Raw genomic sequence first — 86836 nt, 5'->3', positions numbered from 1 at the left:
CCTGCTCGAGCCGATCGGGAACGTCCCTCCGGCAGAAGCAGAGGCAAACTTCTACGCCGCTCTGGAAACTGAAGACATCGCCGCGTAACTAACCAAAATCAGCCTCCGGCAAACCCGGGGCGGTTCATTTCTCCGGTGAGTTGGAGTTGCATGACGGCATTGGTCGGGCGCATTGTGTAGTCGGAAATTTTCCGCAGATCATTGTTTTCATGCTGTTTTCACCTTCTTGAGGCGTATCAGGCCGGCGGCAAGGATCTTGCACAACTCGGCACGACGTTCCTTTGGGGTCATTTTGAAGGCCGGCATCGGATTGGAGCCTACGCAGGTCATTGCAGGTTCCCTTCCATCGCGCGGAGGTGAAGTGGTGCGCGCGGTCCGACGTGCCTTGCTCGCAGTTTCCATCGCCCGAATGACGCGAAAAACGACCGCGTACCCTGCGCACCCAAAGATGCGCACTCACGTGCGCACCCAGATTTTTCTTTTGACACTAGCGTGTTAGCGGGACCTCGCCCCCCGTATATGGTGCGCGCCCGGAAGGACCCGCCGACAACCGCGCGCGGAAAAAGGGTGCCTGCAGCCGATGGAGGGATGTAAGGGGAGAGCATCATGGCTGCTCCCCATCGGGTGGCAATGAGTCTTTGGGGGGCCTTTTTTTCTCCAGCTTCAGCGCAAGATTTCGGATCGGTTCCCAGAAATACTTCCATACCCTCAGGGGCGGCGCCTTCGTCGCATGGCTGCTTTTCTCCGCCAGCACGGGAAGGATATGTGTCTCGAGATCGAAGTCATCAAGCAACGCGGAGAAGCCTTGGACATCGTTTGTGAGGCTGTTCCGGTTTTGGTCATTTGCCCAAGGGCCGAGTGCCTTCAGACATCGTTCAAGCGCGATGGTGATTTCCGCGGCTGTAGTAGAGTCTTTTATTGAAAGACATTGATTCAGCAATGTCGCTGAGACACCACCCCCTTGCCGCTCTGACTGCAGGTCTTCGTGAAGGTTGCGGGTATGACGCGTCTCCAGGATATCCATCCCGTGTCTGGGATGCCCCGTTTCTGGGATAAGAACCCGCCCGGGCCAGCCGATCAGGATGTAGAAGGAACTGATCCGGCCATGATGCTCTGCAAAGCGAGCTTGGCTGACGACAAGGTTCCGCCGCGCAAACTCCCGGAGATTACGTCGAACAGTGCTTTTAGAACACTGGGAGTAGATTGCCAGCGTGTTCCAACTGGGAAAACACACTCCATGAGTGTCGGACATATGTGCCATGCTCAGCAGGATCGACCTGCCCTGAGCCCCCAGACCGGAAACGCCTGCAGCCCAGCGCGCGGCTTTGAAGTTCATGTGAGGATTTCGACGCATCTCAGATGCCCCTCGCATGATTGTCGGCCTTGTTTTCGAGATTGGAACGGTTCCGTTCGATGCTGCGGCCATCCTGATGCGCGCGCAGACTGCTCGCAAGTGGGAGATCGATGGCTCTGAAGGCGCGCCCATCCGTACCTAGACCAGCGCATTTCATTGTCTGACTTCGGTTGTGTGAATGTCATTGGAAACCTCCTGCTTTCACACCGCCATCGCATCACAGGGTCGCCAGCGGCGCGTAGGCGGTGACCGGCGATGAACGGAGTGATGCTGTCCCGGGTGTGCGGATTTCGCGGGATTGGGGGCCGTTGCTGCCGAGATCGGGGGTATATTTTCCGGAGAGATAGGCCCGATTCGTTTCGACAGCACATTTTCATGCAGACGCATAGGTGGTCAGCGGTGGTGAGTTTCCGTGATGTCCACCCGATCCACGAGGGCATTGCCCCGGGAATGTTCGAGCAAGTCCGAATCGGCGAGGCGGACTGCGCCGCCTGTTTCCAGTTTTGTGTGAGGCTTCAAGTCCAGCCGATGCTGCTCATCGAAGCGTCGCCCTTGTTAAGATTGGCGATCTTCGGCGGAAATCAGATGTCAGCAGGTATGCACACGCCGTCTGTCATGAGCGGATTGGTTTCGGCCGAAGCGAAATCTGCAAAGCGTCAAGCTCGCACGGTGCGAGTTGTGCGGCGGCTGAGTCGAGGATCGACAACAGATCGTCTTGCCGCGGCTGACCAAAGGCCAGGCGATAAAGCGCCACCGAGCGGTTCAACCAACCCAAACGGGTGCTTTCGCGGCTGAAGGGAAGAGAGAGCACATGGCGCTCGACCTTGTGATCTCCTTCGAAAAGCCAGTAGGGCACCATGTCGGCGCTGCTCTCGGCCCCCTGACGCGCCGCCTCGAACATCCGCGCCCAAGGGTCTTCCCGCGGCTCTTCCACCAAGCTTCCCTGATGCGCCTGCGCCAGATTGAGCCGCACCGCATGGTTCTTGTAGCGATGCACCCGGCCCTCGCGCTGTTCCATGTCAACGGGGTTCCCCGGCAGGTTCCAATGCACCACCCGGTGGCAATAAAGGTGGAAATCGAGCCCCTCTTGCCCGATCGAGGTCGAGGCGAGAACGAAAGGGCGAAATGGCGAGTTGAAGGCCTGCCGAACCTGATCGACGCGCTGGGTGCCATCCTCGCCACTGCCGCCCGTGACGAGGCGAGTGGCGAACCGGCCGCGCATCCGGAAATTGGCGCGTCGGCGGTGCTGCCGGTCGATCACGATGCTTGTGCCGCGCAGCGCATAGTGGCGCAGGTCGATTTGCGCTGGCAACAGCGACAGCGCCTCTAGCACCTTTTCGGCAAGCTGTGGCAAAGCGACATCCGAAGGCTGCTCGGCGAGCCCTTCCGCCTCACGCAGGACATGCAGATATTCGTCGAGCACGGCAGAGAGATCGTTTCGCGCACAATGATCCAGCACCGCGCGCCAGTAAGCCTCGTCGCTGTCGGCGCGCAACAGCGCCTGTGCCTCGGGTTGGTTGAAAAGACGACGGAACCCCATCGCGATCTTCGTCGCCGCCGAGAGCAGCGCGGGATCGTCGAGTGACAGGTCAGGCGCTTGTCGAGCCAGAGCGCGCAGCGCACAGGTGGCAGGGCTGCCCAGCGCCAGATCGACCAGATGATCGAGAAGCACAGCTTGCCCGGGCCGGCCAAGAAGCTCGGCCCCGCCCGCAGCGCGCAGCGCACTCAAGTGCTCGCGCCAGCCGGTCTCGTCGCCCTCGCGCTCGGCTGCGCCGCCGGGCGCAAGCCAGCTGGCGAAGCCAGCCTGTGTCAGATCGCATGCAGCGACCCCGGCCCAGTCCCAGGTGACTTCGCGCTCGGCCTCCGCGCAATCGGCCGCAATCTGCTTGGCAAGCGGTTCGAGGCGCGCGCAAGCTGCGGCCCGCAAGGCGGCATAATCGGGCAGCGGCGCCCCATGCGAGAGCATCAAAGGATCGACGACGCGGGCAAGATGCGGCGAGGGCAGTATCAGGGGAAGGAGCCGAAGTCCCGCGAGGCGCTCCTCGGTAACGGTGAAGCGCAACGGTCGCGCGGTGAGCTGCTCGGAATAGACATGCGCCCGGGCATTGCCGCGCGCCTGCCCCATGCCCATCCGCCGCTCGGCCTCATAGGACAGAAGCGCCGCGATCGCATCGGGCACCATCTGCCAGTCGGAGAAGACAAGCACTTTGCTTGCGGGCACGGTGACGCCAAAACTGGGCAGGCTCGGGGGCATCCACAACCGACGCTCCAGATCATCGCAAAAGGCCAGATCGATCAGCGCCCGCATCCGTGCATTGCCCGGTTCCACCGGGGCATAGGCCTCGAGTTCATGATGCGAAAGCTGGCAGCGCAGCGCGGCCTTGAGCGCCTTGCGTTGCGCCTGCGTGGGCTGGTCCTTCGCCAGTTCGATCCGCCGTGCCAGATCGTAATCGCGCATGAAACTCAACAAATAAGGCGCCGACTTCCAGAAGCCGGTCACATCGGCGGCGTCGAAGGCCTGCGCCAGGGCGTTCATGGCTTTCGCATCGCGCAAATCGTCGGGCAACACGCGCAAAGCGGGCACCACCTCTTTCACCATGCCGTCGCGTGCTTTGGTCTCTTGCACCCGTTCGGTCCGAGCGATCACTTGCCGCAGCCTCGTCTCGATCTTTCGCGCAGCCCCCTGCGCCTCGGGCTGCGACTGAGGCAATTGCGCCAGCGCCGCCCGATAGCGCCGCATTTCCGCCTCAAGGTCCGCCAGCAGGTCGGGCGCGCGCTCGGGCCCGAACAGAAACCCCAAGACCGAAAGAAACTCGCGGTAATGCTCGCCGCTGTCCTGTTCCTCCTCACCCAGCTGGCTGTCCCCCTCAAGCGTGAGCATCCGGTAGGGTGTGGCCGACAAGAGCAAGGTCCGGGCATTGTTGCCCTCCTCGTCGATGAAGCCGAAAAGCCTGCGGGCCAGATCTGCGGCTTCGTCGTTGCCTGTCAGAACAGCTTGAAACCGCTGGAATTCGTCGAGCACGATCAGGTCGGGCTCGAGTGCATGAGCACTTTCCCGAGCGAGCAGCGTGCGCAACCGCCCAAGGGTCGCCTCGCGTTGACGGTTGAAAGCGCTATCGGACGTGCCAAGCCCCTTTGCCTTCGCAGCAAGCTTTTCGAACGCGACCAACAGATCGGGATCACCTTGCACCGCAGATCGAAACCGCGTGGCTATCAGCTCTTCCATCGGCGCGCGCTCGATCATGGCGCGGGTCGTCTCCCATCCCTGCGTCCCCGCCCAGCTTTGAAGGAAGGCACTCGCCGCCGCCTCATCGCTCAAGATCGGGCGCAGCATCCGCAGGATCAGCGCGCGCTCTTCCTTTTGGCCGCCGCCTTCCTTGAGATCGAGCGATGTGCCCGGCGTGAGCGAGAAGAAATTCACCCCACGCGGCCGAATGCCACCCGCACGGGCCAGTTCCAGCGCCAGCATCGTCAGTCGCGTCGGCAGCACATTCGCACGACCATCGCCCAGAACGTTGAGTTTCTTCACATTCTGCCGCGCAATCGCGGCATTCGAGCAGATGTAAACGATATCGATCCGCGCGACCCTGTCCTGCAACGCCTCGATCGTGCGCGCGATCACGCCGCGCGCCACCATCGTCTTGCCAAGCCCCACCTCGTCAGCCACCAGAAACTGCGTCACCCGATCGGGATCGGTCAGCAAACGCGCCGCGACATGTTCGACCGTGGCGCGCTGAAAGGCCTTGAGGGGGCGCAGTGCGGCCTCGGCGTCGAAACGGTTCGTCAGCTTTTCGGTCATCGTCTTGCAGCCTTGCGGTTGGGGCGGGTCGAGGTCGGGCGCAGGCTGCGAAAGCTTGCCCAGAGCGTCAGGAATTCGGGCGGTATCAGCGGTGCGCCCGTATCGTCGCATGCGCCTTCGAGCCTTGTGATCAGCCGCTCGACATCGGCAAGGGCGCTTCCCTCGCCCGAGAGCGCGCGGACCATCGCCTCAAGGAGCGGCACTTCGCTGAATGACCCGAATGCAGCGCGCGCAGCGCCCGCGCGGGAGGCGTTGAGAAAGGCTTGTGCGGCGGTCTCGGGATCGGAGAGCAAAAGCTGCAGATAACGCAGGAAAGCGCCCCGATCCGCGATCATCGCCCGCAAGATCGCCGCGTCGCGGCCTTCGGGCAGGTCCTCAAGCCGCGTGCCAAGCGAGAAGTCGAGGTTCAGCCCGGTTTCGACATCACTCAGCTGAACCCCCAGCCAGCGCGTGACATCGGGCAGAGCCAAAGCGCCAAGCGGCTGCGGCGCTGGGTCGATCCGCGCCAGTTTCGTGCCCTGCGCCGCCCCCGCCATCAAGGGCCAGAGCCGCATCTCCAGTCCCTCGGGTGGGACGACGGTGGCGGCGCTTGCCAGTTTCAGCGCCACCCGTTCCCCCGCCTCGGGCACGCAGCAAAGTCTGAGCCCCGCCCGCACGATCTGGCCACGCAAGTGCTCAAGGCGCTTTTCGGCGGCGTCGAAAGACGCCGTCTCGGGTAGGTCAACTGGCTGATATTCTGTCAGAAACCGCCCCAGAGCCGCCTTCGCGTCAAGCTGATCCTCGCAGCTGCCAAGAGTGCGCGACGGCCCGGTCAAAGTGGCAAAGACCTCGACATTTGCACCGTTGAGCAACGCCGCGTTGGTCGCGTTGCCCGAGCCCATGGTAATCTCGGTGCTGGAATGGTGTTCGGTGACAAAAGCCTTGGCATGAAGCCCGCGGCGCGGCGCCTGATCGGCTCGGCAGGTCTCCTCGGCTTCGCTCTCCTCGCCATCCTCGGTCTCGGCCAGATCGTCGAGCACCAGAACCTTGCCGAACCGCGCCAGTACCGGCGCGGGTATCCGCGCGAGTTCCTCGGTCCGGCTCACCAGCCGCGCCGCGTCGGGGGCCATCCCCTGCGTCAGTCGCTCGAGCGCCTCGGCGCTGACGAAAGGCGAGATCACCGTCAGCCCGCGGCATGGCGAAGGGTGCCAGGGCGGTCTGCCAAGCCCGTTGACGTGAAAATCGATCCGCCGGACCCCCTCGGGACGAGCCCAGCGCACCTGCGCTAGCGCGCCGGCAAAGCTCGCCACCAGATCGCGGTTGCGCCTCGGGGTTGTGCTGCGGGGGTCCATCCCCGGCAGCGCCGAGATCAACGCGATCAGCGCGGTATTGTCGTCAGGCTCGGGCGCAGGCGTGCCATCGAGCACCAGCGACAGGTCCCAGGACTGGTCGGTGGTCAGGTTGCGCGACAGGATCGCCAAGCGCAGCACCACTCTGCTCGGGTCGTCGGGGGCGATGAAGCGCAGGACCCAAAGCTTGGGGTGGAAGGCCCCGCCTTGCGGCGCGAGGACCTCGGTGATCGTGTCCTCCAGCAGCGCGGTCAGTCGGTTGGGGTGTTTGGGCACCGCCTTGATGCGTCCTGCCTCGCAAAAGATCGCGATGCGGTCGGCAAGCCGTTCGAGCCCCTCGAGCAGCGCAAGCGGCGTGTCGAGCAACTCGGAGCGTGCTTCGGCGGCCTGAAAGGCGAGTGTCGCGGGGATGGTGAGCGCCGTCTCGAAATCGAGCGAATAGGTGGTGGCGAGAGCGGCATCGAAGACGAACCCGGGCGGGGCGCGCAGAATGTCGGAATAAAGCCTGCGGGTGGCGGGGTCGAGCGCGGTTTCAGGCATCGGCAAGGTCCTTCAGATGCGCGCGCGTTTCGTGCCAGCGGAAGGTGAGCGGCCGAACCCCCGAGGCGCCGCCCCAGCGCGCAAGCGCCGCATCATTGCAAAGCCGCGCCTTCCCCCGCTTCAGCCAACGTTCGCGGTTCTCGATCAGACGCCGTGCCTCGGCGTTGCCGCCGCGCGCTGCCGCCCCCAGCAGCACGAGATCGCGCCAGCTTTCGACGAACTGCCGTGTGGGGTGGGAAACCCGGTGGATCGTGCGCATGCAAAGCGCCCAGAGCGCGTCGAGATCCCAATCGATCGCAAGGCCCGGATCGAGCTCGGTGCGCCAGTCCTCAAGGCGGGTGCGATAGTCTTCGACCCGCGCTTCTCCCTGTTCCGCGCCCGCACCGTGAAGCGTACGGGCACGCTCGGCAAGGCAAAGATTGTAAAGCAGCGCCGCCCCCTGCATCAGCCGTGAGAACCGCTCGGCCTGTGCCACGAGTATTCGGTTTTGCGCCGAGAAGCCCGCGCGATCCGGGTGGCTCCAGATCGTGTCGCACTCCGCCGCATCGCGGGCCTCGGCCAGATCGCAATAAAGCGTTCCGGGGGCGGCAAGGCGCAGCCGATCACGCAGGAAATCGGCCTCTTCGGCGCGCAGACGGAACGTGGTTCGTGTCAGTAACTCTTCTTCCGGTGCCGGCAGGTTCGCAGCCCAAAGCGCGGTGGGATCACGCATCTCGAGACAGGCTCCGCGACCGATCGGCAGGCGACGAATGCCCAGCGTGAAGAGCGCGGCCCAGTACACGTCGCTCGGCAGCCGCTTGAGCCCCTCGCGCGCGACGCTGCCGATCACGCCTTCGCTTTCACCGCCCGCCTCGAGCGCCTTGATCAGGGTGATTTCGAGCGCCCGCGCACGCTCCAGTGGGGCGCGCTGGATACGGTCCCGCGCCACGATCCGGTAGATCCAGGGCACGAAGAGCATGTAGCGCAGCCGCGTCTGGATCGTCGATGTGCCCGGAAACATCAGATCCGACAGCGCATCACGAACCGCACCAAGGCCAAGTTCGTCGCGCGTATCCTTCTCGTCGAACAAATCTATGATCCGACGTGTGCGGTCGCGGTCGGCCTGATCGAAGTCGATCCAAGCGAGTCCATACATCAGACCGGCACCTCCTGCAGGTCGAGGACCGAGATCTTGCCCTCGTTCATCCAGTTGACCGCCAGCCCCCGCACCGGCTTGCCTAAGGCGCGCGCGGCGACCCCGGCATAGGCGTGCAGCTGCGGGGCATAGCCGGAAAAGCGCGCTTCGGGGTCGGGGCAGGCGCCGGATTTGTGATCGACGATCATTAGCCCCTCCGGCCCCTCGGCCAGAAGGTCGATGATGGCGTTGATCTCTGACCCGTCGGCGGCTGTTTCCTGCAGAGGCAGCTCGAAATGTAACCGGTCGAAGCTTCGGGTCAGGAGCCAGTCGCGCAGGGCCGTGGCCTGGGCGCCGATCTCGGCCAGGGTGTCGGAGGCAAGACCAGTGGCGCGGCCGACCTCGGCCAGACGCTCGGGGCGCTCGCAGGCGACGCGAAAGGCAAGGTGCCAGGCCGAGCCGCGCTCGGTCGCCAGATCGAAGCCGTCGCGCTGGCGGCGCACCGCCGCGCCAAGGGCGATGTGGCGCAGATTGGGCCGGGCGGCGTCTGCGGGCGCAATGAGGCCCGAGGGGGTGGCGCGCCAAGGCCGCAGTGGCGTGTAGGAATGCGGGCGGGAAAGACCGAAGCGTGGCACTAGATGCGGATCGAGCTCAGCATCCGGGCCAGCGTCAGGATCGGCGGTCATCACCACCCGCGCTGGGAAGGTCTCGCCGCAGATCGTCAGGCCCGTGCCGTCGGTGGCGACGGTGAGCCCGCTGCGTGCGCGCAGCAGATCGACCATCCGTTCGGGGCGCGGCCTTTCCTTAGACTGCGCAGGCGGCAGGGCGAGGATCAGCCGGTCACGCGCGCGCGTCAGCGCCACATAAAGCTCGCGCGCGGCATCGCGTTCGTCTTCCTCGATCAGCGCCTCGGCAAAGGCCGCCTGCTTTTCGGGCGCGGCAAAATCGGGCAGCCAGCCGAGCCCCGCATGATCCAGCACCGCATCCAGATCATCGAAACCGTCAAATTCGGCGCGCAGGGTGTTGGGGCGGGCGATGAATTTGTAATCGAGCCCGGCCACCACGGTGATCGGCCATTCCCGCCCCTTCGAGGCATGCCAGGTGCAGACCTCGATCCCCGGCGCGGACCATCCGGCGGCGTTGGGATGGCGATCGACGTCGCGCCCGGTCTGCGCCGCAAGCCAGCCCAGAAACACCTGCACTGACGCGCCATGAAACCCCGCCGCAGCCTTCAGATCGGCGGCCAAGGTGTCAAAAGCCAGCGCCTCGGCCTCGAGCCGGGCGAGATCTGCGAGCGCCTGCGCGGGTGCGTCAAGTGTCGCCGCCCAGTCGCGCAGCCCGGCCGCCGGGATGATCTGTGCGAGCAGCGCCGCCACGGTCAGATGCGGGGCCTTTTCGACAAGGGGCAAAAGCGGCGCCAAAGCGGCATGGGTGGCAAGCGTGCCGTCGATGGCCAGCGTCAGCGCGGCTTCAAGCGGCACGCGCGCCGGGCCAAGGGTAAGATAGCGCAGCGCGGCATGGCTGTCCTCGGGATCGGCCACCAGCGCGAGCGCCGCCCGCACCGCCCGGATGATCGGCGCAGACCGCCAGCCATCGGCTTGAATCCGAACGGCAAATCCTTGGGCGCGCAGGGCCTTGGCCACGGCGGAAGCCTTGGCGGCAGTGTAGCACAGGACCGCCACATCCGAGGGCTGCGCGGGCCTGAGCTGGCCGGTGGCGCGGTCGGTCACCTGTGCGCCGTCTTGCAGCAGCGCCGCGACATGGGCTGCGATGCAGGGGGCGCTGACATCCTTTCGCCCCCCGGGCAAGACCAGCGCCTCAAGCGCGGTGACCCCGGTCTCGGCACGATGCGGCGTCAGGTCGTCATAGCCTTCGGGGAAAAGCACCGGGCCGAGTTTATTCACGAAGCGCATGATCCGCGGGTCGGAGCGGTAATTGTGATCGAGCGGATCGACCGCCTCGGGGCAGGCCGCGTGCAGCGCGCCAGAAAGCCGCGGATCGGCGCCCTGAAAGCCCATGATCGCCTGTTTCGTGTCGCCCACGATCAGCGCGCGCGCCGCCCCCCGCGCGAGCCGCCACAGAAGCGAGAATTGCACCGGGTTCGTATCCTGAAACTCGTCGATCACCACGCAGTCGATCTCGCCCAAGGTGGCGGCGAGGATCTCGGGGTGGGTGGCAAGAAGCGCCTCGGTCTCGGTGATCATGTCGGCGAAATCGATCAGACCGCCCGCGCGCTTCGCCGCGTCATAGCCCGCCATGAGCGCCTGCGCGCCGTTGATCAGCGCGCTCAGATGCGCGCGGGCGTCCGTCAGCGGCCCGGGGTGGATCAAGAGCCCCTCGGCCGCCTCCATCACCGCCCGCGCTAGCGCGTCATAGCCCTCGGGCGTGGGGGCGCCGCGTTTCGATTGGCGCAGCGCGCGCAATTTTTGCCAAAGGCCCCAGTCGCCGCTCAAGGCATCGGTTTCGACGGCGCGGCGAAGCCGGGCATGGTCGTCGCGGAAGGCTTTTATCGCCGCGTCGCTCGTGGCGTGACCCGCAATCCCCTCGGGGAAACGTGTCAGCAAGGCCTGCGCGGCACGGCGCAGCGCCTCTGTCAGCGGGGTTCCATCGGCGGCGCGGGCACCATACCCCGCCTCCAGCGCGGCAAGCGCCCCCGCCAGAACGCCGGGATCCTGCCCTCGCGCGCCAAGCCCGCGCAAGAGGTCGATCGCGCGCAGCACATCGGCGCGGAACTGATCCTCGGCGCTGGCCCCGGTCTGGCGGTTCCACGCATAGCCAAACCGCGCCAGATCGCCCATCACCTCCTGCAGCGGGGCGCAGCCGCCCATCTGCAACCGGATCAGCAGATCGCGTTCGGCCTCGGTCAAGAGACGGCTCACCGGCGCCCGTCCGGCGCCGAAAGCGTGTTCGGTCAAAAGCCGCTGGCCGAGGCTGTGGATCGTGCCGATATAGGCGCGTTCCAGCTCGAGCGCTTCGGCCACCTGGCCCTGCGCGATCAGCTGGGCGCGGATGCGGGCCTTGAGTTCCGACGCCGCCGTCTCGGTGAAGGTCACCGCCAGAATGCGCCCCGGCGCGACCAGCCTGTCGCGAACCCAACCCGCCACCGTGCGCTGGATGCGGGTGGTCTTGCCGGCCCCGGCCCCGGCGGGCACAAGCGTCAGATCAGTCATCGGACCCCTCCTCGGCGTCATCCTCGGCCTCGGGCAGCACCAGCGCGGCGACAAGCTCGTCTTGCGCCAGCGCATAGGCGGTGATGCCGCGCTCTTTTTCGAACCGCTCCGCGTCGCCCGCGTGATTGAGCCGAACCCGCCCGGCGCCAACCTCGGCCACCACCTCGGCCAGATGCGCAAGCGCGTTGTTGGCGGGGTCCGCTGCCGGGCATTCGGCGCGCGGCAACCCCGCCCCGGCGCCGTCGGTCAGCACCGTGCCATCGAGTGTCGTGTGATAAGCGGTGATGATTGGGCTACCCGCGATCTCGGTCACGGGTGAGGCAAGGTTTGGCCGTTCCAGCATGGCAAGGTAAAGTGCCACCTGCAGATCCCAGCCCAGCTCCATCCGCTTGCGCCGTTTCGCGGCAGAGGCGCGTTTGAGGTCGATCACCAGATGCCGCCCGTCGGGCAGACGAAGCAGGCCGTCAGCACGACCGGCGATCAAGAGCCCGCCGTGCTCGCCGGCAAGCGAAATCTCGTTGGCCAGCGTCACCGCGCCGGTCTCGGACAGGAACCGTGCCCAGCCCCGCACCACCCGAAGGGCCTCGCGCGAAAGGCTGGCGCGTTCCGCCGCCCAAGCGGGTTCCGCCAGCCAGACCGCCTTGCGCGCGATCACCTCGGTCAGCGCGGCCTCGGTCAGGCGGGGCATGTCCTCGGGCGCGGGCGGCAGGGTGTCGGGCGGAAAGACACGCTCGATCACGCCATGAACCAAGGTGCCAAGCACCAGAACATCGAGCGTTTCCGGGGTCCAGCTGCGGTCGCGGGCGTCGATCTGCTCGAAAAGCCAGGCCAGCGGCGAGACGATCAGCGTTTCCAGCGTCGATGGCGATTGCGGCAGTGGCTCGGCCTCGGCTGCCCCCCGAAGCGCCAGAAGATCGCGGCCAAGCGTGACCGCGCCACTTTCCGGCAGATCGGGGTGGCCCGCCATCGGGTCAGGCTGGCGCGAGGTGAGGCCGAAGGGCTGTTGCCCCTCGGGCAGCGCGCGCGGGTCCAGCACAAGACGCGTCGGATCGGGGGCCCCCAGAAGCCGGGCGATCAGCGCGAAGGCGGTGGTGGGCGGCAGCACGCCCCCGGCCATGTCGCGCGCGGGTGCCAGAAGCACCGCCGCCTCGGTCGCGGCACAAAGCTGGCGGCGAAAGAGCTCCAGCCGACGCGCGGTTTCGCTTGCACGGCCGGGCAGATGCAGCCCGGTGGCGGTGCCGATCTGCGCGATCTCGGTTTCGGTGAAAAATGGGTTCGCCGGTTGCGGCCGGGGCCAGCTGCGCCCCTGCATCCCGAGCACGATCAGCCGCCGCACCGAGCGCCACGGCAGGTCGGGTTCCATGAAGACGCTGACGCCTTCGAGCGTGCGCGGCGCGGCGGGACCGGGCAGCGGCAAGGCCTCGACAAACGCCTGAAGCGCGGGCCAATCGGGGCGCTCGCCGCTTTGGCTGCGCAAAAGTGCGATCTGCGGCGCAAGGCTGCCGGGCGGGGCAAGAAGCGCGTCGATCTCGCCCAGCCGGGCAAACAGCGCGGGCAGGCTGGCGACCGGGCGCAGCGCCGCAAAGAGAGCGGCGGCGGGGACCTCAAGCCCGCGCCACAACCGTGAATAGCCGCGTGCGATCAGTTCGCGCGCGATGGCGCGCCCGGTGGCGGCGGGCCATGGCATCAGCGGCGAGAGGACGAGGCTTGCCAGTGCCGTGCGCGGTGCGGGCCCACGCAGCACCGGCAGAAGCACGGCGATCAGATCGCGCGCCGGATCGCGCTGGCTGGTCGCGGCGGGCGCGCCGGAAAGCGGCAGGCCGACCCGATCGAAGGCCTCGGCCAGCGCGCTCGCATAGGCGGGATCCTCGGGCACGAGCAGCCCGGCCTGATGGGCGCCGTCGAGGAGACCGCGATCAAGCCAGCCCTGCACCATGGCGGCGGCAAACTCGGCCTCCTCCATCGGATCGCGCAGGCCGAAAACATGCAGGCTAGCATCAGGGTCCAGCGGCGCGGCAAGGCTCGTGAGGTTCGCCTGCACATGGCCAAGGGCGCCCGGAGCGGAGGCCGAACGCGAAGGTTGGCGCGCCAGCCACGCTTCCGAGAGGCCTGCGGGCACAGCCCCGTGCTGGCGATGCAGCGCCCGTGCCAGCGCCGTTTCGGCGGCCGTGGCATGGGGGCAATCGATGGGGGCAAGCAGCGGCAACGGTTCCAGCGCCGCCCCGGCCCCGGCCCCGATCACATGGCGCCAGACGTGCAGATCCTCGGGCAGTGCGCCGCCCAGATCGGACCACATGTCCCGCAGCGCCCCAAGATGCGTCCGCGCCCGCCCCGCAGGCAAGCGCTCGGGTTGCACCTCGGTGGGGGTCAGCGTCTCGGTCGCCCGCGCCAGCGCGTCGAGCGCGCGGCGCACCGCAAGCCCGGTTTCTGTCGGCGCGACGGCCAGACTTTGCATCCAAGGCCCGCGGGGCCGCAGCGCAAGGGCTGCATCGGGGTCGTAGCTGGCGCCGGGAACAAGGTAGCTGTCGCGCAAGAGCCCCGTCGTCACGGGGCGAATGGCGCCGGTCACCGGCGAGGCGGTCTGCAAAGGGCTGAGTCTCATGGCGTTCACAAATCCATTGGGCTAGGCAAAAAGATGACAATGAGGGGCGTCAAAATAAGACACCCTTGCGGTCTCAGCCTCGGTCGTCGATCACCGGATAGAACGGTCTGCCCCAATTTTCCTGAGGATTTTCCATCATCAGATCGACAAAAATCGGCAACAGGAAGCCCAGGATCTCCGCTCCATCGCGAACCTGCGACCGATTGACGCCACTGTTCCAGGTTGCACCGCCATGCACCAGCTGATTGCGCAACACATAGAGGCGGTCGAATAGCGCGCTTAGAACGCGCGCGCTGTCGCCGGACTGAAACGCCTGCGCGACCCCGCGCGCCGCGGCGCGAAACCGGTCTTTCCAGTCCTCGAAACCCTCGATGCCGTTGTGATGTTGCCAGAACGGATTGAATACATAGCGGTTTTCGAGCAGCAACCGCACCGGCCCGGAAAATCGCTGCCAGACCGCATCATAGATCCGCCGGTCGGTATCGAGCGCGGCCAGCTTGCCGAAGAACTCGAGAAAACTCGCGCGCTCGCCCTGCTGCACGACCTGAAACTCGCGCTCGTCGGCATAGGCGGCGTTGAAGGCGATCCAGAGAAAGAGAAAACGCGCGTCATCATCAGTGCCGCAAGCTTCTGCCCGACCGATCCAACTGATCGCGCGGTGCACACGCAGACCCATCGTCTCGGGAAAGCCCGCGCGCAGCGCGCGCTGCTTGGTCTTCAAATCCTCGAAGGTCAAACCGTCGCCCATCACAACTCCCTGAATTTCTCCTACGGCAGCGGACCGAAATCTGCCCTGCGATGCCCCTCGACAAGCTTGCGCAGCTCCGGCGGCGACAAGACCTCGACCTTGTCTCCCCATTGGTAAAGGTGCCACGCCATCTCGAGCCAACCCGCCGCGTGAAAGCGCACGATCAAGCTGCCATCCTGCTGCGGTTCGAGAACCTGCATCGGGTGGAACCGAAACCCCGCAGCACGCGCGGCCGCGTCTGGCAGGAACCGCCAGACGACTTCTCCATATTGCGCAGGGTCCTGCCAGACCCCGAAGGCTTGGGCCGCATAATCGGCAATGGTGAAGCCATCTTTCAAGGCGAAGCTTTCATTGAGGGTCTCGGCGGTGTGAATGAGATCTATGCGGAAATTTCGCACTTCCTCCGACTTTGCGGGGTCGCGTGCGGCCAGATAGGTTCGGTGCCCCAACAGGACGCCATGCGGTTCGAGAATGCGCGGCTTGCTGTCCTGATTGTAAAGCACGCGCAGCCTGAACGGGCCGCGCAAGGCCTCGATGATCGCATCCAGAATTTCGGGCGCGAGGCTCACCTTGGGACCGGGCCGGGTGACTTGCCCCATCGCCGCCAGAACCGCCTCGGCATCCGCCTCGACTCTCGCACGTGCCGGCGCCCCCGCGAGCAGGCCGTCACGCAAATCGTGCAACGCCCGGGCATGGCGCAACCTTCCCTCGGCCTGAGCCGATCGCGCGGCGATCTCTAGAGCTTCGATGCCTGTCTCCTGACGCAGCTGCAACCGTGTCCGCCCGGGATCGACAAGACGCCAGCGTCGTTTGCGGTCGTCTCCGTCCACCGTCTCGACGGTTCCGAACGTGGCTTCCAGCGCATCGGTCATGCGTTGCGCGGTGCGGTGCGCCACACCGAACTCGGCGCAGATTTCCTCGAGACTGATGCCCCCGCGCCGCGCCGCCGCCAGCTGTGCGAGCCGAACCAGGTCCTGAGCCTTGGAAAAAGACATAAGCCCTCCCGAGAGGCCTGCCAAATTTTGACACCCCCAAGGGTTAGGATGCAGATCAGCATCTGTCGAGGCGATTTCGGGGGGCAGTCGCGCTAAACACTTCCGGGAGGTATCGACGACAATCCTGTTTCGACAAAAGCCGCTGCGGATAGCCACACCATGGTTGCGGCTTTACGCTCTTGTTGGCTTGGAATGACTGGACTAGAAGAAATAGCCACGTGATGCTGCGGCATGACATTGATAAATATATAATTTGTCGACTGAGAACGCGAGTTCAGCGTAGGTCGAACCACCGAATCGAGAGGAAGCATGTCGATTCTGTTGCGCACAATCCGGGCTTTTCCGCGTGGGCGCTCCACGGAGGAATTGCACGCTTTGCTGGGCACCACCTTCCAGAACGAGGAACGGCGGGCGCTTCTGGCGGAACTTGAAACGCTTCTCGCGCAGGGGCTCATCCGTCGGCAGGCGAACGGGCGCTGGGTGCCCATCGCATCGGTCCCGCAGCCGCCCGGCCAGGCCCGTCCCGGGGGCAACGAGCTTGCGCCGGTCGCCGATACCACGACCCTTGTCGCGGCGCCCTTCGTTCGCTCCGATCTGGCCGTGGAACTACTGCCAGAGGAGGCGGAAGGTGACACCGCCGCCATCGCCCCGCAGGCGCTTTTGCGCTATTGGCGATCCGCGCTGCGCTCCGATCCGCGTGGCACGATCACCGAAGCCTTCGATCGGCATGGCGCGGTCTGGCACCTGATTTCGGGCAAGGGCGGGCTCGTGCCCGACGATGGACAGGTTGTGCGGCTCCGTATCGCACTTGATGCGCTCGCCGACGACTTCCGCGCGGCCTTGATCCGGCGAGAGGCCAACGAGAATGCGCTGGCGATCGGTTGGCCTTTGGCGATCGGGCGTCGCACGGGGGTGCCTGCGATCTGGCCGATCGGGCTGATCGCCGCCGAATGGCGCCGCACCGAGGGGTTCCTCGAGATCGAGATTGCAGCCGACGATGTGCTGGTGAACCCGGCCTGGCTGCGCGGCGCCGCCCGCAGCTCGGGCTGGAAGGCGGCCGATCTTGAAGCGATCTTCGCGCAGGCGGACGGCATCGGTCTGGAGGCGCAGGAATTTCTGGCGCGTCTGCGCGATGCCGCCGCAAGCCAGATCCGTGGTCCGTTGACCGGCACTGCGCTGGCGAGCCAGATCGACACCGCCGCGCAGGGGGTGTTCGACGCAGCGGCCCTGTTCCTGCCCGAAGACAGCAGTTTCACCGCCGGTGCGGTGCGCGATCTCGATACGATTGCACAGTGGCCCGAGGCGCAACTGGCCCGCACGGCGCTGGCGCCGCTTCTGGGGCTGCGGTCAGCCTTTGCCCCCACCGAGCTGCCCGCGATCAATGTCGGCAGTCTGAACGCGGAGCAAATCGCCGCGGTGCGATCGGCCTGCGCGAAGCTGCTGACCGTGGTGACCGGGCCGCCGGGCACCGGCAAATCGCAGGCGATCGTGTCGATGGCGGCTTCGGTGCTGCTCTCCGGCGGCACGGTTCTGGTGGCCTCGAAGAACCATCAGGCGCTCGATGCAGTGCAGGATCGGCTGGGCACGCTTGCTCCCGATGCGCCGTTCATCGTGCGCACGCTCGACCCGGCGCGTGACATCGACCGTTCCTTCGCGTCGGTTCTGGCCGAGTTGGTGCAGGGCCATGCAGGGCGCACCCGGCCGCTGGACATAGGCCTGAAGGAGCGGCTCGACGCACTGGCGACGGCGCGGGCAGAGGGGCTCGACCTGCTTGCCCGGCGCAGCGCGCTGGAATGCGAGATCACCGAGCATCTCGACCGTATCGCGGCGCACCAGCGATTTGCGGTCGCCAAACCGGCACCGCCCGCCGCCGAGGCCTTGCCGGAGACGCGGGGGCTCGCGCGCCTCCTCGCGCTGTTGCGCAGATTGTTTGCCGGCGCCCCGAAAGCGATGATGCCGCAGGCGACGCCCCTTTCCGCGCTCGAGGCGCTTGAGGCCGCGCTGGCCCGGTTGCGCACCGCGCGCGATGCTCTGGCAGAGCCGCCCGACGTCATCGCCCTGACCGAAGATATCGCGGCGCTCGCGCAAGCCGTGCTGGCCGCCCAGCTGACGACCCGCGCGACCCTGTCGCTGGACGACCGCGACCAACTCGATCAGGCCAAGGCGGACCTCGATTTCATGGGCGGACGCGCCAGCCCGCCACCCGATCTGATCCGCGCGGTGCTGACGCATCGGCCGCTCTGGCTGGTCTCGGTGCTTGGAGCACCGAAGCGGTTGCCGCTGGAGGAGGGCCTGTTCGATCTGGTGATCTTCGACGAGGCCAGCCAATGCGATATCGCCTCGGCTTTGCCGCTTTTTGCCCGCGCCCGCCGCGCGGTGGTGGTCGGCGACAACCGGCAGCTCAACTTCATTCCGCAACTCGGTCAGGCGCAGGACCGCAACCTGATGCAGGCGCAGGGCCTGCCGGTCGCGCGCATGAGCCGCTTCGCGCAAAGCCGCCAGTCCCTCTTCGATTTCGCGCAAAGAATGCCCGAGGCCGAACGCATCCTGCTGCGCCAGCAATACCGCTCGGTCGGGCCGATCGTGGACTATATCAGCCAGGAATTCTATGGCTCGGCCCTGAAAACGGCCTACGATCCGAAAACGATCCGCGCGCCCGACGGTCTCAAGCCGGGATTGGCATGGGCGCATGTGCCGCCCCCTGCCGTGCTCGAGGGGCAAAACGTCAATCGCGCCGAGGTGCGCGCGATCACCGCCTTTGTCGAGACCTTGCTCGTGCGCGAGGGCTATACCGGCACGCTCGGGGTGACCTCGCCGTTTCGCGGACAGGTGCATGCGATCGAACAGGCGGTGCGCGCGGCGATACCGGCGCACAAGCTCGAGGCGTCAGAGTTCCGCGTCGCCACCGTGGACGGGTTTCAGGGGCAGGAACGCGATGTGATCCTTTTCTCGCCCACCCTCACCGCAACAAGCCCGATGAGCGCCGTCAGCTTCGTGCAAAAGGACCATCGTCGGCTGAACGTGGCGATTTCGCGGGCGCGGGCGGTGGCGCATGTGTTTGGCGATCTTGATTTCGCCCGCGCGGGCAAGGTGCGCACGCTCGCCCGACTGGCCGCCGCCGCAACCGGACCGCGCAAGCGCAGCGGCGAGGGCGTGTTCGACAGCGACTGGGAGCGCATCCTGTTCCACGCGCTCGAAACCCGTGGCCTCAAGCCGATGCCGCAATATGAAATCGCCGGCCGTCGGCTCGATTTCGCGCTGTTCGGCAGCGGCGAGATCAAGCTCGACCTCGAGGTGGACGGGCGGCAGTTCCACGAAACCGCCGATGGTCTGCGCAAGAGTTCCGACCTGTGGCGCGACCATCAACTGAAATCCCTCGGCTGGCGCGTGCGCCGGTTCTGGGTGGATGAACTGGCCCGAGATATGGAGGCATGCCTTGACCTCGTCGAACGAGACCTTTCGTAAATCGCGACCCCACACGATCATCGCGGCAAGCCTGTCAGTGATGGCGCTGGCCTCGCTGGGCGTGCTGGGGGTGCAGATGAACGGGTTGCACCAGAAATACGGCCAGATCGCGGGCGATATCGACTATTACGCGACCGAGCGGGACCGGCTGAAGACGGGGCGAGATGCGCTGGTTGGCGAGCGCAACGAGATCGAGGGCGCGGTTGCGCGCCTGCGCGACGAGGTGCTGCGCCTGAGCCTCGAACGCGACGCGGTGGTGCGTGATCGAGATGCGGCCTTGGCGGCGCAGGAAAAGGCTGCGGGCGCGCTGGAAAAGCTCGCGACGGATCGAGACGAGGCAAAGGCCGTGATCGCGCGGGCCGACAAGCTCGCGGCGGAGGTGCGTGCGCTTGACAAGAGCAAGGCCGGGCTCGAGCGCGACATCGCGGCTTTGGAAAAGGAGCGGGCGAGCGGTTCGGCGGCGCTTGAGGCGCAGGGCGCGGAACGTGAGGGCCTGACGCGCGAACTCGACCGGATGGCAAAGGAGCGCGCGGATCTCGACGACCGTATTGCCGAGGCGCGGGCGAGCTTGCAGCCGCTGCTGGAGCAGGTGGCGACGCTCTCGGCACAGGTGAAGGGCTTCGAGGCGCAGGCGGAAGACCTTGCCGATGTCGAAAAGCGGCTCGCGGACGCCCGCGCGGCGCTCAAGGAAGCCGAGGATCGGCAGGCCGAGCTTGCGCCGCGCGTTGCCGATCTGGAGGGCAGCAAGGCGGCGCTGGCGACGGCCGTCGACGACCTCACGAGACAACGCGAAACGCTGGCGGGCGCGGTTTCGGCGGCGCAATCGCGGCAGGCCGATCTTGCCGCCAGCGCCAACGCGGCGCAGGCGCGTCTGACGGATACGCAGGCCCGTCTGAAGGCCGAAGAGGACAAGCTGGCCGAGATTCGCACGGCGCTAGCCAAAGCCACGGCGGAGCGCGACGAGGCCGAAGGCAAGGCCGGTGCGCTGGCCGCGCAGGTGGCCGAGCGGCAGAGTGTTCTGGCGCAAACCGAGGCGACGGCGGCCTCGATCGCGCAGCTTGGCGAAACCCAAGCCCGACTCGAACATGCGGTGTCGCAACAGCGGAGCGCGCTGGCCGAGGCACAGACATCGCTTGCGGGCGTGGTCTCGGAGACCGCGGCGGCGCAGCAGGCGCTGACCGAGGCCACGACGCGCAAGGCTGCGCTTGATCAGCGTATCATGCAGGCCGAAAGCGATCTCGCGCGCCTCAATGGCACGGTGCAGACCCTCAAGGGACAGGCGGAAGAGCTGCGCAGACAGGTCGATACCGCCTCCGTCGAACTGGGTAGCCTGAGTGCCCGACGCGATGCCTTGCAGATCCCGCAATCGACCCCGACCCCGGCCCAAGAGAACTGAGGCTTCTGAATGTTCACCGCAAATATTGTCGCCTTCGTTGCGCTCTCGGTCGCGCTGGCGATCTTGTCGATCATCACGCTCATTCTGGCCAGCCGCCACGACAAGGTGGTGGCGCTGGCCGGGCCCATCGAGGAAGAAAAGGCCGTGCTCGCCCGGATCGAGGAAAAGCGCGCCACGCTGAACGATCTGGAAGAGGAGTTGACGAAACGCCGCGAAGCGCTGGCGAACCTTGCCGACATGGGGGCCGAGGTCGATGCGCTCGACCGCAAGCTGGCCGAGTTGCAGACCGAATGGAACCAGATGGAGCATCGGCGCGAAGAAGTGGCGGCGATGCGGCGCGAGGTCGAAGAGGCGCAGACGGTGAAACTGACGCTCGAGGCCGAACTGGCCGCCGCCCGCGCCGATCTGGCCGAGGTGCGCGAGCGGCTCGAGAAGGCGGAAAGCCTCGTGCATCGGATCGAGGAGTTGACGGAGGAAAGCCAAAGGCTCGAGGCGCGCGTCGCCGAATTGCAGCAGGCGCGTCTTGGGCTTGAAGAAGCCGAGGCGCGTGTGGCGGAACTGACCGGGACGGCCGTGCAGCTGGAAACGGATATTGCCGAAACCGAAGGGCGGTTGACCGCGCGGCGCTCGGAGCTTGGCGAAACCGAAGAGCGCATCGCGGCGACCCGTGCGGCGCATGTCGCGGCGCGTCAGGATCTCGACCAGATCGGCGCCGAACTTGCCGCCGCGCGTCAGAAGCTGGCCGATCTGCGGTCGGATGAGGGCACGGCCTCGGAGCGGATGGCTGCGCTCGAAGCGCGCAAGGCCTCGCTCGAACGGGAGATCGAGAAGGCGAAGGGGATCGCGGCCGGGGGCACCGGCGAGGCCGAGGACGATCCGTTGCGCGAGCTCAAGCAACCGCCGCAGGTGGTGGAGCGGCTTCTGGCCTGGGGCAAGAGCGGTCTGGTGGCCGAGGTCGAGGCGCTCAAGCGCGTCCGGCAGCGGTTCGAGGCCTTCGGGCTGGAATACCCCAATCGCACCCTGTGCGCCTTCCACACCGCGATGAAGGTGAACGACACCACGCAAATGGCTGTTCTGGCGGGGATTTCCGGCACCGGGAAAAGCCAGTTGCCGCGCCAGTATGCGGCCGGGATGGGGATCGGTTTCCTTCAGGTTCCGGTGCAGCCGCGTTGGGACAGCCCGCAAGATCTGATGGGGTTCTACAACTATATCGAGGGCCGGTTCCGCCCGACCGACCTCGCGCGCGCGATGTTTGCCCTCGATGCGCAGAACAACCCCGATGCGGTGCAGGACCGGCTGTTGATGGTGCTGCTTGACGAGATGAACCTTGCCCGGGTCGAATATTACTTCTCGGATTTCCTCAGCCGCCTCGAAAGCCGCCCCGCGCGCGGCAAGGAAGGCGACAAGACATTGCGCAAGGATGCCGAGATCGAATTGGAGATTCCGAAGGCGCAGATGCGGATATTCCCCGGCTACAATCTTCTGTTTGCCGGCACGATGAACGAGGACGAGAGCACCCAGTCGCTTTCTGACAAGGTGGTCGACCGCGCCAATGTGATGCGGTTCGGCGCGCCCAAGCGGATCGCGAAATCGCAAGCGGGCGACAACCGGGTCACCGAGGAGGCGCTGAGCCGCACGATTTGGGAGAAATGGTGCGCCCGCGGTTTGCAATCCGACGACCAGAGCCGGGCCGAGACGCGGGTGAACGACATGCTCATGCTGATGCAGGATTTCGGCAAGCCCTTCGGGCATCGCCTTGGTCGTGCGATCCTTGCCTATGCCGGGGCCTATCCCGAGGCGGAGGGCGTGGGCGACCGGGTCGCGATGGCGCTGGCCGACCAGATCGAGATGCGCCTGCTGCCGAAACTGCGTGGCGTGGATGTCGAGGAGAAAAGCCAGCAATTCTCCGAGTTGCAGAAGATGGCCGCGCAGTTCGGCGACGACACTCTCGCCGATGCCATCCGTCTTTCGGTCGAGGCTGCGGGGGCTTCGACCGGACAATTCGTCTGGAAAGGGGTCATGCGCTGATGCTGCGGCTTGCGCGCCCCTGGGCCGGCGCCGGGCTGGGTGCCGAGGCGGTTTTCGGGCCGGGCGATTGCCTTCTGAGCGAGGTCGCGCCCTCCGATCGGGCGGGCGAGCATGTGGTGGTGATGCGTGGCGAAGCTCGGGGGGAGCCACGGTTGCTGGTGCAGCATCCCTATCCGCGCCGCGATGCCGCCCATGCGCCCGAGCGGCGGGGCTTTCCGCCGCGCCCCCGCAAGGGCAAGGAGGCCGAGGCCGCACCCGAGGCTCTGGCGGCGCTCGCGCGGATGAACGAGGTGACGGCGCGGGTTCAGGAACTGGGCGAGGCGCTCGACGATCCGACCGCGCTCTGGCCGAGGTTGCGCGCCGCATGGGACCGGGCCGAGCAGGAGGAAGACCCCCGCATGGCCGAAATCGTGCGGCAGGCGCGCGAGTTGACCCCCGTGCTCAAGGCTTTCCGCGAGCATATCCGGCGCGTGCTGCGGCGACATCGGGAGCTCACCCCCCTCGACCGGGTGCAGGAAATGGACCGCGCCGCGATGCGCTGGCTGTCGCGCCAACCCGGGCGCAACACGGCCGAGCGGGCGGGCGCGGATCAACGTATCCTCGCCGTGGTGCGGCATCAGAATTTCGACACGCTGGAGAACCGGGTCGCACATGCCTATCTGCGGCTCGCGTCGGATGTGGGGCGCGAATGGCTGCGCGAGCATCCGCGCGCCGCGGGCAGCAAACGGTTTCAGTCGGTTCAGGCCTATGTGAAGCTGTGCAAGGCGGTTGCGGCGGAGCTTGCCGATCTGGGCGTGGCGATCGCCTCGGTCGATGTTACGCCGAATTACGTCTTGCTCGAAGACCGCACCTACCGGCTGATCCGCGAGGCTTGGGAGGCGCTTCTCAAGCGCGAGAAGGCGCTCGACGAGCTTTGGGCCTGGCAGGCTCAGACCTGGACCGATTTCTCGGTGCTGGCGATCGTGCTGGCGCTGCATGATGTCGAGGGGGCAGAGCTGATCGCGCAATCGCCGATCCGGTTCCTTTCGGAAGCCGTCAACGGGCTCTGGTTCGAGCAGGAACGGCCGATTGCCGTGTTCTGGCTGCACCGCCAGGGCCGCGTGGTGGAAGTGATGGCGCGGCCCGAACGGCCCGGCACCCTGCTGACCTATGCGCGGGCGCATGTGGCGCTGCGCATCTCCGACCCGCTCGACCGCAGCGCCTTTCCGCATCGCGTTGCGGTCTGGACCCCGCATGCGATGGCGCGGCTCGATCTGCGGGAGGCTGCGGATCAGGCGGGCCTGCGTCTTGCGGAACTGGCGCGAGTTACGGGGCAGCAGGAGCGCATCAGGCACGGGCTGATCCTGACGCCGGGGCATCATGCGCCCGAAGCGGTGAGCGCCGAGCGGGGCGGGCTCTTCGTCGAGGCGATCGCGCTCGATGGCGCGGGGGCGTCGCTTGCGCAAGGGCGCGCCTCGATCCGGGCGTTTCTGGGCCGCGACATCTGGGGGGCCGCATGAGGGGGCGGAAGCTTTGCGGATACGATCTGAATGGCTGGGGTGACCGCGCCGCGCGGAACTGGTGTATCGGGCCGGACGGTGAAGAGAGTGCGGGTGCCGGCATTCTCCAGGTGACCGGGGTGGTGCTGCAACCAAGCGTCGTGCGCACGGGCGAAGGGCGCGGCGCACGCTGGATTGGCGGGGCTCAGGCGCGCCTCGCGCCGCATGGGCGGGGCGGCGGCTGGGGCGATATCGGCGCCCCCGACCGGCGCGCGACGGTGCGCGATCTGATGGCCGCGCCCCGGCCCGCGACGCAGCCGCTTGCAGCCGCCCTTGCCGGGCTTGCCAGCGGCGCGCGGGTTTGCGCGATTGCGCTCGATGATCACCCGGCCCGAACCGAAGACCTGCAAGAAGCCCTGCTAGCCGCGGTGGCGCAAGGCCGCCTGGGGCGCGGTCTGTTGGTCTGGCGTTCAGTGCTGGCGGTGCTGGGCTGCCTTGCCGAGGAGGCGGATTGGCTCGCCCCCGACGAGGGGCTGACGCTTGGCGTCATCAATCACGTCGGCGAAGGCTTCACCTTACAAAAGCTGCGGTTGCGCCACGAAATGGGCCGGGGGCGCGCCCTTTTCGCCCCCGAGCGCAGGCGGGTGGCGCAGCCAATCGACTCGCCGCTGGGCTATGCGGGGCTCTTCGATGCCGCGCGCAAGGCCTTGATCGCGGGCGGCGCGGGGCCTCGCGGGGATTGGGCCGATCATGCTCAGGCGCGCGCGGCGCTGGCTTTGGGGCGCCCCGCACGCGCCGAATTGCTGCGCACGGAGCGCGGCGATTTCTTCCAGATCGACCCGCCCGGTGCCCTCGAGCTGCCGCCCGACGACCGGCTTGGCGCGATCGCGGGCGGAATGGCGGACTGCGCCATGATCCTGTTCGAAAGCCTCACCACGGGCGCCATGCGCGACGCGCTTCTGAAGCCTTTGCGCGCGGTTTGCGGAAGCGCGCTGATCGATCTGCCCGAGGACATCATCGCGCGCGGTGCGCTCGAGGCCGCGCGGCGACATGACGAGGGCGAGCCGGTCTACTTCGACTTTCTGCCGCAGATCTCCACCATTGTTCTGGGGCAGGACGGAGCGCGCAGCCACGATCTGATCGAACCCGGGGCGACCCTGCCCGCAGGGCGCATCTATCGCTCTGCCGAACCCGCGAAATTCGCCATTCAGGCGGGTCAGGCCGAGTTTTCCGTGCATCTGCGCAAGGAGCTCGCACCCTGGCCGCGCAAGGCCCGGGTGGAGATCGGTGCGCCGGTGTCGGAAATCGTCCCGGTCTCGCTCAGTGTCGAACAGGTGCCCGCAGCCGGTCGGGCGCGGCTGTTGATCGACGCGCCGAAACTGTCGCGCCATTTCACCGTCGATTGGGAGGGCGCGATCGAACTTCATCGGCGGTGGGAAGACCTCGTCGTTGAGCTCGACGGGCCCGCCCCGACGATCCCGAAACGGCTGGTGCTGCCCTGCGGCATGGAGCTATGGGAGGATAGCCCCGCGGGCCAGGGTTTGACGAGCCTTCTGGCGCAGAACCTCCGCTGCCCGCAGGTGGACTGGAAGGTGCTCGCCGACAAGCTTTCGGCGCGAAAGCTGAAGCGCCACTGCATTTCGAGCGACGGGGATATCCCCGATCAGGTTCCGGAACAGAGCCGCGCGCATCTTGAGCAGTTGACCGAGCGTGCCTTGGCCGAGCTTGAAGATCGCCGCGCCGGGCGCCGTGGGAGCAATGACAACCACGCGCTCAAATTCCTCACCTGGCAGTTCCGCCGCGCCCCCGACGCTATCCCCGCGATGCTGCTCGAGGCGTGGCAGGACAGGGCCGCCCGACGCAAGCACCCGTTCGCGCTCAGCGAGGCAAGCTGGGTGCTGATTTATCAAGGTCTTGGCCGAACCTGCCGGTCGGAAAACGACGAGCGCATCGCCCTTGCGCGTCTGTTCGCGCGGCCTATCGAGAAATGGTCTTACCGCCAAGAAACCGCCGCCGCCGCCTTCTTGCTGTCGCGCTCGGACACGGCACCCTTGCTGCTGGAGCGTTCGCATGTCGAGCAATTGGCCGAACGCGTGCTGATGGAATTCGCGGCGGAACACGACACCAACTATACACGCTTCAATTATGCGCCCTTCCTGCTTGGAGGGCTGCTGCGGTGGCGCCTGAAGGAAGGGAATGCCCTTGTTAGAGGCCTCGATCCGCTTGCCGACGCCCTGAGCGTGGCAATCGAGAGAACACTTTCGGATTTTGCGCGACACGAAAATCGCAACGAGACCTTCCTGCGCGCCGTCTCGCACTACGAACCCCTGCTCGAGCAACTGCTCGACGAGTTGGCCGGCGAAGGGCGCAACCCGGATTTGCTGGTGGATCTCTACGATGCCTGAGGGGCGGGCCGTTCGACGACCACCTGCGCTTGGGGCCTTTTGGAAGACTCTTGCGGCGAGGCGGGTCAGATCCTGCGATGTGATGACGGCGAGGCCCCCGCAAGCATGTCACGTTTTGACGCCCACGGCGATTAGAAGAACATTGCGGTCTGCCTCGCCGAGTCGCCTCGGCCCGTATCGCCATCACCACTTCGCGGCAGATGCATCGGATCAGGAAAGACCTGCAACGCCCGCAGGTCGGGTAAACAGGAGAATTAACCTCCATGAGCGACATCGACTCCGTCAAAGCGCTGGTTCACAAGGTCATGCGGCGGGATTTCGATCTTGTGCCGACCGCTTCGGGCCAGGGCAATCGTGTTCACCTCGAAGTCTGGACCCACAAGGCGACGAAATTGCCGATCGGTCTCGAAATGGGGCATTCCACGCTCGTCAATTTCTGGCTCGTCCGTTCGGACCTGCCGCGCGATCTTCCCGAGGGCGTGACGCGGACCGAAAAGGAGCCGACCGGGGACGGATGGACGGACGCGGAAAACGATGGCGCCAATCACAATCTGAAGTCCTATCCGCAGTTCGCAAGGCGACCGCTGACTCGTCTCGGCATCCTGAGCCTTGATGACGCGAGCCGTGTTCTTGCGGCGATCACGCGGGGCGATGTGACGGGTCTCGTCGACGCGGCTGGGCGCAAGGGGGCGGTGCGCGGGGCTTTCATCCTGAAGATCAACGGCGCGGTTCATGCCCCCGGCGGCATCTGTCGGCCGAAATCCGGCACGGATTGGGAGGGCGGAACGCTGCGGATGCCCTGGTCAGGCGAGCGTGCGTCTTCCAAAAGTGACCGCGCGCCCGGTGACAAGATCGCGCCGGGGGACCGGCTTTACATCTGGGCGCATGAGGACAAGGCCTATGGGCACGGCCTCGGTCTGACGGCGACGGCCATCGCGGATCGGGTCGAGACGGGGGAGCAGGAGCTGGCGATCGGGCTGCGCGATGTTACGCTGTTGCCGCGCCCGTTCGGCTTCAGGATTCTGGGATCGCGGGCTCAGGATTTCCCCATGCTCCAGCGCATGGACGAAGACCGCGGGTTGCGGGCCTGGCAGATGAACGCCGCCGAAACCGATGCGATCGATCGGCTCATCCAGGAGTTCGGCTCCGAGTTCGCCGCCAAAAAGGCGCAAGCCGAGGCCGCCTATCTTTCGCCGCTGGCGCGTGCCGTCATGCAGGATCTCGTTGAAATCGAGCAAGCCGAGGAAGACCGCAAGACCGCAATCGTCAAGGCGCGCCCCGGCCAGCAGAAGTTCCGCGACATGGCGATGAGGCATCATGGCGGGCGGTGCGTCTTTACCGGCGTGCGGGTCGCGGCGGCGCTCGAGGCCGCCCATGTCATTCCGCACACCGGCAATCCCGCTTTCGAAGTGGCGGAAAACAGTCTGGTGCTGCGCCGTGACATCCACGCCCTGTTCGACGCCAGTCTGATTGCCATCGATCCGCGCTCGGGCAGGCTGGTCCTCAGCCCCTCGTTGGAGGGCTCGATCTATGCGAAAAACCTTTCAGGCAGGGAGGTCGATCACAAACTTGCCCGCGAGGCGCTGCAGTATCAGTTCCAGCGTTTCATGGCCGCCCAGGCGCAGGAAGGATGCGCCGAAGCGGCGGGGTGAGAGGCAGGGGAGCCGTGCCATGTGGACCTTCGCCAGCATGGCCCTGCTCGTTCTTTCGGGCCTTGTCGCCCTCTCCGCGAGGCCCGTTCAAGCTTTGCTCCACATCGCGATGATTGTTGCAATCTTGGCGTTCGCGGTGTGGCTTGTCGGCATCGTTCTTTGGTTGGCCATTGCCGGGCCGCGATGAGACCGGGCGCACTGAAACTGCATCGGCGTGAAGGCGCGCCTGAATTCGGGGGACGTTCCTTGATCAAGATCCTGCATACCGCGGATATCCATCTCGACTCGCCGCTCAAATCGCTCGCGCTGCGCAACGAGACCCTGCGCGATCACATCCAGTCCGCGACGCGGCAGGCCTTCGTCCGGATCATCGACACCGCGCTGGCAGAGGGCGTGGCCGCGCTCTTGATTGCGGGTGACCTCTTTGACAGGGCGCAGCGCGGCGCAAAGACGGCGGCCTTCCTCTCGGGGCAGATCGAGCGGCTGCGCGCGGCGGGGATCGCGGTTTTCTACATCAAGGGCAATCATGACGCCGAAAACCCGATCACCGGCGAGGTGGCGCTGCCGGACAACGTGCATGTGTTTGACGGGCGCGGCGGCAAGGTGCGACTGGGCGACACCGATATCTGGATCCACGGCGTCAGTTTCACCGGCCGGCACGCCCCCGACAGCCTGCTGCCCAAATTCGCTGCGCCTGTGCCGGGGGCCGTCAATGTCGCGATGCTGCACAGCTCGCTCGCCGGCGCGGTGGGGCATGACACCTATGCGCCCTGTTCGGTGGACGATCTGGCGGCGCTGGGCTTCGATTATTGGGCGCTGGGGCATATCCACAAGCGACAGGTGTATCGGGATGCGCCCTGGATCGTCATGCCGGGCATCCCGCAAGGGCGCGACATCGGCGAGGCGGGGGCGAAATCGGCGACGCTTCTGACGATCGAGGCGGGGCAGATCACCGTGCAAGAGGTGCCGACCTCCGTGGTCACGTTCCTCCTGCACGATATCGATGTGACCGGCGCCGAAAGCGACGACGAGATCCGCCAGCGGGTCCGCAGTGCTCTTCACGCTCTGAGCGCAAGCCTCGCGCCCGGTGAGACGGTCATCTTGCGCTTGACGCTGGCCGGGCGCAGCGCCCGCCATTGGCAGGTGCGGCGCGATGCCGCGATCTGGGCGGAAACCGCCGTGCAGATCGCCGAGGAGACCGGGCGGCTGTGGGTGGAAAAGTTCTGCCTTGCGCTCGAGACGCCGAGCGCCACGGCTGCCGACACCACTGCCACCGACGAAATCGCCCGGCTGATGGCGCAGATTTCGACCGAGGCGGGGTTTGCCGCGCAGGCTTTGGCGGAGGTCGAGGAGGTGTTGGCGCAACTGCCGCCAGCGCGGCGGGCGGCCTTGCTGCCCGACGAAGCGGCTATGTCGGCGCTGGTGCGCGATTTTGCGGCATCGGGGGGGACCCATCTCGTCGCCTTGATGAAAGGGGCTTCGGAATGATGCGGTTGCGACAGCTCGACCTCGAGCTTTTCGGTGGTTTCAGCGGCCAGAGTTTCGATTTCGGGGCGCCTCGGGGCGACGGGGAGCCGGACTTCCATGTGATCATCGGCCGCAACGAGGCGGGCAAGACCACGACGATGGAGGGATTTCTGCGGTTGCTCTACGGCTTCCCGCATCGGGAGCCTTACGATTTCCTGCATCAACGCAAGAACTTGCGGGTATCGGGTGTGCTCGATATCGACGGAACGGAAATGGCCTTCACGCGGCTGCCGAACCGCGAACCCTCGCTGCGCGATGCCCGGGGCGCGGAGGTGCCGAATAGCGCCCTGCAGGCCCATCTGGGCGGGCTCTCGGAAGAGGACTACCGCAACCTCTTTTGTCTCGATGACGCGACGATCGAGAGAGGGGGCGAGGAAATCACCAGGGCGAAGGGCGATATCGGCCGGTTGCTGTTTTCCGCCGCTGCCGGGATCAGCGACCTTTCGGAGGTGCTCGACCGCGTCCGGGCGGAAGCCGACGGCCTTTATCGCAAGCGAGCGAGCACGACGCGGCTGGCAAGCTTGAAGAAAGACCATGCCGAGGTTGAACGGCAAATCCGTGAGCTCGACATTTCGGCGGCGCAGTATCGCAAGCTCAAACAGGCGGCCGACGAGGCCGATGCGGAAGAAAAACGCGCTTTGGAGCATCGCAGGGGATTGTTTGCGGCCAAGGCGCAGCTTGAGGCCCGGGGCAGGGCCTTGCCCCTTCTTGGCGAGATCGATGCGCTCGGCGCGCGCCTCGTGCCCTTCGCGACCTGGCCTGCGCGCCTTGATATCGACCCGGAAACGCTGGTGCGGATGCTCACCGATCAGGCCACGGCGCAGAGCCGCGAGCACGCCCTTGGCGCAGAGATCGACACCTTGCGCGCGGAACTGGCAGGGATCGAGCGGCACCCGGAGCACCTGGCGATCTCGGGGGAGATCGAAGCGTTGGACGCGTTGCGAAGCCGGTACATGACGGCGGAACTCGACCTTGACCGGCGGCGTCGGGCGCTCTCGGGGATATTACAGGACATGCGGCAGGTGGTCGCCCGCGATCTTGGGGCCTCCGGTGATGTCGATCCCGCTAGACTGGTTCTCTCCTCCGCAGCCCTTTCGGACCTCGACGCGCTGCGCGACGCGATGCGGGATGCGGAGCGCCTAGCCGAAACCGAGCGTTCGGAGGTGGCCGATCTGGCGGACAGGATCGTGGCGGCCGAGGAGGCGCAGAGCAAGCTTGCAAGCGAGATGTCTGCCGGAAGCGATCTGGAAGAGGTTTGCGCGCGTTTCGACATCGATGCCTTGTCGCAACGGTTCATTGCCGCGACCAGCGCCGTGGAGCCTGCGCGAGGGCGCGCGCAAGGTGCTCTCGACGCGCTTTCGATCAAGGGGCAGAGCTTCGATACCGTGCCGACCTGCCCGCTGACCCTCGAAGAGGCCGAAGCTCTTCTCGAGACCGTGCAACAGGTCACGCTTCGGCACGATACCGCGCTCCGCGAGCTTGAGGACAACCGGGCGGAGCTTGCCGAACGCGCCGCGCGGATCGGCCGGATCAAGGCGACCAGCGGGCTGATCGAGGATGCGCAGGCCCAAAGCCTCCGGGCCGGGCGCGACGATCTATGGGCGGAGCACAGGGCGAAGCTGAATGCCGCAACGGCGGCGGAGTTCGAAGAGGCGATGGTGCGGGTCGACACCGCCATGGACCTGCGCCTCTCGCATGCCGCGGACCTCGGCACATTGCGCCAGCACGAACAGGATCTGGCCGCTCTGGAGGCTCGCGCAAGCCTGATGGACCAGCAGATCGCGGCCTTGGCGGCAGAGCGGCAGACGGCGCTGGACGGCCTGACATCCGCCGCGCGACAGACGGGCATCGGCGCGCCGATGATGCCGGAGACTTTTGTCGCATGGCTGCGCAAGCTGGGAACGGCTGCGCAGGCCGCGGCGGAGTTGCGGCGCCTGCAGGAGGACCACCGCGAGACATTCGCAAGGGCAGAGAGGTTGATCGAGGGTCTCGCCCCGCTTCTGCGCCGCGAGGAGCCGCGCTTCGAGGACATTGTCGCCGAGGCGAAGGCCATTCTCACCGGGCAGCGCGCGCACAAGGAAAAGCTGCGGGCGGCCCGGTCGCGCATTGACGATCTCATGGGCGAGCGGGAAAAACGGGTCGCAAAACTGGCGGATATGGAACGCAAGGCGGCGCAACTTCGGCACGATTGGGCGGCGAAAATCGCCAAACTCCTTCCCGAAGCCATGAACGCAAGCCTGCTCGAGGCATCCCTGAAACCGCTTCATGATCTGCGCGCGCTCGACACCGAGCGGATCGCGCTGGAACGCCAAGTGCTGGGCATGGAGGCGGATCAGGCTCAGTTCTCGAAGCGGGTGCGAGACCTCGGCGAGCGGGCAGGCGTCGAGATTTCGGAGGCGCCGCGCGCTGACTATGATGCCTTGGTGGCGAAAGCCGACGAAGCGGTCGCCGCCGAGGAAAAATCGCTCGATCTCGCGCAGCGGATTGTGGCACTGGACGAGGCGCTCTCAGAGACCAGAAGAACGCTGGACGATATCCGTCTTGCTGTCGAGAAGATGGCGCGGCTGTTTCCGGAGGGCGTCGAGACGGGCTCGCTGGAGGCTCTTCGGCAGGCCGTCAGCACGGCTGCGCAGGTGATCGGCGACCGCGGCAGGCTTGCGCACCTTGAACGCGATCTGTTGGCGACGCTCGCTCTTGCGGATCTGGACGCGGCGCGGCATGCTCTGGCCGAGACCTCGCAGGCTGATCTGCGGGCCCGATTCGAGGAAGTCGAGGCCGATCTCGAGACCGCCGAGGCTCTCTACAAGGCGAAGATCGAGGCCCGCGCCGCGGCGGTGCAGGAGTTGCGCTCGATCGGCGGGGATGCCGAGGTGGCGCGTCTGGTCGAACGGAAAACGACGATCGAGCTGGAAATGCAGGAAGCGGCGCTTCGGCACCTGGAGTTGAGCCTCGGATATCACCTGGCCGACGCTGCGATCCGGCGCTACCGCGATACGCATCGCAGCGCGATGATGCAGGCCACTGAAACCGCCTTTGCCGAGTTGACGAACGGCGCCTATTCGCAGCTGCGAACCCAGGTCGATGGCGCCTCCGAAACGCTTTTGGCGTTCGATTCCAAAGGCATGGCCAAGCAGGCGCAGGACATGTCCAAGGGCACCCGGTTTCAGCTTTACCTTGCCCTGCGCGCCGCGGCCTATGAACAGCTTGCGCATCAGGGAACGTCGCTGCCGTTCTTCTGCGACGACATCTTCGAAACTTTCGACGAAGATCGGACGCGTTCGGCCTGTTGCGTGATGGAAAGGCTCGGCCGGCGCGGACAGGCGATTTACCTGACCCATCATCGCCATGTCGTCGATATCGCCCGAGAGGTCTGTGCCGACCGCGTGCAGATCCACAGGATCGGGGTTTGAGGCGATCGGATGGCCGAAAAATTGCCGGGAGCGCATGATCAACGGGCAGATCGGAGCACCGCGCACAGCCGAAAATCCGGCGGCGCAACCGGGGCCAGATGTGTTTCGCGGTGCGGATGGATGCGAAAGGCAAGCCTGCATCGATGCGCACGGCAAGACGCCCTCGCATCACCGGCGAGGACGACGCGCCGAATGTCTGCGCCTGCGATCAACTCGGTCGTGGGTGCAGTCATGGACGTGCAACCTCATCGGCGCACCGCACCTGTCAGGAACTGACACCCAAGACTGCTATTGACGACCCTGCGACCCGTCGAGACAGTCAAGCTTCGGGTTGTGCTCATTCTCGATTGCAAGGCGACCATGCGGAACCTCGGCGACAGCATCCTGTTCTCGGCAACCGATCTGATGCGGTTCATGGGGTGTGCCCATGCCACCACGCTCGATCTGATGCACCTGCGCGGCGAGGGGCCGGAACCGGGCAAGGAGAGCGAGGATGCCGCCTTGTTGCAGAAACAGGGCGACGCGCATGAGGCGGCGCATCTGGCGAAGCTCAAGTCCGCTGGAAAAGTAGTGGTGGAGATTCCCCGCGGCGATCTGCTCGCCGATGCGCAGGCGACCCGGCACGCGCTGGCACGGGGGGCCGAGGTCGTGTTTCAGGGCGCCTTCCTGTCGGGCAACTGGGGCGGCTGGTCGGATTTCCTTTTGCGGGTGGATCGCCCCTCGGCCCTTGGCCCGTTCAGCTATTTGGCCCGTTCAGCTATGAGGTGGCCGATACCAAACTGAAACGCAGCCCGCATCCCAAGCATGTGCTGCAACTCGTGCTTTATTCCGACTTTCTGACCGAAGTGCAGGGTATCGCGCCCGAGTTCACCCATGTCGAACTGGGCACCGGTGAACGCGCGACGTTGCGGCTGGCGGACTATGTCCATTACGCGCGGGCGGCGCGGGGGCGGCTGGAGTCCTTCGTGGCAGCCCCAATGCCCACGCGCCCCGTGCCTTGCGCCGATTGCGGCCCGTGTCGTTGGGCAGATCACTGCGAAAGCCTCTGGCAGGCCGAGGACAGCCTGTTCAACGTGGCGAACATAAGCCGCGGGCAGGTCAAGAAGCTGGAGGTGGCAGGGATCAACACGATGGCGGCCCTTGCGGAAGTGGATCGTCCGGTGCGGGGCATGGCCGAGGGCACCCGCGCGCGTCTGGTGACGCAGGCCCGGCTGCAGCACGCCCGCAAGACCGGCTCCCCGTCCTTCGAGTTGCGCTCAGCCGAACCCGGCAAGGGCTTTGACCTACTGCCCGCGCCGCAGCCGGGCGATCTGTTCTACGACATCGAGGGCGATCCGCATTACGAGGGAGGCCTCGAATACCTGCACGGGGTCTGGGCCGACGGGCAGTTCCGCGCCTTCTGGGCACTGGGCACATGACCACGTGGCAGAGGCCAAGGCACTCTCGGAGCTTCTCGCCTTCTTCCGCGCGCGACTGGAGGCGTTCCCTGCTGCACGCATCTATCATTACGCCGCTTACGAGATCACCGCGCAGCGCCGCCTGACCACGAAATACGGGATCGGCGAGGCCTTCCTCGATCGCATGCTGCGCGAACGTCGCTTTGTCGATCTGTTCGCCGTGGTGCGTGGCGGGCTGATCGGGTCGGAACGGAACTATTCCATCAAGTCGATGGAGGCCTTCTACGGCCGGGTGCGTGAGGGCGAGGTGAAGACGGCGGGCGGATCGGTTGTCGCCTACGAACGCTGGCGCGAGACGGGCGAACAGCAGATCCTAGACGAGATCGAGGATTACAATCGCATCGACTGCATCTCGACCGAGGAACTGCGCGACTGGCTTGTGAGTATCCGGCCTGCGGGGCCGTGGCCGACCCTGGCCCCTGACGCCGGGCCGAAAGAGGCCGAGGAAGATGCCGATGCGCAAGCCTTGCGCGCGGCACTTGCCGGATCAGGCTTGCCCGAGGACCGGCAGGCGCTGCTGTTCAACCTCGGCCTTTTCCACAAGCGCGAGGCCAAGCCCGCGCAATGGGCGGTGTTCGACTCCGCGTCCAAGGACGAGGACGACCTGCTCGACGATCTGGACGCGCTGGCGGGGCTGGAAGCGATTGGTCCGATCGAGCCGGTCAAGCGGTCCTTTGCCCGCAGCTATCGCTTTCCCCTACAGGAAACGAAGCTTCGCCCCGGCAAGAGCGCGACGGTGCCAGTGTTCGATGGTCCCCCGATCTCGGTCAGCATCACAGAGATGGATCGCAAGAGGCGGCAGGTCACGGTGAGGGCTGGGCCCGGAAAAGATCATCTTCTCGGCAACCGGGTGAACCTGCACCCCGACTGGCCACTTGATCCCAAACCCATCCTTGGCGCCTTACGTTACGTCATTGCCGACCAATGCGGGCCGCGTGCCTGGCGGGCCGTCGATGATCTGCTGTCGCGCGCGGCGCCCCGCCTGACGACCGGCCCGCTGATGCAGGTGAGTGACCCGGTGGCGGGCACGATCACGGCGGTCGGCGCAATGGACGAAACCGTGTTGCCGATCCAGGGGCCGCCCGGTACGGGCAAGACCTATGTCACCGCCCGGGCGATCCTGTCCTTGGTGCGCAAAGGCGCCCGAGTCGGTGTGACATCGAACAGCCACGAAGCGATCCGCAACGTCCTGATGGGATGTCTTGCTGCGCTCGAGGATGAGGATCTGCCGATCACGCTCGATCTGGTTCACAAGACCAGCGGCGACGATGACGGCTACCCCGACGATTGCCCGGTGCGCCGCACTACCAGCAATGACGAGGCGGCTTGTGGCCCGCATGTTGTCGGCGCGACGGCCTGGTTCTTCTCTCGCGACGAGAATGTTCAGGCCTTCGACTGGCTTTTCGTGGATGAGGCGGGGCAAGTAGGGCTGGCCAATATGGTCGCCATGGGCCGGGCGGCCCGCAACATCGTGCTGGTCGGCGACCCGCGCCAACTGCCGCAGGTGATCCAGGGCGCGCATCCTGAGCCTGCGAACCTGTCCTGCCTCGACTGGATGCTGGGCGAGCATGCGACGGTCCCGCCGGATCGCGGCATCTTCCTGCCCGTCTCTCGGCGAATGCACCCCGAGGTCTGCCGTTTCATCTCGGATCAGGTCTATGAGGGGCGGCTGACCAGCCACCCTGACACCGCGCGTCAGGCTCTCCGTGGCACGCGGTTCCCCGAGGTGGGGGCATTCTGGGTGCCTGTCCTGCACGAGGGCAATGCGCAGATCGCGGCCGAAGAGGTTGAAGCGATCCGCGCGGCCGTAACCGACCTCCTGACAGGCACGTGGACAGAGAAGGACGGCACCACCCGACCGTTGCAGGCGACCGACATTATCGTCGTCGCCCCCTACAACGCACAGGTTAACGCCCTGCGCGACGCGCTGCCGGAGGCCATCCGTGTGGGCACAGTGGACAAGTTCCAGGGACAGGAAGCCCCGGTCTGCCTCGTCTCGATGACCGCCTCATCAGCCGAGGAAACCTCGCGCGGAATGGAGTTCCTGTTCTCGCTCAACCGCATCAATGTCGCGGTGTCCCGCGCCAAGGGGCTGGCGCTGGTTTTCGGCGCACTGCGTCTGCGGGAAGCGAAATGCGAGACTGTCGAGCAGATGCGATTGGTGAACACGCTGTGTGCTTTGAATACGCCTTGTTCACCACCCACAGTACCCAGTGACGCTATACCTCCCGCGCTCCTTGCGACCTTGAAAGCAAACAAAGCCTGATTACAGTGAGCTACTCCCCGATCCTTGGACAGTTTTTCGGGTTGTTTAAGCTACTGCCTGCACCTGCTGATCGGTTTCGGTGGTGTTGAAGTAGACCACGGCGGGCGGTTGACCGCCATGGGCGGCGTGAGGCCGCTGGTGGTTGTAGAAAGTGATCCAGCGGCCGATGCCAGCTTTTGCCTGTGACCCCGTCTCCCAAGCATGCAGATAGACGCATTCATACTTCAGGGAGCGCCAGAGACGCTCGATGAAGATGTTGTCGGGACAGCAGCCCTTGCCGTCCATCGAGATCCGGGTGCCGATCCGTTTCAGCCGGTCGGTCCAGGCGAAGGACGTGAACTGCGATCCTTGGACGCCCTTCTAAGAGTCAAGCGGCGATTTGGGACTGATTGATCTGCTTCTGGCGCCGCATGATGATGCCGAAGACTTCTCGGGCGACATAGCGCTTGAGGCTGCGAATGGCTTCCAGCTTCGAGTTGCCGGCAGCGATGCGCTTGGTAACGTAGGCTTGGGTGCGCTGGTCCAGTCGCAACCGTCCGATCGCGATAATGTGGATGGTGCTGTTGGCCGCGCGATCACCGCCTCGATTCAACCTGTGCCTGACGGTCTTGCCTGATGACGCCGGGACAGGGCTAACGCCGCAGAGCGCGGCGAAGCTGGCTTCGGATTTCAGGCGCTCTGGATTGTCTCCTGCCGTCAGCAGGAGTTGCGCCGCACTGTTCAGACCGATCCCTCTCCGTTCGAGCAGCTCGGGGGCAAGATCTTTGACGATGGCTTCGATCATGTCATCCAGATCGGCGATCTCGTCATGCAATTCGAGATAGCGCCGCGCCAACGATTTGAGCGAGATGCGATAGGCTTCTTCGACTTCCCGATACGCCGTGAGATCAGGCCGCCAGGCTGCCAACGTCCGGATCAGTTGCAGGCGCGTCATCTGCCGCAACGGGTCTCGCAACTTGTCGGGCGCGCAGACAATCGTCGTCTGGATCATCTGCAAGGCGATGCGGCGCGCCTGGATGGCCGTCTTTCGACAAACCCTTAGAACGCGGAGGCTTTCGACCATTCCATCCCGGCTTCGCGGTGTTTCGCGCGCGTCGTCGGGCTGATCCCAGCAAGGCCTTCGTCCCATTCAGCCTTCGCGGAGAACAGTACATCGAAGCTATCGAGCGGCAGGTCAAACTGGAACGACAGGAAACGCTCATGGATGACTTCGGTCGCGAACTCCCGGACAAAACGGTATGCTCGACAGGCGGCAAGCCACAGCAATGCCTGCTGGTCTTGGCGGTCTGCGCCATCAACCAGAAACTCGAGCTCTGCCTCATCTAGCATTGAAATCCGGTTGACGATCTCACGAAGGGTGCGACGGCGCGAGGCGGCTTTGGGCAACGAGGTGACGCCTTCCTCCAACGCGCGCTGCAAGGTGACGTCCCACGCTTCTGTCGGGACATGAAGCCGGGCCACTTCCACGCTTTCGTTCAGGAGCAGACCGCCGGTCGCGAAGGACATCTTCTAGGGTTGTAGATTTGCGGTCGTCATGGCGCGGCGCTTCCAGCGCGAGAATGAATCTGATCGCGGTTGATCAGCACGATTTGCTGATCCTGCGGCTTCCTGGCGGATGGATCCGTGTCCAGTCCAAGACGCTTGAGTGTGTAATAGAGCAGCGCGCGGCGAACCTTGATTTCGGCTTTCCCGTCTTGCATGCCGTAGTCGAGCGCGATCACCTTGGCCTGTGTATCGGACAGGTCCGGGTGGGGGCCTACCTCCAGCGTGACCTCCGAATGCCAGTCGTCGTCTTCGGCGGCAGAGGTTGCAGCCTCGGCGGTCCCGCGCACTTCCAGCATCCGCGACAGCAGGAAGTCCTTGAAGCAATCGTCCGTCATACAGAAGGCTCGCGCATGCCAACGAAACCCATCGAAGGCGATGGCATGGGGCGCAATCCAGCGCCAACGCGGCTCGGGATGGGAGAGAGATTGGTAATTGACCTCTATCGCCTCTGTGCGACGAATGGCACCAACGACTGCGCGCAAGGTTTCAGGTTGGACGCCGCGCGCAGGAGTTGGCGTCGAGCCAAAGGCCGGCAAGTCAGTGGTCCAGCAGTCATCGCGGTCGAGGAGCCCATCCTCGAGGGAGCGCAGCTGGGCCAGGTAGCGGCCAGCGTCCAGCTTTCCGAACACAGACTTGAAGCCCGGGCCGCGCACATAGGTGCGCGCGCTCTTGTCGTAGGTCATGTTGTCGGGGGCAAAGCTGATGTAGCGATTCAGGTCGGATGAAGCCTGGTTCACCGACAGCCCGAACTGCTCCATGACATCGCTTCGGTTCACATGCCCCTCCCAGAACAGGCGAAACTCGATGAACTCGAGCCGCTGCTCGACGCCCCAGCGAAGTTCCGACCTGTCGTTTTCCACTACGCGCTCCCGCCCTGGTCGATGCGCACGATTACTATGCGCGCCCAATTATTGGGTTCTAGCCGACGCTATCCGACGGGGTGAGCGCGCGCAATCGAAATTGCGCGTAAAGTGATTGATATTGCTGGGGGTTGTGGCGGGGCCTAATTCCAGCAGGGACCGCACAGTCACCGATCAGGCATTGATGGCGGTCCTCACTGTTCAGCTTCCCTGCGGCACGCAGCACAGGGGACGTCAGGCTGTATGGTTCAGCCCCCGGCCTTTTCCGCTGGGATCTCGCTCAGCTCCCGGTTCTCGAATGCCACGACATCCTCCATCCGGTAGATGACCAAGCGTCCGATCTTGATGAAGCGCGGCCCGTCGCCTGTGGAGCGCCAGTATTCGAGGGTCCTGTGGCTGATCCTCCATCGTGCTGCCAGCTCAATTTGGGTCAGACGTGTGTCGAACATTTTCGTTTCCTTTCGTGCAACCTCAAAGGCCGAAATGCAAACTCCCTGCGCGTCCAACACGATGCTTCGCGCAGGGTTTTGCTGATGTTGCCCGCGCCGGATTCAGCGCCCGGCCTTTATCTCCTCCAGGTCGCGCAATTCTTGGTTTTCGAACGCCAGCACATCTTCGAGGCGGTAAATCACGCGCCCGCCGAGCTTCATGAAGCTCGGTCCTTCGCCGCACCACCGCCACCGCTCAAGTGTCCTCGGGCTAATTCTCCATCGGGCAGCCAGATCGATTTGACTGAGGCAAATTTCTCGCATTTTCGTTTCCTTTCGAACGACCACCGTGGTCGCACGACAACGAATGCGTAGAAATAAAACGTATTCAAGTCAGTGTGTTGCGGGAAGCTGCGCGTTGCGGGCGGAGCCTATCGGACGGTCGGCGCAGCAGCGAGTTTCAGGCCAAGGCCATGTCAGATCACGCAATTTCCGTCAGAACATCGCAAGACACGTTAGCCTGCCGGAGCATTCTCAAGGGTCACAGGAGACGGTCCAGTTGGAAGGGCACCCCATCCGTGACTTTGCCGAAGCCATGGCGCAGACCGAAAAGCAAATTGCCATGCTGAATGCGGAGACGGCGGCCTTCCTCGCATCATCGCAATAGGCGATGCGCTGGAAGCCTTGATTGTGCAGGACTGGCCCGACCCCGGCGCGGCATCGGTGCAGGGCTGACCATGCCGCTAGATGATCACGGCACGCGCCTTTGATGCCCATGTGGCTTGTTCCCCCGGCGTTCCCCAAAGTCAAAACGAGAAAAGCCCCCTTGCGGGGGCTTGCTCGTAAATCCTTGGTATTTCAGGGATTTTTGGCTCCGGCGGTAGGGATCGAACCTACGACCAATTGATTAACAGTCAACTGCTCTACCGCTGAGCTACGCCGGAACACGAGGCGGTGTATAGCTTCGGGTTTCGGGGGTCGCAAGAGGGGTATTGCAGAAAAATGACGGGGGTGGAGAAGAAATTTTCTGGGATGTCCGGGCGGGGTGCGGGCGTTTACCGGGCGGGCGTTCAGGGCAGGGAAAATCGGGCCGAGGGGAGCGGGGCTCCTTGGGCGGCTATCTTCTTTCCATGAAACAGATCAATGAGATGGGCCAGAAGGTTGCGGCGGGCAGCGGGCAGGAGGGCGGGGGCGACATCGGTGTAGACCCGCGCGGTCAGCGTCCCGAGATCGGCGGGGCCATGGGTCAGGGCGGCCAGAATGGCGGCCTCGCGGGTGCGGCGATGGGTGGTCAGTTCGGCAAGCCGCGTGGCGGGGTCGTCCATCGGCAGGCCATGTGCCGAAAGGAAGCGCCGCCAGCGATGCCCCGCCAGCCGGTCGAGCGAGGCCATGTAATCGGTCATGTCGCCCTCTGGCGGCGAGACCAGCGAGGGCGCCCAGCCCATGACATGATCGCCGGTGAACAGCAGATCCCCCAGCGCGAAGGCCATGTGGCCTGCCATGTGGCCCGGTGTGTGCAGCGCTTTCAGATGCCAGCCCGGCCCCTCAATCACGTCGCCGTCTGCCAGGCGCACATCCGGGGTGAAGCTAGTGTCGATGCCCTCGCCGCCGCCCAGCCCCTCGATTCCGGCCATGCGCGACGAGATCCCGCTGCCGGCCGGGCCGAATCCCAGAACCGGGGCGCCGGTCGCCTCGGCCAGCGGGCGGGCCAGCGGCGAATGGTCAAGGTGCGGGTGGGTGACGAGGATATGGCTGATCCGTTCACCGGGGGCGAGAGCCGCCAGAATCGCCGCCAGATGCGCGGGCAGGGCGGGGCCGGGGTCGATCACCGCCACCGCACCTTCGCCGACAATATAGGTATTTGTCCCCCAATGCGTCATGGGTGAGGGGTTGGCGGCCAGCACCATGCGCACCCCGGTTTCGGGGCGGATTACTTCACCAGGTGTCCATGGCTGCATCGTCGCTCTCCTCTTTCGCGGGGCGCGGGCTGCCGCTAGGCTGGGGGGCATGAGCTTTCGCCTGAAATCCATCCTGCCACGGGGGCTATACGGCCGCGCGCTGCTGATTTTGGTCGTGCCCATCGTCACGATCCAGCTTGTCGTGTCCATAGCCTTCATCCAGCGCCATTTCGAGCGTGTCACCCTGCAGATGACCGGCGGCATCGCGGTGGAATTGCGGCTGGTGCTGGACCGGCTGGCCAAAGGTGACAGAGCCGGGGCTGAAATGGTGGCGTCGGAACTGGGCTTCGGTCTGGGCCCGGCGGCACCGCCGCTGAGCGGGCTGCGGTACGATGCGCTGGACCTGTCGGGCCGGGTGGTGGCGGAAACGCTGCGCGACGAGGTGCCGGGACTTCTGGGTGCGGATCTGACGCGCGAGGATGGCCGGGTGATCGCCGATTTTGCCACACCGGAAGGTCCGGTCCGGTTGGGAATCGACCGGCGCCGCACCTCGGCCACCAATCCGCATCAGCTTCTGGTGCTGATGATCGTGACTTCGGCGGTGATGACGCTGATTTCCTATCTGTTCCTGCGCAACCAGATCGCACCGATCAAGCGGCTGGCGCAGGCGGCAGAGGCGTTCGGCAAGGGCCAGCACATCCCTTATCGCCCGCGCGGGGCGACCGAGGTGCGGGCAGCGGGGGCGGCCTTTCTGGATATGCGGGCGCGGATCGAGCGGTCGATCGAAAGCCGGACGCGGATGCTGTCCGGCGTCAGCCACGATCTGCGCACACCGCTCACGCGGTTGAAACTGGGCCTGTCGATGCTGCCCGAGGATGAGGAGACCGGCGCGTTGCTGGATGACGTGGCCGAGATGCAGCGGCTGGTGGACGAATTTCTGGCCTTCGCGCGTGGCGATGCGACCGAGGAGACCGAGGCCGTCGATCTGCCCGCCCTGTTGCGGCGCATGGCCGAGAATGCCGAGCGCAGCGGGCAGCGCGTCACCTTGCGCGGATGTGACGGGGTGCTGGTCCTGCGGTTGCGGCCGCAGGCCGTGACACGGGCGGTGGAGAATCTGCTGGGCAATGCCGCGCGCTTTGGCACCCGGGCGCGGCTGAGTCTGCTGACCGGCGAGCGCAGCGTGCGGATCGTGGTCGAGGATGACGGGCCGGGCATCCCGATGGAGCGGCGCGACGAGGCGGTGCAGCCCTTCGCACGTCTGGATGGCGCGCGTGACCCCAATCGCGGCGGCGGGGTGGGTCTTGGCCTTTCGATTGCCGCCGATGTGGCGCGCAGCCATGGCGGCGCGCTGCGGCTGGGCGAAAGCGAGGATCTTGGTGGGCTGAAGGCCGAGCTGGCGCTGGCGCGCTGAACCTCAGCGCGGCACGGCAAGCTCCAGCACCCAGGCCGAACGCGCGCCCTGCGCCAGCCCCAGCGCGGCTTCGGTCACGCGCGGGTCCAGCAGATTGGCGCGGTGACCGGGGGAATTCATCCAGAAGGCCACCAGCCGGTCTGGATCGTTTTCAAAGCCGTAGCCGGTATTTTCAGCCGCGCGACGGGGCGCATAGCCATAACGGTGCAGCCGGGTCTGAAGAGTCGCACCATCCGATCCGGTATGCGAATAGCTGCCGCGCGCGGCATTGTCACAGGCATGGGCCTGTGCAACCTGCCGCAGCCTTGAGGAAGGGGACAGACGGCCCAGACCGCGCGCCGCCCTCAGGCCGTTGACCTGCGCCAGAACCCGCGCTTCGGCGGCTGCGGCTTCATGCGGGCGCGCGCAGGTGGCACTGGCCGGGGCGGGGCCGGGTGTCGGGCCACGCGGGGACGAAACCGGAATCACCACGCAGCCCGACAGAAGGATGCCCAGAAATGCTGCAAGGGCGGGGGTGGTTCTGCAAATCATGCGTGTCATCCGGGGGCTCCGTCATCCTGTCTGCCTGCCTTGGTTAGCCTGCCCGCGCGACGCGGTCCATCCACCCGCCCACCACATCCTGTTTACCCTTGCGCCCTTGCAGCCCCCGGCGCGCGACACTAAGACTCGGGTAACTGGACGACGATATTGCTCGGAACATAGACAACAGGCAGGCGAAGATGAGAGACCCGATCGACACCTACATGAATACCCTTGTCCCCATGGTCGTCGAACAGACCAGCCGGGGCGAACGTGCCTACGACATCTATTCGCGCCTGCTGAAAGAGCGCATCATCTTCCTGTCCGGCCCCGTGCATGACGGCATGTCGAGCCTGATCTGCGCCCAGCTTCTGTTCCTTGAGGCGGAAAACCCGTCGAAGGAAATCAGCATGTATATCAACAGCCCCGGTGGCGTCGTGACCTCGGGCCTGTCGATCTACGACACGATGCAATACATCAAGCCCAAGGTCTCGACCCTCGTGGTCGGGCAGGCGGCCTCGATGGGGTCGCTTCTGTTGACCGCCGGTCATCCGGGGATGCGCTTCTCGCTGCCCAACAGCCGCGTCATGGTGCACCAGCCCTCGGGTGGCTATCAGGGTCAGGCGACCGACATCATGATCCACGCCCGCGAGACCGAGAAGCTGAAGCGTCGGTTGAACGAGATTTACGTCCGGCACACCGGCAACGACTATGAAACGGTCGAGGCGGCGCTGGAACGCGACAATTTCATGTCCGCAGAGGATGCGAAAGCCTGGGGTCTGATCGACGCGATTCTGGAAAATCGCGGCAAGGCCGAACCGGAAGACAAGTGATCTTGCCGCCCCCGGCGGGTGATCCGCCGGGGGCGTTTTCGGATTGTGAAGGCGAAAGGCTTGGCCTAAGCTTCCCAGATTGCGCCGCAAGGCGCGCACGGCAGAGGACGACAATGGCGACGAATACCGGCAGCGACAGCAAGAATACCCTCTACTGCTCGTTCTGCGGCAAGAGCCAGCACGAGGTGCGCAAGCTGATCGCGGGTCCGACCGTGTTCATCTGCGACGAATGCGTCGAGCTGTGCATGGACATCATCCGCGAGGAAACCAAGTCATCCGGGCTGAAAAGCTCGGACGGCGTGCCGACCCCGCGCGAGATCTGCAAGGTGCTGGACGATTACGTCATCGGGCAGGAACATGCGAAGCGTGTGCTCTCGGTCGCGGTGCACAACCATTACAAGCGGCTCAACCATTCCTCGAAGCAGGATATCGAGCTTGCGAAATCGAATATCCTGCTGATCGGCCCCACCGGCTGCGGCAAGACGCTGCTGGCGCAGACGCTGGCGCGGATTCTGGATGTGCCCTTCACCATGGCCGATGCCACCACGCTCACTGAGGCGGGCTACGTCGGTGAGGATGTGGAGAACATCATCCTCAAGCTGCTTCAGGCGTCGGAATATAATGTCGAACGCGCGCAGCGCGGCATCGTCTATATCGACGAGGTCGACAAGATCACCCGCAAGTCCGACAACCCCTCGATCACCCGCGACGTGAGCGGCGAGGGCGTGCAGCAGGCGCTTCTGAAGATCATGGAGGGCACGGTTGCTTCTGTGCCGCCGCAGGGCGGGCGCAAGCATCCGCAGCAGGAATTCCTGCAAGTGGATACGACGAACATCCTGTTCATCTGTGGCGGTGCTTTCGCCGGGCTGGAACGTATCATCGCGCAGCGCAACAAGGGCACGGCCATGGGCTTTGGCGCTGCGGTGCAGGGCCCGGATGAACGCAGTGTGGGCGAGCTGTTCAAGGAGCTGGAGCCCGAGGATCTGCTGAAATTCGGTCTGATCCCGGAATTCGTCGGTCGTCTGCCGGTCATCGCCACGCTGACCGATCTGGACGAGGCGGCGCTGGTCACCATCCTGACCGAGCCGAAGAACGCGCTGGTCAAGCAATACCAGCGGCTGTTCGACATCGAGGGCGTGAAGCTGACCTTCACCGATGAGGCGCTGACCGCCATCGCCAAGCGCGCGATCAAGCGCAAGACCGGCGCGCGCGGCCTGCGGTCCATCATGGAAGACATCCTGCTGGACACGATGTTCGAACTTCCGGGCATGGGCGATGTTTCCGAGGTGGTGGTGAAGGACGAGGCGGTGAACGCCGGGGCGAAACCCCTGCTGGTCCATACCGACGCCAAGAAGAAAGAGCCGGCGGCGGCGGGTTGACCGCCCCGCAAACGGCTGCGAAAGGCGGGCACTCGCCCGCCTTTTTCTTTTGCGGAACTTGGCACTGGACGCCGGAAGGCCCTTGGTCCATATGAAGGCAAACACCTTCGGAGATCGGCCCATGGAATTCCTCAAGCGTCTCGTCACCTGGTGGAACAGCCAGACGCTCGGCACCCAGATTTTCACCGCGCGCAAGGGCGTGAAGGTGGGCGAGGACGATCAGGGCAACATCTATTACGAAACCCGTGACGGCAAGCGCCGCTGGGTGATCTTCAACGGCGAGGCCGAGGCCAGCCGCGTGTCGCCCGACTGGCACGGCTGGCTGCATTTCACCTGGGACCAGCCGCCGACCAAGGCGCCGCTGGCCCACAAGACCTGGGAAAAGCCGCATCAGGAAAACCTGACCGGCACGCTGGCCGCCTATGCGCCCGCAGGTTCCATCCGCCGCGCCGCGCCGGTTGAACGGCGCGATTACGAGGCGTGGCAACCCGAATAAGGGGCCCAACACCATGGCGGAAAGCACCACCGAAGTCATCGCGGGCGGCGCCGTTCTGGCCGTCGCTCTCGGGTTCCTGATCTATGCCGCGCAGGGCACGGGCTTTGCGCGCACGGGCGGCAGCTATGACCTGCGCGCCTCGTTCCAGTCGGCCGAAGGCATTTCTGTAGGCACCGATGTGCGGCTGGCAGGGGTGAAGGTCGGCACTGTCTCTAAGCTCGACCTGAACCCGCAGACCTTTTATGCCGATGCGGTGTTCAGCATTCGCAGCGGGGTGGACCTGCCGACCGATTCCGCAGCGCTGGTATCTTCCGAAGGGCTGCTGGGCGGCAATTTCATCGAACTGCGTCCTGGTGGCCTGCCTGACAATCTGGCGGCGGGGGACGAGATCGAGGATACGCAAGGTTCGGTGAGCCTTGTGGGCCTGCTGATGAAATTCGTCGGCAAAGGCGCAGGCGATGCCATGTCCGGTGACGCCGGAGCGACGGAATGAAGTGGCTGCTTGCCCTTGCCCTGCTGACGACGCCGGTTGCCGCGCAAGAGGTGTCTTCCGCGCCCGGCGGCATCCTGCGGTGGCTGGACAAGATGACGGGCGAGACCGCAGACATCGAACTCAGCCGTGGTCAGGCGGCGGTGTCGGGGCGGCTGACCATTCAGCTTGACGAATGCCGCTATCCTTCTGCCAACCCCTCGTCGGACGCCTATGCGCATCTGACGATCATGGAGAAGGGCAGCGACGCCCCGGTGTTTTCCGGCTGGATGCTGGCCTCCAGCCCCGCACTGTCGGCGCTGGAACATCCGCGTTACGATGTCTGGGTGCTGCGCTGCGTGATCCCCGGCCAGCAGCCGCTGGACCTTGGGCCGGAGCCTGAGCCCGAAGATCAGCCCGACGATCTGCAAGAGGCGCCGCAGGAAGGCTAGAACCGGCCCTCCCGCTCCAGCGCCTCGGCCAGCCGCGCGTGATAGTCTGCGCGACTGATTTCCACCCCGCCCAAGCTTGCCAGATGCGGTGTCAGGAACTGGGTGTCGCACAGGGTAAAACCGCCGTGCCGTAGCCGCGCCACCAGATGCGCCAGCACGATCTTCGAGGCGGAGCGGCGGCGCGAGAACATGCTTTCGGCAAAGAAGGCGGCCCCCAGCACCACGCCATAAGTGCCGCCGACCAGCGCGCCATTCTCCCACATCTCAAGGCTATGGGCGTGGCCCATGCGGTGCAGATCCTGATACAGCGCGAAGATGTCGGCGTTGATCCAGGTGGTTTCTCGGTCGGCACAGCCCGCCACCACGCCCGCGAAATCGCGGTCGGCGCAGATTTCAAACCCGCCGCGCCGGATGTCCTTTGCCAGACTGCGCGAGATGTGAAACCCGTCCAGCGGCAGGATGCCCCGTCTGCGCGGATCGACCCAGTGGATCGCATCGCTTTCCGCGCTTTCAGCCATCGGAAACACCCCGGCCGCATAGGCGCGCAACAAAAGCTCGGGCGTAATCATGCGCATGATCCCGCTTCCGGCGTCAGACTTGTATCCTCGCAGAAATGTCCCACGGGGGTCCGGGGGTGTGAAACCCCCGGGCGCACCGACAGCCCATGGCCGGGACGGTGCCTCAGGCGAATTGCTCCGCCAGCCATTTTTCCAGCCAGTGAATATTGTATTCGCCGTTCTGGATGTCCGGCTCGGCCAGCAGCATGTGGAACAGCGGGACCGAGGTTTCCACCCCGTCGATGATCAGCTCGCTCAGCGCACGTTTCAGCCGGGCCAAGGCCTCGGGCCGGTCGCGGCCGTGGACGATCAGCTTTCCGATCAGACTGTCGTAATAGGGCGGGATGGAATAGCCGCCGTAAAGCGCCGAATCCATCCGCACACCCAGACCGCCCGGCGCGTGGAACACCTTCACCTTGCCGGGGCAGGGCGCGAAGTTCGGCAGGCGTTCGGCGTTGATCCGCACCTCGATGCAGTGGCCGTTGATTTCCAGATCGCTTTGCGTGAAGGACATCGGCAGGCCCGCCGCGACGCGGATCTGTTCGCGCACGAGGTCCACGCCGAAGATGCCTTCGGTCACCGGATGTTCGACCTGAAGCCGGGTGTTCATTTCGATGAAATAGAACTCGCCGTCCTCGTAAAGGAATTCGATCGTGCCCGCGCCGATGTATTTCAGCTTGCGCATCGCGCTGGCGCAGACCTCGCCGATTTCGGCGCGCAGCTTGGGCGTGATGCAGGGGCCGGGGGCCTCCTCGAATACCTTCTGGTGGCGGCGCTGCAAGGAACAGTCGCGCTCGCCCAGATGCACGGCATTGCCCTTGCCGTCGCCGAAGACCTGAATCTCGATATGCCGCGGCTTCTGGAGGTATTTCTCGATATAGACCTCGTCATTGCCGAAGGCGGCCTTCGCCTCGCTGCGGGCGGTGCGGAAGGCGATCTCCAGCTCCTCGGCGCTGCGGGCGACCTTCATGCCGCGCCCGCCGCCGCCGGCGGTGGCCTTGATGATGACCGGATAGACGATCTCTTCGGCCACTTTCAGCGCGGTTTCCAGATCGGGCACACCACCGTCAGAGCCCGGAACCACCGGAATCCCCAGCGCCTTGGCGGTATCTTTCGCGGTGATCTTGTCGCCCATGATGCGGATATGATCCGCGGTCGGACCGATAAAGGTGAGCCCGTGATCTTCCAGCGCCTGCGCGAAGCCCGCATTTTCCGACAGGAAACCATAGCCCGGATGCACCGCCTGCGCGCCGGTGATTTCGCAGGCCGAGATGATGGCCGCCTTGTTCAGATAGCTTTGTCCCGAGGGCGCCGGGCCGATGCAGACCGATTCATCGGCCATGCGGACGTGCATCGCATCGGAATCGGCGGTGGAATGCACCGCGACCGATTTGATGCCCATTTCGCGGCAGGCGCGGATGACGCGCAGCGCGATCTCGCCCCGGTTGGCGATCAGGATTTTCTCGAACATCTGGGTCACCGGGCGGGCCTCACTCGACGATCATCAGCGGCGCGCCGAATTCGACGGGGGTGCCATCGGCGACCAGAATGCGCTTCACCGTGCCGGCTTTCGGCGCGGGGATGTGGTTCATGGTCTTCATCGCCTCGATGATGAGCACGGTCTGGCCTTCGGTCACGGTGCTGCCCACGGCAACGAAAGGTGCGGCACCCGGTTCGGCCGCCAGATAGGCGGTGCCAACCATGGGCGAGGTCACGGCACCCGGATGCTGGGCCGGATCCTCCGGCGCGGCGGCCGGGGCTGTGGCGGCAGCGGCGGGTGCGGCTGCCGGGGCGGCCATGGCCACCGGCGCGGCGGCGACCGTGGTGGTCACGATATTCGCCTGTTTCACCACGCGCACGTCAAGGCTGTCATCCTCGCCATATTCGCGTTTCACCGAAAGCTCGGTCAGTTCATTCTTGTTCAGAAGTTCAGCCAGGGCCTGGATGAAGGCAACGTCGGCGTCGGGGGAATGTTTGCTCATGCCATCCTCGTTTGTTCTGTCGGCGGGCGATGAGCGGCGCGTGATAGCGCAAGCAGCCCTGCCGTGGCTGACGCGGTTATACGCGAGGCGGGCAGGGGTGAAAAGCCTCCGTGTAACGTGGGCAGGCGCCGCAGCCGGCAGGGCGGTTGCTCCGGGCCGGAGCAAGGGGAAGCTTGCGCCCATTTTCCCCGCAGCCGCCTTCGGATTGCGCCTGCCTTGCGGGCAGAGGGGAAAAATCGCCCCGGCATTAAAATTTACCGATTGATAAAATTTTTGCCTGTGGCAGAGTGGAGGCAATCAAGAAAACAACGGGAGGTTTGCGCCTTGTCCAACAGCCAGCTCACGCCCGGCATCGTGCCCGCGCGTCTGCCCGCCGCCAGCTATGAGGCGAATTTCGCCGATCACGAGCCGCCACTTGACCGGCACGAGGCGCAGGTGGCCGCCGACCGCTGCTATTTCTGCCATGACGCGCCCTGCATGACGGCCTGTCCGACCTCGATCGACATTCCGCTGTTCATCCGGCAGATCGCCACCGGCACGCCGGATGCGGCGGCGAAGACGATCCTCAGCCAGAACATCATGGGCGGCATGTGCGCCCGTGTCTGCCCGACCGAAACGCTGTGCGAAGAGGTCTGCGTGCGCGAAGTGGCCGAGGGCAAGCCGGTCGAGATCGGCCGGTTGCAACGCTATGCCACCGACACGCTGATGGCGAAGGGCGTGCATCCCTTCACCCGTGCCGCTGCCACCGGCAAGCGCGTGGCGGTGGTGGGGGCAGGGCCCTCGGGTCTGGCCTGTGCGCATCGTCTGGCGATGAAGGGCCATGAGGTGACGGTGTTCGAGCGCCGCCCCAAGGCCGGGGGACTCAACGAATATGGCATCGCCACCTATAAATCGACCAACGATTTCGCGGCGCGCGAGGTGGACTGGCTGCTGAAGATTGGCGGCATCACGGTTAAAACCGGCGTGACGCTCGGCAAAGATGTCGCGCTGGCCGATCTGCTGGCCGATTACGACGCGGTGTTCCTTGGCATCGGTCTGGCCGGGGTGAATGCCCTGCGCGCGGCGGGCGAGGATCTGGCGGGGGTGGAAAACGCCGTCGATTTCATCGCCGGGTTGCGGCAGGCGGGGGACCGTTCGACCGTCGCCGTGGGCCGCGACGTGGTGGTGATCGGCGGTGGCATGACGGCGGTGGATGCCGCCGTGCAATCAAAGTTGCTGGGCGCCGAGAATGTCACCATCGTCTATCGTCGGGGCAAGGAGAAGATGAGCGCCTCGGGCTACGAACAGGAACATGCCACGCAAACCGGCGTCCGCATCATCTATGGCGCCGCGCCGGTGAAGGTAACGGGCGGTGCCCGCGCCGAGGCGGTGCAGTTTGCCTATACCGAAGACAGCCCCGACGGGTTGAAGCTGCTGGATGAAGGCTTCACCCTGAAAGCGGATCAGGTGTTCAAGGCCATCGGCCAGACCCTTGCGGGTGTGCCGGAGGGCCTCACCGTTGCGGCGGGCAAGCTGCCGCGCCATCCGGCACCGAAACTCTGGTGCGGCGGTGACTGTGCCGAGGGCGGCGAGGATCTGACGGTGACCGCCGTGGCCGAGGGCCGCGACGCCGCCGAAGAGATTCACGCGGCACTGACGGGGGCGGCGGGCTGAGCGCCCGCATCAGGAGACAAGCATATGGCCAATCTCGAATCGAATTTCATCGGCATCAAATCCCCCAATCCGTTCTGGCTGGCCTCGGCGCCACCCACCGACAAGAAGGTCAATGTCGAGCGCGCTTATGAGGCGGGCTGGGGCGGTGTGGTCTGGAAGACGCTGGGGTCCGAAGGGCCGCCGGTCGTCAATGTCAACGGGCCGCGCTATGGCGCGATCTGGGGCGCCGACCGCCGCCTTCTGGGGCTGAACAATATCGAGCTGATCACCGACCGCCCGCTGGAGGTGAACCTGCAGGAAATCAAGGAGGTCAAGCGCAAGTGGCGCGACCGCGCCCTGATCATCAGCCTGATGGTGCCCTGCGACGAGGAGTCGTGGAAGGACATCCTCAAGCGCATCGAGGATACCGAGGCCGATGGCGTGGAGCTGAACTTCGGCTGCCCGCATGGCATGGCCGAACGCGGCATGGGCAGCGCCGTGGGGCAGGTGCCGGAATATATCGAGATGGTCACCCGCTGGGTGAAGCAATATTCCCGCATGCCCTGCATCGTGAAGCTGACACCCAATATCACCGACATCCGCAAACCGGCCGAGGCGGCCAAACGTGGCGGGGCCGACGCGGTCAGCCTCATCAACACGATCAACTCCATCACCTCGGTTGACCTCGACGATTTCGCCCCGGAACCGACGATCGACGGCAAGGGCACTCATGGCGGCTATTGCGGCCCGGCGGTGAAACCGATCGCGCTGAACATGGTGGCGGAAATCGCGCGGTCGCGCGAAACGACCGGTATTCCCATCAGCGGCATCGGCGGTGTCACCACCTGGCGCGACGCGGCAGAGTTCATGGCACTGGGCGCGGGCAATGTGCAGGTCTGCACCGCCGCCATGACCTATGGCTTCAAGGTGGTGCAAGAGATGATCTCCGGCCTGTCGGATTACATGGACCGCAAGGGGTTCACCGATACGTCGGAACTGGTGGGCCGCGCGGTGCCCAATGTCACCGACTGGCAGTTCCTGAATCTGAACTACGTCACCAAGGCGCATATCAGCCAGGACGACTGCATCAAATGCGGCCGCTGCTACATCGCCTGCGAGGATACCAGCCATCAGGCCATCGCCATGGGCGCAGATCGCACCTTCACCGTGAAGGACGAGGAATGCGTGGCCTGCAACCTTTGCGTCAATGTCTGCCCGGTGGAGAATTGCATCACCATGGTGCAACTGCCGAAAGGTCAGGTGGACCCGCGCACCGGAGCGACGGTGGGCGATTACGCCAACTGGACGCAGCACCCCAACAACCCCTCGGTGCGCGCGGCGGAATGAGGCGGGATCAGCCGCCGCGCAGGATGCGCAGATTGTCTTGCCACGCGATCATGGCAAGCTGCGCATCTTCCAGCGGCATCAAGGCTGCGGGGGCTGACCTCGCCTCGGGGTCTGCCGCATCCTGCGGCGGGCCCGGCCTTTCCCAGTCATCGACCAGAATGCTTTCGTCACCGGGTTGCGGCACATTGTCGAACGCGTCGGGGTCGGGCCTGCCCGCGCATTGCAGGACCACTGCCGCGCTGGCGGCGGTGGGTTGCACGGCCGAGGCCAGCTCCGTGGGGGTGATCCGCAGGCTGGTGGGCGGCTCGGACGGCTGGCTGCCCCGTGCCGAGGTTATGCAGGGATCAGGCAGGGACAGGGCGCGTGCCAGTTGCGCGCCGATGGACGACATGAGTGTCATCGGATCTTCCCTTTCGGTCAGAACGCCCCCGATTAAGCCTAGCACGCCTCCCCGGTATATGCGCGGCCCGAATACCGTGCATTTGAACGACCGCTCAGATCGCCAGCATCCGGCGATACAGCGTCTCCAGAAAATCCCCCGCCTCGGCGAAGGGATCATGGCCGGGGCCCAGAACCGCGCGGACCTGCACGTCGAAATCGGCGTAATGCTGGGTCGTGGCCCAGATCGAGAAGATCAGATGGTAAGGGTCCACCGGCGCCAGGCGCCCCTCGGCCACCCAGGCCGCAATCACCGCCGCCTTGTCATCGACCAGTGGCTTCAGCTCCCCTTGAAGCGCCCCGTCGATGCGCGGCGCACCTTGCAGCACCTCATTGGCGAACAGCCTGCTTTCACGGGGAAAATCGCGGCTCAGTTCCAGCTTGCGTCGCACATAGCCCAGAATCTCGGCCACCGGATCGCCGCCCGAATCCAGCGCCCGCAGCGGATCGAGCCAGACCTTCAGAAGCCCTGCGATCAGCTCGGCATGGATCGCCTCTTTCGAGGAGAAGTAATACAGAAGATTGGGCTTCGACAGGCCCGCGCGATCCGCGATCTGGTCCAGCGTCGCCCCCCTGAACCCGGCCTGCGAAAACACCTCCAGCGCCGCATCGAGGATCGCTTCGGAGTTCTTCTGCTGGATACGGGTCTTCGGCTTGGCGCGGGTCATCGGACCTCCCGGTGGAAGCATTTGATCAAAGTGTCGGAAATGGACCGCCGGAACGGCCAATCCCGATTGAGACGCGACGGCAAACCCGTCAATATGCGGACAGCCACGCCCGGTGCTTCGGGTGCTGACCGGATGAATTTTGACCCCGAGGTCAAGGAAACTCAAGCCGTCGCGCGATTCCCCGTGACGGATAAATGCGGAGATGATCATGGCGCTTGACCGCAAGCCGACGCCGAACGACCTGAATGCCTTCTGGATGCCCTTCACGGCGAACCGGCAGTTCAAGAAAACGCCGCGCATGTTCGTGGCCTCGAAGGACATGCATTATACTACCTCGGACGGCCGTCAGGTGCTGGATGGCACGGCGGGCCTGTGGTGCTGCAATGCGGGTCACTGCCGCCCCAAGATCACCGAAGCGATCCAGAAACAGGCGGCGGAACTGGATTACGCGCCCGCCTTCCAGATGGGGCACCCGGTGGCCTTTGAACTGGCCAACCGGCTCGTGGACATCGCGCCGAAGGGGATCGAGCATGTGTTCTACACCAACTCGGGCTCCGAGTCGGTAGAGACCGCGCTGAAGATCGCCATTGCCTATCACCGGGCACGGGGCGAGGGCGCGCGCACCCGTCTCATCGGGCGCGAGCGTGGCTATCACGGCGTGAACTTCGGCGGCATCTCGGTCGGCGGTATCGTCAACAACCGCAAGATGTTCGGCACGCTGCTGGGCGGCGTTGATCACCTTCCGCATACCCATCTGCCGGGCCAGAACGCCTTTACCCGCGGCCAGCCGGAGCATGGCGCCAATCTGGCGGATGATCTGGAACGCATCGTGGCGCTGCACGGGGCCGAAACCATCGCGGCGGTGATCGTTGAACCGATGGCAGGCTCGACCGGCGTGCTGATGCCGCCGAAGGGCTATCTGGAGAAGCTGCGCGCGATCACGAAGAAACACGGCATCCTGCTGATTTTTGACGAGGTCATCACCGGCTTCGGGCGGCTTGGGTCTGCCTTCGCGGCGCAGCATTTCGACGTGCTGCCCGACATGATGACCACCGCCAAGGGCCTGACCAACGGCGTCATCCCGATGGGCGCGGTGCTGACCACAGCCGAGGTGCATGACGCCTTTATGAACGGCCCGGAACACATGATCGAGCTGTTCCACGGCTACACCTATTCCGGCAATCCGATCGCCAGCGCCGCCGGCATCGCCACGCTGGACACCTACAAGGAGGAAGGGCTGTTCGAACGCGCGAACGACCTCGCCCCCTATTGGGAGGATGCGCTGCACAGCCTCAAGGGCCTGCCGCATGTCATCGACATCCGCAACATGGGCCTGATCGGCGCGGTGGAGCTGGAGCCGATGGCGGGCGAGCCCACCAAACGCGCCTTCACCGCCTTCCTCAACGCCTATGAAAAAGGAATCCTGATCCGCACCACCGGCGACATCATCGCCATGTCGCCGCCGCTGATCATCTCGAAGGCGGAAATCGACGAGCTGATCGGAAAGCTGGCCGAGGTTCTGAAAGCGCTGCCGTAAGGCGGCCCGTGAAGGCGGGGGCACCCCGCCTTCTTCGCAATCGGGGAGGGGAAGGGATGACTGAAGGGGCGATGCAGCTACAGGCCACGGCGACCCTGCTGATGGAAAATGACCGCGTGCTGGTCTGGCGCTACGATTTCGAGCCGGGCGCCGAAACGGGCTGGCATGTGCATGGCCACGAATATGTCATCACCACGCTGACCGATTGCGCTCTGGTGCTGGACTTGCCGGGGGGTGAGCGACGCGAGAGTTTCATCCCTGCCGGTAGCGCCTATTCGCGGCCCAAGGGCACCGAACACAATGTCATCAATGGCGGACCCGCGCCGATGAGCTTTGTCGAAGTCGAACTGAAAGACGTCTGACTTGCGTCAGGGGCTTGCCTGCCGCAGACTGAGGTCATGATGACGGAGCGTTCCATGACTCTCACCCGCCTTTTGTGTGCTGCCGCGCTGGTCTGCGGCGCCACCCCTGTGCTGGCCGACGATTTCATCACCGCCACCAGCGACGATGCCTTCGACGATGTGACCTTCGCGGTTGAAAGCGCCATCGTCGGACGGGGGCTGGTGATCGACAGCCACACCCATACCGGCGACATGCTGGAACGCACACGCGCCGATGTCGGGTCGGACGTTGTGCTGTTCGACGGGGCCGAGATCTTCCTGTTCTGCTCGGCCGAGGTGTCGCGCAAGGTGATGGAAGCGGACCCGACGAATATCCGCTACTGCCCCTATGCGATCGCGGTTTACCAACGTCCGGGAGAGCCGGTGACGGTGGGGTACATGCACCGGGACGAACCCACCATGGCGCCTGTCAATGACCTGCTTCACGGTCTGGTGGACGAGGCCATGAACGGCTAGGCCGTCCGCTAGTGGCCGATTGACAGGTAACCCGGGCAAGCGCACAGTGAATGGGCTTCCTGCCTTTTCATTGTGCAAAATCGGACTCCTGACATGGATATACTGCAAGAGGTTCGGGACGTGTCGCCTTTGGTCTGGGCGACACGCAAGGGCGATATACTGACCATTTCCGCCACATATCAGACCGACGGCTGGCTGATCGAGGAAACGGGCTATTACCAATATGACAGCGGCTTCCTGCTTCTGACCGTGAACGGGCAGGACACCCACGATTCCGCCGGGGGCGACGATGATGGCTGGATGTTCGTCACCGCGCCCATGCAGATTGCGGCGGGCGAAACGGCCCGATTCTCGCTGGTCTTCGGGCTGGATAATATCGACGCCTCGGGCTGGCGTTTCGACATTTCCGCAAGTTGGCTCGCGCGCTCGGGCAGCCTGACCGGCAGTGATGGTATTGACTTTCTGCTGGGCTCCGCGGGCGCCGATACCCTGTCGGGGGGCGCCTCGGGCGATGCGCTGAAGGGCGGCAAGGGGGGCGATCTGCTGGATGGTGGCGCCGGGGCTGATCTGATGACCGGCGGTCTTGGCGACGACATCTATGTCGTGGACGATATGGGCGACCGGATCATCGAAGGCGGCGCTGCGCTGGGGTTTGATACGGTGCGCAGTCTTGTGGACTTTCGACTGTCCGGGCCGCAGGTGACAGGCCGCTTGGAGCGGCTGGAACTGACGGGCAACGGGGATACGGTCGGCATCGGCAATCAGGTCGCAAATGATTTGCGGGGCAATGACGGCAACAACCTGCTGGAAGGGCGCCGCGGGGCCGACAGGCTTGCGGGCGGCGCCGGGGATGACACGCTCAGCGGCGGGGCAGGGAACGACCGTTTCGTCTTTGATCTTGCGCCGGATGGATCGGGGCTGGATCTGATCGTCGATTTCGACCAAGGCGAGGATCGTATCCTCTTGTCAGGTGCGGCTTTCGGCGATCTGGCGGTCGCAGCGGCGGGCCGGTTGTCAATCGTCGCTTTTGCTGCAAATGCAGGAGGCGTGGCGCAGGACGCCCAGGATCGTATCCTGTTCGACACCGCCACCGGACGCGTGCTTTATGACCCGGATGGCAGCGGCAGCGCCGAGGCGGTGGCTTTCGCGCGGTTGCTTTCGGTTGCGACGCTGTCGGCCAGCGATTTTGCTGTGATCTAGGCGGTTACAACACCCCGATGCCGCGCAGGATGATTTGCTTGACGCTGGCCTTGGCCGCATTCCATTGCGCCTCGGACAGCGGCTTGCCGCCGTTCAGCGTTTCGATCTGATGGCCGAAATCGGCATAGTGCTGCGTCGTGGCCCAAAGCATGTAAAGCAGGTGCTGCGGATCGACGGGGGCCATCCTGCCCTCGTCGATCCAGCGCTGGATCAGCGCGGCCCGTCCCGCCGTCCAGTCGCGCAGCGTGGTTTCCAGATAATCCTGAATGACCGGCGCCCCGTGCATCACCTCGGATGCCCAGACTTTCGAGCCGTCCGGGTGGCGGCGGGAAATATCCATCTTGGCGTCGATATAGGCGCCGATGCCTTCCGCCGGGGTTTCGGCGCCATCCATGCTGTCGGCGGCATGCAGCCAGATTTCAAAGATATTACCGACGACGCGGCGGTAAAGCTCTTCCTTGGTTGCGAAATAATAGTGCAGATTGGCCTTCGGCAGCCCTGCAACATCGGCGATCAACTGCATGGTCGCGCCGCCAAATCCTGCCTCTGCAAAGACTTTTTCCGCTGCCTGAAGAATGAGCGTTTCATTCATCGCGCGGATCTCGTTGCGGCGCATCGGGCGGGGCGTTTCGTTCATCGGGCCTCGGATCGCAGGGGGCTGGCGGGGAACTGAGATTTTCGTTGACCGGATAGTCAGCTTCTATAGCCTGCAATCTGACCATACGGTCAGGAAGAGATTCGCCGCAAGCCCGCAACAGACGGGCGGCACACAGGGAGAGCAAGCTGATGCCAGCACCCGGAGAGAACCTTCGCATCAATTCGGCGCGGCTGTGGGACAGCCTCATGGAAATGGCGCTGATCGGCCCCGGCGTTGCGGGGGGCTGCAATCGCCAGACGCTGACCGACGCCGATGGTGAGGGCCGCCATCTGTTCAAACGCTGGTGCGAGGCGGCGGGCATGACCATGGGCGTCGATACCATGGGCAACATGTTCGCCTCGCGCCCCGGCACCGACCCCGACGCGCTGCCGGTCTATATGGGCAGCCATCTGGATACGCAGCCGACGGGCGGCAAATATGACGGCGTGCTGGGTGTTCTGGGCGCGCTGGAGGTGGTGCGGACGATCAATGACATGGGGCTGAAGACCCGGCACCCGATCGTTGTGACCAACTGGACGAATGAGGAAGGCGCGCGGTTCGCCCCCGCCATGCTGGCCTCGGGCGTGTTCGCGGGCATCCATACGCAAGACTACGCCTATGACCGCACCGACCCCGAGGGCAAACGCTTTGGCGACGAACTGGCCCGCATCGGCTGGGTCGGGGATGAGGTCGTCGGCGCGCGCAAGATGAAGGCGATGTTCGAACTGCATATCGAACAGGGGCCGATCCTTGAGGCGGAAGGAAAAAGCATCGGCGTCGTCACCCATGGGCAGGGGCTTTGGTGGCTGGAAATCACCCTGACCGGCAAGGATGCGCATACCGGATCCACCCCCATGGCCATGCGGGTGAATGCGGGCCTCGGCATGGCGCGGATCACCGAGCGCGTGCATCAGATCGCCATGAGCCACCAGCCCAATGCCGTGGGGGCGGTCGGGCAGGTCTTCGTGCATCCGAACTCGCGCAACGTGATCCCCGGCAAGGTGGTGTTTACTGTGGATATCCGTAGCCCCGAACAGGCCAAGCTGGACGCCATGCGCGCCGAGGTGGAGCGCGCGGCCCATGCGGTTGCGGCAGAGCTGGGCCTTGGGTGCAGCATCGAGCCGGTCGGCCATTTCGACCCGGTGACCTTTGACCCCGAACTGGTGGGCATCGTGCGGGCGAGTGCGGAAAAGCTGGGCTACACCCACATGGACATCGTTTCGGGCGCCGGGCATGACGCCTGCTGGATCAACCGCGTGGCGCCGACCACCATGGTCATGTGCCCCTGTGTGGACGGGTTGAGCCATAACGAGGCCGAGGAGATCAGCCCGGAATGGGCGGCAGCGGGCACCGATGTGCTGCTGCATGCGGTGTTGCAGGTGGCCGAAGTCGTCGAGTGACGGAAAGGCCGGGGGCGCTGCCCCCGGACCCCCGGAGTATTTGGACAAGAAGCAAAAGCGGATCGGGAGAGAGCGGCATGGCATCGACGGTGATCAAGGGCGGGACGGTTGTCACGGCGGATCTGTCCTATGAGGCGGATGTGCTGGTCGAGGGGGGCGTGATCACTGCGATCGGTGCGGGGCTGACCGGCGACACGGTGCTGGACGCCTCGGGCTGTTACATCATACCGGGCGGAATCGATCCGCATACCCATCTGGAAATGCCTTTCATGGGCACCTATTCCGCCGATGATTTTGAAAGTGGCACACGGGCGGCGCTGGCGGGTGGCACCACGATGGTGGTGGATTTCGTGCTGCCGGGGCAGGGCCAGGGGCTGATGGATGCCGCGCAGATGTGGCACAACAAATCGGGCCGGGCGAATTGCGATTACTCCTATCACATGGCGATCACCTGGTGGGGTGAGAAGGTCTGGGAGGGGATGGAGGACAGCGTGAAGGCGGGCATCACCTCCTTCAAGCATTTCATGGCCTACAAGGGCGCCCTTATGGTGAATGATGACGAGTTGTTCGCGTCGTTCCGCCGGGTGGGCGATCTGGGCGGCCTCGCCATGGTCCATGCCGAGAACGGCGATGTGGTGGCCGAACTGACCGCGAAGCTGCTGGCTGAGGGCAATTCCGGCCCCGAGGCGCATGCCTATTCCCGCCCGCCGCAGGTGGAGGGCGAGGCGACCAATCGCGCCATCATGATCGCCGATATGGCGGGGGTGCCGCTTTATGTGGTGCATACCTCTTGCGAGGAGGCACATGAGGCGATCCGCCGGGCACGGCAGGCCGGCAAAAGGGTCTGGGGCGAGCCGCTGATCCAGCATCTGACGCTTGATGAGAGCGAATATTTCAACCCCGACTGGGACCATGCCGCGCGGCGCGTCATGTCGCCGCCCTTCCGCAACAAGGCGCATCAGGCGAGCCTTTGGGCAGGGTTGCAGGCGGGCAGCCTGTCCTGCGTGGCGACAGACCATTGTGCCTTCACGACCGAGCAGAAACGGTTCGGGGTGGGGGATTTTTCCAAAATCCCGAATGGCACCGGCGGGCTGGAAGACCGGCTGCCGATGCTCTGGACCCACGGTGTGAACACGGGGCGGCTGACTCCGAACGAGTTTGTTGCGGTGACCTCGACCAATATCGCCAAGATCCTGAACCTTTACCCGAAGAAGGGCGCGGTTCTGGTTGGTGCCGACGCCGATCTGGTGGTCTGGGACCCGGCGAAAGAAAAGGTGATCTCGGCGGGCAGCCAGCAGTCGAGCATTGATTACAACGTGTTCGAGGGGCAGGCTGTGAAGGGTCTGCCGCGGTTCACCCTGTCGCGCGGCAAGGTCGTGGTGCATGACGGTGAGATGCGGACCGAGGAAGGCCATGGCCAGTTCGTTGGTCGCGCGCCGCGCCCGGCGGTGAACCGGGCGCTGAGTGCATGGAAAGAACTGACCGCGCCGCGGCCGGTTCAGCGCTCCGGCGTCCCTGCGACGGGAGTTTGAGGCAGCACCGGCGCTGGTGGCGGGGGCGGGGCGAAAGTCAGGACCGGAGGGGCGAAGAAATACTCCTCCAGATCCTCCTCCGTCGGGGCGAAGGCGAGTGTTGTGATCATGGTATCCTCCCTGAATGTCCGAACATGCGGGGAATCGGTAAACGGAATATGAACCGGCCCGAGGCGGCCGGATGCGGGGATGGATGAAGGACAGGGCAGAGAACGCGGGGCCGGTTGTCGAGGCACGGGGGCTGGATCTGGTGTTCCAGACGGCCGACGGGCCGGTGCAGGCCTTGAAGGATGTGAACCTGACCATCGACAAGGGCGATTTCGTCAGCTTCATCGGTCCCTCGGGCTGTGGCAAGACCACCTTCCTGCGCTGCATCGCGGCGCTGGAGCATCCCACCGGGGGCAGCCTGACCGTGAACGGCATGACACCGGACGAGGCGCGTCGCAAGCGCGCCTATGGCTATGTGTTTCAGGCGGCGGGGCTTTACCCCTGGCGCACCATCGCGGGCAATATCCGCCTGCCGCTGGAGATCATGGGATTTGCGCGGGACGAACAGGATCGGCGCGTGAAGGACGTGCTGCAACTGGTTGATCTGGAAGGATTTGGAGGCAAATTCCCCTGGCAGCTTTCCGGCGGCATGCAGCAGCGCGCCAGCATCGCCCGCGCGCTGGCCTTCGATGCCGACATCCTGTTGATGGACGAGCCTTTCGGTGCGCTGGACGAAATCGTGCGCGACCGGCTGAACGAGGAATTGCTGAAGCTTTGGGCGCGGACCGGCAAGACCATCGGTTTCGTCACCCATTCCATCCCGGAGGCGGTCTATCTGTCGACGAAGATCGTGGTGATGAGCCCGCGTCCGGGGCGGATCACCGATGTGATCGAAAGCTCGCTGCCGAAGGAGCGGCCACTGGACATCCGCGACAGCCGCGCATTCATCGAGATCGCCCATCGCGTGCGCGAGGGGCTCAGGGCGGGGCATGGCGATGAGATGTGAGGGCGCGAAAGGCAGGGGGGCTGTCTGCCCCCCTCTTGCGCCTGCGGCGCAATTCACCCCCCGAGGATATTTTTCGACAGAAAATGAGCGGGGCGGGCATGCTGCGTAGTCTGGTCCCGGTTCTGACCGTTGTCGCGGCGATTGTCGGCTTGTGGTATCTGGCGGCGATCTGGATGAATGCGACCTGGGTTTACGATCAGGCCGCGCGCGAGGGGCGCGAGGTGATGCTGGTCGATCTGGTGACCGAGACACTGCATCAGGAGCGTCCGGTGCTGCCTGCGCCGCATCAGGTGGCCAAGGGGCTGTATGACGGATTCTTCGGGCAGAAGGTGACGTCGAAACGCAGTCTGGTCTATCATGGCTGGGTCACGCTGTCGGCGACGCTGCTGGGCTTTGTGATGGGGTCCGGTCTGGGTATCCTGCTGGCGGTGGGGATCGTCTATAACCGGGCGATGGACATGAGTGTCATGCCCTGGGCCATCGCCAGCCAGACCATCCCGATCCTTGCCATCGCGCCGATGATCATTGTCGTCCTGAACAGCATGGGGGTGCAGGGGATCGTGCCGAAGGCGATCATCTCGGCCTATCTGTCGTTCTTCCCGGTGGTGGTGGGTATGGTGAAGGGGCTGCGCGCGCCTGACGGGATGCAACTGGACCTGCTGCGCACCTATAATGCCAGCGCGGTGCAGACCTTCGCCAAGCTGCGGCTGCCGTCCTCGATGCCCTATCTGTTCGCCTCGCTGAAGGTGGGGGTGGCGGCTTCGCTGGTCGGCACCATTGTCGGCGAATTGCCGACCGGGGCGGTGGCGGGGCTTGGCTCGCGGCTCTTGAGCGGGTCGTATTACGGGCAGACGGTGCAGATCTGGGCGGCGCTGTTCGCGGCGGCGCTGCTGGCGGCGTCTCTGGTGGCGATCATCGGGCTGGCGGAGCGGGTGGTGTTGCAACGCATGGGGCTGGTGCGATGAAGGGGCTGGCGATCATGGCCGCCGTCGCGGCGGCGGGGTTTGTGGCCGACTGGCGGCTTGGGCTGGTGCTGGCGGTGTGGTTCGGTGCATGGACGCTGAACGCCGGTCTGGCCGAAGGGCGCGGCCCCTGGGTGCGGCGGGTCGTTCCGCTGATCTTTGGCATCACACTGCTGGCGCTGTGGGAAATGACGGTGGATCTGTTCGAGGTGAACCCGGTGATCCTGCCCGCGCCCTCGGCGATCTGGGTGCAGCTGATTGACAGCATTCCGGTGCTCTGGGCCGATTTCGTGCAGACTTTCGTAAAGGGCGCGTTAAGCGGCTATGTGCTGGGCTGCGGCGCGGCCATCGGCACGGCGATCCTGATCGACCGCTCGCCCTTCTTGCAACGCGGCTTGCTGCCGGTCGGCAATTTCGTCGCCGCCCTTCCCATTGTCGGCATCGCGCCGATCATGGTCATGTGGTTCGGCTTTGACTGGCATTCCAAGGCGGCGGTCGTGGTGGTCATGGTGTTCTTCCCCGTGCTGGTGAACATGGTCGCGGGGCTGAAGGCGACCGAGCCGATGCAGCGCGATCTGATGGCGACCTACAGCGCAAGCTACTGGCAGACGCTGCTGAAGCTGCGCCTGCCTGCCGCCTTGCCCTTCCTGTTCAACGGGTTGAAGATTGCCACCACACTCGCGTTGATCGGGGCCATCGTTGCCGAATTTTTCGGCAGCCCCATCGTCGGCATGGGGTTCCGCATCACGGCAGAGATCGGGCGGCTTGGCCTGCCGATGATCTGGGCCGAGATTGCGGTGGCGGCTTTGGCGGGATCGGCCTTCTACGGCTTGGTCGCGCTGATCGAGAAACGGATGACCTTCTGGCATCCGTCGCAGAGACGACAGTGAAAAAACGGGAAAACCGGCAACATGGAGGTTTGACTATGAAATATCTGATGACGAGTGCGGCGGCGCTGGCCTTCATGGCGGGTGCGGTTCAGGCCGAGGATGTGACGCTGCAATTGAAATGGGTCACGCAGGCGCAGTTCGCTGGCTATTATGTCGCCAAGGACAAGGGGTTCTACGACGAGGAAGGGCTGAACGTCACCATCCTGCCCGGTGGCCCGGATGTCGCGCCGACGCAGGTGATTGCAGGCGGCGGTGCCGATGTGGTGGTGGACTGGATGCCCTCGGCCCTTGCCGCGCGCGAGAAGGGGCTGCCGCTGGTCAATATCGCCCAGCCGTTCAAATCCTCGGGCATGATGCTGACCTGCCTGAAGGAATCGGGCGTGGCGACCCCGGCCGATTTCAAGGGCAAGACGCTGGGGGTCTGGTTCGGCGGCAATGAATATCCGTTCCTGAACTGGATGAACAAGCTGGGGCTGAAGACCGACGGCACGGATGTCACGGTGCTGAAACAGGGCTTCAACGTCGATCCGCTGCTTCAGAAGCAGGCCGCCTGCATCTCGACCATGACCTATAATGAATATTGGCAGGTGATCGACGCGGGCGTGAAGCCCGAGGATCTTGTGACCTTCAAATATGAGGACGAGGGCGTCGCCACGCTGGAGGACGGGCTTTATGTGCTGGAGGATAACCTCAAGGACGCAGCCTTCGACGAGAAGATGGTGAAATTCGTCCGCGCCTCGATGAAGGGCTGGAAATACGCCGAGGCGAATCCGGACGAAGCCGCGATGATCGTGCTGGAGAATGACGAGACCGGCGCCCAGACCGAAAGCCACCAGAAGCGCATGATGGGCGAGGTGGCGAAGCTGACCGCAGGGTCGAACGGCGCGCTGGACGAGGCCGATTATACCCGCACGGTCGAGGCGCTGATGTCGGGCGGCTCCGATCCGGTGATCACCAAGGCCCCCGAAGGCGCCTGGACGCATCAGATCACCGACAAGGCGCTGCAATAAGGGCGGAAGGGCGCGCGGATTTCCGCGCGCCTTTTCTCCAATGCAGCCGGTGCTTGAAACGAGGCGCCGAAAGTGATATTTTCAACTGGCTAAGCTTCTTCTCTCGACCTTCTGTTTCCTTATGGCTTCAGTGGATCCGACGACGACACTGAGCCGGGCCGCCGCACTCCGCGGGCGGCAAACACAAGGAGACACACGATGGCCAACGGCACCGTGAAATGGTTCAACAGCACCAAAGGTTATGGCTTCATTGCCCCCGAGGGCAGCTCGCGCGACGTGTTCGTGCACATCTCGGCGCTGGAGCGTTCGGGCATCCGCCAACTGAATGACGGTCAGGCGGTGACCTTCGACATCGAAAAAGGCCGCGACGGCCGCGAATCGGCGACCAACATCGCCATCGCCTGATCGCACTTTCCGATCAAGACAGGGGCGGTGCCAACTGGCACCGCCCTTTGTTTTTTCGCGCCTTTGTAAAGTTTACAATTCAATGTAAATTGGCGGCGGAGGTGACCCATGCCGCTGAGTGCCCTGACCGGAAGCCGTGTGCGCGAACGCCGTCTGGCGCTGGGGCTGCGTCAGGCCGATGTTGCGAAAGCCGCCGGAATTTCCGCGGCTTATCTGAACCTCATCGAACATGGCCGCCGCCGGGTGACGGGGGATGTGCTGGTGCGGCTGGCCTCGGTTCTGGGCATCGAGGCGGCTGAACTGGAGCAGGGCAGCGAGGGCGCGCTGGCCGAAATTTTGCGGGCCGCCGCCACGGCCGAGCCGGAAGCCGCCGCCGAGCTGGAGCGGATCGAGGAATTCATCGGCCGCTATCCCGGCTGGGCGCGTCTGGCCGGGGGCTTGCAGCGCCGCATCGGGCAACTGGAACAGGCGGTCGCGGCGCTGAATGACCGTATTGCCCATGACCCGCACCTGAGCCTGTCGCTGCACGAGGTCTTGTCGGCCGTCAGTTCCGTGCGATCGACCGCAGCGATTCTGGCCGAGACGGAAGATATCGAACCCGAATGGCGCGCGCGCTTCCATGCCAACCTGCACCATGACAGCGAAAGACTGGCCACCGGGGCCGAGGCGCTGGTGGCCTATCTGGACGGATCGGACCGGGCCGAGACGCCAGGTGCGGTTTCGCCGCAAGAGGAGTTTGACGACTGGCTGGCCGCGCGGGGCTGGCATCTGCCGGAACTGGAACAGCCGGGGGGCGAGGTTGATCTGTCGCCGCTGGCCTCGGCCGCAGCGCGCGCGTTGGCGGCGGTCTGGGTGGCACGGATGCGGGCCGACGTGGTGGCGTTGCCGCTCAACCGGCTGGAAAGCGCACTGGCTGAATGCGGCCCTGACCCTGTGCTGATCGGCGCGCGCAGCGGGGCGGGTGTGCTGGTGGCGATGCGGCGGCTTGCGCTGCGCCTTGGCTCGGGCCTCGGGCTGGTGATTGCCGATGCGGCAGGGGCGCTGGTGTTTCGCAAACCCGTGCCGGGCTTCGTGCCTCCGCGCTTTGGCGCGGCCTGTGCGCTTTGGCCACTCTTCGAGGCGCTGGCCCGTCCCATGCTGCCCGTTCTGGCCGAGATCGAGATGGCGGGCCGCCGCCGCGCGCGTTTCGCAGCCCGTGCCTGGGGCGAGGCGAGCTGGCCTGCGGGCTTCGGTGGGGCCGAGGTGCGGCAAGCGGCCATGTTGCTGTCGCCCGTGCCCGATGCAACCGGCCCCGTGCGCCGGGTGGGCGCCACTTGCCGCATCTGCCCCGAACCCGCCTGCCCGGCGCGGCGCGAGGCACCCATCGTCAGCGAGGCTACCGGATTGCGTGGCTGACCTGTTCGAAAGTCATAGCCGCTTTCCCGTCGCCGCTTTTGACACGGCGCGGATTTCCGCCGATAGTCGGTTTCAGGCGCGGGGAGGCGCCAGCGCGACCGGGGGAGGTGCCGTGAGCCATCACGCCATGCTGATCGAGGACGAGCCCAATATCGCCGAGGCGATCCGCTTCCTGCTGAACCGCGATGGCTGGCAGGTGACCACACTGGGGGATGGCGGCGTGGCCGAGGCCGAGGTGCGCGCGCGAAGGCCGGATCTGGTGATCCTTGATCTGATGTTGCCGGGACGGTCGGGGCTGGAAATCCTGCAAGCGTTGCGGGCCGATCCGGCGACGGCGGCGCTGCCGGTGATGATGCTGACCGCCAAGGGCCAGGGCCGCGACCGCGAGGCGGCGGAACGCGCTGGCGCCAACCTCTTCATGGCGAAACCTTTCTCAAATACCGAATTCGTGGCGGCGGCCCGGTCGCTTCTGGGCACGGGATGAGACCGCGCGGCCCGGTCTTTCTGGCGCGGCGCAGCTATCGCCAGCGCCGGATGCGCGATGCGGCGCGGCTTCTGCCGGTGGCGGGGGCCTTCCTGTTTCTGCTGCCGATCCTCTGGGCCCCTGCGGAAACCGAGGCGCGGGATACCGCCATTGATGGCGCCTATCTGTTTGTCGTCTGGTTCGTGCTCATCGTGACGGCGGCGCTGATGGCGCGCGGTCTGGGCAGGCAGGAGCAGGAAACAGGGGCCGAGACGGAGGGGCGCGGCTGATGCCCTTCAACCTGCTGGTTCTGGCCTGTCTGACCTATGTGATCTTCCTGTTCCTCGTGGCTTTCATGGCCGAACGGCGGGCCGAGCATGGCCGGGCGCGCTGGCTGCGGTCTCCTGTCGTCTATACGCTGTCGCTCAGCATCTATTGCACGGCCTGGACGTTTTATGGCGCTGTCGGCTATGCGGCGCGGTCCGGGCTGGAATATCTGACGATCTACCTTGGCCCGACGCTGGTTTTCGTCGGCTGGTGGTGGATCTTGCGCAAACTGGTGCGGATCGGCCGGGCCGAACGCGTGACATCCATCGCCGATATGATTTCCAGCCGTTATGGCAAGTCGAACGCGCTGGGGGTGATTGTCACCATGATCTGCGTGGTCGCGGCCACGCCCTATATCGCGCTGCAACTGCAATCCGTGACGCTCAGCTTCGGGGTTTTCGCGCAGCCCGGCACCTATGCGTGGATGATCCCCGACACCAATTCCACTGCGCTGTGGGTTGCGGGGGGGCTGGCGCTGTTCACCATCCTGTTCGGCACCCGCAACCTTGACGCCAACGAACAGCACACCGGCGTCGTCGCCGCCATCGCGGTAGAGGCGGTGGTGAAGCTGGTTGCCTTGATAACGGTCGGTATTTTCGTCGTCTGGTTCGTGGCCGATGGGCCGTCCGACATCGCCAGCCGCATCAATGCCTCGGCCATTGCCGACTGGGATCTGCTGCCCTCCCGCTGGGCCGGGCTGACCTTCCTGTCGGCAGCTGCCGTCATCACCCTGCCGCGCATGTTTCAGGTGCTGGTGGTGGAAAACAGCGACGAGAGGTTTCTTGGCACCGCAAGCTGGGCCTTCCCGCTGTATCTGCTGGCGATGAGCCTGTTTGTCGTGCCCATCGCCGTGGTGGGTCTGGGCCTTCTGCCGGTGGGGGCGAATCCCGATCTGTTCGTGCTGACCGTGCCATTGAGCCAGGGGCAGGGCGGGCTTGCGATGCTGGCCTTCCTTGGCGGCTTTTCCTCGGCCACCTCCATGGTGATCGTCGCTTCCATCGCGCTGGCGACCATGGTGTCGAACCATATCGTCATGCCGCTCTGGCTGCACCTGCGTCCGGCCAAGGCGGTGTCCGGCGATGTGCGACGGCTGGTCTTGATGTCGCGGCGGTTTTCCATCGCGGCAGTGCTGGGGCTTGGCTACCTGTATTTCGCGCTGTCTGGCGGATCGGCGGCGCTGGCCGCCATCGGGCTGATATCCTTCGTTGGTGTGGCGCAGATGCTGCCCGCCATGCTGGGCGGCATCTTCTGGCGCGGTGCCACCCGGATCGGCGCGGCGGCGGGGCTGTTGATCGGCTTTGTAGTCTGGGCCTATACGCTGTTCCTGCCCAGCTTCGGCCCCGGCGCCATCCTGCCGCTGGATATGTTTCTGAACGGTCCTTTCGGCATCGGCTGGCTGCGCCCCCGCGCGTTGTTCGGGGTAGAGGGAATGGACCCGCTGATCCATGCCCTGTTCTGGAGCCTGTCTTTCAACACCGCTGCCTTCACCATCGGCTCGCTTCTCAGCTTTCCGACGCCGATCGAGCGGGCGCAGGGTCTGGCCTTCGTCTATGTCTTCGATACCGAACGCGCGGAACTGCGTGGCTGGGGCGACGGGCTGGCAGAGCCGGAGTCGCTGCTGATCATGGCGCAGCGCATTCTGGGCGACGAACCGGCGCTGACCTTCTTCGAAGAACAGGCGCGTGCACAGGGCAAGGCCGGCTATCTGCCCGACCCGTCCCCCGCCTTCCTTGCCGCGCTGGAGCGGCAGTTGGCGGGTTCGGTCGGCGCGGCGGCGGCCCATGCGATGATTTCCGAACTCGCGGGGCGCGCGCGCGTCACGGTGGATGATCTGATGCGGGTGGCCGATGAAACCGCGCAGATCATGGAATATTCCAGCCAGCTCGAATCGCAGCGCGCCGAACTGGAACGCACGGCCCGGCAGTTGCGCGAGGTGAATGAAAAGCTGACCCAGCTTTCGGTGCAGAAAGATGCCTTCCTCAGCCAGATCAGCCATGAACTGCGCACGCCGATGACCTCGATCCGCGCGTTTTCCGAAATCATGATGGAGGGCGGCATGCCCGAAGGCATGTCCGAGAAATACGCGGGCATCATCCATGAAGAAGCGATCCGCCTGACCCGGTTGCTGGATGACCTGCTGGATCTGAGCGTGCTGGAAAACGGCACTGTGCAGCTTGACCTGAAGCTGGCCAATTTGTCGGAGCTACTGGACCGTTCGCTGCGCGCCGCCGCCCAGACCCGGCCGGAGCGTGAATTCCTCATTCACCGCGACCTGCCCGCCGAGGCGATCTTCCTGCGCACCGATCCCGACCGTCTGACGCAGGTGTTCATCAACCTGATCTCGAACAGCCGCAAATATTGCGACGCCACGCGCCCCGAGTTGCGAATCGCGGTGCGGCAACGTGGCGGTCGGGTTCTGGTGGATTTCATCGACAATGGCTCGGGCATCCCGAAGGACAAGCAGGCGCTGATCTTCGAGAAATTCGCCCGGCTGACCGACCAGACCCGTGCGGGCGGCGCGGGCCTCGGCCTTGCGATCTGCCGCGAGGTTATGGCCAATCTGGGCGGCACGATCACCTACCTGCCGGGCCAGGGCGGGGCGGCCTTCCGCGTGTCGATGCCGCTGCGTCTGGAAAAACCGCCATTGGCTGAAGCTGCGTAACCCTTTGGTAAGCCTCTGCTGCGAGGGTAGGGGAAGGATTTTCGGGGAACGGCAGTGGATCAAGGGGTTATCAGGCGCAAGCTCGCAGGGGCACAGGCGGCCCGTCTGCCCGATGGCGGGGTGGAACGTGCCTTGCCCCTGGCGCTGGCGCGCGCGGCGCGTGAAGGGCCGGGCTGTGACGTGATGATCAGCGGGCTTACCGCGCATCGGTATTCGCTGGCCGAACTGCTGGAACTGCCCCCCGATCTGGCGCTGATCGCGCTGCTGGAAGGCCCACGCGAAGCGACGGGGGTGATGATCCTTGATCCGGGGTTGCTGGCCGCCCTGATCGAGGTGCAGACGCTGGGCCATGTCGCGCCGCTGGCCGCCGATCCGCGCCGCCCCACCCGCACCGATGCCGCCATGGTGGCCGATTGGGTGGATGCCGTTCTGGCCGCGCTGGAAGAGGCGCTGCTGGCGGAGGAGGATCTGGTCTGGACCGACGGGTATCGCTATGCCTCCTACCTTGATGAAGTGCGACCACTGGCCCTGATGCTGGAGGATGCGCCCTTCAAGGTACTGGCCTGCGAATTGCAGTTCACGCCGGGCCGGATGGGGCGGGTGATCCTCGCCCTGCCAGCCGAAGGTCATGGCCGCCGCCCGCAGCGCAAGGCGCCAATGCCCACGCCCGACCCGATGGCGGGGCCAGGGTTCTCGGCCGCACTGGCGGATCGGCTGGCAGAGGCTGAGGCGGTGGTGCAGGCGGTTCTGTGCCGTGTGACCGTGCCGCTGGCCGAGGTTTTGCAACTCGGGTCCGGCGCAGTGCTGCCATTGCCCGGTGCCCAGATAGACCATATCCGGCTGGAAGGCAGCGATGGGCAGACGGTCGGGCAGGGGCGTCTTGGCCAGAATTGCGGTATGCGGGCAGTTCGGCTGACCGTGCCAGCCGAAGATCAGGTCGCGCGGCCAATGGCTTCAGCTGTGCAGGTGCCAGCCATGGCACCGGCCCTGCCGCTGACCGGGACGGGATGAGGATGACAGGCATCCTCGCCATTCTCTGGCTGGTTCTGCCCGTCATGCCCGGCCCCGAAAGGCCGGGGCGGCTTTGCGCGAACCGATCAGGCGTTTTCCAGCGTCGGGCGCAGCCATTCAAGCGAATAGCCGAACCGCGCCGGAATCCCGATCAGATCATCTGTGGACAGGCGCCCGGCATGGGCAAGCGCCCAGACCACCGACGAACGATTGCCCGAGGCACAATAGGCAAAGACTGGCCCACTGGCGCCATCAATCGCCGCGCGTTGTGTGATCACATTCTCTTCGGTGATCGCGCCGCCGATCACCGGATTGGCGATGAACTGCAACCCCAGCGCCTCGGCCGCCGCGCGCATTTCCGTGGTATGCAGATCCGAAGGAATTTCGGCGTCGGGGCGGTTGTCGATGACCGTCACATAACCTGCCGCCTTGATCGCGGGCAGGTCAGCGGGGCTGATCTGCGGCGAAACGGCATAGGTCGGGGTCAGGGCACGGATATCCATAGGCGGTCCTCAGTCGGTGGTGGCGGGCCGAAACAGCACCGCACGAATGGCAGGCGCGACGACCATACCCGAGACCATCGCCAGAAAGAAGAGCGCTCCGCCCCAACCGCCCAGCGCGAAAGAGGCCAGTGCCGGGCCGGGGCAAAGCCCCGCCAGACCCCAGCCCGCGCCGAACAGGACAGACCCCCAGATCAGCGGCCCGTCCAGCCGTGGCGCGGTGCGTGCCGGGATCGGATCGCCGAACAGCGAGATCCCGCGCTTTTCCGCGATGCGCCAGACAAAGAACATCGGCAGCACCGCGCCCCCAAGAACGAAGGCAAGCGTCGGATCCCAGTCCCCGAAGAAATCCAGCCAACCCTGCACCTTGGTCGTGTCGATCATTCCCGACACCAGCAAACCCGAGCCGAACAGGCCGCCGGCCAGAAAGGCCACGACCTCGCGCGGCTCGGGCATTCCGGGAAGACGTGCCATTCAGATCACCCCCAGAACATGCCGGAACAGATAGACGGTGACCGCCCCGCCCAGCAGGTAAAAGCCGGTTGCGGCAAGGCCGCGCGGCGCCAGCCGCGAAATTCCGCAGACCCCGTGCCCCGAGGTGCAGCCATTGGCCAGCCGTGTGCCGATCCCGACCAGCAAACCCGCAGCCACGATGATCAGCGGGTTGGCTGTGATATGGGTATCGACCACCCGGTAAAGCGGCACCAGCAGCGGCGGCACAGCCAGCACGCCGAACAGGAAGGCCAGCCGTTCCACCATACTGTCGCGGCCGGTCCCATCCACCAGCCCGCCCAGTATCCCCGAGGCACCCATGATGCGTCCGTTGACCAGCAGATACAGCCCCGCCGCACCGCCAATCATGAGACCGCCGACGAGGCCCCAGATCCAATCCATTGGTATCATTGCAACTCCCTGTTCGGATCGGGGAGGCGGCTGCACGTCGCGGTGCGCCCGCCTCCGATTGTCGGACGGGTCTTACAGCCCGTTCACCGGCACTTTCAGATAGCTGACACCGTTCTCTTCCGCCTCGGGCATCTGACCTGCGCGCATATTCACCTGAAGCGAGGGGATGATCAGCCGCGGCATCGCCAGCGTCGCGTCGCGCGTGGTGCGCATCTTCACGAAATCCTCGCGGCTTTTTCCGGCACCGACGTGGATGTTCAGCGCCTTCTGCGCGCCAACCGTGCTTTCCCAGGCATAATCGTCACGCCCCGGCGCCTTGTAGTCGTGGCCGACGAAGATGCGGGTCTCATCGGGCAGGCTGAGGATCTTCTGCACCGAATCAAACATGACCTCGGCGGAGCCGCCGGGGAAATCGCAGCGGGCAGTGCCGAAATCCGGCATGAACAGCGTGTCACCCACGAAGGCCGCATCGCCGATCACATAGGTCAGGCAGGCAGGCGTATGGCCGGGCGTATGCAGCACCTCGCCGCGCAGCTGACCGATCATGAAGGTGTCGCCCTCAACGAACAGCCTGTCGAACTGCGACCCGTCCCGTTGAAACCGTGTGCCCTCGTTGAAGATCTTGCCGAAGGTTTCCTGCACCACGGTGATGCGGTCGCCGATGCCGATCTTGCCGCCCAGCGCCTCCTGAATATAGGGGGCGGCCGAAAGGTGGTCGGCATGCACATGGGTTTCCAGAACCCATTGCAGATCAAGCCCCTGATCCCGGACAAAGGCGATCACCGCATCGGCCGACCGCGTATCGGTGCGGCCCGAGGCGTAGTCGAAATCCAGAACGCTGTCGATCACGGCGCAGGCCCGGCCCTCGGGCTCTTGCACGACATAGGTGATCGTATTGGTCGCCTCGTCGAAGAAGGCATGCACTTTGGGTTGCATCGGTGTGGTCATCGGGTGGCCCTTTCCATCGCTTGCCAGGAGGATATAGCGTGAGCATGACGTATTGCAAGATTTGAATGTGATTTGGCTTGACCTGAGTCAAGGCAGGCGGCGGGCCGCCGGGGCAGATTTGTTCCACGCGAAGAGGAGGAAGGCCATGACCCCCATCACCACACGCAAGGCCCAGCTTGAACGACGCCTGTCGCAGTTGCAGGATCGTCTTTCCGCCATCGAGACCGAGCTTGACAGCCATGACGCCCGCGACTGGGAGGAAATGGCGACAGAGCGTGAGGGCGACGAGGTGCTGGAGGGGATGGGCCTGTCCGGCCAGCAGGAAATCCGCATGATCGAGGCCGCGCTTCAGCGGATCGAGGCCGGGGAATATGGCTTTTGCGTGAAATGCGGCGCCGAAATCGGACAGGAGCGGCTGGATGTTGTGCCGTTCACGCCGTTCTGCCGCGAATGCGCCGTGTGACGATGGAGGAGAGAGCGATGACCGACAAGCAGCAGGAACGCGCAGAGCAGCAGGGGCTGATGGGTCTCTTTGCCGAAATGCAGGCCCTGATCGGGGTATTGCCCGCGGCAATGATGCCGCTTGCCCCGATCACACCGAAAACGGCCGCCGAACGGGCGGCCGAGGATGCCGAGATCGAGGCCGGTTTCGACAATATGCCGGTCTGACGCCGCAGTCCCGAAGGGAAAGGGCGGGCGATCCGTCGCCCAAAACGGCGGCAAAGGCTTGGTCTGACAGCAAAACCGGGCGTGGCGGGATTGCCAATCGCCCGGTTTGGCGTCTTACTGCCCCTATGTGCAAGGGGGCGGGCATGGCGGAAAACGGGCATCCGGTGCGGCTGGAACATCGGGATACGGTTGCGGTTCTGGTGTTGGATTCTGCCCCGGTCAATGCCTTGGGCAAGGGGCTGCGCGCCGCGATCCTTGCCGCTTTGACCAAGGCCGAGGCCGATCCGGCGATCACCGCAATCGTCATCCGGGCCGAAGGGCGCAGCTTCCCGGTCGGCGCCGATATTTCCGAGTTCGGCCAGCCGCCCGCCGACCCGGCCCTGCCTGATCTTTGCGACCGCATCGAAGCTTGCACCAAGCCGGTCGTCGCGGCGATCCATGGCACGGCGCTGGGGGGCGGGCTGGAACTGGCGCTTGCCGCGCATGCGCGGGTGGCGCTGGCTTCGGCGCGGGTCGGGTTCCCCGAGGTGACACTGGGTATCCTGCCGGGCGCGGGGGGGACGCAGCGGCTGCCGCGCCTGATCGGTGCCGAACATGCGCTGCGCCTTATGCTGGGTGGCAAGCCGGTGCAGGCGGCCGAGGCGCTGGCGCTGGGGCTGTTGGACGAGGTAGTCGAGGACGGGCTGGAGGCAGCGGCGCTGCGCCGCGCGCAGGCGATGGCGGGTCAGCCCTTTCTGCGCAGCAGTGACAGGACCGACGGGCTGCGCGACGGGATCGCCTTCCATCGCGCCATCGCGTCGGCACGAACCAAGGTAGAGCGGGGGCGTCTACCCGCACCTGCCCGCATCGTGGATTGTGTCGAGGCGGCGCAACTGTTGCCCTTCGACATGGGGCAGGCATTCGAACGCGCGGCCTTCGACGATCTGGTCGGCACGCCGGAGGCGCAGGCGCTGCGTCATGCCTTCTTCGCCGAACGCGGGGCGCAGCGGCTGCCGGTCGGGACTGTCAGCCCTCCGGCGCCGCGTCGCATCGGGATCTTCGGGGCCCGCACCGCCGATCTGGCGCTGCCCGCCTTGATGGCCGGGCTGGAGGTGGTGCTGGTCGATCCCAACCGCCCCCGGCTGGTCGAGGCGCTGGAACGGATTGCCACCGCGCAGGAACGGCAGGTGACCGAAGGGCATATGCAGCCTGCGGCCCGCGATGCGCAATGGGCGCGGCTGACGCCTGCCTTGGGGGCTGCGGCGCTGGAGGGGTGCGAGCTGGTCCTGCTGGGCGAGGCGGGCTTTCTGGCCGAGGCGGTCGAGGCCACGATGCCGGGCACCACGCTGGCGCTGATCGGTCGGGCCGATCTGGCGGCGGATGCTGCACGCATGGCCGATATTCTGGGCTTCCGTCCGGCGGGAGGGCGGCTGATCGAGGTCGTCGCGGGGCCGCAGACCTCGGGGGCTGCTCAGGCGCGTGCCATTGCGCTGGCCCGCCGTCTGGGGATGGAGGCGCTGCGTTGCGCCGCGCCGGGCGGCATCGGCGCCCGCGTCATGGCCAAGGGGCGCGCGGCGGTGGCCTATCTGATTGCGCAGGGTGAGACACCTGCGGCACTGGCGGGGGCGCTGCTGGATTACGGGTTGAAATCGCTGGTGCCGGATGCGCCGGAACAGCCGGCCGCCGCTGTCGTCCCGCGTCTTTCCGGTCGTGTTCTGGGCGCCATGGCGAACGAGGGCGCGCGACTTCTGGGCGAGGGGCTGGTGGCACGTCCGTCAGATGTGGATTTCGCGCTGATGGCGGGCAACGGCTTTGCGCGCTGGCAGGGGGGGCCAATGTTCTGGGCTGACCGGCGTGGCCCGATCCTGTTGCGCCACGATCTGCAAGGCTGGGCGGAAGAACGCCCCGACCTGTGGTCCCCCGCGCCTCTGATCGAGGATCTGGGCGCGCGCGGCGGTCACTTCGCGGATCTGAACCGCTGAGCTGGCGGATCAGGTCAGCAGGATGCCGGTGACTACCAACATGAGCCCGATGGCCGAAACGCCAAGCGCACCCATGTTCATCACCACGACGCGCTGAAGCCGGACGCGCAGTTCCTCGTCATTGGCCGAGGTGCTGCGTGCCTTCACGGCCAGCAGGATGCACCAGATCAGCCCTCCGATTCCGGCAAGCGATACGGCGGCCCCGAGCAGGATCAGCAGTTGCATCGTGTTATCCCCTTCGTCTGTCGTGCCTGTCGTTCCCTTCTGTGCCCTTGCCGGGGGCGGGAATCTGTGCAGGCTGGCCGCAGGCCAAGTTCCGGCCTAACCGAAGCGGCGGGGCGCTGGCAAGTCTGCAATAGCATTACGGGAGGTGCGGGAATGACGGAAATGGTGACGGTCGAGCGGATCGAGGCGGCACGGGCGGCCATGTCCGACCTGCCGGAAGCGGGGCTGGACCTGCTATTCCGCGCAGCGCAGACCCATCACGGCTGGCAGGACCGTCCCGTTCCGGCGCAGTTGCTGGAACAGGTGCTTGATCTGGCGAAGATGGGGCCGACCGCCTTCAACCAGCAACCGCTGCGGGTGATCTTCGTCACCACGCCCGAGGGCAAGGCCCGGCTGTCCCCGGCAATGAGCCGGGGCAACCATGACAAGACCATGGCAGCGCCCGCGACGGCGATCCTGTGCTACGATCTGGAATTCTGGCGGAACCTGCCCGAACTTTGGCCGCAGGCCGATGTGCAGGGATATTACAACAAGTCCCTTGATGCGGCGCGGGAAAGCGCGCAGCGCAACGGCACATTGCAGGCGGGCTATTTCCTGATCGCGGCGCGGGCTTTGGGGCTGGATTGCGGGCCGATGTCGGGCTTTGACAAGGCGAAGGTGGCCGATGCCTTTCTGCAGGGGCGGCCGTGGGAGGTGAATTTCCTGATGAACCTTGGCTATGGCCTGCCGGAAAAGGTGAACCCCCGCGCCCCCCGGCTGCCTTTTGCCCGCATGGCCGAGATCGTCTGACGCTGCGCTTGATCCGCCCCCGCACGGGCGCTAGGGAAGGCGGGGCCGCGATCCCGCGCAAGAGGAAGAGCAAGATGAGCCAACAAGACGCCTATGAGGTAACCGCCGACGAACTGCGTCAGTTCGTCGAACGGATCGAGCATCTGGAGCAGGAAAAGAAGGACATCGCCGAACAGATCAAGGAAGTCTATGCCGAGGCCAAGGGCCGGGGCTATGACACCAAGGCGCTGCGGTCGATCATTTCCATGCGCAAGAAAGACAAGGATCAACTGGCAGAGGAAGAGGCCGTGCTGGAGATCTACAAGCAGGCTCTGGGTATGCAGTGATGACCGGCCCCGCCTGTCGGGCGGGGCAGTCTTACCGCGACGGGGGCGCATCCCGTGGCAGGCGCCAGACCTGACCGGCAGTCAGCGTCATCCAGTCGCCCGCCGTGCCATCAGGCCAGATCACCCGCACTTCGGCCTCTGACGCGGTGCCAAGGCCGAAATGGCGCGGGCCAAGCTGTCCACCGCCATGGCCGCCGCCCACAGTGATTTCCTGCCTTTGGGTTTTGCCTTCGGTCCGCACTTCCACCCAGCCATTCACCGCGTCGCGGTTCGGTGCGGGCTGTTCGGGGCGCAGCGCGATCCACGTGCCGGGCGCCCCGGTGCCGGTGTTACGCCAGATCTCGACCGGGGCGTTGCGGTTCACCACCACCAGATCCAGCCAGCCGTCGCCATCCAGATCGGTGACGGCACCGCCACGCGCCACCTTCATCGACGCCACACCCGCCTCGGCCCCGGCCTCGTAAAACGTGCCGTCGGCACGTTGCAACAGCAGGTTGTTCGGGTCGTCCGCCGCGAAATCCGGCATGGCAGAGACATTGCCCTTGGCAACGAACAGATCGGCGCGGCCATCGTTGTTCACATCGGCAAACTCGGGGTGCCAGGCGGTCGAGGGCCGCACATCGCCGCCGGTATAGGGCCGCTGGGCATGGGCACCGCGCGGGAAGGCATCGTCGCGGTAGCGCGGCAGAGCCTCCGGGCCGGGCTGTGCCAGCACCTGCAACTTGTTGTCGGCCATCGAGGTGAGGTAAAACTCCGGGTAGCCGTCGCCATCCAGATCGGACCCGGCGATGCCCATGCCCCAGATGCGCAGTCGCTGCCAGCCCTCGTCCGGCGTATAAAGCCGGGGCGACGCGCCGGGGTCGAGATGCCAGAGCTGTTCCTGCCCGCCCTTGTAATATTCGCGGTCATTCGACACTCGCAGGCTGGGCCGTCCGCTGCGGTTCCAGTCGGTGAACAGCATCGACAGGCTGCAATAGGATGGCGTCAGCGCCAGCGGCGGGGCAAAGCCGGTGGCGGTGCCGCGATGCAGCCAGTTGTCGGTGCAGCTTCCCCAAGGGAAAGCCTCTTCCGCGCGGTCGATGTAATTGCCGATGGCGAGTGTGGGGAAGGCGCTGCCTGCCTCCCATGTGGCGGCGAAGGCAGTGGACCATGCGTCGCCCCCGTCGAAGCCCCAGAGCGCGTTGGCCGGTTCAAACCGACAATCGCCCAAGCCCCGCAACAGGTGATTTTCTCCGACGCGCAGCACTGCCAGATCGGTGATGCCGTCGCTGTCGATGTCGAGGGGCCAGGCTCCGGTCACACCGTCCAGCGCGGTTTCCGCACGATCCAGCGGGGTGAAGGCCAGCTTGCCGGGCGTGCTGTCATTGCGCCAGAGGCTCGCGGGGGTGGTGCCGCCTGCCATGAACAACTCGGGCCGCCCGTCGCCGGAACAGTCAAAAGCCGCGACGCCGCCGCCGACCATATATTGCCATTCGCCGGTGAAGCTGTGTTCCGGGCCGCCGATGAAGGCTTCGAACCGGGGCACAGCCGGGGTTTCGGCCTGTGCGGGCAGGGTGCCCAGAGTCAGCACCAACAGGGCGCGGGCGGTCATTGCCGCATCCTCAGCGCATTGGCGTGGCCTGCAATACAGGCGCCCTGTGCCAGCCCGCGCTCAATGGCGGCGCGGAAATGGATGCCGCCATAAAGGCGCGAGACCGCCGCTTCCTGCGCCGCCGCGCGGAAATCGGCGAAATGGCGGGCGGGCAGGCCGTCATCCTCATGCGTGCTGTCGTCGAAGGCGTGATCCTCCCCGAAGATTGCCGTCATCACCTCGGCCGCCGCGCCGGACAGGGTGCTGTGGCCCGACGGGTATTCGGGGAAGGGCGGGGTGATCAACTGCGGCTCCCACGTCGGGTCGATCACGCGGCGGATATAGGTGACGGGGCGCACCAGATCGAATTCGAACTTGCTGTGCCAGCAGCCGATGAAAGCATCTCCCATGCCGATGCCCAGCCGCGCCAGCGCCTCGGCCAGCCGGTCATCGGACAGATTGGCAGCCTCCGCCTGATCCAGCAGGATGGTCAGCCAGTGGCCGGGCGGGGTGGGCGACAGCATCGGATCGTCCGACCAGAAGCGCGCGATGGCCAATTGTTCGGGCGTCAGGCTGCGCGAGGTGTCGTAGACCTCCTGCGCCTCGGCATGGAAGGCCGATCCCGGCGCCTCGCTATAGGCGGGCGGTGCGGGCAGCGGGCAGGCATTGCCTTCCGGCATGGCGAAGGGACGGTTGCGGCCCCAGTCGGGCAGCAGGGGTTTCTGTTGCTGCACGATGGCCGACGTGGGCACCCAATGCGCGGGACCAGCGGTCAGCACATAGGTTTCGGGGAAACCCATATTCTCGACCTTCGCGCCGCCGTCGCTTTCGGACCAGGCGATGATGTGATCGGCGATGCGCTGCCCGGCGGCAAGGCTTTCAGCCACAAGCGTGGCGTCAGAACCTGCGCCCAGCCGTTCGGTCAGCCGCTTGTCCATTGCCGCCATGGCGCGCTGGCCGGTCGGGCCGGTATTGCCAAAGAAATAGGGCACGGCGCGGGCCATGGCACCCTGCATGGCGATGGCCGGGTCCAGCCCGGCGGACAATTCGGGCCGCGGCGACAGCCCGTTCAGCTGCCCGGCCAAAGTGTCGCCGCGGCCCGAGGTTGCGGCCTCCACTTCCCAGACCGTGACGCCCAGATAGCCGAAGGCGCGGGCGGCGACCGGCGGGGAATAGGTGGGCGTGTGGCGCACGAGTTCAAGGATCAGCCGATACCAGCCTGTCATCACCTCTGCTGCCGACACCTCGGCCGCGCGGGCTGACCCCGGCAATGCCAGACCTGCACAGAGCAGAAGAATGGCGACAAATCGCTGGAACATGGCGCTTCCCTCCCCGTTGGCGCTAACACGTTGTCGGGTGGGAGGGGGGAAAAGTCAAACCTTGTCTGTCGGGCCCTGTCTTGCGGGCCCTGTCTGGTAGGTCGGGTCAACCCGGTGGCTGGCAGAACAGTTCGTAGACCATGCCGATTGCGGTGGCGACCTTCGGGTCCTGGATCGAGTAATACATGACCTTGCCTTCGCGGCGGCAACTGACCAGCCCCTCCAGCCGCAGCCGGGCGAGTTGCTGGCTGACGGCGGCCTGCCGTGACGACAGCAGGTGTTCCAGTTCGGTCACCGACTTCTCGCCCGATTGCAGGTGGCACAGGATCATCAGCCGCCCTTCATGCGCCAGCGCCTTCAGAAAGCCCGCCGCCGCCGTGGCCTGCACCATCATCTCTTCGGCCGAAAGCCCGCCACAGCCCTCCAGCGGCTGCATCGTGTCTTCGGGTTCGACGGGTGTAAGTGCGGATGCGTTCATGGTCCCCTCGGCGCAGTCACTTGGCGCGGTCACTTGTATCAACATATGCAGATATGGCGCATGATGCAAATGCGGCACTCAGCCGCCATGGGCAAAACCGCCCCATGCACCCTGGCTGAACACCAGTGGCGCGCCCTCGCGCAGGGTAAAGCGCAGCACGCGGCCCACGATGATCAGATGGTCGCCGCCATCATGGGTGGCATGTTGTTCGCAGTCGAACCGCGCAAGCGCACCGGGGATCAGCGGCACGCCCTCGGCATTGCGGAGGGGCTGGCTGTCGCCGAAACCGGGGCCGCCGCGGCCGAAATCCGCGATCCGGGCGAACTGATCCACCCCGAGGATATGGATGGCATAATGCCGGGCCGCGGCGAAAGCGGGAAAGCGGCTGGCGCTGCGGGCAGGCGACCACAAGACCAGCGCCGGGTCCAGCGAGACCGAGGCAAAGCTGTTGGCGGTGAAGCCCAGAGGGCCTTGCGGCCCTTCGGTGGTGACCAGTGTAACCCCGGTCGCAAAGCGCCCAAGCGCATCGCGGAAGTCGCGCGCGGTTTCAGGGCCGGGCACCCGCTCCGGGTCGAAAAGCTCTGCCGTCATGCTGCGGTTTCCTGCCTCGGACATGATGGACCCGTTTTGCGGCATCGCGGCGGGCAGGGCAAGACCGGGCTGTGCCCTTTTCCTGCCGGACATGGCGGGATAGGCAGGGACACAGGCGGCGGGCGAGGGGCAGCGATGGGCGATTTCATTCTGGGCAATGCGGTTCTGGTGCTGCCCGACCGGCTGATGCCCGGCGCTGTGGTGGTTGCGGGGGGCGAGATCGCCGAAATCCGCGCAGGCACAGATCTGCCGCCCGGCGCGTTGGATTGCTGTGGCGATTTTCTGGCGCCGGGCATGATCGAGTTGCATACCGACAATCTTGAGCGCCATACCGAGCCGCGCCCCAAAGTGCCATGGCCGCATGAGGCGGCGATTCTGGCCCATGACGCCGAGCTTGCGGGCTGTGGCATCACCACGGTTTTCGATGCCTTGCGGGTGGGGTCTTTGCCCTCGCGCAAGAAGGGGCGTTATGGCGAATATGCCCGCGCGCTGGCCGATGACATTCTCGGCCTGGGAATGGCGGGCGTGCTGAAGATCGACCACAGGCTGCATCTGCGGGCGGAAATCTGTTCGGAAACCCTGCCCGAGGAACTGGCCAAGTTTGGCGCGGCCGACGGGGTGGGGATCGTCAGCCTGATGGACCACACGCCCGGTCAGCGGCAGTTCCGCGATCTGACGCAACTGCGGCATTACCTGATGGGCAAGCATGGCTTCACCGAGGCCGAGTTTGACGCCCATGTCGCTGACCGTCTGGCGCTGTCGGCCAAGGTGGGCGCGGCGCATGAGGCTGCGGCGGTTGCGGCGGCGCGGCGGCTGGGCGCGCATCTGGCCAGCCATGACGATACCACTGACAGCGATGTCGCACAGTCCGCCGCCCATGGTGCGCGCTTTGCCGAATTTCCGACCACGCTGGAGGCCGCACGGGCCTGTCAGGCGGCGGGAATCGCGGTGATGATGGGGGCGCCGAACGTGATCCGGGGCGGGTCGCATTCGGGCAATGTGGCGGCCGAAACGCTGGCAGTGGCCGGGTGTCTGGACATCCTGTCATCGGATTATGTGCCTTCCGCCCTGCTGCTGGCGGCGCTGCGGCTGGGCGATCTGTGGTCTGACCTGCCGCGCGGGATCGCCACAGTGACAGCGGCCCCGGCGGCGGCTGTGGGCCTGAAGGATCGCGGGCGGCTGGCACCGGGGCTGCGTGCCGATCTGCTGCGCTTCCGCCGCCACGGCACGGCGGCGCTGCTGCGCGGAACATGGGTGGCGGGGCAGCGCGTCGCCTGATCCGATGTCGCCGTCAGTCATGCCCGCGCCATGAAACCGTGGCAGGATCAGCGACGACATGGAGGTTTCGATGCGTCTTTCCGCCTTTTCCGCCCCCGGCCGTTTCTGGCGCGGCAATCTGCATACCCATTCCACGCTGTCCGATGGTGTGCTGCCGCCTTCGGAGGTCTGCCGCCGCTATCGCGCGGAAGGCTATGATTTCATGGCCCTGACCGATCACTTTGTCGGCCGCTACGGCTATCCCGTCGCCGATACCGTGCCCTTCCGCGCCGAGGGCTTCACCACGCTGATCGGGGCCGAGTTGCATTCCGGCCCGATGTCCAACGGCGAGCTGTGGCATATCCTCGCCGTCGGCCTGCCGCCGGATTTCGCGCCGGGGAATGCGCCGGATTTCCGCGTCTTGCCGGGGATGGAGACGGGACCGGAGATCGCCGCCCGTGCGGTCGCGGCGGGGGCCTTTGTCGCCATCGCCCATCCGCAATGGTCGGGCCTGACGCTGGCGGATGCGCGCAGCATTGCGGCGGCCCATGCGGTCGAGGTTTACAACCACGGTTGCGCCATGGGTTGCGACCGGCCGGACGGCTTTGCCATCGCCGATCTGCTGCTGACCGAGGGGCGCGACCTCAGCCTGATCGCCACCGATGATGCGCATTTTTCTGAACCCGATCACTTTGGCGGCTGGGTCATGGTGAAGGCCACCGAGAACACGCCCGAGGCGCTGCTGGCGGCGCTGAAGTCGGGACAGTTCTACAGTTCACAAGGCCCGGAACTGCGTGATGTGGTGGTCGAAGACGACCGGGTGATCGTGGAAAGCTCTGCCGTCGTCTCGGTCATCGCGCAGGGCGCGGGGATGGGGGCGAAGGCGGTGCATGGCCAGTCGATGACCTGCGCCGAAGTGCCGCTGGAGCGGCTGGGCGCCTCGCCCTGGCTGCGCGTCTCGGTGATCGACGCGGCGGGGCGGCGCGCATGGTCAAATCCAGTGTGGCGCTGATTACTCGTCCAGATTGACGAGTTGCAGATAGGATGTGCCGCTGCGCGTGGGCTTGACCGCGAATTGCGGCCCGGCGGCTTCCAGCATCCGCAGCGCGGGTTCCCTCAGGTCCGGCGTGGCCGGATCGACCGGATCGACACGCAGCGCGCCGGGGATCAGGCGGCGCGGCTGCCGCCCTACCGTGCCGGACAGCGCAAGGCATCCCAGCGCCGTTTCGGCGCGGGTGCCATCGCTGGCCAGCGGCAGCAGGATCATCCGGCCGGTCAGGGCAGGGCGGCCCAGCCCGGTTTCGGCGGTCAGTTGCGTGTCGAGAATGGCGGGGCGCAGGAAGCATTGATCCAGCGCCACCGCCAGCCTGCCGCGCGCCATGGGATCGAACAGCGCCGACAGCGGCATGCCGCGGGCGTCCATGCCCAGAAGCTCGGTAAAGCTGCTGCCCGCGATGCGCAGGCGGCCGACGCCGGGCGCAATGCGTTCTACCAGAAAGGCCCCGCCCAGCGCCCCGGCAATGCCGCGCGGGTCGATGTCGGCCCGCAGCGGCAGCGCCCCGTCGCGGCGCAAAGCCTGCCAGTAGCCGCGCACTTCGGCGATCATCGCGGCACAGGCGGGCGGCGGCTCGTCCCGGCCCGACCCGCCGTGACCCGCGCCATTCCCGAAAATCCGCAGCGCCATTGCAGAACCCTCCGCCGAGACCGTGATTGCTTACCCGAGTATTAACATACAGGGATTTGCGCTGTCGGGGGCGGGAATCTATACAAATGGTTAAATGCAGTGCCCCGACCGGGCCGAAGCGAGGATGAACATGACGCATTCGATGACGGGCTTTGCCACGCGACGGGGGCAGGGTGCCGGGGCGGGCTGGATCTGGGATCTGCGCTCGGTCAACGGGAAGGGGCTGGACCTGCGTTTGCGGGTGCCGGACTGGATCGACGGTCTGGAACAGGCGCTGCGCGCCGAACTGGGCCGGGCGTTGGGGCGCGGCAATGTCAGCCTCAGCCTGCGCGTCACCCGCGACGCGCCGGAGGCCGAGGCGCTGCGGCTCAATCAGGCGACGCTGCGTGCCGTGCTGGGGGCGCTGGCGACGGTGGAGGCGGCGGCGATGGAAACCGGCGTGACGCTGACGCAGCCGTCACCTGCCGATGTCCTGACCTGGCGCGGTGTGGTGGAAAGCGGGGGAATGGACGAGGATACCGCTCCGCTGCGGGCCGCCATCCTTGCCGATCTTCCGCCGCTTCTGGCCGATTTTGCCGCCTCCCGTGCGGCCGAAGGGGCGGCGCTGCAAGCGGTGATCGCGGGCCAGATCGACCGGATTGCCCTGTTGCGCGAGGAGGCCGCAGCCCAGGCGGGTCTGCGCGGCACCCGTCAGGCTGAGGCGTTGCGCGCGCAGGTCGGGCGCCTGCTGGAAGCGGCCGAGGCGGCGGATGAAACCCGGCTGGCGCAGGAACTGGCGCTGATCGTGGTGAAAACCGATGTGACCGAGGAACTGGACCGCCTTGCCGCCCATGTGGAGGCCGCGCGCAAGCTGCTGGCGGAACCCGGCAGCGTCGGGCGCAAGTTCGATTTCCTGATGCAGGAATTCATGCGCGAGGCCAATACGCTGTGTTCCAAGGCGCAGGACATCGGCCTGACCCGCATCGGGCTTGACCTCAAGACGGTGATCGACCAGATGCGGGAACAGGTTCAGAACGTGGAATGACCATGACGCGCAAGGGTTTGCTGCTTATCCTCTCGTCGCCCTCGGGGGCGGGCAAATCGACACTGGCGCGGCGGCTGATGGACTGGGATCCAACGCTGCGGTTTTCCGTCTCGGCCACCACCCGCGCGCCGCGTCAGGGCGAGGTGGACGGGCGCGAGTATTTCTTCAAGTCCCGCGCTGAATTCGAGGCGATGGCGGCGGCGGGCGAGATGCTGGAACATGCCGAGGTGTTTGGCAATTTCTACGGCTCGCCCAAGGGGCCTGTGGAGGCAGCGATGGCCGAGGGGCGCGACACGCTCTTTGACATCGACTGGCAGGGTGGGCAGCAGATCCGCAACTCCAGCCTTGGCCGTGATGTGGTGTCGATCTTCGTGCTGCCGCCCTCGATTGCCGAGCTTGACCGGCGCCTGCGCGGCCGCGCGCAGGACAGCGACGAGGTGATTGCGGGCCGCATGGCGAAAAGCCGTGACGAGATCAGCCATTGGGCGGAATATGATTACGTCATCGTCAACCATGACATCGACCGGGCCTTCGAGGAGCTGGTGACGATCCTCAGGGCCGAACGCATGCGCCGCGACCGTCAGCCCGGCCTGTCGGAGTTTGTGCGCGGCCTGAACAGGGAGTTTGACGCGCGATGATCTATGAGCTTGACGGTGTGGCGCCGCAGATCGCCCCGGATGCCTGGGTGGCGCCGGATGCCAATCTGATCGGCAAGGTGGTGCTGGAGGCGCGCGCCTCGGTCTGGTTCGGCGTGACCATGCGCGGCGACAACGAGGAAATCCGCGTCGGCGCCGGATCGAACGTTCAGGAAAACTGCGTGCTGCATACCGATATGGGCTATCCGCTGGTCATCGGCACCGATTGCACCATTGGCCATAAGGCGATGCTGCATGGCTGCATCATCGGCGACGGCAGCCTGATCGGCATGGGGGCCACGGTGCTGAATGGTGCGAAGATCGGCAAGGGTTGCCTGATCGGCGCCGGGGCGCTGATCACCGAGGGGAAGGAAATCCCCGATGGCAGTCTGGTCATGGGCGCGCCGGGCAAGGTGGTGCGGCAACTGGACGAGGCCGCGCGGGCGCGGCTCTTGAAATCTGCGGAAGGCTACCGCGCCAATGCGGCGCGGTTCCGGGCCGGGATGAAGCCGGTCGCGGGCTGATTAGATTACGCCTTGCCCTCCAGCCCTGCCGCTGCCGCGCCGGTCGCGCCGGGAATGGGCATGGTGAAAGTTTCGGCGAAGCTGGTGTAATCGTGATAGCCGACGCGGGCGAGCGGCCGGATTTTCGCGTAGTCCAGCTTGCCATCCGGTGTCAGCACATGATCGGCGACATGGATGCGCACGACCTCGCCGAACACCACATCCACCCAGCCGTGCCCTGAATTGCCGCGCAGACGGTGGGTGGAGAGGTAACGGCATTCGAAATGCGCGGGGCTTTCGGCCACGCGCGGCCCCGGCGCGTCGATGCAGGGCGCAGCGGTGACGCCCGCGCGCAGGAATTCATCGTCGCCCTCGGGCCATTCCACCGCGCTCTGGTTCATCGCCTCGCGCAGGTCATAGGTGCACATGTTCCAGACGAACCAGCCGGTTTCCTCGGCATTGATCACGGTATGCTTGCGGCGGCCGTCGGAATACTGATTGGCGGCGAACATCACCATCGGCGG

77 protein-coding genes, 1 tRNA gene and 2 pseudogenes (1 of these 80 running past the window's edge) are annotated in these 86836 nt (G+C 65.5%); 46 read left to right on the top strand and 34 right to left on the bottom strand.

Translation table 11 applies throughout. The annotated features are described in order from the left end of the window. Positions 1-604: 604 nt before the first annotated feature. The 8 genes from D2N39_RS17050 to D2N39_RS17015 all read right to left on the bottom strand — a co-directional run bounded on the left by D2N39_RS17050 (position 605) and on the right by D2N39_RS17015 (position 15650). Complete coding sequence (locus D2N39_RS17050; RefSeq protein ID WP_158589862.1) at positions 605-1336, bottom strand: helix-turn-helix domain-containing protein; 732 nt, start codon at positions 1334-1336, stop codon at positions 605-607. A 631-nt stretch (positions 1337-1967) separates the two neighbouring features. After that, positions 1968-5153 carry a helicase-related protein gene (locus tag D2N39_RS17045; RefSeq protein WP_119135968.1) on the bottom strand — a complete coding sequence of 1062 codons (3186 nt, stop codon included), beginning with the start codon at positions 5151-5153 and terminating at the stop codon, positions 1968-1970. Beyond that, the gene (locus D2N39_RS17040; protein ID WP_119135967.1) at positions 5150-7021 is read right to left on the bottom strand and encodes a phospholipase D family protein; all 1872 of its coding nucleotides are present in this window, start codon (positions 7019-7021) and stop codon (positions 5150-5152) included. Before D2N39_RS17040 ends, D2N39_RS17045 begins: the two co-directional genes overlap by 4 nt. Continuing rightward, positions 7014-8156 carry a DUF6361 family protein gene (locus tag D2N39_RS17035; protein ID WP_119135966.1) on the bottom strand — a complete coding sequence of 381 codons (1143 nt, stop codon included), beginning with the start codon at positions 8154-8156 and terminating at the stop codon, positions 7014-7016. The genes D2N39_RS17040 and D2N39_RS17035 overlap by 8 nt, the downstream gene beginning before the upstream one ends. Continuing rightward, positions 8156-11305 carry a UvrD-helicase domain-containing protein gene (locus D2N39_RS17030; RefSeq protein ID WP_119135965.1) on the bottom strand — a complete coding sequence of 1050 codons (3150 nt, stop codon included), beginning with the start codon at positions 11303-11305 and terminating at the stop codon, positions 8156-8158. Before D2N39_RS17030 ends, D2N39_RS17035 begins: the two co-directional genes overlap by 1 nt. Continuing rightward, complete coding sequence (locus D2N39_RS17025) at positions 11298-13907, bottom strand: PD-(D/E)XK nuclease family protein (protein ID WP_147373507.1); 2610 nt, start codon at positions 13905-13907, stop codon at positions 11298-11300. The genes D2N39_RS17030 and D2N39_RS17025 overlap by 8 nt, the downstream gene beginning before the upstream one ends. Before the next feature lie 73 nt (positions 13908-13980). Continuing rightward, a complete protein-coding gene (locus D2N39_RS17020) occupies positions 13981-14655 on the bottom strand; it encodes a HEPN domain-containing protein (protein ID WP_199725284.1) in 675 nt (224 codons plus the stop codon). Between the two features lie 20 nt (positions 14656-14675). Continuing rightward, entirely contained in the window at positions 14676-15650 is a 975-nt protein-coding gene (locus D2N39_RS17015) for a helix-turn-helix transcriptional regulator (protein WP_119135963.1), read from the bottom strand. Positions 15651-15959: 309 nt separating this feature from the next. On the opposite strand from D2N39_RS17015, the gene D2N39_RS17010 reads away from it, so the two are divergent. The 12 genes from D2N39_RS17010 to D2N39_RS16970 all read left to right on the top strand — a co-directional run bounded on the left by D2N39_RS17010 (position 15960) and on the right by D2N39_RS16970 (position 36734). Next, entirely contained in the window at positions 15960-19115 is a 3156-nt protein-coding gene (locus tag D2N39_RS17010) for an AAA domain-containing protein (protein WP_119135962.1), read from the top strand. Beyond that, positions 19087-20511, top strand: coding sequence for a coiled-coil domain-containing protein (locus D2N39_RS17005; protein WP_147373506.1), 1425 nt, complete (start codon positions 19087-19089; stop codon positions 20509-20511). The genes D2N39_RS17010 and D2N39_RS17005 overlap by 29 nt, the downstream gene beginning before the upstream one ends. Before the next feature lie 9 nt (positions 20512-20520). Then, a complete protein-coding gene (locus D2N39_RS17000) occupies positions 20521-22539 on the top strand; it encodes a chromosome segregation ATPase-like protein (protein ID WP_119135960.1) in 2019 nt (672 codons plus the stop codon). After that, positions 22539-24038, top strand: coding sequence for a hypothetical protein (locus D2N39_RS16995; protein WP_119135959.1), 1500 nt, complete (start codon positions 22539-22541; stop codon positions 24036-24038). Before D2N39_RS17000 ends, D2N39_RS16995 begins: the two co-directional genes overlap by 1 nt. Beyond that, a complete protein-coding gene (locus D2N39_RS16990) occupies positions 24035-26422 on the top strand; it encodes a hypothetical protein (RefSeq protein ID WP_119135958.1) in 2388 nt (795 codons plus the stop codon). The genes D2N39_RS16995 and D2N39_RS16990 overlap by 4 nt, the downstream gene beginning before the upstream one ends. 263 nt (positions 26423-26685) lie before the next feature. After that, positions 26686-28074 carry an HNH endonuclease gene (locus tag D2N39_RS16985; protein WP_119135957.1) on the top strand — a complete coding sequence of 463 codons (1389 nt, stop codon included), beginning with the start codon at positions 26686-26688 and terminating at the stop codon, positions 28072-28074. 19 nt (positions 28075-28093) lie between these two features. Further along, entirely contained in the window at positions 28094-28261 is a 168-nt protein-coding gene (locus D2N39_RS22960) for a hypothetical protein (RefSeq protein WP_158589861.1), read from the top strand. 59 nt (positions 28262-28320) lie between these two features. Then, positions 28321-29562: a metallophosphoesterase family protein gene (locus D2N39_RS16980; RefSeq protein WP_233557232.1), complete on the top strand. Its 1242-nt coding sequence runs from the start codon at positions 28321-28323 to the stop codon at positions 29560-29562. Further along, positions 29559-33011: an ATP-binding protein gene (locus tag D2N39_RS16975; protein ID WP_119135955.1), complete on the top strand. Its 3453-nt coding sequence runs from the start codon at positions 29559-29561 to the stop codon at positions 33009-33011. The genes D2N39_RS16980 and D2N39_RS16975 overlap by 4 nt, the downstream gene beginning before the upstream one ends. Before the next feature lie 360 nt (positions 33012-33371). After that, positions 33372-33794, top strand: coding sequence for a hypothetical protein (locus D2N39_RS23140; protein WP_199725283.1), 423 nt, complete (start codon positions 33372-33374; stop codon positions 33792-33794). Beyond that, complete coding sequence (locus D2N39_RS23135; RefSeq protein WP_199725282.1) at positions 33776-34429, top strand: hypothetical protein; 654 nt, start codon at positions 33776-33778, stop codon at positions 34427-34429. Before D2N39_RS23140 ends, D2N39_RS23135 begins: the two co-directional genes overlap by 19 nt. Before the next feature lie 4 nt (positions 34430-34433). Then, entirely contained in the window at positions 34434-36734 is a 2301-nt protein-coding gene (locus tag D2N39_RS16970) for a DEAD/DEAH box helicase (protein ID WP_199725281.1), read from the top strand. A gap of 45 nt (positions 36735-36779) precedes the next feature. Here D2N39_RS16970 and D2N39_RS16965 read toward each other — a convergent pair. The 8 genes and pseudogenes from D2N39_RS16965 to D2N39_RS16930 form a co-directional block, all read right to left on the bottom strand. Then, positions 36780-37085 (bottom strand): annotated as a pseudogene (locus D2N39_RS16965) (transposase); the annotation flags it as partial. A gap of 16 nt (positions 37086-37101) precedes the next feature. Further along, a pseudogene (locus tag D2N39_RS16960) lies at positions 37102-37818 on the bottom strand (transposase); the annotation flags it as partial. Further along, a complete protein-coding gene (locus D2N39_RS16955) occupies positions 37773-38240 on the bottom strand; it encodes a DUF1819 family protein (protein ID WP_119135953.1) in 468 nt (155 codons plus the stop codon). The pseudogene D2N39_RS16960 and the gene D2N39_RS16955, both read right to left, overlap by 46 nt. 26 nt (positions 38241-38266) lie before the next feature. Further along, the gene (locus D2N39_RS16950) at positions 38267-39139 is read right to left on the bottom strand and encodes a WYL domain-containing protein (RefSeq protein ID WP_119135952.1); all 873 of its coding nucleotides are present in this window, start codon (positions 39137-39139) and stop codon (positions 38267-38269) included. 248 nt (positions 39140-39387) lie between these two features. Continuing rightward, complete coding sequence (locus D2N39_RS16945) at positions 39388-39588, bottom strand: helix-turn-helix transcriptional regulator (protein WP_119135951.1); 201 nt, start codon at positions 39586-39588, stop codon at positions 39388-39390. Positions 39589-39690: 102 nt separating this feature from the next. After that, positions 39691-39891: a helix-turn-helix transcriptional regulator gene (locus tag D2N39_RS23655; RefSeq protein ID WP_119135950.1), complete on the bottom strand. Its 201-nt coding sequence runs from the start codon at positions 39889-39891 to the stop codon at positions 39691-39693. A 545-nt stretch (positions 39892-40436) separates the two neighbouring features. After that, positions 40437-40511, bottom strand: a tRNA-Asn gene (locus D2N39_RS16935). A gap of 126 nt (positions 40512-40637) precedes the next feature. Then, positions 40638-41525 carry an MBL fold metallo-hydrolase gene (locus D2N39_RS16930; RefSeq protein WP_233557230.1) on the bottom strand — a complete coding sequence of 296 codons (888 nt, stop codon included), beginning with the start codon at positions 41523-41525 and terminating at the stop codon, positions 40638-40640. Between the two features lie 49 nt (positions 41526-41574). Here D2N39_RS16930 and D2N39_RS16925 point away from each other — a divergent pair, with 49 nt between their 5' ends. After that, entirely contained in the window at positions 41575-42876 is a 1302-nt protein-coding gene (locus D2N39_RS16925) for an ATP-binding protein (RefSeq protein ID WP_119135949.1), read from the top strand. A 3-nt stretch (positions 42877-42879) separates the two neighbouring features. Here the strand turns inward: D2N39_RS16925 and D2N39_RS16920 are convergent, their stop codons facing one another. Then, positions 42880-43407 (bottom strand): CAP domain-containing protein, encoded by a 528-nt coding sequence (locus D2N39_RS16920; protein WP_158589860.1) that lies wholly within the window; start codon positions 43405-43407, stop codon positions 42880-42882. Between the two features lie 188 nt (positions 43408-43595). Between D2N39_RS16920 and D2N39_RS16915 the strand changes: the two genes are divergently transcribed. The 5 genes from D2N39_RS16915 to D2N39_RS16895 all read left to right on the top strand — a co-directional run bounded on the left by D2N39_RS16915 (position 43596) and on the right by D2N39_RS16895 (position 47024). Continuing rightward, entirely contained in the window at positions 43596-44228 is a 633-nt protein-coding gene (locus D2N39_RS16915; protein ID WP_054301051.1) for an ATP-dependent Clp protease proteolytic subunit, read from the top strand. Between the two features lie 113 nt (positions 44229-44341). After that, positions 44342-45607, top strand: a complete 1266-nt coding sequence (clpX, locus tag D2N39_RS16910) for an ATP-dependent Clp protease ATP-binding subunit ClpX (protein WP_119135947.1) — start codon at positions 44342-44344, stop codon at positions 45605-45607. Positions 45608-45728: 121 nt separating this feature from the next. Beyond that, positions 45729-46103: an NADH:ubiquinone oxidoreductase subunit NDUFA12 gene (locus D2N39_RS16905; RefSeq protein ID WP_119135990.1), complete on the top strand. Its 375-nt coding sequence runs from the start codon at positions 45729-45731 to the stop codon at positions 46101-46103. A 13-nt stretch (positions 46104-46116) separates the two neighbouring features. Beyond that, positions 46117-46596 carry an outer membrane lipid asymmetry maintenance protein MlaD gene (gene mlaD / locus D2N39_RS16900; protein ID WP_119135946.1) on the top strand — a complete coding sequence of 160 codons (480 nt, stop codon included), beginning with the start codon at positions 46117-46119 and terminating at the stop codon, positions 46594-46596. Further along, complete coding sequence (locus D2N39_RS16895) at positions 46593-47024, top strand: DUF2155 domain-containing protein (protein ID WP_119135945.1); 432 nt, start codon at positions 46593-46595, stop codon at positions 47022-47024. The genes mlaD and D2N39_RS16895 overlap by 4 nt, the downstream gene beginning before the upstream one ends. Here D2N39_RS16895 and aat read toward each other — a convergent pair. From aat to accB, 3 genes are all read right to left on the bottom strand, one after another. Next, positions 47021-47599: a leucyl/phenylalanyl-tRNA--protein transferase gene (aat, locus tag D2N39_RS16890; RefSeq protein WP_119135944.1), complete on the bottom strand. Its 579-nt coding sequence runs from the start codon at positions 47597-47599 to the stop codon at positions 47021-47023. The two genes, D2N39_RS16895 and aat, sit on opposite strands and share 4 nt — an antisense overlap. 106 nt (positions 47600-47705) lie before the next feature. Beyond that, positions 47706-49052, bottom strand: a complete 1347-nt coding sequence (accC, locus tag D2N39_RS16885; RefSeq protein ID WP_119135943.1) for an acetyl-CoA carboxylase biotin carboxylase subunit — start codon at positions 49050-49052, stop codon at positions 47706-47708. 19 nt (positions 49053-49071) lie between these two features. Then, positions 49072-49563, bottom strand: a complete 492-nt coding sequence (gene accB, locus D2N39_RS16880; RefSeq protein ID WP_119135942.1) for an acetyl-CoA carboxylase biotin carboxyl carrier protein — start codon at positions 49561-49563, stop codon at positions 49072-49074. Between the two features lie 324 nt (positions 49564-49887). Here accB and D2N39_RS16875 point away from each other — a divergent pair, with 324 nt between their 5' ends. Together D2N39_RS16875 and preA are read left to right on the top strand one after the other, a co-directional pair. Beyond that, positions 49888-51216, top strand: coding sequence for an NAD(P)-dependent oxidoreductase (locus D2N39_RS16875; protein WP_119135941.1), 1329 nt, complete (start codon positions 49888-49890; stop codon positions 51214-51216). 24 nt (positions 51217-51240) lie between these two features. After that, positions 51241-52542, top strand: a complete 1302-nt coding sequence (preA, locus tag D2N39_RS16870) for an NAD-dependent dihydropyrimidine dehydrogenase subunit PreA (protein ID WP_119135940.1) — start codon at positions 51241-51243, stop codon at positions 52540-52542. Between the two features lie 7 nt (positions 52543-52549). On the opposite strand, the gene D2N39_RS16865 is transcribed toward preA, so the two are convergent. Both D2N39_RS16865 and D2N39_RS16860 read right to left on the bottom strand, forming a co-directional pair. Continuing rightward, entirely contained in the window at positions 52550-52942 is a 393-nt protein-coding gene (locus tag D2N39_RS16865; protein ID WP_147373505.1) for a hypothetical protein, read from the bottom strand. A 94-nt stretch (positions 52943-53036) separates the two neighbouring features. Beyond that, a complete protein-coding gene (locus tag D2N39_RS16860) occupies positions 53037-53648 on the bottom strand; it encodes a TetR family transcriptional regulator C-terminal domain-containing protein (RefSeq protein WP_119135938.1) in 612 nt (203 codons plus the stop codon). A 208-nt stretch (positions 53649-53856) separates the two neighbouring features. Here D2N39_RS16860 and D2N39_RS16855 point away from each other — a divergent pair, with 208 nt between their 5' ends. From D2N39_RS16855 to D2N39_RS16840, 4 genes are all read left to right on the top strand, one after another. Next, positions 53857-55185, top strand: coding sequence for an aspartate aminotransferase family protein (locus tag D2N39_RS16855; protein ID WP_199725280.1), 1329 nt, complete (start codon positions 53857-53859; stop codon positions 55183-55185). Between the two features lie 56 nt (positions 55186-55241). Then, positions 55242-55547 (top strand): cupin domain-containing protein, encoded by a 306-nt coding sequence (locus tag D2N39_RS16850; RefSeq protein ID WP_233557228.1) that lies wholly within the window; start codon positions 55242-55244, stop codon positions 55545-55547. 54 nt (positions 55548-55601) lie between these two features. Further along, the gene (locus tag D2N39_RS16845) at positions 55602-56042 is read left to right on the top strand and encodes a DUF302 domain-containing protein (RefSeq protein WP_119135936.1); all 441 of its coding nucleotides are present in this window, start codon (positions 55602-55604) and stop codon (positions 56040-56042) included. A gap of 93 nt (positions 56043-56135) precedes the next feature. Beyond that, positions 56136-57242 (top strand): calcium-binding protein, encoded by a 1107-nt coding sequence (locus tag D2N39_RS16840; RefSeq protein ID WP_119135935.1) that lies wholly within the window; start codon positions 56136-56138, stop codon positions 57240-57242. 4 nt (positions 57243-57246) lie between these two features. Here D2N39_RS16840 and D2N39_RS16835 read toward each other — a convergent pair whose 3' ends face one another. Further along, positions 57247-57879, bottom strand: a complete 633-nt coding sequence (locus tag D2N39_RS16835) for a TetR/AcrR family transcriptional regulator (RefSeq protein WP_119135934.1) — start codon at positions 57877-57879, stop codon at positions 57247-57249. 149 nt (positions 57880-58028) lie between these two features. On the opposite strand from D2N39_RS16835, the gene D2N39_RS16830 reads away from it, so the two are divergent. The 12 genes from D2N39_RS16830 to D2N39_RS16775 all read left to right on the top strand — a co-directional run bounded on the left by D2N39_RS16830 (position 58029) and on the right by D2N39_RS16775 (position 70930). After that, a complete protein-coding gene (locus D2N39_RS16830) occupies positions 58029-59279 on the top strand; it encodes a Zn-dependent hydrolase (RefSeq protein WP_119135933.1) in 1251 nt (416 codons plus the stop codon). 77 nt (positions 59280-59356) lie between these two features. Continuing rightward, complete coding sequence (gene hydA, locus D2N39_RS16825; RefSeq protein ID WP_119135932.1) at positions 59357-60811, top strand: dihydropyrimidinase; 1455 nt, start codon at positions 59357-59359, stop codon at positions 60809-60811. A gap of 193 nt (positions 60812-61004) precedes the next feature. After that, the gene (locus tag D2N39_RS16820; RefSeq protein ID WP_119135931.1) at positions 61005-61805 is read left to right on the top strand and encodes an ABC transporter ATP-binding protein; all 801 of its coding nucleotides are present in this window, start codon (positions 61005-61007) and stop codon (positions 61803-61805) included. Between the two features lie 101 nt (positions 61806-61906). Then, entirely contained in the window at positions 61907-62770 is an 864-nt protein-coding gene (locus D2N39_RS16815) for an ABC transporter permease (RefSeq protein WP_119135988.1), read from the top strand. Further along, positions 62767-63657: an ABC transporter permease gene (locus D2N39_RS16810; protein WP_233557226.1), complete on the top strand. Its 891-nt coding sequence runs from the start codon at positions 62767-62769 to the stop codon at positions 63655-63657. The genes D2N39_RS16815 and D2N39_RS16810 overlap by 4 nt, the downstream gene beginning before the upstream one ends. Positions 63658-63692: 35 nt before the next feature. Next, positions 63693-64667 carry an ABC transporter substrate-binding protein gene (locus D2N39_RS16805; protein ID WP_054301080.1) on the top strand — a complete coding sequence of 325 codons (975 nt, stop codon included), beginning with the start codon at positions 63693-63695 and terminating at the stop codon, positions 64665-64667. A gap of 198 nt (positions 64668-64865) precedes the next feature. Next, a complete protein-coding gene (locus D2N39_RS16800; protein WP_119135930.1) occupies positions 64866-65072 on the top strand; it encodes a cold-shock protein in 207 nt (68 codons plus the stop codon). Positions 65073-65180: 108 nt separating this feature from the next. After that, entirely contained in the window at positions 65181-66467 is a 1287-nt protein-coding gene (locus D2N39_RS16795; RefSeq protein WP_119135929.1) for an XRE family transcriptional regulator, read from the top strand. Between the two features lie 112 nt (positions 66468-66579). After that, positions 66580-66951 (top strand): response regulator transcription factor, encoded by a 372-nt coding sequence (locus D2N39_RS16790; protein ID WP_119135986.1) that lies wholly within the window; start codon positions 66580-66582, stop codon positions 66949-66951. Further along, entirely contained in the window at positions 66948-67220 is a 273-nt protein-coding gene (locus tag D2N39_RS16785; protein ID WP_119135928.1) for a hypothetical protein, read from the top strand. Before D2N39_RS16790 ends, D2N39_RS16785 begins: the two co-directional genes overlap by 4 nt. Continuing rightward, entirely contained in the window at positions 67220-69919 is a 2700-nt protein-coding gene (locus tag D2N39_RS16780) for a sensor histidine kinase (RefSeq protein ID WP_119135927.1), read from the top strand. Before D2N39_RS16785 ends, D2N39_RS16780 begins: the two co-directional genes overlap by 1 nt. A gap of 54 nt (positions 69920-69973) precedes the next feature. Further along, a complete protein-coding gene (locus tag D2N39_RS16775; RefSeq protein WP_119135926.1) occupies positions 69974-70930 on the top strand; it encodes a FliM/FliN family flagellar motor switch protein in 957 nt (318 codons plus the stop codon). Positions 70931-71016: 86 nt separating this feature from the next. Here the strand turns inward: D2N39_RS16775 and D2N39_RS16770 are convergent, their stop codons facing one another. The 4 genes from D2N39_RS16770 to D2N39_RS16755 form a co-directional block, all read right to left on the bottom strand. Next, positions 71017-71433: a TIGR01244 family sulfur transferase gene (locus tag D2N39_RS16770; RefSeq protein WP_119135925.1), complete on the bottom strand. Its 417-nt coding sequence runs from the start codon at positions 71431-71433 to the stop codon at positions 71017-71019. A 9-nt stretch (positions 71434-71442) separates the two neighbouring features. Continuing rightward, complete coding sequence (locus D2N39_RS16765; RefSeq protein WP_233557224.1) at positions 71443-71904, bottom strand: DUF6691 family protein; 462 nt, start codon at positions 71902-71904, stop codon at positions 71443-71445. After that, a complete protein-coding gene (locus D2N39_RS16760; RefSeq protein ID WP_119135985.1) occupies positions 71905-72330 on the bottom strand; it encodes a YeeE/YedE family protein in 426 nt (141 codons plus the stop codon). A gap of 75 nt (positions 72331-72405) precedes the next feature. Continuing rightward, positions 72406-73269: an MBL fold metallo-hydrolase gene (locus tag D2N39_RS16755; RefSeq protein WP_119135984.1), complete on the bottom strand. Its 864-nt coding sequence runs from the start codon at positions 73267-73269 to the stop codon at positions 72406-72408. Positions 73270-73426: 157 nt separating this feature from the next. Between D2N39_RS16755 and D2N39_RS16750 the strand changes: the two genes are divergently transcribed. The 3 genes from D2N39_RS16750 (at position 73427) to D2N39_RS16745 (ending at position 75911) form a co-directional block, all read left to right on the top strand. Beyond that, the gene (locus tag D2N39_RS16750) at positions 73427-73744 is read left to right on the top strand and encodes a TraR/DksA family transcriptional regulator (protein ID WP_119135923.1); all 318 of its coding nucleotides are present in this window, start codon (positions 73427-73429) and stop codon (positions 73742-73744) included. A 17-nt stretch (positions 73745-73761) separates the two neighbouring features. Continuing rightward, positions 73762-73950 carry a hypothetical protein gene (locus tag D2N39_RS22955; RefSeq protein WP_158589859.1) on the top strand — a complete coding sequence of 63 codons (189 nt, stop codon included), beginning with the start codon at positions 73762-73764 and terminating at the stop codon, positions 73948-73950. 143 nt (positions 73951-74093) lie between these two features. Then, complete coding sequence (locus D2N39_RS16745; protein ID WP_158589858.1) at positions 74094-75911, top strand: enoyl-CoA hydratase-related protein; 1818 nt, start codon at positions 74094-74096, stop codon at positions 75909-75911. Positions 75912-75920: 9 nt separating this feature from the next. Here the strand turns inward: D2N39_RS16745 and D2N39_RS16740 are convergent, their stop codons facing one another. Beyond that, the gene (locus D2N39_RS16740) at positions 75921-76136 is read right to left on the bottom strand and encodes a hypothetical protein (RefSeq protein ID WP_119135921.1); all 216 of its coding nucleotides are present in this window, start codon (positions 76134-76136) and stop codon (positions 75921-75923) included. A gap of 153 nt (positions 76137-76289) precedes the next feature. Between D2N39_RS16740 and D2N39_RS16735 the strand changes: the two genes are divergently transcribed. After that, positions 76290-76925 (top strand): malonic semialdehyde reductase, encoded by a 636-nt coding sequence (locus D2N39_RS16735; protein ID WP_233557222.1) that lies wholly within the window; start codon positions 76290-76292, stop codon positions 76923-76925. Between the two features lie 74 nt (positions 76926-76999). After that, positions 77000-77251 (top strand): DUF2312 domain-containing protein, encoded by a 252-nt coding sequence (locus D2N39_RS16730; protein WP_119135920.1) that lies wholly within the window; start codon positions 77000-77002, stop codon positions 77249-77251. A gap of 31 nt (positions 77252-77282) precedes the next feature. Here D2N39_RS16730 and D2N39_RS16725 read toward each other — a convergent pair whose 3' ends face one another. From D2N39_RS16725 to D2N39_RS16710, 4 genes are all read right to left on the bottom strand, one after another. Then, entirely contained in the window at positions 77283-78842 is a 1560-nt protein-coding gene (locus D2N39_RS16725) for a CRTAC1 family protein (RefSeq protein ID WP_119135919.1), read from the bottom strand. Continuing rightward, positions 78839-80140, bottom strand: coding sequence for a vanadium-dependent haloperoxidase (locus D2N39_RS16720; protein ID WP_119135918.1), 1302 nt, complete (start codon positions 80138-80140; stop codon positions 78839-78841). The genes D2N39_RS16725 and D2N39_RS16720 overlap by 4 nt, the downstream gene beginning before the upstream one ends. 106 nt (positions 80141-80246) lie before the next feature. After that, the gene (locus D2N39_RS16715; RefSeq protein WP_233557234.1) at positions 80247-80576 is read right to left on the bottom strand and encodes an ArsR/SmtB family transcription factor; all 330 of its coding nucleotides are present in this window, start codon (positions 80574-80576) and stop codon (positions 80247-80249) included. 120 nt (positions 80577-80696) lie between these two features. Next, positions 80697-81209, bottom strand: a complete 513-nt coding sequence (locus D2N39_RS16710) for a flavin reductase family protein (protein WP_119135981.1) — start codon at positions 81207-81209, stop codon at positions 80697-80699. 135 nt (positions 81210-81344) lie between these two features. Between D2N39_RS16710 and D2N39_RS16705 the strand changes: the two genes are divergently transcribed. Both D2N39_RS16705 and D2N39_RS16700 read left to right on the top strand, forming a co-directional pair. Beyond that, complete coding sequence (locus D2N39_RS16705) at positions 81345-82487, top strand: alpha-D-ribose 1-methylphosphonate 5-triphosphate diphosphatase (RefSeq protein WP_119135917.1); 1143 nt, start codon at positions 81345-81347, stop codon at positions 82485-82487. A gap of 70 nt (positions 82488-82557) precedes the next feature. Then, positions 82558-83478, top strand: coding sequence for a PHP domain-containing protein (locus D2N39_RS16700; RefSeq protein WP_119135980.1), 921 nt, complete (start codon positions 82558-82560; stop codon positions 83476-83478). On the opposite strand, the gene D2N39_RS16695 is transcribed toward D2N39_RS16700, so the two are convergent. Continuing rightward, positions 83479-84150 carry a PAS domain-containing protein gene (locus D2N39_RS16695; protein ID WP_119135916.1) on the bottom strand — a complete coding sequence of 224 codons (672 nt, stop codon included), beginning with the start codon at positions 84148-84150 and terminating at the stop codon, positions 83479-83481. It lies immediately after the preceding gene. Positions 84151-84280: 130 nt separating this feature from the next. Between D2N39_RS16695 and D2N39_RS16690 the strand changes: the two genes are divergently transcribed. The 3 genes from D2N39_RS16690 to D2N39_RS16680 are packed head-to-tail and all read left to right on the top strand — an operon-like array spanning position 84281 to position 86333. Then, positions 84281-85174, top strand: a complete 894-nt coding sequence (locus D2N39_RS16690; RefSeq protein ID WP_119135979.1) for a YicC/YloC family endoribonuclease — start codon at positions 84281-84283, stop codon at positions 85172-85174. A 2-nt stretch (positions 85175-85176) separates the two neighbouring features. Next, the gene (gene gmk, locus D2N39_RS16685; protein WP_119135978.1) at positions 85177-85812 is read left to right on the top strand and encodes a guanylate kinase; all 636 of its coding nucleotides are present in this window, start codon (positions 85177-85179) and stop codon (positions 85810-85812) included. Further along, on the top strand, positions 85809-86333 hold the full coding sequence (locus D2N39_RS16680; RefSeq protein WP_119135915.1) for a gamma carbonic anhydrase family protein: 525 nt from the start codon (positions 85809-85811) through the stop codon (positions 86331-86333). The genes gmk and D2N39_RS16680 overlap by 4 nt, the downstream gene beginning before the upstream one ends. Positions 86334-86338: 5 nt before the next feature. On the opposite strand, the gene D2N39_RS16675 is transcribed toward D2N39_RS16680, so the two are convergent. After that, positions 86339-86836, bottom strand: partial view of a flavin reductase family protein gene (locus tag D2N39_RS16675; protein WP_119135914.1) — the 3' portion only. The gene runs 156 nt beyond the window's last position; the window shows 498 of its 654 coding nt (coding positions 157-654); its start codon lies off the right edge, out of view; its stop codon occupies positions 86339-86341.

Source organism: Gemmobacter lutimaris, from assembly GCF_003570715.1.
GTDB classification, from domain to species: Bacteria; Pseudomonadota; Alphaproteobacteria; order Rhodobacterales; family Rhodobacteraceae; genus Gemmobacter; species Gemmobacter lutimaris.
The sequence above is the reverse complement of the archived record's forward strand: the minus strand, read 5'-3'. Positions and strand labels throughout refer to the sequence as shown.

Excerpts from the sequence above, each read along its gene's own strand:
- D2N39_RS16955 (WP_119135953.1), bottom strand. The coding sequence starts at position 38,240 with ATGTCCTTCGCGACCGGCGGTCTGCTCCTGAACGAAAGCGTGGAAGTG.
- D2N39_RS16780 (WP_119135927.1), top strand. The coding sequence starts at position 67,220 with ATGCCCTTCAACCTGCTGGTTCTGGCCTGTCTGACCTATGTGATCTTC.
- D2N39_RS22955 (WP_158589859.1), top strand. The coding sequence starts at position 73,762 with ATGACCGACAAGCAGCAGGAACGCGCAGAGCAGCAGGGGCTGATGGGT.
- D2N39_RS16845 (WP_119135936.1), top strand. The coding sequence starts at position 55,602 with ATGACTCTCACCCGCCTTTTGTGTGCTGCCGCGCTGGTCTGCGGCGCC.
- D2N39_RS16710 (WP_119135981.1), bottom strand. The coding sequence starts at position 81,209 with ATGACGGCAGAGCTTTTCGACCCGGAGCGGGTGCCCGGCCCTGAAACC.
- D2N39_RS17035 (WP_119135966.1), bottom strand. The coding sequence starts at position 8,156 with ATGTATGGACTCGCTTGGATCGACTTCGATCAGGCCGACCGCGACCGC.
- D2N39_RS16985 (WP_119135957.1), top strand. The coding sequence starts at position 26,686 with ATGAGCGACATCGACTCCGTCAAAGCGCTGGTTCACAAGGTCATGCGG.
- D2N39_RS16720 (WP_119135918.1), bottom strand. The coding sequence starts at position 80,140 with ATGTTCCAGCGATTTGTCGCCATTCTTCTGCTCTGTGCAGGTCTGGCA.
- D2N39_RS17050 (WP_158589862.1), bottom strand. The coding sequence starts at position 1,336 with ATGAACTTCAAAGCCGCGCGCTGGGCTGCAGGCGTTTCCGGTCTGGGG.
- D2N39_RS22960 (WP_158589861.1), top strand. The coding sequence starts at position 28,094 with ATGTGGACCTTCGCCAGCATGGCCCTGCTCGTTCTTTCGGGCCTTGTC.
- D2N39_RS16805 (WP_054301080.1), top strand. The coding sequence starts at position 63,693 with ATGAAATATCTGATGACGAGTGCGGCGGCGCTGGCCTTCATGGCGGGT.
- D2N39_RS16830 (WP_119135933.1), top strand. The coding sequence starts at position 58,029 with ATGCCAGCACCCGGAGAGAACCTTCGCATCAATTCGGCGCGGCTGTGG.
- D2N39_RS16945 (WP_119135951.1), bottom strand. The coding sequence starts at position 39,588 with ATGTTCGACACACGTCTGACCCAAATTGAGCTGGCAGCACGATGGAGG.
- D2N39_RS17010 (WP_119135962.1), top strand. The coding sequence starts at position 15,960 with ATGTCGATTCTGTTGCGCACAATCCGGGCTTTTCCGCGTGGGCGCTCC.
- D2N39_RS16700 (WP_119135980.1), top strand. The coding sequence starts at position 82,558 with ATGCGTCTTTCCGCCTTTTCCGCCCCCGGCCGTTTCTGGCGCGGCAAT.
- D2N39_RS17025 (WP_147373507.1), bottom strand. The coding sequence starts at position 13,907 with ATGAGACTCAGCCCTTTGCAGACCGCCTCGCCGGTGACCGGCGCCATT.
- aat (WP_119135944.1), bottom strand. The coding sequence starts at position 47,599 with ATGCGCATGATTACGCCCGAGCTTTTGTTGCGCGCCTATGCGGCCGGG.
- D2N39_RS16745 (WP_158589858.1), top strand. The coding sequence starts at position 74,094 with ATGGCGGAAAACGGGCATCCGGTGCGGCTGGAACATCGGGATACGGTT.
- D2N39_RS16925 (WP_119135949.1), top strand. The coding sequence starts at position 41,575 with ATGAGCTTTCGCCTGAAATCCATCCTGCCACGGGGGCTATACGGCCGC.
- D2N39_RS16920 (WP_158589860.1), bottom strand. The coding sequence starts at position 43,407 with ATGATTTGCAGAACCACCCCCGCCCTTGCAGCATTTCTGGGCATCCTT.
- D2N39_RS16725 (WP_119135919.1), bottom strand. The coding sequence starts at position 78,842 with ATGACCGCCCGCGCCCTGTTGGTGCTGACTCTGGGCACCCTGCCCGCA.
- D2N39_RS16835 (WP_119135934.1), bottom strand. The coding sequence starts at position 57,879 with ATGAACGAAACGCCCCGCCCGATGCGCCGCAACGAGATCCGCGCGATG.
- D2N39_RS16855 (WP_199725280.1), top strand. The coding sequence starts at position 53,857 with ATGGCGCTTGACCGCAAGCCGACGCCGAACGACCTGAATGCCTTCTGG.
- D2N39_RS16865 (WP_147373505.1), bottom strand. The coding sequence starts at position 52,942 with ATGACACTCATGTCGTCCATCGGCGCGCAACTGGCACGCGCCCTGTCC.
- accC (WP_119135943.1), bottom strand. The coding sequence starts at position 49,052 with ATGTTCGAGAAAATCCTGATCGCCAACCGGGGCGAGATCGCGCTGCGC.
- D2N39_RS16770 (WP_119135925.1), bottom strand. The coding sequence starts at position 71,433 with ATGGATATCCGTGCCCTGACCCCGACCTATGCCGTTTCGCCGCAGATC.
- D2N39_RS16820 (WP_119135931.1), top strand. The coding sequence starts at position 61,005 with ATGAAGGACAGGGCAGAGAACGCGGGGCCGGTTGTCGAGGCACGGGGG.
- D2N39_RS16690 (WP_119135979.1), top strand. The coding sequence starts at position 84,281 with ATGACGCATTCGATGACGGGCTTTGCCACGCGACGGGGGCAGGGTGCC.
- D2N39_RS16850 (WP_233557228.1), top strand. The coding sequence starts at position 55,242 with ATGACTGAAGGGGCGATGCAGCTACAGGCCACGGCGACCCTGCTGATG.
- D2N39_RS16750 (WP_119135923.1), top strand. The coding sequence starts at position 73,427 with ATGACCCCCATCACCACACGCAAGGCCCAGCTTGAACGACGCCTGTCG.
- D2N39_RS16905 (WP_119135990.1), top strand. The coding sequence starts at position 45,729 with ATGGAATTCCTCAAGCGTCTCGTCACCTGGTGGAACAGCCAGACGCTC.
- D2N39_RS16705 (WP_119135917.1), top strand. The coding sequence starts at position 81,345 with ATGGGCGATTTCATTCTGGGCAATGCGGTTCTGGTGCTGCCCGACCGG.
- D2N39_RS16795 (WP_119135929.1), top strand. The coding sequence starts at position 65,181 with ATGCCGCTGAGTGCCCTGACCGGAAGCCGTGTGCGCGAACGCCGTCTG.
- D2N39_RS16990 (WP_119135958.1), top strand. The coding sequence starts at position 24,035 with ATGAGGGGGCGGAAGCTTTGCGGATACGATCTGAATGGCTGGGGTGAC.
- D2N39_RS16895 (WP_119135945.1), top strand. The coding sequence starts at position 46,593 with ATGAAGTGGCTGCTTGCCCTTGCCCTGCTGACGACGCCGGTTGCCGCG.
- D2N39_RS16860 (WP_119135938.1), bottom strand. The coding sequence starts at position 53,648 with ATGACCCGCGCCAAGCCGAAGACCCGTATCCAGCAGAAGAACTCCGAA.
- D2N39_RS17020 (WP_199725284.1), bottom strand. The coding sequence starts at position 14,655 with ATGGGCGACGGTTTGACCTTCGAGGATTTGAAGACCAAGCAGCGCGCG.
- D2N39_RS16695 (WP_119135916.1), bottom strand. The coding sequence starts at position 84,150 with ATGGCGCTGCGGATTTTCGGGAATGGCGCGGGTCACGGCGGGTCGGGC.
- D2N39_RS16930 (WP_233557230.1), bottom strand. The coding sequence starts at position 41,525 with ATGCAGCCATGGACACCTGGTGAAGTAATCCGCCCCGAAACCGGGGTG.
- mlaD (WP_119135946.1), top strand. The coding sequence starts at position 46,117 with ATGGCGGAAAGCACCACCGAAGTCATCGCGGGCGGCGCCGTTCTGGCC.
- D2N39_RS16715 (WP_233557234.1), bottom strand. The coding sequence starts at position 80,576 with ATGCAGCCGCTGGAGGGCTGTGGCGGGCTTTCGGCCGAAGAGATGATG.
- D2N39_RS16765 (WP_233557224.1), bottom strand. The coding sequence starts at position 71,904 with ATGGCACGTCTTCCCGGAATGCCCGAGCCGCGCGAGGTCGTGGCCTTT.
- D2N39_RS16755 (WP_119135984.1), bottom strand. The coding sequence starts at position 73,269 with ATGCAACCCAAAGTGCATGCCTTCTTCGACGAGGCGACCAATACGATC.
- D2N39_RS16730 (WP_119135920.1), top strand. The coding sequence starts at position 77,000 with ATGAGCCAACAAGACGCCTATGAGGTAACCGCCGACGAACTGCGTCAG.
- preA (WP_119135940.1), top strand. The coding sequence starts at position 51,241 with ATGGCCAATCTCGAATCGAATTTCATCGGCATCAAATCCCCCAATCCG.
- gmk (WP_119135978.1), top strand. The coding sequence starts at position 85,177 with ATGACGCGCAAGGGTTTGCTGCTTATCCTCTCGTCGCCCTCGGGGGCG.
- D2N39_RS23140 (WP_199725283.1), top strand. The coding sequence starts at position 33,372 with ATGCGGAACCTCGGCGACAGCATCCTGTTCTCGGCAACCGATCTGATG.
- D2N39_RS16735 (WP_233557222.1), top strand. The coding sequence starts at position 76,290 with ATGACGGAAATGGTGACGGTCGAGCGGATCGAGGCGGCACGGGCGGCC.
- D2N39_RS17000 (WP_119135960.1), top strand. The coding sequence starts at position 20,521 with ATGTTCACCGCAAATATTGTCGCCTTCGTTGCGCTCTCGGTCGCGCTG.
- D2N39_RS16800 (WP_119135930.1), top strand. The coding sequence starts at position 64,866 with ATGGCCAACGGCACCGTGAAATGGTTCAACAGCACCAAAGGTTATGGC.
- accB (WP_119135942.1), bottom strand. The coding sequence starts at position 49,563 with ATGAGCAAACATTCCCCCGACGCCGACGTTGCCTTCATCCAGGCCCTG.
- D2N39_RS16680 (WP_119135915.1), top strand. The coding sequence starts at position 85,809 with ATGATCTATGAGCTTGACGGTGTGGCGCCGCAGATCGCCCCGGATGCC.
- D2N39_RS17030 (WP_119135965.1), bottom strand. The coding sequence starts at position 11,305 with ATGACTGATCTGACGCTTGTGCCCGCCGGGGCCGGGGCCGGCAAGACC.
- D2N39_RS16840 (WP_119135935.1), top strand. The coding sequence starts at position 56,136 with ATGGATATACTGCAAGAGGTTCGGGACGTGTCGCCTTTGGTCTGGGCG.
- D2N39_RS17040 (WP_119135967.1), bottom strand. The coding sequence starts at position 7,021 with ATGCCTGAAACCGCGCTCGACCCCGCCACCCGCAGGCTTTATTCCGAC.
- D2N39_RS16810 (WP_233557226.1), top strand. The coding sequence starts at position 62,767 with ATGAAGGGGCTGGCGATCATGGCCGCCGTCGCGGCGGCGGGGTTTGTG.
- clpX (WP_119135947.1), top strand. The coding sequence starts at position 44,342 with ATGGCGACGAATACCGGCAGCGACAGCAAGAATACCCTCTACTGCTCG.
- D2N39_RS16995 (WP_119135959.1), top strand. The coding sequence starts at position 22,539 with ATGCTGCGGCTTGCGCGCCCCTGGGCCGGCGCCGGGCTGGGTGCCGAG.
- D2N39_RS17045 (WP_119135968.1), bottom strand. The coding sequence starts at position 5,153 with ATGACCGAAAAGCTGACGAACCGTTTCGACGCCGAGGCCGCACTGCGC.
- hydA (WP_119135932.1), top strand. The coding sequence starts at position 59,357 with ATGGCATCGACGGTGATCAAGGGCGGGACGGTTGTCACGGCGGATCTG.
- D2N39_RS23655 (WP_119135950.1), bottom strand. The coding sequence starts at position 39,891 with ATGCGAGAAATTTGCCTCAGTCAAATCGATCTGGCTGCCCGATGGAGA.
- D2N39_RS16740 (WP_119135921.1), bottom strand. The coding sequence starts at position 76,136 with ATGCAACTGCTGATCCTGCTCGGGGCCGCCGTATCGCTTGCCGGAATC.
- D2N39_RS16915 (WP_054301051.1), top strand. The coding sequence starts at position 43,596 with ATGAGAGACCCGATCGACACCTACATGAATACCCTTGTCCCCATGGTC.
- D2N39_RS16975 (WP_119135955.1), top strand. The coding sequence starts at position 29,559 with ATGATGCGGTTGCGACAGCTCGACCTCGAGCTTTTCGGTGGTTTCAGC.
- D2N39_RS16785 (WP_119135928.1), top strand. The coding sequence starts at position 66,948 with ATGAGACCGCGCGGCCCGGTCTTTCTGGCGCGGCGCAGCTATCGCCAG.
- D2N39_RS17015 (WP_119135963.1), bottom strand. The coding sequence starts at position 15,650 with ATGTCTTTTTCCAAGGCTCAGGACCTGGTTCGGCTCGCACAGCTGGCG.